At 55.0% G+C, this 115,343-nt stretch carries 95 protein-coding genes and 3 pseudogenes (1 of these 98 running past the window's edge); 51 read left to right on the forward strand and 47 right to left on the reverse strand.

Annotated elements, in window-relative coordinates; all coding sequences use genetic code 11:
* Nucleotides 1-77: 77 nt before the first annotated feature.
* The 3 genes from K1V27_RS14355 to K1V27_RS14365 are packed head-to-tail and all read right to left on the reverse strand — an operon-like array spanning nt 78 to nt 2,307.
* Nucleotides 78-1,703, reverse strand: a complete 1,626-nt coding sequence (locus tag K1V27_RS14355) for a hypothetical protein (protein ID WP_258930735.1) — start codon at nt 1,701-1,703, stop codon at nt 78-80.
* A gap of 40 nt (nt 1,704-1,743) precedes the next feature.
* Complete coding sequence (locus K1V27_RS14360) at nt 1,744-2,016, reverse strand: hypothetical protein (protein ID WP_258930736.1); 273 nt, start codon at nt 2,014-2,016, stop codon at nt 1,744-1,746.
* 27 nt (nt 2,017-2,043) lie between these two features.
* Nucleotides 2,044-2,307: a hypothetical protein gene (locus K1V27_RS14365; protein ID WP_258930737.1), complete on the reverse strand. Its 264-nt coding sequence runs from the start codon at nt 2,305-2,307 to the stop codon at nt 2,044-2,046.
* Between the two features lie 255 nt (nt 2,308-2,562).
* Between K1V27_RS14365 and K1V27_RS14370 the strand changes: the two genes are divergently transcribed.
* The 5 genes from K1V27_RS14370 to K1V27_RS14390 all read left to right on the forward strand — a co-directional run bounded on the left by K1V27_RS14370 (nt 2,563) and on the right by K1V27_RS14390 (nt 8,538).
* Nucleotides 2,563-3,027 (forward strand): polyhydroxyalkanoate synthesis regulator DNA-binding domain-containing protein, encoded by a 465-nt coding sequence (locus tag K1V27_RS14370; RefSeq protein ID WP_258930738.1) that lies wholly within the window; start codon nt 2,563-2,565, stop codon nt 3,025-3,027.
* 396 nt (nt 3,028-3,423) lie between these two features.
* The gene (locus tag K1V27_RS14375) at nt 3,424-3,747 is read left to right on the forward strand and encodes a hypothetical protein (protein ID WP_258930739.1); all 324 of its coding nucleotides are present in this window, start codon (nt 3,424-3,426) and stop codon (nt 3,745-3,747) included.
* 60 nt (nt 3,748-3,807) lie between these two features.
* Complete coding sequence (locus tag K1V27_RS14380) at nt 3,808-3,975, forward strand: hypothetical protein (RefSeq protein ID WP_258930740.1); 168 nt, start codon at nt 3,808-3,810, stop codon at nt 3,973-3,975.
* Between the two features lie 145 nt (nt 3,976-4,120).
* A complete protein-coding gene (locus K1V27_RS14385) occupies nt 4,121-6,397 on the forward strand; it encodes a nitric-oxide reductase large subunit (protein WP_258930741.1) in 2,277 nt (758 codons plus the stop codon).
* A 74-nt stretch (nt 6,398-6,471) separates the two neighbouring features.
* Entirely contained in the window at nt 6,472-8,538 is a 2,067-nt protein-coding gene (locus K1V27_RS14390) for a methyl-accepting chemotaxis protein (RefSeq protein WP_258930742.1), read from the forward strand.
* 130 nt (nt 8,539-8,668) lie between these two features.
* On the opposite strand, the gene K1V27_RS14395 is transcribed toward K1V27_RS14390, so the two are convergent.
* From K1V27_RS14395 to K1V27_RS14410, 4 genes are all read right to left on the reverse strand, one after another.
* The gene (locus K1V27_RS14395) at nt 8,669-10,396 is read right to left on the reverse strand and encodes a uracil-xanthine permease family protein (protein WP_258930743.1); all 1,728 of its coding nucleotides are present in this window, start codon (nt 10,394-10,396) and stop codon (nt 8,669-8,671) included.
* Nucleotides 10,397-10,578: 182 nt separating this feature from the next.
* Complete coding sequence (gene rbp, locus K1V27_RS14400; RefSeq protein WP_258930744.1) at nt 10,579-10,851, reverse strand: RNA-binding regulator; 273 nt, start codon at nt 10,849-10,851, stop codon at nt 10,579-10,581.
* A gap of 153 nt (nt 10,852-11,004) precedes the next feature.
* Nucleotides 11,005-11,205 (reverse strand): cold-shock protein, encoded by a 201-nt coding sequence (locus K1V27_RS14405; protein ID WP_258930745.1) that lies wholly within the window; start codon nt 11,203-11,205, stop codon nt 11,005-11,007.
* Nucleotides 11,206-11,513: 308 nt separating this feature from the next.
* Nucleotides 11,514-11,774: a hypothetical protein gene (locus tag K1V27_RS14410; protein WP_258930746.1), complete on the reverse strand. Its 261-nt coding sequence runs from the start codon at nt 11,772-11,774 to the stop codon at nt 11,514-11,516.
* 509 nt (nt 11,775-12,283) lie between these two features.
* Here K1V27_RS14410 and mutS point away from each other — a divergent pair.
* Genes mutS through K1V27_RS14425 form a run of 3 tightly spaced genes read left to right on the forward strand, consistent with a single transcriptional unit; the run spans nt 12,284 to nt 18,787 of the window.
* Nucleotides 12,284-14,959: a DNA mismatch repair protein MutS gene (gene mutS / locus K1V27_RS14415; protein ID WP_258930747.1), complete on the forward strand. Its 2,676-nt coding sequence runs from the start codon at nt 12,284-12,286 to the stop codon at nt 14,957-14,959.
* A gap of 34 nt (nt 14,960-14,993) precedes the next feature.
* The gene (locus tag K1V27_RS14420; protein WP_258930748.1) at nt 14,994-16,769 is read left to right on the forward strand and encodes an N-acetylmuramoyl-L-alanine amidase; all 1,776 of its coding nucleotides are present in this window, start codon (nt 14,994-14,996) and stop codon (nt 16,767-16,769) included.
* A complete protein-coding gene (locus K1V27_RS14425) occupies nt 16,766-18,787 on the forward strand; it encodes a ribonuclease catalytic domain-containing protein (RefSeq protein WP_258930749.1) in 2,022 nt (673 codons plus the stop codon). Before K1V27_RS14420 ends, K1V27_RS14425 begins: the two co-directional genes overlap by 4 nt.
* Nucleotides 18,788-18,853: 66 nt before the next feature.
* Here the strand turns inward: K1V27_RS14425 and K1V27_RS14430 are convergent, their stop codons facing one another.
* From K1V27_RS14430 to K1V27_RS14475, 10 genes are all read right to left on the reverse strand, one after another.
* The gene (locus tag K1V27_RS14430) at nt 18,854-19,228 is read right to left on the reverse strand and encodes a histidine phosphatase family protein (RefSeq protein WP_258930750.1); all 375 of its coding nucleotides are present in this window, start codon (nt 19,226-19,228) and stop codon (nt 18,854-18,856) included.
* A gap of 16 nt (nt 19,229-19,244) precedes the next feature.
* On the reverse strand, nt 19,245-19,454 hold the full coding sequence (locus tag K1V27_RS14435) for a histidine phosphatase family protein (protein WP_258930751.1): 210 nt from the start codon (nt 19,452-19,454) through the stop codon (nt 19,245-19,247).
* A gap of 41 nt (nt 19,455-19,495) precedes the next feature.
* Nucleotides 19,496-19,930, reverse strand: coding sequence for a universal stress protein (locus K1V27_RS14440; protein ID WP_258930752.1), 435 nt, complete (start codon nt 19,928-19,930; stop codon nt 19,496-19,498).
* A 24-nt stretch (nt 19,931-19,954) separates the two neighbouring features.
* Nucleotides 19,955-21,016, reverse strand: a complete 1,062-nt coding sequence (locus K1V27_RS14445; RefSeq protein WP_258930753.1) for a DUF1786 family protein — start codon at nt 21,014-21,016, stop codon at nt 19,955-19,957.
* Nucleotides 21,017-21,046: 30 nt separating this feature from the next.
* Nucleotides 21,047-22,181 (reverse strand): peptide chain release factor 2 gene (prfB, locus tag K1V27_RS14450; RefSeq protein WP_258930754.1). Its coding sequence is split into 2 segments (ribosomal slippage): nt 21,047-22,111 and nt 22,113-22,181, totalling 1,134 coding nucleotides; the frame shifts between segments, so codons are not numbered across the junction.
* A 69-nt stretch (nt 22,182-22,250) separates the two neighbouring features.
* Nucleotides 22,251-23,786, reverse strand: a complete 1,536-nt coding sequence (gene lnt, locus K1V27_RS14455; protein ID WP_258930755.1) for an apolipoprotein N-acyltransferase — start codon at nt 23,784-23,786, stop codon at nt 22,251-22,253.
* 185 nt (nt 23,787-23,971) lie between these two features.
* Nucleotides 23,972-24,847 carry a hemolysin family protein gene (locus K1V27_RS14460; protein ID WP_258930756.1) on the reverse strand — a complete coding sequence of 292 codons (876 nt, stop codon included), beginning with the start codon at nt 24,845-24,847 and terminating at the stop codon, nt 23,972-23,974.
* Between the two features lie 181 nt (nt 24,848-25,028).
* Complete coding sequence (locus K1V27_RS14465) at nt 25,029-26,231, reverse strand: ISL3 family transposase (protein ID WP_309574017.1); 1,203 nt, start codon at nt 26,229-26,231, stop codon at nt 25,029-25,031.
* A gap of 225 nt (nt 26,232-26,456) precedes the next feature.
* The gene (gene speD / locus K1V27_RS14470; RefSeq protein WP_258930757.1) at nt 26,457-26,906 is read right to left on the reverse strand and encodes an adenosylmethionine decarboxylase; all 450 of its coding nucleotides are present in this window, start codon (nt 26,904-26,906) and stop codon (nt 26,457-26,459) included.
* A 445-nt stretch (nt 26,907-27,351) separates the two neighbouring features.
* A complete protein-coding gene (locus K1V27_RS14475) occupies nt 27,352-28,350 on the reverse strand; it encodes a GGDEF domain-containing response regulator (RefSeq protein WP_258930758.1) in 999 nt (332 codons plus the stop codon).
* A 309-nt stretch (nt 28,351-28,659) separates the two neighbouring features.
* Between K1V27_RS14475 and K1V27_RS14480 the strand changes: the two genes are divergently transcribed.
* On the forward strand, nt 28,660-29,511 hold the full coding sequence (locus K1V27_RS14480) for an NAD(+)/NADH kinase (protein WP_258930759.1): 852 nt from the start codon (nt 28,660-28,662) through the stop codon (nt 29,509-29,511).
* A gap of 9 nt (nt 29,512-29,520) precedes the next feature.
* Here K1V27_RS14480 and K1V27_RS14485 read toward each other — a convergent pair whose 3' ends face one another.
* On the reverse strand, nt 29,521-30,399 hold the full coding sequence (locus K1V27_RS14485; RefSeq protein ID WP_258930760.1) for a radical SAM protein: 879 nt from the start codon (nt 30,397-30,399) through the stop codon (nt 29,521-29,523).
* A 254-nt stretch (nt 30,400-30,653) separates the two neighbouring features.
* Here K1V27_RS14485 and K1V27_RS14490 point away from each other — a divergent pair, with 254 nt between their 5' ends.
* From K1V27_RS14490 to K1V27_RS14510, 5 genes are all read left to right on the forward strand, one after another.
* Nucleotides 30,654-31,607 carry a PP-loop family protein gene (locus K1V27_RS14490; protein ID WP_258930761.1) on the forward strand — a complete coding sequence of 318 codons (954 nt, stop codon included), beginning with the start codon at nt 30,654-30,656 and terminating at the stop codon, nt 31,605-31,607.
* A 5-nt stretch (nt 31,608-31,612) separates the two neighbouring features.
* The gene (locus K1V27_RS14495) at nt 31,613-32,533 is read left to right on the forward strand and encodes a ribonuclease Z (RefSeq protein ID WP_258930762.1); all 921 of its coding nucleotides are present in this window, start codon (nt 31,613-31,615) and stop codon (nt 32,531-32,533) included.
* Nucleotides 32,534-32,745: 212 nt separating this feature from the next.
* Entirely contained in the window at nt 32,746-33,300 is a 555-nt protein-coding gene (locus K1V27_RS14500; RefSeq protein WP_258930763.1) for a GNAT family N-acetyltransferase, read from the forward strand.
* Nucleotides 33,290-34,402 (forward strand): M20 family metallopeptidase, encoded by a 1,113-nt coding sequence (locus K1V27_RS14505; protein ID WP_258930764.1) that lies wholly within the window; start codon nt 33,290-33,292, stop codon nt 34,400-34,402. Before K1V27_RS14500 ends, K1V27_RS14505 begins: the two co-directional genes overlap by 11 nt.
* Nucleotides 34,403-34,629: 227 nt before the next feature.
* Nucleotides 34,630-35,220: a chalcone isomerase family protein gene (locus K1V27_RS14510; RefSeq protein WP_258930765.1), complete on the forward strand. Its 591-nt coding sequence runs from the start codon at nt 34,630-34,632 to the stop codon at nt 35,218-35,220.
* A gap of 31 nt (nt 35,221-35,251) precedes the next feature.
* Here the strand turns inward: K1V27_RS14510 and K1V27_RS14515 are convergent, their stop codons facing one another.
* The 5 genes from K1V27_RS14515 to K1V27_RS14535 all read right to left on the reverse strand — a co-directional run bounded on the left by K1V27_RS14515 (nt 35,252) and on the right by K1V27_RS14535 (nt 45,327).
* Entirely contained in the window at nt 35,252-35,635 is a 384-nt protein-coding gene (locus K1V27_RS14515; protein ID WP_258930766.1) for a hypothetical protein, read from the reverse strand.
* 103 nt (nt 35,636-35,738) lie between these two features.
* Nucleotides 35,739-37,658, reverse strand: coding sequence for an ATP-binding response regulator (locus tag K1V27_RS14520; RefSeq protein WP_258930767.1), 1,920 nt, complete (start codon nt 37,656-37,658; stop codon nt 35,739-35,741).
* Nucleotides 37,659-37,818: 160 nt separating this feature from the next.
* The gene (locus K1V27_RS14525) at nt 37,819-38,157 is read right to left on the reverse strand and encodes an Hpt domain-containing protein (RefSeq protein ID WP_258930768.1); all 339 of its coding nucleotides are present in this window, start codon (nt 38,155-38,157) and stop codon (nt 37,819-37,821) included.
* On the reverse strand, nt 38,154-41,258 hold the full coding sequence (locus K1V27_RS14530) for a response regulator (RefSeq protein ID WP_258930769.1): 3,105 nt from the start codon (nt 41,256-41,258) through the stop codon (nt 38,154-38,156). The genes K1V27_RS14525 and K1V27_RS14530 overlap by 4 nt, the downstream gene beginning before the upstream one ends.
* 184 nt (nt 41,259-41,442) lie before the next feature.
* On the reverse strand, nt 41,443-45,327 hold the full coding sequence (locus tag K1V27_RS14535) for a 2-oxoacid:acceptor oxidoreductase family protein (protein WP_258930770.1): 3,885 nt from the start codon (nt 45,325-45,327) through the stop codon (nt 41,443-41,445).
* Between the two features lie 894 nt (nt 45,328-46,221).
* Here K1V27_RS14535 and K1V27_RS14540 point away from each other — a divergent pair.
* The 3 genes and pseudogenes from K1V27_RS14540 to K1V27_RS14550 all read left to right on the forward strand — a co-directional run.
* Nucleotides 46,222-46,827: pseudogene (locus K1V27_RS14540) on the forward strand (superoxide dismutase); the annotation flags it as partial.
* A 249-nt stretch (nt 46,828-47,076) separates the two neighbouring features.
* A complete protein-coding gene (locus K1V27_RS14545; RefSeq protein WP_258930772.1) occupies nt 47,077-47,790 on the forward strand; it encodes a poly-gamma-glutamate hydrolase family protein in 714 nt (237 codons plus the stop codon).
* A gap of 47 nt (nt 47,791-47,837) precedes the next feature.
* Nucleotides 47,838-48,551, forward strand: a complete 714-nt coding sequence (locus tag K1V27_RS14550; protein ID WP_258930773.1) for a ribonuclease H-like domain-containing protein — start codon at nt 47,838-47,840, stop codon at nt 48,549-48,551.
* A 44-nt stretch (nt 48,552-48,595) separates the two neighbouring features.
* Here K1V27_RS14550 and cydB read toward each other — a convergent pair whose 3' ends face one another.
* From cydB to K1V27_RS14585, 7 genes are all read right to left on the reverse strand, one after another.
* Nucleotides 48,596-49,636, reverse strand: coding sequence for a cytochrome d ubiquinol oxidase subunit II (cydB, locus tag K1V27_RS14555; protein WP_258930774.1), 1,041 nt, complete (start codon nt 49,634-49,636; stop codon nt 48,596-48,598).
* 1 nt (nt 49,637) lies between these two features.
* Entirely contained in the window at nt 49,638-50,969 is a 1,332-nt protein-coding gene (locus tag K1V27_RS14560) for a cytochrome ubiquinol oxidase subunit I (protein WP_258930775.1), read from the reverse strand.
* 198 nt (nt 50,970-51,167) lie between these two features.
* Complete coding sequence (locus K1V27_RS14565) at nt 51,168-51,542, reverse strand: desulfoferrodoxin (RefSeq protein WP_258930776.1); 375 nt, start codon at nt 51,540-51,542, stop codon at nt 51,168-51,170.
* 44 nt (nt 51,543-51,586) lie between these two features.
* Nucleotides 51,587-52,027, reverse strand: coding sequence for a flavodoxin domain-containing protein (locus K1V27_RS14570; RefSeq protein WP_258930777.1), 441 nt, complete (start codon nt 52,025-52,027; stop codon nt 51,587-51,589).
* Between the two features lie 35 nt (nt 52,028-52,062).
* Nucleotides 52,063-52,557 carry a rubrerythrin family protein gene (locus K1V27_RS14575; protein WP_258930778.1) on the reverse strand — a complete coding sequence of 165 codons (495 nt, stop codon included), beginning with the start codon at nt 52,555-52,557 and terminating at the stop codon, nt 52,063-52,065.
* A 68-nt stretch (nt 52,558-52,625) separates the two neighbouring features.
* The gene (locus tag K1V27_RS14580; protein WP_258930779.1) at nt 52,626-52,823 is read right to left on the reverse strand and encodes a hypothetical protein; all 198 of its coding nucleotides are present in this window, start codon (nt 52,821-52,823) and stop codon (nt 52,626-52,628) included.
* A 452-nt stretch (nt 52,824-53,275) separates the two neighbouring features.
* Nucleotides 53,276-54,610, reverse strand: a complete 1,335-nt coding sequence (locus tag K1V27_RS14585; RefSeq protein WP_258930780.1) for a sigma-54 interaction domain-containing protein — start codon at nt 54,608-54,610, stop codon at nt 53,276-53,278.
* Here K1V27_RS14585 and K1V27_RS14590 point away from each other — a divergent pair.
* From K1V27_RS14590 to K1V27_RS14605, 4 genes are all read left to right on the forward strand, one after another.
* Nucleotides 54,600-54,938: a hypothetical protein gene (locus tag K1V27_RS14590; protein WP_258930781.1), complete on the forward strand. Its 339-nt coding sequence runs from the start codon at nt 54,600-54,602 to the stop codon at nt 54,936-54,938. The genes K1V27_RS14585 and K1V27_RS14590 overlap by 11 nt on opposite strands.
* Before the next feature lie 25 nt (nt 54,939-54,963).
* Nucleotides 54,964-56,493: an AmmeMemoRadiSam system protein B gene (amrB, locus tag K1V27_RS14595; protein WP_258930782.1), complete on the forward strand. Its 1,530-nt coding sequence runs from the start codon at nt 54,964-54,966 to the stop codon at nt 56,491-56,493.
* A gap of 26 nt (nt 56,494-56,519) precedes the next feature.
* The gene (gene amrS, locus K1V27_RS14600; protein WP_258930783.1) at nt 56,520-57,674 is read left to right on the forward strand and encodes an AmmeMemoRadiSam system radical SAM enzyme; all 1,155 of its coding nucleotides are present in this window, start codon (nt 56,520-56,522) and stop codon (nt 57,672-57,674) included.
* Nucleotides 57,675-57,929: 255 nt separating this feature from the next.
* On the forward strand, nt 57,930-59,228 hold the full coding sequence (locus tag K1V27_RS14605) for a nucleoside recognition domain-containing protein (RefSeq protein WP_258930784.1): 1,299 nt from the start codon (nt 57,930-57,932) through the stop codon (nt 59,226-59,228).
* A 16-nt stretch (nt 59,229-59,244) separates the two neighbouring features.
* Here the strand turns inward: K1V27_RS14605 and K1V27_RS14610 are convergent, their stop codons facing one another.
* The 8 genes from K1V27_RS14610 to K1V27_RS14645 form a co-directional block, all read right to left on the reverse strand.
* Nucleotides 59,245-59,481 (reverse strand): hypothetical protein, encoded by a 237-nt coding sequence (locus K1V27_RS14610; protein WP_258930785.1) that lies wholly within the window; start codon nt 59,479-59,481, stop codon nt 59,245-59,247.
* An 83-nt stretch (nt 59,482-59,564) separates the two neighbouring features.
* Entirely contained in the window at nt 59,565-60,008 is a 444-nt protein-coding gene (locus tag K1V27_RS14615) for an Hsp20/alpha crystallin family protein (protein ID WP_258930786.1), read from the reverse strand.
* Nucleotides 60,009-60,123: 115 nt separating this feature from the next.
* The gene (locus K1V27_RS14620) at nt 60,124-60,336 is read right to left on the reverse strand and encodes a hypothetical protein (RefSeq protein WP_258930787.1); all 213 of its coding nucleotides are present in this window, start codon (nt 60,334-60,336) and stop codon (nt 60,124-60,126) included.
* Between the two features lie 315 nt (nt 60,337-60,651).
* Entirely contained in the window at nt 60,652-60,798 is a 147-nt protein-coding gene (locus tag K1V27_RS14625) for a hypothetical protein (RefSeq protein ID WP_258930788.1), read from the reverse strand.
* Between the two features lie 76 nt (nt 60,799-60,874).
* Nucleotides 60,875-61,111 carry a hypothetical protein gene (locus K1V27_RS14630; protein ID WP_258930789.1) on the reverse strand — a complete coding sequence of 79 codons (237 nt, stop codon included), beginning with the start codon at nt 61,109-61,111 and terminating at the stop codon, nt 60,875-60,877.
* Nucleotides 61,112-61,223: 112 nt separating this feature from the next.
* The gene (locus K1V27_RS14635; RefSeq protein WP_258930790.1) at nt 61,224-62,522 is read right to left on the reverse strand and encodes a (Fe-S)-binding protein; all 1,299 of its coding nucleotides are present in this window, start codon (nt 62,520-62,522) and stop codon (nt 61,224-61,226) included.
* A 261-nt stretch (nt 62,523-62,783) separates the two neighbouring features.
* Nucleotides 62,784-65,453, reverse strand: a complete 2,670-nt coding sequence (locus K1V27_RS14640; RefSeq protein ID WP_258930791.1) for a M1 family metallopeptidase — start codon at nt 65,451-65,453, stop codon at nt 62,784-62,786.
* A 155-nt stretch (nt 65,454-65,608) separates the two neighbouring features.
* Nucleotides 65,609-66,562, reverse strand: coding sequence for a hydroxymethylglutaryl-CoA lyase (locus tag K1V27_RS14645; protein WP_258930792.1), 954 nt, complete (start codon nt 66,560-66,562; stop codon nt 65,609-65,611).
* A gap of 349 nt (nt 66,563-66,911) precedes the next feature.
* Between K1V27_RS14645 and K1V27_RS14650 the strand changes: the two genes are divergently transcribed.
* Entirely contained in the window at nt 66,912-67,067 is a 156-nt protein-coding gene (locus K1V27_RS14650) for a hypothetical protein (RefSeq protein WP_258930793.1), read from the forward strand.
* A gap of 72 nt (nt 67,068-67,139) precedes the next feature.
* Here K1V27_RS14650 and K1V27_RS14655 read toward each other — a convergent pair whose 3' ends face one another.
* On the reverse strand, nt 67,140-67,340 hold the full coding sequence (locus K1V27_RS14655) for a cold-shock protein (protein ID WP_258930794.1): 201 nt from the start codon (nt 67,338-67,340) through the stop codon (nt 67,140-67,142).
* A gap of 396 nt (nt 67,341-67,736) precedes the next feature.
* Between K1V27_RS14655 and K1V27_RS14660 the strand changes: the two genes are divergently transcribed.
* Both K1V27_RS14660 and K1V27_RS14665 read left to right on the forward strand, forming a co-directional pair.
* Nucleotides 67,737-68,639: a DUF1269 domain-containing protein gene (locus K1V27_RS14660; protein WP_258930795.1), complete on the forward strand. Its 903-nt coding sequence runs from the start codon at nt 67,737-67,739 to the stop codon at nt 68,637-68,639.
* Nucleotides 68,640-68,855: 216 nt separating this feature from the next.
* Entirely contained in the window at nt 68,856-72,413 is a 3,558-nt protein-coding gene (locus K1V27_RS14665) for a PAS domain S-box protein (protein WP_258930796.1), read from the forward strand.
* A gap of 10 nt (nt 72,414-72,423) precedes the next feature.
* Here the strand turns inward: K1V27_RS14665 and K1V27_RS14670 are convergent, their stop codons facing one another.
* Nucleotides 72,424-76,005, reverse strand: a complete 3,582-nt coding sequence (locus K1V27_RS14670; protein ID WP_258930797.1) for an SbcC/MukB-like Walker B domain-containing protein — start codon at nt 76,003-76,005, stop codon at nt 72,424-72,426.
* A gap of 358 nt (nt 76,006-76,363) precedes the next feature.
* Here K1V27_RS14670 and K1V27_RS14675 point away from each other — a divergent pair, with 358 nt between their 5' ends.
* From K1V27_RS14675 to K1V27_RS14685, 3 genes are all read left to right on the forward strand, one after another.
* Nucleotides 76,364-77,173 carry a DUF2092 domain-containing protein gene (locus K1V27_RS14675; protein WP_258930798.1) on the forward strand — a complete coding sequence of 270 codons (810 nt, stop codon included), beginning with the start codon at nt 76,364-76,366 and terminating at the stop codon, nt 77,171-77,173.
* Nucleotides 77,170-78,024, forward strand: coding sequence for a hypothetical protein (locus K1V27_RS14680; protein WP_258930799.1), 855 nt, complete (start codon nt 77,170-77,172; stop codon nt 78,022-78,024). Before K1V27_RS14675 ends, K1V27_RS14680 begins: the two co-directional genes overlap by 4 nt.
* Nucleotides 78,025-78,288: 264 nt before the next feature.
* On the forward strand, nt 78,289-78,567 hold the full coding sequence (locus K1V27_RS14685) for a hypothetical protein (RefSeq protein WP_258930800.1): 279 nt from the start codon (nt 78,289-78,291) through the stop codon (nt 78,565-78,567).
* Between the two features lie 2 nt (nt 78,568-78,569).
* Here the strand turns inward: K1V27_RS14685 and K1V27_RS14690 are convergent, their stop codons facing one another.
* Entirely contained in the window at nt 78,570-78,743 is a 174-nt protein-coding gene (locus K1V27_RS14690) for a hypothetical protein (RefSeq protein ID WP_258930801.1), read from the reverse strand.
* A gap of 506 nt (nt 78,744-79,249) precedes the next feature.
* Here K1V27_RS14690 and K1V27_RS23170 point away from each other — a divergent pair.
* From K1V27_RS23170 to glgP, 11 genes and pseudogenes are all read left to right on the forward strand, one after another.
* On the forward strand, nt 79,250-79,444 hold the full coding sequence (locus K1V27_RS23170) for an FAD-dependent oxidoreductase (RefSeq protein ID WP_435051672.1): 195 nt from the start codon (nt 79,250-79,252) through the stop codon (nt 79,442-79,444).
* Nucleotides 79,445-79,519: 75 nt separating this feature from the next.
* Nucleotides 79,520-82,528: a 4Fe-4S binding protein gene (locus tag K1V27_RS22850; RefSeq protein ID WP_435051673.1), complete on the forward strand. Its 3,009-nt coding sequence runs from the start codon at nt 79,520-79,522 to the stop codon at nt 82,526-82,528.
* Between the two features lie 39 nt (nt 82,529-82,567).
* On the forward strand, nt 82,568-82,987 hold the full coding sequence (locus tag K1V27_RS14705) for a hydrogenase iron-sulfur subunit (protein ID WP_258930802.1): 420 nt from the start codon (nt 82,568-82,570) through the stop codon (nt 82,985-82,987).
* Nucleotides 82,984-84,108: a (Fe-S)-binding protein gene (locus K1V27_RS14710; protein WP_258930803.1), complete on the forward strand. Its 1,125-nt coding sequence runs from the start codon at nt 82,984-82,986 to the stop codon at nt 84,106-84,108. The genes K1V27_RS14705 and K1V27_RS14710 overlap by 4 nt, the downstream gene beginning before the upstream one ends.
* Nucleotides 84,109-84,127: 19 nt before the next feature.
* Nucleotides 84,128-84,295, forward strand: a complete 168-nt coding sequence (locus K1V27_RS14715; RefSeq protein WP_258930804.1) for an FAD-dependent oxidoreductase — start codon at nt 84,128-84,130, stop codon at nt 84,293-84,295.
* A gap of 15 nt (nt 84,296-84,310) precedes the next feature.
* Complete coding sequence (locus K1V27_RS14720; protein ID WP_258930805.1) at nt 84,311-85,672, forward strand: 4Fe-4S binding protein; 1,362 nt, start codon at nt 84,311-84,313, stop codon at nt 85,670-85,672.
* 16 nt (nt 85,673-85,688) lie between these two features.
* A complete protein-coding gene (locus tag K1V27_RS14725; protein ID WP_258930806.1) occupies nt 85,689-87,374 on the forward strand; it encodes a CoB--CoM heterodisulfide reductase iron-sulfur subunit A family protein in 1,686 nt (561 codons plus the stop codon).
* Between the two features lie 167 nt (nt 87,375-87,541).
* Nucleotides 87,542-88,273: pseudogene (locus tag K1V27_RS14730) on the forward strand (hydrogenase iron-sulfur subunit); the annotation flags it as partial.
* A 107-nt stretch (nt 88,274-88,380) separates the two neighbouring features.
* A complete protein-coding gene (locus K1V27_RS14735; RefSeq protein WP_258930807.1) occupies nt 88,381-90,051 on the forward strand; it encodes an FAD-dependent oxidoreductase in 1,671 nt (556 codons plus the stop codon).
* Nucleotides 90,052-90,114: 63 nt separating this feature from the next.
* The gene (locus K1V27_RS14740) at nt 90,115-90,972 is read left to right on the forward strand and encodes a hypothetical protein (RefSeq protein ID WP_258930808.1); all 858 of its coding nucleotides are present in this window, start codon (nt 90,115-90,117) and stop codon (nt 90,970-90,972) included.
* A 256-nt stretch (nt 90,973-91,228) separates the two neighbouring features.
* Nucleotides 91,229-92,845: an alpha-glucan family phosphorylase gene (glgP, locus tag K1V27_RS14745; protein ID WP_258930809.1), complete on the forward strand. Its 1,617-nt coding sequence runs from the start codon at nt 91,229-91,231 to the stop codon at nt 92,843-92,845.
* A 120-nt stretch (nt 92,846-92,965) separates the two neighbouring features.
* On the opposite strand, the gene K1V27_RS14750 is transcribed toward glgP, so the two are convergent.
* Nucleotides 92,966-93,988, reverse strand: coding sequence for a VUT family protein (locus K1V27_RS14750; RefSeq protein ID WP_258930810.1), 1,023 nt, complete (start codon nt 93,986-93,988; stop codon nt 92,966-92,968).
* A 295-nt stretch (nt 93,989-94,283) separates the two neighbouring features.
* Here K1V27_RS14750 and hutU point away from each other — a divergent pair, with 295 nt between their 5' ends.
* The 4 genes and pseudogenes from hutU to K1V27_RS23175 all read left to right on the forward strand — a co-directional run.
* Nucleotides 94,284-96,329: a urocanate hydratase gene (gene hutU, locus K1V27_RS14755; protein WP_258930811.1), complete on the forward strand. Its 2,046-nt coding sequence runs from the start codon at nt 94,284-94,286 to the stop codon at nt 96,327-96,329.
* A gap of 31 nt (nt 96,330-96,360) precedes the next feature.
* Nucleotides 96,361-97,266: a glutamate formimidoyltransferase gene (ftcD, locus tag K1V27_RS14760; protein WP_258930812.1), complete on the forward strand. Its 906-nt coding sequence runs from the start codon at nt 96,361-96,363 to the stop codon at nt 97,264-97,266.
* A 24-nt stretch (nt 97,267-97,290) separates the two neighbouring features.
* Nucleotides 97,291-97,908, forward strand: a complete 618-nt coding sequence (locus tag K1V27_RS14765) for a cyclodeaminase/cyclohydrolase family protein (protein WP_258930813.1) — start codon at nt 97,291-97,293, stop codon at nt 97,906-97,908.
* A gap of 819 nt (nt 97,909-98,727) precedes the next feature.
* Nucleotides 98,728-99,241: pseudogene (locus tag K1V27_RS23175) on the forward strand (methyl-accepting chemotaxis protein); the annotation flags it as partial.
* Nucleotides 99,242-99,503: 262 nt separating this feature from the next.
* Here K1V27_RS23175 and K1V27_RS14775 read toward each other — a convergent pair.
* The 5 genes from K1V27_RS14775 to K1V27_RS14795 form a co-directional block, all read right to left on the reverse strand.
* A complete protein-coding gene (locus K1V27_RS14775; protein WP_258930815.1) occupies nt 99,504-99,788 on the reverse strand; it encodes a DUF3467 domain-containing protein in 285 nt (94 codons plus the stop codon).
* A 66-nt stretch (nt 99,789-99,854) separates the two neighbouring features.
* Complete coding sequence (locus K1V27_RS14780) at nt 99,855-100,076, reverse strand: hypothetical protein (protein WP_258930816.1); 222 nt, start codon at nt 100,074-100,076, stop codon at nt 99,855-99,857.
* A gap of 26 nt (nt 100,077-100,102) precedes the next feature.
* Nucleotides 100,103-100,561, reverse strand: a complete 459-nt coding sequence (locus K1V27_RS14785) for a superoxide dismutase, Ni (protein WP_258930817.1) — start codon at nt 100,559-100,561, stop codon at nt 100,103-100,105.
* Nucleotides 100,562-100,598: 37 nt separating this feature from the next.
* Nucleotides 100,599-101,210 (reverse strand): NAD(P)H:quinone oxidoreductase, encoded by a 612-nt coding sequence (gene wrbA, locus K1V27_RS14790; RefSeq protein ID WP_258930818.1) that lies wholly within the window; start codon nt 101,208-101,210, stop codon nt 100,599-100,601.
* 368 nt (nt 101,211-101,578) lie between these two features.
* The gene (locus K1V27_RS14795; protein ID WP_258930819.1) at nt 101,579-102,982 is read right to left on the reverse strand and encodes a hypothetical protein; all 1,404 of its coding nucleotides are present in this window, start codon (nt 102,980-102,982) and stop codon (nt 101,579-101,581) included.
* A 524-nt stretch (nt 102,983-103,506) separates the two neighbouring features.
* On the opposite strand from K1V27_RS14795, the gene K1V27_RS14800 reads away from it, so the two are divergent.
* The 9 genes from K1V27_RS14800 to K1V27_RS14840 form a co-directional block, all read left to right on the forward strand.
* The gene (locus K1V27_RS14800) at nt 103,507-106,440 is read left to right on the forward strand and encodes an insulinase family protein (RefSeq protein WP_258930820.1); all 2,934 of its coding nucleotides are present in this window, start codon (nt 103,507-103,509) and stop codon (nt 106,438-106,440) included.
* A gap of 15 nt (nt 106,441-106,455) precedes the next feature.
* Nucleotides 106,456-107,109, forward strand: coding sequence for a LysE family translocator (locus K1V27_RS14805; protein ID WP_258930821.1), 654 nt, complete (start codon nt 106,456-106,458; stop codon nt 107,107-107,109).
* Nucleotides 107,110-107,158: 49 nt separating this feature from the next.
* Entirely contained in the window at nt 107,159-107,602 is a 444-nt protein-coding gene (locus tag K1V27_RS14810; RefSeq protein WP_258930822.1) for a PaaI family thioesterase, read from the forward strand.
* A gap of 99 nt (nt 107,603-107,701) precedes the next feature.
* Entirely contained in the window at nt 107,702-108,820 is a 1,119-nt protein-coding gene (locus K1V27_RS14815; protein WP_258930823.1) for a glycosyltransferase family protein, read from the forward strand.
* Nucleotides 108,821-108,876: 56 nt separating this feature from the next.
* A complete protein-coding gene (locus K1V27_RS14820) occupies nt 108,877-109,011 on the forward strand; it encodes a hypothetical protein (RefSeq protein WP_258930824.1) in 135 nt (44 codons plus the stop codon).
* Nucleotides 109,008-109,664 carry an ABC transporter permease gene (locus tag K1V27_RS14825; RefSeq protein WP_258930825.1) on the forward strand — a complete coding sequence of 219 codons (657 nt, stop codon included), beginning with the start codon at nt 109,008-109,010 and terminating at the stop codon, nt 109,662-109,664. Before K1V27_RS14820 ends, K1V27_RS14825 begins: the two co-directional genes overlap by 4 nt.
* Nucleotides 109,665-109,684: 20 nt before the next feature.
* Nucleotides 109,685-110,419: an ABC transporter ATP-binding protein gene (locus K1V27_RS14830; protein ID WP_258930826.1), complete on the forward strand. Its 735-nt coding sequence runs from the start codon at nt 109,685-109,687 to the stop codon at nt 110,417-110,419.
* Nucleotides 110,416-115,203, forward strand: coding sequence for an FtsX-like permease family protein (locus tag K1V27_RS14835; RefSeq protein WP_258930827.1), 4,788 nt, complete (start codon nt 110,416-110,418; stop codon nt 115,201-115,203). The genes K1V27_RS14830 and K1V27_RS14835 overlap by 4 nt, the downstream gene beginning before the upstream one ends.
* A 2-nt stretch (nt 115,204-115,205) precedes the next feature.
* Nucleotides 115,206-115,343, forward strand: the start of a protein-coding gene (locus tag K1V27_RS14840) for a DUF6785 family protein (protein WP_258930828.1). 1,839 nt of this gene lie beyond the right edge of the window; only the first 138 of its 1,977 coding nucleotides appear in the window; its start codon is at nt 115,206-115,208; its stop codon lies off the right edge, out of view.

Below are 115,343 nucleotides of genomic sequence, written 5' to 3' on the forward strand. Positions count from 1 at the left end.
CGGTTTCGAGCCCCAGGAAAGCGTAAGACGAGCGAATCCTGGCGCTGACCACTGAAACCTTAAACCTTAAAAGTGGGCTATTTTCGGCCGGCTTTTTTCTGTGGCGCAGGCTTTCCGGCATTTCTCATGGCTTCATCAAGATCCAACTGGTAGCGCACCGGTCCACGGCACTCTCCCCTTTTCGACGCAGGATGCACGAAGCATGTGTGCAGGGCATGAGTAGACGTTGGCACCGACCAGGAAGTGGCTATGGCTCCATGGCCTTTTGGAAACACCGTCACTTCCGCCTCCAGGAAATCAAGAGGCGCTAACGCCGCCGGTTCATCCACCAGATCGTCCTGTTCGGCAATGCAAATGAGCCAGTTAATCCCTTTTTCTTTAATTTGCTTAATATTCAGGGACCGCCCGAATAACGTCACCGGCAGGTTTCCGTCCTTGCTTATGGGTTTGGTGTAGGAATCAAAACTCATCTGCGTGATGCCCAGGGGCAAATCTTTGCGGTCATACAGCATCCAATGATTGATGGCTGCAGCCGTCTTGCTGATATTCATGGGTTTACCCGCAGGTTTGTCAAACATGCTCAGATCCCTGAAAAAGGTGGATACTGGAGCTTCTCGTTCCATGCTTTTGAGCTTGTAAACCCAGCTCATCACTTTGCCGTCCACGACCCTGTTGCCGTTGGGCAGTGTCTTAAGGGCATAGCCCAGGTCCCTGAAGCGTGCCGGCAAATGTTGCAGATACTCGACCAGAGATTGACTGCGGGTCCCGTCCATGGGGGCCACACAGGTGATGTGAGCGTCAACCAATCCGTCCAGTTCTCCCGTAAGGATGGCGCACAGCGTCATAAATCCACCCTGGCAAAAACCGTTCAGAGTGACCGGCTTGCCGTGCTTGGCATAAACCTTTTCACAGAAAAACCGGGTGTCGGAAGCATCATCCTCGCCGCTCATGGTCTGCACCGCGGCATGCAGGTCAATATCCTTTAAGATACGAATATAGGTCGGAATGCCCTGATTGGCGAAGGCATGCACGTAGCTTTTTCCTTCCCCGGGCAGAAAAGCCAGAATATTAGCGCCCAGAACATACGGCGGAACAATGATGACAGGCTTCCCATCGGTTCTTACTTCCACTTGAGGGTCTTGCGGAAGGACCTGGTAGAGGTCAAAGCGGTCTGTCTCGGCAGCCTTTACATAGCCCCCATTGTCAAAATGGAACCCATACTCGGGCTCGATATCGAGTATCGCCTTGGGGTATTCATACACCACCAGATTCATGAGCTGCCTTTGTCGGGCAGCATATTCGGAAATGTCTTCTCCGTTCCGGTTGGATAACGTGTTCAGAACAGCGCCCAGGGCTTCGGTCATCTTGCGCAGATTGAAGTCGGTCATCGCTTCATAGGAACTCGTGAGCCCTTTGGTGCCGATCTGATTATTGAACTGTAAAAGCTCAAAATAATCTCTAAGGGTCTCCACAGGCGAAATTCGCACCGCTTTAATTTGTTCCAGGTTGCTGAAAGAATTCAGGGCAATCCAAAAAGGGGTCACGAACTCGTTTGTGTACTTGAGCACGCCATTCCAATAAATCTGAGCCGCCTTGCTGTTTTCCAGATAAGCTTCAACGAGCTTCGTTCCCCATTCAGGCAACTCGGCAAAGTGATTCATTGTTTCAGCGAAATGGCTATCCTTGTTTGCTTGGTTTTTCATCACCACCCTCTCTTTGGATTCCCTGGTTCCAAAAGAACCTTTATTTGGTCTTGGTCGTTTCGGCGAAAAATTCTTCGACTTTCTTAAAACTATCTTCCATCGAGCTTTTGAAATTCTCCCGACCCTTTTTGTATGCCTTCACCCACTCGTCAATCACTTTTTTACCTTCTTTGGGCAGCCAGGTGGCCTGCTCTAGAACCATGCCGGTCATTCTTTCGGCCTGCTCCTGCAGCATAGCCATAGAGTTGAATGCATTATCAAAAGCGGTCTTGTTGAAATCAATCATCTGTTTGAACATTTGTTTCTGGTCCATTGCATTTCCTCCTTAAAGTCTAACGGCTTATGCCGTTTTTGAAAAGTAATCTTCTACCTTCTGGAAACTCGTGTCGACGGTTTCCTTAAATGTCTCTCGGCCTTTCTTATAGCTGTCGAGCCACTCGTTCAAAACCTTTTTCCCTTCTTCCGGAAGCCAGGCAGCCTGGTCCAAGAAGCTGTTGATCATTCGTTCGTATTGCTCTTGCAGCATGCTTAAAGCGTTGAACGTGTTATCAAAACTGCTCTTATTGAAGTCAATCATCTGTTTGGTCATTTTCATTGGTTCCATAGCTGGTCAATCTCCTCTATCGTGGTTACAAATTCTCGGTCAACCTTCACCCCTGCTCACATGGTAATTCAATTCTACTTTCGAAAGAACAATTGTCAAGAGCAAAATGGTGCGCTGCAACAAAATTGGTTTTTTGTTGTTTTTGCTAGATGAGCTGCTAAACTAACGTTTAATCATGTTTCTTCAAAAATGTTGGCTCAATCGTGCAAAACTAATTGTTGCACTATGACAAAATGGATCGAGAGGGAAGACGCAATGCCTGGAAAACTTTTGCTGAAAAAATACGCCAACCGCCGTTTATATGACACCGAACAGAGCAGGTACATTACCCTCTCCGAACTATCTGAAATCGTAAAAGAAGGGCGGCAGGTTCAAGTCCTCGACGCCAAATCCAAGGAGGATGTCACTGCGTTTATCCTGACTCAGATCATTGTGGAACAGGCCAGGAACAAGAATACTCTGCTGCCTGTGCCGCTCCTTCACCTGGTCATCCAGTACGGTGAAAATATTCTTAACGAGTTTTTCGACAACTATTTGGAAGCGACCATCAGAAACTACCTGTATTACCGCAAAGCTTACGACGACCAATTCAAGAAATGGCTGGATATGGGAGCGGATCTCTCCGGTCTCGCCACACAAAATTTGCCGCCCTTCACCCCCCTGAAACCCTTCCTCGATCTGTTCTCTGACTCGGCAAAGGAAAAAACTCCGGACGATTGATCCGGGGTCCAAAACCCTCTCACACATTCCGCAAATATCGGCTTCACCACAATCTATTCAGTTGCCGACTAATACTTGAGACTGCGCTGAAAGTTTGGTATCTTGCTTCACCATTCATACTCGTGGGCAGAAGAAGAGACTTAACCATGTCGAAAAATTATCTCCGGTTATATTCGCATCAGCAATTCCCGGAATTATTTCATTGAGGGCATACCCTTTTGCGTTCATTGAATCGAAGGGTCATTCCTGTGCGGCCGGAGGCATAAAATTGTCGGTTACCCCCTTTTAAAACATGGGCAATAGTCATGAAGTATCTATTAGAGGCACCGGTTGAACTCTTTGTGGTCCTGCGATGATCGGCCGGCAGATCGTTTCCATGGAATCCAGGAAAAAGAAGTGAAATGCGGCTCGGATTTTTTCCCAAAGCTCCCTTTTACAGCCTGCTTTCTTCCATGCCGTGCGAAATACCGGACACGCGATCTGCTGAACCTGGTCAACGAGAAAGGCCGGCATCATAAGGGAGACAAAAACCATGCTGAGGAACTTTTCACCAGGCCCGTAGTTATGTTCCAAGTTGTAGCCTTGGTTTTTGAGGGTATTAAAGGTTTCATTCTCCACTTTCCAACGGGCACGCCCTCCTCGCATGATTTGACAGGCGTTGCGGCGGGTGATCTTAAAATCGGTAACCCGGCAGAAGCATTTGCTGTTATCGCCCCGTAGCTCCCAGCATTCGAGGACGTTGACACGGACGTCCTGATTGGACTGGTTGATGGGGACGTTATGAAAGAACCGGAAGAAATGGTGGATGCTGCCATCGGCCTCGTCGGCCATATCGTGTTCGGTGGCTTCTCCCTTCTCAACCGCTTCGTTGAGGTATACCCATTAAGAAAAGAAACCTGCATTTCTATGTCGGCAGTCACTGATGGGTTTCGTCACGCTTGGGCATGACTCTACCCATCTCACATCAAAGTGGCTACGGGCAGTGCCGTAATGCCGCAGGATGGGTAGAGCGAAGGGAACCCCATCAACAAGGCCTGCAAACAATGAAACATCTAATGCTTAACCGGTATAACAAGCGGGAGGGAGGTGACTCATGTCGCTGGAAAGACTAAAGCTTGCGGCAATCATCAGTTTTGCGCTTTCATTGGTCCTGCTGTTGGGCGGCGGCTATCTGGCCAAAGACCATCTGCCGCCTTACCCCGGGGAAGTATTGGCCCCGGACGGTAAGGTGCTGTTCACCCGGGCGGACATTCTTGAGGGACAGGATGTCTATCAACGCTACGGCCTGATGGATCACGGCAGTGTTTGGGGGCACGGCGCACAGCGCGGTGCGGAGTTTTCCGCCTTCAGCCTGCATCTTTTGGGAGACCGGGTGCGCACTGAGCTGGCGCGCAAAGAGTTCGGCAAGAGTTACGCCGAGCTTTCCCCTGTCGATCAGCAGTTGGTTGACGTCAAAGTCAAGAACGAACTGCGCACCAACCGCTACGATCAAAAGCACGACAAGCTGGTTCTGACCGCTGCTCAAGCCAGCGCATTGGATGCCATCCGCCGGCATTGGGAGGAACTCTTCCGCAGCGGTGACACCCGGTACGGCTATCTTCCCAACACCATTCCCAGTGAACACGAACGGCTGCAGGTGGGACGCTTTTTCTTCTGGACGGCCTGGGTGGCCTCAACCAATCGGCCGGGAGCGGATTACACCTACACCAACAACTGGCCGGCCGATCGCTCGGTGGGCAACGTCCCCACCACCGGCGTTTATCTCTGGACCCTGGGCGGTATCGTCGCTCTGTTCATCGTTCTCGGCATCTTCATTTTTTGCGTGCATTATTTCGGTCTGTGGTACGGTCCGGCGAGAGGCGTTCCATTGGCAGATAAACTTGTGGACATGCCCCTCACTCCCAGTCAGATGCGAGCCGCCAAATATTTTCTGGTGGTCATTCTGCTGTTTTTGCTGCAGACCAACTTCGGTGGCCTGCTGGCCCACTATACGATCCATCCGGCAAGCTTCTGGGCGCCCAGAGTGGCCGAGATCATTCCGTACAGCTGGGCCAAGACCTGGCATCTGCAACTGGCCATTTTCTGGATTGCCACCACCTGGGTCGGTTCGGCCATCTACCTGGCACCCATCATTGGCGGTATCGAGCCCAAACGGCAGGGACTGCTGGTGCAGATTCTGTTCATCGCCATACTGCTGGTGGCGGGCGGCAGTCTTTTCGGAGAGATTCTGGGCATCAAGGGGTATCTTGGTGATTGGTGGTTCTGGTTGGGACATCAGGGATGGGAATTCCTGGAATTGGGCAGACTCTGGCAAATTCTGCTATTCCTGGGCCTGATTGCATGGCTTCTGATTGTCTACCGCCCCATCTCCCATCACTTGAAGCTCGGCCACAAGGACGAATTTTCGGCGCTGATCGTCTTCTATTTGTTCAGCGCCGCCCTGGTGGTCGCTTTCTTCGGCTTCGGAATGTTCTACGGGCGCGGCTCTCACCTGACCCTGGCCGATTACTGGCGCTGGTTTGTGGTGCATATCTGGGTGGAAAGCATCTTCGAATTCTTCGGCATCGCCATCATCTCGCTGCTGCTGGTCGTCATGAACCTGGCCACCGCCAGAGCCGCCCTCATGGTGGCCTATTTCACCGCTGCCATTGTCTTTCTCAGTGGGATACTGGGCACTGCGCACCATTATTTTTGGTACGGGGGACCGGCGTTTTGGCTGGGACTGGGCTCGGTATTCTCGTCACTCGAGCCCATTCCGTTGTTTGGCCTGGTGGTGCGCGGACTGCTCGAATACAAATCGATTCGCAAGCAGGGAATTGACTTCCCCTACAAATGGCCCATGTATTTCCTGGTGGCCTCCTCTTTCTGGAACTTTCTCGGGGCCGCGGTGTTCGGCTTCCTCATCAACCTGCCGCTCATCAACTACTACGAACACGGCACCTATCTCACCATGAATCACGGCCATGGGGCTCTTTTTGGGGTGTACGGCATGCTCTCCATCGGCCTGCTGCTTTTTTCCTGGCGCGGCCTGGTGGACCGCAAGCACTGGGATGACCGGCTGCTCAAAACGGCCTTCTTTGGATTCAATATCGGATTGCTGCTGCTCACTCTGGGGACGCTGTTTCCCGTGGGGGTGCTGCAGACCTGGATCAGCTACAAAGAAGCGCTGTGGATCGCACGCGACGCCTCGTTTTTCGAAAGCCCCCTGGTGCAGTTCATCGGGTCGGTACGCATCATCCCCGACCTGACCATTATCCTTGCCGGAGTTCTGCCCCTTTTCATCTTTCTTTTCAAGACCTACCCCCACCTGAAGGCTGCCGAAATCAAAGAAGGGGAGTCCGTCTGGGAAAGGCTGGGGGTCGAGCTCTGACGCATCAGGGAGGCGCCCGACGCGGGCGTGGGAAGCTCCAAGAAACCCCCCCACACATTTTCCGGAGCCATGCCATGAACGTGACACTCAGACAAAGAATCCTTTTCATGATCGGCATCATTGCGCTCTCCTCATTGCTGGGAAACTTTGTCCTCATCTATAACGCGCGCAGCTTCAGCAAACGACTTCAGGTGGAGACCGAAAAATACATCAATAAACTCGTTTTGGAACGATCCAAGGAAGTCGGATCCACTATGTCAACCATGCAAAGCAAGGCTGTGGATCTGGCGCAAACCGGACAGGTCTTCCATACTCTTGCCGGGACCACAACGATAGACATCACGGATCTTGTCAAGCAATATCTCATGGACAGCTTCAGCCAATTCCCCGAGGCCATCGGTGGAGGACTCTGGTACCACCCCTACACCCTTTTTAAGGACAGGCCGTATTACGGGCCTTATGCCTACTGGGACAAGGATCGGGTGGTTTTCACCTGGGACCTGAGCACACCGAAGTATGATTACCCCAATCAGGAATGGTATCGGACCGCCATTCCTGCTGGCTGGGACCTCTCCCAGCCGCGACCTGCCCGGGTTTACTGGACCAAACCCTACCTGGATCAAACCGGTACCCACGCGCTCATGATCACCATTGACGCGCTGATGTACGACCGGCAGGAGAGAATCATCGGAATGGCGACCCTGGATCTCAGTCTTGACGACCTGCAGTCAATGGTTGCCAAGATGAAGGTCAGCCCCGGTTCGTTTGCTTTTGCGGTGGACGGGGCAAGTGGGCTGCTCACGGCATTTCCGGCCGATACGACAAAAGTCATGCAGCGGGTGGATCAGTTCAATTGGGGCAAGGCACTGGTTGACCTCGAAGCAATCCAGCCCGGTGTAGTCATTCAGGACCAGCTGAAGGTCAACGGGCATCTCAGCTATCTGTTCTACACCGCCACGGATACCGGTACGATCCTTGGCATCGTGGCGCCCCGGCATGAATTGTATGAGGAGATCCTGCGGCTTGATCGAAATAATTTGTATATTTCTGCAGGTGTCATCTCACTGCAGATGGTCCTCTGTTTTTTCATCGGCTTGATTCTGGTGCAACGTTTTTGCGATCCCATCACCAGGCTCACGGGAGTCGCACAGCAAATTGCCGACGGCAGACTATCGGAGGCTTCACGATCAGTCGAACAGTTCAGGAAGACCATCGGCTCCTGCGTGGATGAAACCGGTTGCCTGCTGAAAGCATTCCAGCGCATGACAGAAACCCTGAACAAACTGGTGGGCCAGGTGGAATTGTCCAGTGCTCAGGTTTCATCCTCTTCCCGGCAAATTGCCGCCTCGGCAAGACAGCTTGAAGCCACGGCAGCCGAGCAGGCTTCCTCTACGACGGAAGTGAGTGCAACCAGCAAGGAGATCTCCACAACATCCGAAAGCCTCGTTCGAACCCTCGACAAAGTCGGCGAAACCGTTGAAGAAACGGCGCAAATGGCGGAAGCCGGCCGCACTGAGCTGAACAAGATGGAAGAGGCCATGCGCCAATTGATGAGCGCCACCGGTTCCATTGCCTCCAAGCTGGCGGTGATTAACGAACGCGCCGACAAGATCTCCAATGTCGTGACCACCATCGGCAAAATCTCCGAGCAAACCAACCTGCTTTCGCTCAATGCTGCCATAGAAGCTGAAAAAGCGGGAGAGTACGGCCGAGGATTTGCCGTGGTGGCGCGTGAGATCAGCCGACTTTCGGATCAGACGGAAATCGCTACCGAAAGCATCGCGCAGGTGGTGAGACAGATGCAGTCGTCGGTCGCCAACGGGGTCATGGAGATGGAGAAATTTGCCAGCGAAGTGCGGCTGGGGGTCCGGGTGGTGGCCGGAGTGGGGGAGCGGCTTGGCAAGGTCATCGACAAGGTGAGAGCCTTGGCGCCGGAGTTCGAGACGGTGGCGGAAGGCATGCACACCCATTCAGAGGGGGCACAGCAGATCAGCGAGGCCATGTACCAGCTCTCTCTGGCTGCGGGGCAAACCCGGGAATCCCTGCAGAATTTCAAACAGGCCGCCGACGGTCTGGACGCTGCGGTGCAAAGGCTGCGCAGCGAGGTTTCTCTGTTCAATATCGAATCCGCAGCTTCCTAGGAGGCTGTCCGAGAACTGTCATTTCGAGCGATAGCGAGAAATCTTGTGCCTGCAAGTAACTGATGTCAAAGATTTCTCTCTCCGCTTTGCTCCGTTCGAAATGACAAACGAAGCTTTCTCGGACAGCCTCCTAGATCCTGAAAGAAACATAGGAATAGCCGGAAATGTGTACATGCTTGATGTCCCTGGCGATATTTCGCAGTATGTACAGTCCGAGTGCCCGCAGATCGTCCTCGTCGGCCCATCTGGTTTGCGAGGGCCGTTTGGGTCCGTCCACATCCCCAACCCTCGAACCAGTTTGAATTTCCGCAAAGACCCCTTCCTCATCCTTGGTGATCATGAAATGGACACGACCGGAAGCGTCCCGTTCTTCAAAGTGAGAGACCACATGCACAAAGATTTCTTCACACACGAGCTGGAGTGTGGACAGTTCACGGGAGGTCAGCTTCAAGGTTTCGGTAGCGTTGTTCAATTTGTCCACCAATACCGGCAACTGGTCCATGGAAGTTCCCAGTTGAAAAATCAGGCGAGGCTTGGGCATCAGATAGAATGTGGTGCTTAGAATCAATGCCACGAGCCCCCCGAAGGCGATGCCGTTGTCCAGCAGGGGCGACAGCGCAGCATGGTTGAGGGTCGGGAAAAATTCCCGGCTCTCTGCAATCATGCCCACGCAGACCGACACTCCCACCAGCAGGCCAATCTGGCTGTTAGCCCCCGTTTGCAGGATCAAATGCAGACCGGAGTGAAACATCATGGCCAGGATTCCCACCAGAAACCCGGCAAAGACAGGTTCCGGCATGTCCAGGATGACCGCGCTGATTTTGGGCATGCAGGCCAGAACGATGATCACTACCACCGCAAAGATCCCTACCGACCTGGAAGCAACTCCGGTCATTTTCAGCACAGGAATGTTCTCGCTGTAGGTTTCGTTGGGAATGGTGCCCGCCACTCCCGCCAATACATTGCTTAGAGCATCCGCATAGAGTCCTCCCTGCACCCGGTCATAATCGACCTTCTTGAAATCCCGAACGGAAACGCTCTGAGCCAGCATACAGTTTCCAATGGTCTGCACCGAATTGAGCAGGGTGACGACCACAAACACACAGAATATGGGCACATGTTGCCAACCGAAATCCACAGAAATACCCGGCCAGCTGCCGTGGGGCAGACCAAACCAGGAGGCTTCGTGCAGGTGATCAAAGCGCAGAATGCCGAATGCCCAGGCCGCCACAGTTCCCGCCCCGAAGGCGAGAAACGGCGACCAGATCTTCAGCGTCTTAGTTCCCAGAATATTTATTCCAAGAAGTACGGCCAGAGTGATCAGCCCTACGAGAAGGTTCTGCAGCGAACCGTGATGAGCTTCGCCGGGCTCTCCCATCCATTCCGTGATGGCCAGCGGCATGAAACTGATCACGATGAGCAGGATCACCGTTCCACCCACCGCAGGGGTGATGATGTGCCGCAGGTGCCGCAGAAAGTAGGAGAGCAAAATTTCGACGGGAGCCGACAAAATCGTCATCAGGCCCAACAGAGCAAACCCGCCAAGCTGTACCGCCTGGCTGGAACAGGCGAGATAAGCCGTGGAAGAACCCATGAAGATCACATATCCGGCGCCTATTTTGCCCCAGCGCACCACCTGCAGTAGAGTGCACAAACCGCTCACCACTATGGCGGCGAAAGTCGCAAATGCGATATGCTCCTCCGGGGCATTACCGATCTTTCCGACAATCCTTGGAAAGAGAATGACCTCCCCGTACATGACGACCACATGCTGGAACCCCAGCACCAGAATCATCCAAAGTGGCGGAGACTCATCAACGGAATAAAGAAGTGGTTCTGCATTTGAAGGGTTCGTCATGCTCTGTCTCTCCATCGGCGGGCCCGTATTCGGTCTGAGCATCAGACAAAGGTCAAGCCGCCCGCGCCGAGCAAAGCAATCTACATCAGGCAGGGTACCGTATGCAATACGAGATTAGAGCCCCTTGAAAGTCTCCGGGCAAGCCGCAGGAGGTCGAGAACATCAGTGGCAGGAGGCAGCGGTTAATACCTGGGTCTGCGCTGCTGTCGCTTAGCGGGCGGCTTGGCCTGATTCACTTTGATGCTCTGATTTTTCAGTTTACTTCCGTTCAGTGCTTTCACGGCCTTATCCGCCTCCGAATTGTTGGGCATTTCTACAAACCCGAATCCCTTTGGCTGACCCGAAAATTTATCCTTTATGATATTGACACTGGTGACCTCTCCAAATTCAGAAAAAATGCTTCTCAAGTCACTTTCAGTTACCGCGTAGGACAAGTTACCGACATAGATATTCATAAACCTTTCTCCTTTACCATCAGCGGCGCGTGCACTACGGTCCATGGCAACCAAACACGCAGCCAAACGACTTACCAAAAAAACAAAAAGCTGGAGCAATTTACTCCAGCCTTTGCCTCCTTCGTAAATGTAGCAGACTTCTCTGAGGCCGATCTAAAGTTTCTTGACTCTGACGGCTTGAGGTCCCTTGGCTCCCCTTTCCTCTTCAAAGCTCACCCTCTGGCCTTCCTCCAAACTCTTAAAACCCTCACCCTCGATGGAGCTGTGGTGAACAAAGAGCTCCTTTCCGCTGTCTGCCGCAATAAACCCATAGCCCTTTTTGTCATTGAACCACTTCACTCGACCTTCCGCCATCTTTCAATCCTCTCTTGTTCTGTCGCCCTCGTTGTTTGATCTGCCTCAGAGTTCCTGAAGAATCGTCAAGAACAGGTGAAATCCTCGATTCTCGGGATAACTCAAAGGGGAACTCCCAGCTTTTTGAGTTTATAATCGCTGGCAACTCAAAAAAGCAATGTAATTCTAAACATTGCACAACAGCCGGCTTTTGCCGGCCTTGACACTTACAGGTTACACGGATTCACCACCCTGGGATTTCACGCCCCTTGACCGCTTCCCGGCGGGTGCAACGGTTGCACGGCCAACCGCCGCCGCAACTGATCCCGCTACTCGTCAACCTCCTGAATGTTTACCGGCTCGGCTTCCTCCAGTTCGAACTGGACCACATCGCCTGTTTCGAGGTCCAAGCCTGTAACCAGTTCCTCGCTAATTTGATACTCTTTGCCATCGTAGTCTTTGACTGTGTAAGTTCCGCCTTCGATGGCAATAATTTCACCCTTGATCGGTCCTCCGGCAAAAGTCGCGGGGGCAGCCAGAGAAACGATGGCCAACGCAACTACCAGAAGCCTTATTACACGCGTGAACATAATGCATGTCCTCCCTTTCTAACGGCTGGTCTTGCCCGCTGTGTGGTTCAGTGCCTCACAATGCGAAGTCGGCCAGACAGCTTCACTGCAATCAATCGGAGCTCCCCGGAAAGCCGTATGCGGCCTTCGGCAATCATGCATGTGGCCGTGTCACTTGCATGCTGCACCTGGCTGGTGTTCACCCAAACCGGAACACCGCACCGCACAACCTCGCCGGCAATGGTCTCGCCGTCATGGGTTGTGCCTCCTCGGCTCTTCCTCAGCTTTTCTTTTACAGGGTATGATTGAAAGTCTCAATCGATTGTTTACCGTATCATCAAAAAAGATGGTCCCGCATCTCATTGGGCACCCTGCGAATCCTGCCCTACCATTCCACTGCATATCTGATAAACTACTGCTTGAAATTCGTTGTTGCGATGAATTAGATAGCTGTTATGCGCTTGATGATCGGTGGCTGATTCTGCGATCTTGTTAAACCGGCAACAAAGGGGGAAGAACCCGAGTCTGTTATGAGCACCAAGACCACTCCCATGATGCAGCAATATCTTGAAATCAAGGCGAAACATCCTGATGCACTCGTGCTGTACCGCATGGGAGACTTCTACGAATTGTTCATGGATGATGCCGTCGTTGCCGCCCAAGTTCTGGATATTGCACTGACCTCGCGCGACCGGCAGGCGGAAAATCCCGTGCCTATGTGTGGGGTCCCCTATCATGCGGCGGAAGGGTACATCGGCAAGCTGGTGGCAGCCAACCACAAGGTGGCCATCTGTGAACAGGTGGAAGATCCCAGGAAGGCCAAAGGTTTGGTGCGCCGTGAGGTGACCCGTGTGATTACGCCCGGCTTGATCTTGGACACGCAAAATCTGTCAGCCAAGCAACCCAACTACCTGGCGGCGGCAGCAGCTTCCTCCGACAGGCAATGGTTCGGCCTGTCTTTTCTCGATATCTCAACGGGCGAATTCAAGGTGGTGGAACTGGATTCCAGCGACGCGCTGGTAGAAGAGCTGTTGCGGGTATCCCCCAAAGAGCTGCTGCTTCCGGAAGGCTGCGATCCTGAGTTTTCAACAAGGCTCCAGCATCACCTGCAGACCACCGTGACCCCTCTCGGTTATGATTCCTTTGACAGGAAACGGTCCGAGGAGCGCCTGATCGAGCATTTCCAGGTTCATTCTCTGGGCGGATTCGGCGCAGCCGAGATGAGCTGCGGCATCCAGGCGGCAGGCGCCATTTTGGCTTACATCCAGGCAAATCATCTGGGCCATTCGCCTCACATCAAAAGACTCCTGCCCTACAGCCGATCCGATTTCATGGTGCTGGATGAGGCTACCGTGCGCAACCTGGAAATTTTTCAATCCAACAGCTTTCAAGGTCGCAAAGGTTCTCTGCTGGAGGTTGTCGACAGGACCAGGACCGCCATGGGCGGGCGCAAACTGCAACAATGGCTGCGCTACCCGCTGCTGGATCTGGCTTCGATCAATGCCCGACAGCAGGCGGTCAAGGAGTTGCAGGAGAACGTTGCCATTCGTACCCAGGTCCTCAGTCTTCTGGAAAAAATCAATGACCTGGAGAGGCTGAACAGCAGAAATACCAGCGGTAGTGTCAATGCGCGCGACATCGTTTCTTTGAAAAAATCGCTGCAGGTGCTGCCCTCGCTCAAAGAAACACTGGCCGTTTGCAGCAGTGACCGACTGCGGGACCTCTGCACCGATTGGGACGATCTTTCGGACATTGCCGAACTGGTCGAACAAACATTGGTGGATCCGCCGCCCGTCAACTTCAATGCGGGGGGGGTGATACGCGTCGGGGTCCATCCGGATTTGGACCACTATACGCGCCTCAGTCGGGACGCCAAGAGCTGGATGGCGGATTACGAAAGCAGTGAGCGACAAAAAACCGGCATATCCTCCCTCAAGGTCCGTTATAATAAAATTTTCGGATACTTCATTGAAGTTTCCAAGGCCAATTTGCCCTCTGTTCCGGCCGAATACGTGCGCAAGCAAACTCTGGTGAACGCCGAAAGGTTCATCACCGAAGCGCTCAAAGACTTTGAGACACAGGTGCTGGAGGCGGACGAAAAGAGACTGGAACTGGAGCAGCAGATTTTTCTTGGTTTGCGCCAAAAGATCACCCGGGAGAGTGAACGCATTCAAAAGATGGCGGCGGTTATCGCCGGGATCGATTGTCTGGCGAGTCTTGCCGAGGTGGCCGCCAGGCACGATTATTGCCCGCCACTGCTGGACGAAACCGATGAGATCCATATTGGAGAGGGACGTCACCCGGTCATCGAGCATTTCATGCCGGCAGGAGAATTTGTTCCCAACGATCTGGACATGGATCACGACAACCAGCAAGTGCTGCTCATCACGGGACCCAATATGGCGGGCAAATCAACCATTTTGCGGCAGGCCGCCCTGATCGTTCTGCTGGCCCAGATCGGCAGCTTTGTTCCCGCCAGCGAAGCGCGCATCGGAATAGTGGATCGCATATTCACCCGGGTGGGCGCATCCGATGACCTTGCCCGGGGGCGTTCCACGTTCATGGTGGAAATGCAGGAGGCCGCCAACATCCTTCACCAGGCAACTCCCAAGAGCTTCATTATTCTTGATGAAATCGGCAGGGGCACCAGCACCTTTGACGGACTCAGCATCGCCTGGGCGGTGGCCGAGCATTTGCACGATTTTCGCGATCGGGGTATAAAAACTTTGTTCGCCACCCATTATCATGAGTTGACCGAACTGGCCCGGACGCATTCCAGAGTCAGGAATTTCAATGTGGCGGTCAAAGAGTGGCAGAATGACATCATTTTTTTTCATAAACTGGTTCCAGGGGCGACCAACCGGAGTTACGGCATTCAGGTGGCCAGGCTGGCGGGACTGCCCGATGAGGTGATCGGAAGAGCGCGAGAAATTCTCACCCATCTGGAAAACGAGGGGGCTCCATCGAGCCCCAGGTCCGAGCTCACCAGAAAGCAAAAACGATCTGCCTGGAACAGGGAAGCAGGAGTTCAGCTGAGCCTCTATCGCCCTTCACTGGAATGGCTGAAGGACCAGATCCTCTCCCTGGATCTTGACCACTTCACGCCCTTTGCCGCCCTGCAGGCCCTGTACGCCATCAGGGACCAACTGCGCCGCGGCAACGCTGTAACACCGGAGGATTTAAAGAGAGGAAGCGGCGCCTTGTGATAGTGAAAAATCTCTGTGATAATAGATGATTAGAATGAAGCGAGGAACATCCACAGCAAGATTTTTGTTGGCCTGGATCATGCTGCTGGCCTTCGGCCGCCATGCCGTCGCCATGTCTTCCGGCATTGACCAAATGTTTGAAGAAGTCAGAAAAAATTATTATGCCGGCCTGTCCCTCCCGCAGCAGCAGCAAGCGGCGGCACTCAAGGAACGCATCCAGGAGTTCAACCGCCTATTGACTGAAGATCGCCAGGGCAGGTACCGGGACAAATGCCTGTACCTTATCGGGCAAAGCTACCACCGCTTATACGATGCCACTCCAACGGCTGAGTACTTGAAACAGGCCCAGCAATACTACCGACAACTTGTCCATGAGTTGCCTAAAAGCCCCCTGGCCGACGATGCCCAATACCTGCTCGGCATCATCTACCTGGAAGAAGATCCGTCACAGGCCTATCTGGAATTTGTCAAAGTCGGCATCTACTTCCCGCAGGGCGACATGCGCCCCAGGGCAGAGGAAAAGGCAGAGCAGTTGAAAACCCTGCTCAGCTCCCAGAAAGCCACCGATAAGATTGGTTCCACCAGCAGCGCACCGGCCTTCGCATTTGCCTCCGGCTCAGCCGCATCTCCATCACTTCCGTCCAACACTCCCAAGCAGGCGGTGTCTCAGGAAAAACCAAGCGGTTTGAACAAGTTGAGAGACATTCAGCATTGGGCCGGCGACAACTACACTCGAGTGGCCCTGTACGTCAGTGAACCGGTTAACTTTCAGCGCCACGACCTTCCGGCCGAACCCAAGATCGGATTGCCCGACCGCATATATATCGATCTGAAAAACTGTACGGTAAATCCCTCCATCGCGAGTAACATAACGGTTGAGGACCGATTTCTCAAAAGGATGAGAGTTGCCCAGTACGATCCCACCCAGGTTCGCGTGGCCCTGGATATCGAAGACATGAAGTCCTATAAAATTTTTTCCCTGGCGGACCCTTACCGCTTGATCATCGACGTTCAGGGCAAGCGATCCGAGCCGGCAACGGCCCGGAAACCTGAAGAAGTCATCATCCCCAAGGGATCGCAAACCTCAACGCTGGCTCGACAATTGGGCCTCCAGGTGGGGTGTATCGTCATCGACCCTGGCCATGGCGGCAAAGACAAGGGAGCAATAAGTCCAAATGGTCTCTATGAAAAGGACATCGTCCTGGCGATTGCCAAAAGATTGAAGCAAACCCTGGAGCGGACATCAGGCTGTCAAGTGATTCTTACCCGAACGGATGATCGATTTCTCTCCCTGGAAGAGCGCACCGCCATCGCCAACACCAACAGGGCGGATCTGTTTATTTCGATACACACCAACGCCCACGAGGATCGCAATTTGTACGGCACGGAAACGTACTTTCTTAACCTTTCCAACGACAAGGAATCGGCGCGAGTCGCTGCCCTGGAAAATGCGACCTCAACCCGAAAGATCAGCGATCTGGAAAGCATCTTGAAAGACATCATGCTGAATACCAAAATCAACGAATCCGCCAAACTTGCCAAAACGGTGCAGCGCAACGTGATCACGAACCTTAAAAAAACTTATGACAAAGTCAAGGACTTAGGAGTCAAACAGGCTCCCTTTTACGTGCTGCTCGGGGCTGAAATGCCGAGCATTCTGATCGAGACCGCGTTCATCACCAACAAGCACGAAGAACGACGCCTGCTCGACAAGAATTTTCAGTCACGCCTCGTTGCCGGAATTTCCTCGGGTATCGGTGCCTACATCCAGCAGATGAAACAATTTGCCAATGTGGGAGGCGCACGATGACCCACGGCCCGCTGAAGGAAATTCGCCCGGGGGATGTACTGGAATTTTTCGAAGCCAAGCAGGTGATCTGTGCCGTCTGCCTTGGGCTCAAGAACCAGCGATTAACGGTATTGACCGAACACAATCGCGAGCTCAATCTGGCCCGCAGCCGAATCATCCATATCGGTGACCGCACCCTCGATTTGAACCTGACTCGCGATGCCATGGTGCGTGAGCTGGCTGCCGTCTCCATCGGCCGAGAAAGCCTCATGGCCCAGGTCGAGGTGGAAGAACTGTGGTCGTTGTTGGAAGGCGAAACCGAAGGATATGGAGCGAATGCGCTGGCTGAATTTGTGTTTGCCGCCCCCGCCGGCGACGACCAGGTAGCCGCCGTTCAGAGGGTTCTATTTCAGGATCGCCTCTATTTTCAGTTCAAAGACGGAAAATTCCATGCCCGCTCGCCGGAGAAGGTCGAGCAGCGGCAGCTGGAAATCGAGCGTGAAGAGCAGAAAGAAGCCCGTCTGGAGGCAGGTTCAAAGTGGCTTAAAGCCATCTGGCAGCGCAAGCCCCAACCGGCCGTGACCAACCGCGATGATCTCATCGAGGGTCTCAAGAGCTTTTGCCTGTTTGGGCAGGAATCGCCCCATTATGCCTTTGCCAAGGAACTCCTGCAACGGGCCGATATCTCTGCGCATCCCCTTTCCGCCCTGCGCATCTTGACGCGCCTGGGCATCTGGCAGGAAAATGAAAACCTTTACCTGCATCAGCACAACATTTCACTGGAATTTTCGCCGCAAGTGGAAGAAGTGGCGGCTGCGCGAGCCCAGGCCGGCATCGGCCCGCAGCATCTGAACGAGCACCGTCGCGACTTGCGCGATTTGCACGTCTTTACCATCGACGGCGCCCTCACGCGCGATTACGATGACGCTCTCAGTCTGACCGTATTGGACAACGGTCTGTTTGAGGTCGGGGTTCACATCGCCGACGCCGCTGAATTCGTAGAACCGGGCGATCCAGTCGATGAGGAGGCTAAAGAACGGTCCGCTTCCATATATCTGCCGGACGCGCGCATCTCCATGCTGCCCCCGTCTTTGTCGGAAGACATCTGCAGCCTGCGCGCCGGAGAAGAACGTCTGGCAGTGAGCTTCTTTATCAGGGTCGATGAAGAGGGGGGCGTTCATGATTCCGAAATCGCTTTGAGCCGCATATCAGTCTCACAGCAATTGACTTATCAGGAAGTGAACGAACAGGTCGCTGATGATCCAATGCTGCAACGGCTTTATCAGCTCAGCCAGAGAATGAGAAAACACCGGCTGGCCCACGGAGCCGTCATTTTACCGTTGCCCGAGGTGCAGGTGCACGTCAATTCAGCCGGCATGATTCATATTTCCCAATACAAAAAAGAAACGCCAAGCCAAATCATTGTGTCTGAATGGATGATTGCCGCCAATGGATTGGCTGCTTCCTATCTGGCCGAACGCGGCATACCGGCAATCTACAGAAGTCAGGCTGAGTGCAAACCAGAGACTAATCAGGTGGCCAGCGAGCATGAATTGTTTCACATTTACCGGCAAAGGCGCCTGTTCGCCCGCGCCGAGCTCGATACCAAGCCCGGCATGCACTGCAGCCTGGCCATGCCTTACTACACCAGTATCACATCCCCCATCAGGCGCTACATCGACTTGTTGGTGCAGCGGCAACTGAAGCATGCCCTTAGGGAACAGCCCCCGCTGTACCAGGAGGAGGAACTGCGCCAACTGATCACCAAGCTGGGATCTATGCAATCGAAGATTTTTCTCATTCAGCGCAAATGGGTACGCTACTGGATCTTGAAATATCTGGAGCAGGAAGACATTCACGCGCTCGACGCGCTGGTTCTGGATCAAAACAGTCGTTTTGTTCACCTGCTCCTTCCGGACTTTCTAATCGAAGCCAATATGCCTGTTCCGGATAAGCCCCGACTGCAGCCCGGCGAATTGGTCCGAGTCAAAATCAGTCGCCTGAGTCCGCGCGAAGATGTTCTGCGGCTTCAGATTTAGCTGCAGTCAGGCCGGAGCACAATTTCCCGTGCCCTGAAAGGGCTGCAGAGAATCTGAGCGCCCCCCTCACTTGAGACGGGCCACCTCACAAGAAGCCTCCGGCAAAGCGAAGGTGAGCCGATAAACGGATAAATTGGGCACCTCAATCTGATGATAGAGATGCAACGGCTTCCCGTCAAAATACAGGACCGCGACCCTCACCGCCACTGAGTGCGTGATGAATGCGGCGACGCTGTGCCGGTCGGCTGTGATAAAGCGTTCGACAGAGCGGACCACTCTGCTGCGCACATTTTCAAGGGGTTCGACGCCAGGCTGGTCGAAGGTTTCCGGATGTTCGATCCAGTGCCTGTAGTAATGCGGATATCGGCGCCGCACTTCATCTTTTGACAAGCCCGTCCATGGGCCCAGCTCAATTTCAATGAGATCCGCATCTGCCATCATTTCAGCTTGGCAATATTTATTGAGGATACGTGCGTGCGGTCTGGACGGTGCGTTTCAGAGGACTGGTTTGAATCAATTCTATTCCCCAATCCCGCATCTCCCGCCCCAACTGCTCGGCTCGCTCCTTACCTGTTTTGCTAAGCTGTTCGGCGCTCCTTCCCGCATAGACGTCCTTTTCATTGGAACGAATCAATCCGTGCCTGACGAAGTAGACGATTTTGTTCACTGGTTGCCCGACTCCCATGGCCGCATTAAACCAAAATCCTTTCAGGACGACCGTATGATCAGCAAAGGTCGATCTATTCTGTGTAAAATTCCGGCCGCAACGCTTCCGTAAAAAACCTGAGGCAGTCCACTGCGACCATGGCTGGCCATGGCGATAAGATCCGCATCTTCCCGCTCGGCCACCCTGATGATCGCATAGACTACCGCCCCATGTTCGACAAGGCCTTTGCTGCGCAAACCTTTCTCACGAAACTCACCGGACCAGGCAGAAACATAGGTTTCCGCCTCACCCTCTTCCTCCCTCATGATTTTGTTCTCGAACTCGGCCCCCTGCGGCCGCTGAATGATCGAACCGGGCTCTACCACTCTGAGGAAGATGACTTTGGAATTGAACTTCTGGGCAAGCCTTTCTACATGCGGCATGATCCGCTCCGCCCTCGGCGATCCATCCAACGGTACCAGAATCCGTTTATACATGCGCATCCCTCACAATACAGTGCTTCAAATGTAATCGATCAGACCCAAGCCTTTTTTGCGCCGGACCGCTTCCAGAAGGCCCACCGTGCCGGTCATCATATTGTCTCCCAGGGGAGCGCCGAAGGTAATCGGCAGACTCGATTCTTTCAGCAATCCGCGTTTTGGTCCGGTGGCCAGGATGATCTCGACCGCCTCAAAACCGAACGTCCGGCGGACATAGGCACCATGGCCGCCCTCCTGCAAAATGCCGGCATGATCCAGAGTCCCTTCCGCCATTTGGCGCAGCAGTGTTTCCAGGCGCTGCAAAGTGATAGCACTGGTGTGGTATTCAAAGAAGCCGGCGATTTCTCCATGTTCGATGGCGGCACCCAAGGTGTGGGAAGTGGCGACGTCGAGCACCAGCAATCGTTCCTTGTTCATTGCCCTGACATCCAGCGAAGCACCGAGGATGGCCGCCATGCCGCTGTCCATCAGGTAGACTTCCTGGGCGGGCAAGGCAGCGGCGCTCTTGGCAATGGAGCTCAGTCGATTGAAAGTGGAAGGGATTTCATCAACGGCATAAACCAAAGAAGACGGCAATGGGTTGCCGTCCAGGTGCTCGGTAAAAACCTTGTGACGATAATCCAAGTGGGACATGCCGTGAGGCGGCATGCCGTGATCCTGGGCGCAAATGCCCACCACATCGAATGCAAAGGGGACGCCGAAGCCCTTCACGATGTGCTCCAGCCGATCCATTTCCAGATCGCCGATCACCAGGCTGGAGCAGGTCGTACGACCAGCCAACTCTCCCGCCGCCTCATCCTCGACCACCGTGATTCCCAGGGATCGCACTCTATCCAAATCATGATGGACGGTGTAGGCGGCAGACCTGGACATAGTCACCCGATGGCGCCGCGCTCGTTCCTTCAGTACGACCGTTAGCATTCCGCCGCCCATTTCGCAGCCGGTAATGAGCAAATCACCCGCCATGGCTGCGGCGCGTTCCGCCAGGTAGCGCACCGGGGACTTCACTACCGCCTTGTAATGCAGACCGGAGGCAAGATTGTAATAGAGGACATCCAGAGTACCCGCACCTACGTCCAACATCAAAAATCGGTTCATCTCCCGCCTTTCACATTACGCCACGGCAATCTGTTCTCTATGGTTCAACTGATGGAGCAGGTAGGCTTCGATAAAATCGTCCAGATCCCCATCCATGACCGCATCCACGTTTCCCTTTTCAACTGACGTCCGGTGGTCTTTGACCAGGCGGTAGGGTTGCATCACATAAGAGCGAATCTGGTTTCCCCAGGCGATATCATCGAGATTATCATGCAGCTCCTGGAGTTTTTCCTGTTGCATGCGCCTTTCTCTCTCGTACAAGCGCGACCGCAGAATCTTGAGAGCAATATCGCGATTGCGATGCTGGGACTTTTCGTTCTGACACTGCACCACAATGCCTGTGGGTAAATGCGTGATGCGGACCGCGGAACTGGTTTTGTTGACATGCTGCCCGCCGGCACCGCTGGCTCGATAGGTATCGATGCGCAGGTCCGATGTCTTGACGTCCACCTCGATACGGTCATCGACTTCGGGGTAGACAAAAACGGCTGCAAATGAAGTGTGTCGCCGACCGCTGGCATCAAAGGGCGATATCCGCACCAGTCGATGAATTCCGGATTCGGCTTTGAGCAGACCGTATGCATAGAGACCGGAAGCGGTAAACGTCGCGCTTTTGATTCCCGCCTCTTCACCCTCCTGGACATCCACCATTTGCACCTCGAAGTTTTTTCTCTCGCACCAGCGGAGATACATGCGCAGGAGCATCTCGGCCCAATCCTGGGCTTCGGTTCCGCCCGCGCCCGCATTGATGCTGACGATGGCATCCTCGGCATCATTTTCTTCGCTGAGCATCTGCCTCAATTCGAGGTTGCGCACATTCTTTTCCAGTGCCAGGGTTTTCCTGCCGACTTCACGGATGGTCTCCTCATCCTGTTCCTCGACGGCCATCTCCAGGAGCAGCTCACACTCTTCAACTTCCTGCAAAAGATTCTGCCAGGTTTGAATCAGCTCATTATGCTGCGAGCGTTCCTTCAAAAAATGTTTGTTTGCATCCGGGTTGTCCCAGAAATCCGGCTGGACCATGATTTTTTCCAGCTCCGCAAGGCGCTGCCGACGTCCTTCTATGTCAAAGATAGCCTCCTAAAGTATGAAATCTTTGAGCCACAGCCTGGAGCTGATTCCTGAGTTCACCCACATCAATGTTTGCCATCTGATCCTCCTCATATGGTTTTGAGTTGTCGCACAAAATTATACACTCTTATGGTCGCGCGTGAATCTTTCATCCCTTCGCAGCTCCGTGGCGAATTCTTGTCCGACCGACGGGCGCAGCGCACAGCACACACAAGGCGGTCAAAACGCACAGCCAGGCAAAAAGATCACCCCATCGGCGATAAAATGTTTCAACCTTCAAGGGGTGGACCGATGCCACCAGGTAGCCCCTCTCGCCCAGCGGAATGGTGCCCAGGGGTTTTCCGGTGGCGTCAAAAATCGCGCTGATCCCCGTGTTGGCGCAGCGTATCAGAGGAACACGAAATTCAATCGCGCGCCAGGAGGCCATATCTTTATGCTGGTGAGGCGCACTGCTCTGGCCGAACCAGGCATCATTAGTGATGTTCACAAGGCATGTGGCACCTTCGTCGACCGCCCTGCGCGCAAGGTAAGGGAATATGGCCTCGTAGCAGATGAGCATGCCGATTTCATGGTCATCAATCTTCATCGGGGACCGATCCGTGCCCGCCGCAAAGTTGCCGGCGGCCTCCACCAGCTTGTGCACAAAGAAGAGCACCCTCTGATAGGGCACATACTCGCCAAAGGGCACCAGGTGCTGCTTGGCGTAATCCGCCCTGACGCGGCCGGCAGGATCGACCAGGTACGCCGAATTGAGCAGCCGCGGCTCGCCGTCGATCACTTTGGCGGAAGGACTGCCAAAGAGCACCGGGACGCCGAGCTCGGCTATGATCTCATGCAGTTGTCCGGTCAGCCGCGGTTCTCTCCCGTAGAAGAAGGGAACCGCGGTTTCCGGCCAGACGATCAGGTCCGGGCTCGGGTTGTGCCGCACCGCATCCAAAGAGAGTTGCCGGTAGCGACTCAGGGTTTCCTGCTGATAGAGCGGGTCCCACTTGTGAGCCTGATCGATATTTCCCTGAGCTACCGCCACAGTCCAGGGTGCCACATGACGCTGCAAGTCCTCGACGGCACCCAAGCGCCACGATCCATACAGCACGGTCACGACGAGACAGATGCCAAAGATACCTAAACCGATGCGGGAACGCCGCCGCACGAAGGCCACCATGGCGGTGTTGCCCAGCACAACCAGCCAACTGATCCCGTAAACCCCGGTAACATCAGCGATTTGAATGAGGCGGGGAAAGGCTGTCTGGGTGTAACCCAGGTTGGCCCAGGGAAAACCGGTCAGCAGATGCGCCCTGATCCATTCCAGGGTGACCCAAACGGCGGGCAGCCCCAGGATCCACAACCACGGACGGTGTTCCAACCGGTGCGCCGCCAAGGCGAAAAGGGCCGGATAAACGGCCAGATAACAGCACAGCAAAAGGAGCACCAAAACAGCCAGCAGCAGGGGAAGCCCGCCGTAATAATGGACGACATAGCGGATCCAGTAGAGTGCCGTGAGATAATGGACCAGGCCGCAGATAAATCCGAGAACGAGAGTCTGTCTGGTGCTCCTGCCCTGCACTGCGACAAACAATGGAACGAGCGCGAACCAGGCTAACAGAGACACATTCAACCCGGGAAACCCCAGTGTCAGCAATGTGCCGCTCAAGATGCTCAACAGTGCAGCCAACCACATATTCATTCAGCTTTCCAGGTCCGCCCGTTCCCCGCCACGGCACCCCATATCGAACCACGTCTGGGCGATGTCTGCCGGTATTGAATCAAATGGGTTTGACGGCTGAATTTGCCGCGGGATTGAAAAGAGTGCGGTGCATGACCTGGTCGCGCTCCCCGCTCTCTCATGCGAATAAGCGACGGAAATCGACCTCAGTTCAAGGATTCCCGTGACGAGACAGGCTCAAGGTCTTGCCGGTCTAAGTTGCGTACGTGAACTTTTTCTATCTTTCGACTGTTTGCAGCTTCAATCACCATTTCGATATTCTTGTATTCGATTCGTTCGCCGACCTCCGGAACCCTTCCCAGAAGACTGATGATGAATCCACCTACGGATTCAAACTTGCCTTCAGGAAACTCCACTTTCAAATAGTCTTCCAACTCTTCAACATCCAGGCGAGCATTGACGGTTATCGATCCATCCTCATTGTCCGCAATGAGCCTTTCCTCGGCGTCGTATTCATCCATCACCTCACCGATGATCTCTTCGATAATGTCTTCGAGGGTCAAGATTCCAGCCGTCCCGCCGTACTCATCAATGACAACCGCCATGTGCGACTTCTTGTCGCGTAAATCTTTTAACACCTCGCTGATCTTCTTTGTCTCCGGGATGAAGAAAGGAGCTCGCATCTTGTCGCAGATATCCGCGGTATCGCTGCCCCAGTAGCTGAGAAGATCCTTGGCGTGTAAAATTCCTACAATGTTATCGACATTTTCCCGATAAATGGGAATGCGCGAATGACCGCTCTCTACAATGAGTGCGATGATGTCAGGCAGGGTCACTTCTTCCGCACGCGCGCACACCACCTCGGTGCGCGGCACCATGATCTCGCGCGCGATAGTATCGCGGAAGGAAAAGATCCCCTGGATCATCTCCCCTTCATCTTCGGAGATGAGCCCGCGTTCCTCTCCCTCATCAATCAGTTGCTGGATCTCTTTTTCTACATCTGCCGGGGCATCGATCCGGGCAAGCCGGCGGAAGAACATTCTGAGCCAGTGTTGAAAGCCTATGGCCGAGTCATCTTCCAAGGTTAAACTCTTTCTCGCACGCTGGCTGACGGGCATGGCACCTCGTCAGGTCTGCTAAGTTAATAGCTTTGTTACCATATTTACCATGATTTAGTGTACCAGGACAATGGGGTATTGTCTATAAAAATATAGCGGATGGTGCGCCCGCGCTGATCGGTCCAGCCGGCCTGCGCATTGGGGTTCATCCGGTTAATGAGTACCTCTGGGTGTGGAGATGATAGAGTCGCAATTTAAAGTAGACCATATCTCGGAACCCATACGCCTGCCTTTTAAGGGTTTTGATTTTGTTGTTGGTTCCTTCGACAACGGCACTGGTGATAGAATATTTAAAATAGTTGAGAAGCCCTGTTTTGTAGCCAGCCAGAGTTTTGGCCACCTTGGCAAGGGGGCCGATTCCAGATTGCATGGCATCCTTAATCCACACTTCAAGGAAGCTCTTTGCACTGTCAAAGTCCTCGTCCCAAAAGAGTCGCAACTGTTCTTTCATGGAATGAGCAATGAAAAGGGGGTGATTGGCCTTAAGGAGGGCATCAAGTCGGGCCTTGCGATCAGGCTCAAGGGAATCATAGTTTCTCAAGAGTAGGAAGCGATTCCCTTTGAGAGCTTTTTGTCCGAGGTTGTCCAATTCTCTTTGCTGGCCTCTTCGGATTTCATCAATGGCCTGGTTCATGAGAGCCGATACGTGGTAACGGTCAAAGACAATATCAACATGAGGCAGCCACCCACGTACAGCAGAATAATAACTTCCGCTCATGTCCATGGCGATCGCAGTGAGTTTCTTTGCCTTTTTGGAGAGCTTTTCGATGAAGGGTTGGATCTTTTCTTTACTTCTGCCTTCAACGGCATGCAGAATTCTTCCATCCTCGATATTGACGAAAATGGTCATGTATTCATGGCCCTTTCTTATGCTGAACTCATCAATTCCAAGGTATTTGACTTTATGCAAGGGAACCGACCTGTAGAGCAAAGAGAGGCGCTCCTTGTGGATCTGTTTGACAAGATCCCAGCCCACTGCCAGGTACTCCGCGACCGAACGGATGGTGCCGAACTTCAAAAGATCCAAAGCTGTCAGTGCGAAGGACCTGACATAACGGTGTTTGCCATCCATAAAGGGCAGAGTGGGCCACCAAAGATGTCCGCACCTGAGGCATTTGAGTCGGTGGAGCAAAAGGTCCAAGAAGCACCTCTTCCTTCCAATGGGACTCATACGCAGAAGTCTTCTTTTCTGGCCTTTGAAGCTGGCTTTTCGATTTCTGCATTCTGGACATCTCACATATTGATCTGTCATTCGGGCATTGATGTAAATACAATCTCCCAAAAAGTGAGTGGATTCATAGTGAATACCCTTCAGACCGAAAGCATGGTAAAGTATGGATGTGGACATGGCTTGATTTCCCCTCCCGTTGTTCGATCACAGTCAAACAACTGGGGTTATTGCCATGTCCATTTTCTTTTTTCAACTCCGGGTACTCATTAACCGGATGAACCCGCATTGGCAGGCATAACCAGCTTGCGGCTAAGGTTGGCAGCCACGGCCCAAATCAACAATGGGGTCCCGGCCGCGCGTCAACCAGGACCCCACCACTGTGATAGCGTGTTGTGGCTGCTGTTATCTTGAGCGCTGCATGAGCATTCGGTCCATGCGAACCACTTGCGCAGATTCGCGAAGCGTATTGGGGAATTCCTGGCCGCGGTCGAGAACCTTCATCTCATATTTCTGAATCCGAAACTGCTGTTTGACATGCTCAACGGCCTGCTCCGTGTCGAAAGGCTTGCAGGAAAACATGTCCAGGCTGAGATAATATTTTTCCGGAAACGTGTGCAGGCTGATATGACTCTCAGCAATCAGCACAAACCCGGACACGCCCCAGTCATCAGGCACCGCGCCACTGTAACGAAAAACGTAGGGGGGCATGATCTTTGTCATGTCCATCTGCTCCGGATATTCATCAAGGAACTGATAAATCCCATTGATGTCCTCCAGAACCGATCGATCGCAACCGTACCCATCCACCATCAAGTGGACCCCAAAACCGAATTCAGGTTTGCCCATGCCCATGGCAGTCACCTCCTGTCTCTGCTACGAGAGCCTCTTGACTCTCTGTATCCACTATTCTGCCGCCCAACACCTGGAGATGCCACCGCGCGACTTCGAAAAGCGTTGCAGGGCCTTAACTCAGCTAATGGAATTTTGCGGGACTCGCCATCCTTACGTGGAATGGCAACCGAACTCAAAACATCCCACCCACGAGAATCGAGCCGTAAAGCTAACCAAAGCCAACTCTTTCGTCAACCTCACACACGCTCGGTTATGTTCGCGAGCCATCCTGCTTGAAAAGTCAATTTTCGATGAATTCTCAATTGTTTAACCAAAGAAATCAGGACCCGCGCCGAAAGTGTGCCCTATATAAAGTACCCGTGTGGATGGTGTCAAGAGAAATAAAAGGAAAAATGGAGGTGCATTGCCGTGCCAAAACAATCTCGGATGGGTAACGGGAAAACGCTCAGGAACTTCCCAGGGAAGAACGGACGGCATCAGGTGGGCGCGCGCTTACCTGTTGGGCCCCATCGTAATGAATGCTGTCTCCACCCAGTTGGTTTTTTACGTAATACAAGGCACAATCGGCACGGTGGATCATGTTCCGAATGTCCTCGTCAATGCTGTCGGTTTTGTTCTGGAAAAGCGCCATCCCGATGGACAGGGATGTAGGATGCAGTCCCTGCCGGTTGTATTTTGTCCGGATGCGGTACGCCACCTTGAGCGCCTGATCCACAGCCGCCTGGTCACTGCCATTGAGGGAAGTCACCAGCACCGTGAATTCATCTCCCCCAAAGCGAAAGGCTGAATCCACCTGATCTCGAATGGACGAGCTCAAAATATCAGCCAGCATGACCAACAGGCTGTCCCCCGCGTTGTGGCCATGACGATCGTTGTATTCCTTGAAATGGTCTATGTCGATGTACAACAGAAATATCGAGCTGTCATAGCGCAAAGCCCTGATGACCTCGCGCTTCACCACTTTGTGAAAATATCGGCGGTTGTAGAGACCCGTCAAATGGTCGCGCACCGCCAGACGTTCCAGTTCCTTGAGCAGGGTCCGTTCACGGATGATACGATTGACCTTGGCTTCCAATTCATCCAAGGTGAACGGCTTGGTAATGAAATCAACAGCGCCGGCTGCAACCACATCGGTATATTTATACTGCATGCTGTGCCCGGTGATGGCGATGATGGCCGGAGCGTTCTTGATGTCGCTCACGATATGCTGAATGAGCTCCATGCCATCCATCACGGGCATGTCCATGTCTGCGATGACAATAGAAAATCGATCATTTCGCAGAAGCTTCAGGGCCTCTTCGCCGTTTTCAGCGGTAACCACCCGATGCCCCAGAAAAGTAAGGGCTTCAGCAAGAAACTCACAGACCTGCTCATCGTCATCCACCACCAGGATGCTCTGCGTAACGGCAGGCTGCATCAACACATCGTTTTCCATCGTCGTCATATGAAGCACATCCTGAGCACAGTTCACTGCCCCAGCGTGTCCGCGATGCAGCGGACGCGAGGTGCAGGTCGGGTTGAGTCATGCGTTTAGCGTGACTCAACCCGACGCCCATTTTACTGGATTTCGTACCTCAACCCAGCCTGCTTGGAAGCCAAAATCATTTTCGTGAACAGTATACGAGCAAAATTGGAACGATTAGACTAAATCAGTGGAGACTTTTTGACAATCTTTTTCATTGCTTTTTCATTGCTTTTTGGCACCGCGTCTGCCTATGATTCAAAACTTGAAGCCGCCCTCCGGAGGATAAGCATGCAGCATGTCGCCATCATCTACAAGCGTTCACGCCCGGACGCCGAAAAACTGGCAAACCGTCTCAGAGCCTGGTTTGAACGGCAGCACATCGAGGTTTTCTGCGCCCAGAACATTGATGATTCCGACCTGGCCTGTGGTCATGAGAGGATTGATATTCCGCATAACGCCGAACTTGCCGTGGTGCTGGGCGGTGACGGTACCCTTCTGAGCGTGGCGCGATTCCTGGAAGACCGCGCCACTCCCATAGTCGGAGTCAATTTGGGTGGATTGGGATTTCTGACCGAAATCAGCAAAGAAACCTGTTACCGCGAATTGCAGACCATCCTTGACGGCAATTACGAGATTGAGGAACGCATGCGCCTGCAGGTGTCCAGCCGGCGCGACGGCAAAGAAATTTTTCGTCAAAGCGTGCTCAACGATGTGGTCATAAACAAAGGTGCTCTGGCAAGAATCATCGACGTCAAGATCAGCATCGATGATCGTTATCTGACGCACTACCGGGCAGACGGCCTTATTGTTGCCACACCCACCGGTTCCACGGCCTACAACCTGTCCGCAGGCGGACCGATCGTGTATCCCACCTCGCACTGTACGGTTTTGACACCCATTTGCCCCTTCACTCTGACCAATCGCCCTATCATTCTGCCCTCCCAGGTTGTCATTCAAGTGGAACTGGGAGAGCGCATTAAGGATGTCAGTCTGACCTGTGACGGCCAGGTGGGATGTGAGTTGTTTTCATCGGACAAAATCTTGATATCTGCCGCTCCCAATCCCCTCAGCCTGATCAAAACCCCTACCATAGACTACTTTGAAATCCTGCGAACCAAATTGAAATGGGGCCAATACTAACTCCGCAACTCACAACGCCCTCGCCCACTCGGGCCGCAGCTGAACATCTCCCTGCAGAGCCCTGTCGATAAGCTCCAAAGCCTTGTCTTTGTCTGCAGGCATCTTAACCTTGAGGGCCAAATAGTTGGACGCATGGTTGGACAGGAACAGCCCGCGCGTGAGGTTCGTGCAGGCAAGCATTTCTCGCAGTTCGCGCAACAATTCGGGCAGTTCCATGAGGCGAAATTCTCCCCGCCTGACCTGCTCTGCCAATTCGGTATTGGGCAGAATCATGAGCGTCAGCACGCCGACGTAATTCGGGTCCATCGCCGAAAGCACTTCACCGGTGGCGCGGGCGTGCTGCAGGGAACGCTCCAGGCCGGCAATGCCCAGCAGTGCCGTGACCGAAAGCTTGATCCCCGCTGCCCGTATCCTTTGTCCGGCTTCAATCATGCGCTCGCGTGACACACCCTTGTGGATGTCCTGCAACACCTGTGCATCCCCACTCTCCAAGCCGAGGTAGACGATGCCGAGACCCAGGTCGCGCAATTCTTCGAGCTCCTGTGAGCTCTTGCGCAAGATACTTTTAGCATTGCCATAGAGCCCGACTCTTTGTATCCACGGCATTTTTTCACGTATTCGGCTGAGAATTTGGGTCAGCCTGGCTTGAGGCAGGATGAGCGCATCGCCATCGGTGATAAACAGCCGTTTTAAAAAACGAAAGTTTTCCGCCGCATAGTCAATGTCCTGATCGATAACGGCGGCGTCTTTGATTTTGAAGCGAACCCCTTTATAGGTACCGCAGAAGGTACACTTATTGTGCGAACAGCCCACCGTAACCTGTAATAATATGCTGTCGGCCTCGCTCGGAGGCCGTATGATCATTCCCTCGTAATGCATTCCGTGCATCGCCCTATTTGAACTCCTTTCGCAACTGTTGTGTTTTGCTGAATTGCTCCCTGTTTGCGCTTCCACCAGGCGGCGACATGCCGTGACACGTGCCTGACACTCTACACCCGCGGTTTGCTCAATCCTATCCCACTTGTCTATGCAAGAACAAGGGGAGTTCCACCGGATTTCATTGGTCTTTGTCTATCGCCGCGATATTCGATATAGTACGCCCTCACCTGCAAGGTGTAGCGGTGGAAAGGAAAAAAAGAAACATGAAGGACGTTTTTGCAGAATTTCCAGCGGGCGCCAAGTGCACACGCTGCCGGCAACATCCCAACATACGGCTCACAAGCCATCACACCATCCTCTGTTGCAGCTGCTTTCTGCACTATTTCAGGACAGCCGTACGGCGCGCCATGAAAAAGTTCCCCATTGAACGCGATCAGCCCATCCTCATCGCAGTCTCGGGGGGCAAGGATTCACTGGCCCTTTGGGCGGCCCTGAACGAACTCGGGTACGTCACCAAAGGGATCCATCTGGACCTGGGGATCGGTGATTTTTCCAAGTCCTCGATTGACACCGTGGAAAAATTTGCTGCAGACAGAAACCTCAACTGGTCGCACTATTCTGTTGCTGCCGCTCTGGGATTCACCCTGCCCGAAATTCAGCAGCGCACAAGGCGCGCCATCTGCTCCATTTGTGGAACCATCAAGCGGCAGCTGATCAATCGTTTCTCGGTAAATGAGGGTTTCCACAATCTGGCCATGGGGCACAACCTGGACGATGAAGCGGGGCGACTGCTTGGAAACCTGGTTCGCCACCGCACTCAGTATCTGGACAGGCAGTATCCCTATCTTCCTTCCACCCATGCACGCCTGCCTGCTAAATTGAAACCGTTATATCGACTCGAAGCTAAAGAAATCAGAACCTACTGCAAATTGATGCATATTCTTCCCCTCGAGATGGAATGCCCCTTTTCCAAGGGTGCGACCAGCCGGACTTTCCAGGAAGCCCTGTCGTTTCTGGAAGATAAGATGCCGGGCACCAAGCGGGATTTTCTATACACGTTCATCGACCGCAGAAAGCCGCCCCAACTGGAATCGGCATTCCAGGCATGCAGAGTGTGTGGAGAGCCGTCGTACGGGGAATACTGCAGCGTATGCAATATCCTGCGACGGATGAGGGGCCGCGCTGAAGCCAACGGATACCATGAGGTGCGGGAGTAGATCTGGTGGATTGCATTTTGCTTGGAACCGGTGGAATGGCGCCTTTGCCGCAGCGTTTGCTGTGCTCTCTTGCGGTGCGGCTCAACGGCCGCATCTATCTGTTTGATGCCGGTGAGGGAAACCAGCTGGGGTGGAAGAAGACGCGACTCGGCATGCGCGGTCTTGGACTCATCGCGGTATCCCATCTGCATGCGGATCATTGCCTGGGCATCCCCGGCCTGATGATGCTGCGAGCGCAAATGGAGGACCCTGATCCACTGACGATCCTGGGTCCTCCGGGAATCGCCGAGTTTGTCAACCAGAACCAAAAACTGCTGGATTTTTACACCAACTATGCAGTGCATGTTGTGGAATGGTCCGGCCACTCTGACGAACTTGCTTATCAGGACGAGCAGGTGCGGCTTTACTGGCGGCCTCTGCTGCACACGCGTTTTTGTCTGGGGTATCGGCTGGAGGAAGTCGAACGGCCCGGTCGATTCAGTCCTGAGCGGGCAAGAGCTCTGGGCATTCCGCAAGGGCCCTTGTGGAGCAGAATTCAGAAGGGAGAAAGGGTGGCCGGCGAAAGCGGCCGCCTGATATCTCCTGAACAAGTCATGGGGCCCGCAAGAAGGGGAAGGCATATCGCCTACATCGTCGATACCCGTACCACCAAAAATATCTACCGGCTGTGCAATGAGGTCGATATGGCGTTCATAGAGGGGATGTTCCTGCCGGAGCACGCCCGGCATGCGGAGACCAAGGGCCATTTGACGGTAACCGAAGCAGCGCGTATTGCCGGACGCGCCCGTGTCGGTCGTGCGGTTCTGATTCACATCAGTCCGCGCTATGATCAATCCCAGCTGGATGAACTGGAATCCGCAGCCAGAAAGCGTTTCGACAGGATTCAGGTGGGCAGGGATCTGGATACTTTCACTGTTCTGCTTTAGTGATAGAGCATCGTCCATGATTGAGGTATAATTGTTGAGGAGGAAAAGCCCACTATGGCCCGGTCAGGACGTTTTTGAAAGTACGGCGACTACAAGCGCAAAGCAAAGTTGCGCAGCGCGGCCATACATCGAATCAGAGGAAGACGTCTTAGCCGCCGGTCAGAGGGGCGCAGACTTGCAAAAACAACCGACAGCTTGAACAACGCATAGCCATGAAATCAGCTGAAGATTCCGAAGACAAAAACAGAAAGGTATATGTGGCCGTAAGGCCGATGGATATCGATGACCTGGCAACCGTCTTTCATCTGGGTGAAAGGCTTTTTACCGCCAAGGAGGTGCCCAATTTATATCGTACCTGGGACGATTTCGAGGTGATTGACCTGTTCCATTCTGATTCTGAATTCTGCCTGGTTGCCGAAGCGGACGATCGCATTGTCGGTTTTGCTTTGGGGACCACCCTGACCAAGAGTCGGTCGGCGTGGAAATACGGGCATCTGTTTTGGCTTGGGGTGGATCCCGATCATCATGGTCAGGGAATCGCATCGAAACTGTTTCATCGTTTTCGCGACCTGATGATTGCCGAAGGCGTGAGAATCCTGCTGGTGGACACAGAGGCGGATAACCTGCCGGCACTGCACTTTTTCCGCAAGATGGGCTTTGGCAATCCACAGGAGCACATCTATCTCTCCCTCAACCTGGACCCACAACTGCGGCAGTTGCGGGAAAGAAAGGCGACCTCGAGATACAGGCTGCACGATGAGGAATAGTGCCCATCCAATCATTAAGCCTGAACGGCTGCGCAATCTACTGCGCCGGCTCATCAACATTTACAGCCCCTCCGGCAAAGAGGAAGAAGTGCTTGACTTCCTGCAGGGCTACCTGCGGCGCAGCGGATTGCCGATAGCCGTTCAGCCGGTGGATGGCGCACGACGCAATTTGTTGGTAGTGCCGGAAGATGTCGAAATTCGACTGGCCTTCATCGGACACGTGGATACTGTTGTGGCGTATGATTTGGACAACTACGGCTACGAAGAGGAAGCGGATACGATCATCGGTCTTGGCGCCGCTGACATGAAGAGTGGCTGTGCAGCAATGATCGAAGCGTTCCACGCATTTTGGGAAAGCGGCCGCAACCGGCCCCCGGTGGCATTGGCTCTGGTGGTTGGCGAAGAAGAAGAGGGCGATGGAGCCCAAAAGCTGGCCAGAGAATACTACTTCCCCTGGGTGCTGATCGGTGAACCTACGGACCTGCATCCCTGCCTGAGCCACTACGGCTATCTGGAAGCCCACGTCACCACGCGCGGCACGCGTATGCACGCTTCTCTGGCCAACCTGGGACAGAACCCGATCGACTCAATGCTGCGTGTGCTGCTGAAGCTTTCTCACCACATTGAGACTCAGCTCCCCGAAATGGTGTACAACATCCGCGAGCTCAACAGCTCACACGCGGGCTTTGCCGTTCCCGATCGCTGCGATGCCTGGCTGGACCTGCATCTGCCTCCCACCGCCGCCATTGGTGAGATCACTCTCGGACTCGAGCAGGTCCTTTTGCAGGAACGTGAAGAAAACGAGAACTTTGACGGCACTCTGCGCTTTGCCACAATTCATGCCGGATACGAGCTGCCGGAAAAATGGCCCACGGTGGAAGCACTCAAACAGGTATTTGCAAAGAATTCCCTGCCCTGGAAACCTCAGGCGTTCCGCAGCCACTCCGATGCCAATTTGCTTTGGGCTGCCGGAATGAAGCCCGTCATTCTCGGTTCCGGGCAGTTGGAAAAAGCCCATGCGCCGGACGAATCAGTACCTTTCTCCCAGGTCGTCCAGGCTGCCCGGCTGTACCTGGATTTTTTACTGTCTCTGACGGATTAGCTCCCATCGCCGCTCTGGCTCATCGGCTTGAGGGCACTCTGCAGGGCACCAATCCAGTTCTCATTTCCGTGGCTTTGCGCTAGCATGCATAAAAACACTGGCCCGAGGCTCACAATGGAATGGAGACTGCGGGCATGAAAGACAATTGGGATTGACAGGATCAAGCCCGACCCGACGGCCGGCATACGTTCGAGATTGATCCGTACTGCATGAAAAGGAGGCTATCAATGCGGCAACGAGGGAAGTGGAGTCAGTTCTTTCGACTGGGGGTCATGGGTGTTACGGCATTCTTGATCGGTACATCTGCGATCAGCGCAAGGGATTTCAAAGGAGTCTCGTTTCCCGATGAAATGAAAATCGGCCAGGACGTATGCCAATTGACAGGCATTGGCATACGCAAGAAATTTTTTGTAACCGTCTACTATGGAGGACTCTATCTTCAACAGCACACAACGGACAGACGCCGGGTGATTGATATGGAACAGCCCAAGGCGGTGCTCATCCACGTAGTGTACAAAGAAGTTACCGGCCAACAATGGGTGGACGGCTGGAAAGAAGGTTTTGCCGCCAACACCCCCCACCCCGACGCCAAGCTTCAAGAGAAAATCAACACGTTTTTGAGCTGCTTTGACGAACCGGTTAAATCCGGGCAAACCGTCCAGATTTCCTACCTGCCCGACAGGGGAACGGAGGTCATCATCCAGGGCAGGCAGAAAGCCGTCATCCCCGGCCACGATTTCATGGCTGCCCTCTGGAGCATCTGGTTTGGCGAACATCCCGCTTCACAATCGCTCATGGAGGGTATGCTCGGCAAGTGATTCAGCGAGCACGCCCCCCCGGGCGGAACCGCTAACGGACCAGCGCCAGTTGATCACGGATGCGCCTGTAGTCATCCTCCGGCAATTTTTTCAGCGGACTCCGGGAAACGAAATGGATGATTGACTTGACGTCGGGAGAGAAGACTTTCCCGGCCTTCAAGACAGGCGCTTTCATCAAGTATTTGAATTGGCCCCCGAGATCAAACAGCATGTCCACTTCGTCATGATCCTCCAACAGTTGCACCAGGGAGAGATTCACGGCCTGGGCGTGACCTCGCACGCAGCGCTGACCGGCTCGATCCAGGTACACTTCGATGCCGGTATTTTCCAGAACCATGCCGCTTTGGCCAGAGGTCAGCAGAAACGCTTCCTCCGCCGGATAAACACCTTCTTCAATCAAGATTTGATGGGCCATTGTCCACTCCTCAATGTATAACGGATCAGGGGTTCGCCGCTCCCTTGTGCAAAACCATCGCCAGGGCAGTGCGCGGCGGGAGGTGCGGGAACTGCAAACTCCCTCATGCGTTATTCCCGGCATTGATCACTTCCTGCAGGACCCGGTCGAGATCTTCTATCCTGAACGGCTTGCTCACTACGCCTTTGAACCCATAGCAGTGAGCTTCACTCATGACGGGATCTTCCGAATACCCGCTCGACACAATGACTTTGGCAGCAGGATCAATTTGCAGCAAGCGCCCGACGGCCTCTTTTCCGCCCAGCCCATCGGGTACGATCAAATCCATAATGACCGCATCAAACGGCCCTTGCGAATCGATGGCCTCTGCATACCGTCGAATGGCCGTCTCCCCTTCTGCGGCAAATTCAACTTGATACCCAAGGACCTCGAGCATTTCGCCGACGACTTCCCGCACGACTTCCTCGTCGTCCATAACCAGTATCTTCCCCCTGCCCTGCGAACCAGACTCTGCGGTGGCGGCCTTGCCCAGCTCACTCAGCGCGGCGGGAAGATAGAGGCAAAAAGTGGTCCCTTTGCCCAGTTCCGATTCTACCCTGATGCACCCCTTGTGATTCTTGACAATGGAATAGGCAATCGTCAGCCCCAGGCCACTTCCCTTGTGCTTGGTTGTAAAGTACGGATCGAAAATTTTCGGCAGATTCTCCCGGGCTATTCCCTCCCCCTGGTCGGACACCGTTACCTCGACATATTTTCCGGCTGCCACGGGCAGCTCCTGTTTGCCGGTAATGCTGCGATTTGTTGCGGAAATTTGAATGAGGCCGCCTCCCGGCATAGCATGCTGAGAGTTCTTCAACAGATTCTGGATGGCATGAGAAATTTGTCCTTCATCGACATCAACGGGCCAAAGATTGTCATCCGCCCGGATTTCACACTTGACGGCGGGATCCTTCAGAATATTCCTGCTGCATTCCTGCAAGACTTCCGGCAATGAAACGGCCTTTTTCAAAGGCGCACCCCCCCGGGAGAAGGTGAGCAGCTGCAAGGTCAGGTCGCGTGCCCGCATGGCCGATTTTTCCGCTTCCACCAGCTTTGCGTAGGCTTTGTCTTCCTTTTTCAAATACATTTTCGCGAGGGAAACGTTGCCCACGATGGCCGTCAGTATGTTGTTAAAATCATGAGCAATGCCTCCAGCCAACAAGCCGATGGCTTCCATTTTCTGGGCCTGCTGCAATTGTAGCTCCATGAGTTTTTTGTCCGTTATATCACTGACAATGAGAATCGTTCCGAAAACAGAGCCGATCATCGGCAGAAATCTGATGGAGACTTGCTTTTCATTGATTCTTATGGGGGAATCTTCGCCGATCGTCTGCGGTCCGGCGCCGATCCTTTGCAGCGCCCCCGTCACCCGTTCTTGATCAGCATGCGCAAAGTGCTCTACAAACTGCCCTCCCAACAGATCCTCTTCGGAAAGACCCATGATGGTCCGGGCCGTCGAGTTGCAATATATGATGCGCCCCTTAGCGTTCAATTCCAGGATGCCCTCGGCAACGCTTTCCAGAATGACTTCCAAATGTCTCTTGTCCGACAGCAATTCTCGAGTTATCTGTCTGGGCCACATGGCGCCGCCATTTTTCCCCGCGTGACGCACAAGCGCCGACTCGCCGGATTCCAGCACACCCAGGACGCTTTCCTCCATCTCTTTGAAAGTCCGCTTGGCGATACAGGCATCCGCCCCCAGCGCCGCGCAATCGATTTCTTCCTCCAGCGCAACACCGGACAAAATCACCAGCCGAACCCTTTCAAAGTCGGGCATACGGCGTATTATCCTGCAGAGCTTTTTTCCGTCGATGTTGGGCATAATGAGATCAATGAAGATCACATCCGGAATACAGGTCTGCAATAGATCAAGGGCGGAAAGCCCGTCTTCGGCCGTCAAGACTTCATACCCGGCTTTGCTGAGGAGGCCGCTCATGAACTTGAGGATGACCGGATGATTATCGATGACCAGGATTTTCTTCATCTATGCATCTCCAACAGAATTCGCGATCGGCTGCAACAGGAGCCTGCCCGCCCATGGGAAATTCCTCTTCCCCTCCAGGGAGAAGGGGTTCTCGGACCAGGCCCCGAGGCGGTCTTAACAACGGACAGCTCGGCAAATGAAGCATTGCGCCGTTAAAAGATTATGCAGGAGCGGTTGAATCAAGCTTTTTCAGTGCCTGCACGATTGTATCAATTTCGGCGCGTACCGATTCGAGCAGCTCGCGCCCCGCAACCAAGCTGTTGCGGCGGGCGTTGGATTCGATCGTTTCAAGTTTGGCGGACAATTCATCGAAGCCCAGGCTCCTGGCTGCGCCCTTGATGGAATGGGAAGCGATGACCGCCAGTTCGGGACGGTTCTGGTCAAGGGCCGTGTGCAATGTCTGCAGATCGGCAAGGGACGTTTCTACAAAAAGGTCCAGCAGTTCGCGCAACTCCGCGGGATCAAATCCAAGGGCTCTCGCCTTATCAGTCAGATTCATGCCCCCTCCTTGGGAAATACCCATTTCTTCACGATTTCATAGACCAATTCGCGCCTGATTGGCTTGGCGATGTAATCATTCATTCCCGCCTTGAAGCAGTCCTCACGGTCACTCTCCAGCGCATTCGCCGTCATGGCGATTATGGGAATCTTATCAAAGCCGGCCTGACGAATCACACGAGTCGCTTCCAGTCCATCCATTTCGGGCATTTGAATGTCCATGATGATCAGATCAAATTTGCCCGGATCCCTTTGATAGGTCTCCACCGCCTCCCGTCCATTGATGGCTGGATCAACCCGGTATCCGGCTTTTGACAATAACAATTGGGCCAGCCTCCGGCTGACCGGATTGTCTTCAACGAGCAAGATGCGTACCGAGTGCTTGGCTTCGTCACGCAGACTGTACTGAGTGACGATCGGCGCCGGTTTCTCTGCGGCGCCCCGTGTTTCTTTGCCGAGCAGTCTTTCCATCATTTCCAGCAGCCTCTCGCGCCGTGCCGGTTTGAGCAGAAATCCATCAAAGCCGGCCTGCTGACTCTTCTTGACTCCGAACAGGGTGGACGAAGAAAAGGCCAGCAGAGGAATTCCTGCAATGGGAGGCTGCATGGCCCGAATGGCTACGGCCACATCATAACCGCTGACCATAGGCATTTGGATGTCAAGGATGCAAAGATCGACGGGATCACCGGCTTCCAGCTGCTGCACAAGAGTAGGAATCACCAAAGCCCCTTCGCGCAAAGTGATGCAACGCACTTTGGCCGATTCCAGCAGGTGTTGCATGATCTCCAGATTGGTTCGGTTGTCGTCGACCACCAATACCTTTTTGCCAACGAGTGATCCTCGACTCAATCTTTTCTCGAGGGTTTTCCCGGCCTTCCCAAACCAACCCACAAAGTGAAACCGGCTTCCCTCCGCGAGGGTCGATTCGGCCCACACATCGCCGTCCATAAGCCGCGCCAACTGCCTGCAAATGGTCAGGCCAAGGCCGCTGCCGCCGTATCTTCTGGTAGTGAATGCGTCGCCTTGTTGAAACGATTCAAAAATGTCATTGAGCTTCTCGGCTGGAATGCCAATGCCGGTGTCTCTTACCGTGACATGCAGCTGGAGGCGATCATCGCTCTCCTGTTCAACATTGAGGGACAGCTCTATTTCACCGGACTCGGTAAACTTTGCGGCATTCATCATCAAATTTGCCAGGATCTGACGAAATCTTCCCGCATCCCCCATGACCAGAGCGGGAACCTCGTTGCCAATGCGGCACAAGACTTCCACATCTTTGTAGCGCACGCGCGGATAGATCGTCTCACACACGTCATGCGCCGTAACCTCCGGATCGAACGCGATATTCTCCAGATCCAGCTGCCTCGCTTCAATCTTGGAAAAATCCAGAATGTCATTGATCAATGCCAGTAAAGCTTCGCCGTTTTTCTTTACGGTCCGAGCATAGTCAACTTGTTCCTCGCTCAACGACGTATCCAGGAGCATTTCGGTAAAACCTATGACAGCGTTCATGGGCGTGCGAATTTCGTGGCTCATTCGAGCCAGAAATTCGCTTTTTGCAGCATTGGCATTTTGCGCAACCAGGGCAAGTTGTTGTGCCCGCTCGATCGCTTCAGCAAGCTGCCTGTTCATGCCAGCCAGCTCTTGATTGACGGATTCGAGCTTTTTTTCGGCATGCCTGCGATCCGTTATATCGATTTCCATTGCAAAAATTTCAGCTGTCCGCCCCTCTTTAGAGAGTGGGAATAACGTACCGTAGAGGATTTTTTCTTCCCCGTCGACCAGCCGCACCTGCCACTCTTCCGGAGGAAGAGTCTTTCCGCTCTCCCACAGCTCCTGCATCGACTCCTCAAACTCCGCCACGGCGTCGGCGGAAAGGACGGTGTCCTGCATGCGCCTCCCCATCGCCTGGCGGCGGTCGAATCCGAACAAATCCCGACTGGCGTCGTTCCAATAAAGAATAGTGCCGTGTCGGTCAAAACTTTGAACGGCCACAAGGGGAGTCCGGTCGATCACTGTTTCGAAACGCAGGAGAGCTTCCTGCAACTCCTTCTGTGAAGTTTCAAGCACCCCAAGCATTGCATTGATGCTTCGGGCCAGGTTCGCCACCTCGTCCCTGCCGCTCGTGAATATCCTGGTCGTAACGTCTCCGCTGGCAGTGACAGCGCTCACCTCATGGCTGAGGCGTACAAGGCGGGCCAAAATCAGCTTTTCGAGAAACAATAGGGTCATCAGGCTCAACACAACTCCCGCCACCAGCAGCCAGACCATCAAATGTCGAAGGCTGAGCCGTCCCTGTTGATAAATATCCCGGGGCAGGTCTACGCGCAGCAGCAGGGCTGGTTTGCCGCGAATCTCCGGCAACGTTGTATAGCCCGCTATGGATTTTGAGCTCAGTGGTTGGACGTAAAAGGAATTTTCTCTCGCAAGGGTTCTTTTGGCAATCAAAAAATCTTCCGGCAGTTGCCCGCTGTCTGTCCGGTACAGGGTTACATTCAGCTGAGTTCTTGCCGCCAACTGGCCGATCAGCGCTTGGTCCAAATACCGCCCCATGACCAAAAGTCCGCGCGCCGGCCCATCGCCTTCACTGGTCAGGACCGGGCGCGCAGCGATCAGTATGGTTTCTTGGGGGAGCAGCAACAGACCGCAAAGGCCTTCTCCATCCACCTCAGGCCGCGGCGTACGATCACCGCTCACCAGCTGGTTGGAGATGTCAGCCGGGGGAGCAATTGCGCGTTCGGCTTCCAGGTCGAAGGCCTTGGCAAAAAGAGTACGTCCTGCCGCATCCATCAGGACAATCAGGTTTATTCTCAGCTCGGTGAAGGCACTGTCCGCAAAGTTGGCCTTAATGAACTCGGCGGCAGGATTATCGGCAAAAGCGTACATTTCGTCCCAGGATGCCCAATCTCCTGCCGTGTTGTTCAGCGTGCGGAGAGTATCATTGAGGGCTTCTGAGGCGCGGCGAACATTCACCCGGGTGTTCTCCTCTTCAACCCTGGCGAAGCTGCGCATTAGTATGGTGGATGAAATGAGATAGGACACCGCCATGAGCCCGACCAAGGTCAACCCGGTGATAAGCAGCGTCTTGTTGCGCAGCCTCAAACTCGTTTCCTTCCTGCCTGAATGCCACTTCAATTGATCGGTTCCCGCCTGCAGGCCCCCGGCTGTCAGGGTGCACCCGGAGTGCCTCTATGCCGGCAATTACGACCCCTCCCGATGAGATGCCGACGGACCACAGGTGCAGGGCGGCGTCACAAGGCCGCCGCCCTGTACCTGCGGCAATGGTCTAAAATCTGTATCGCTCGTTCACAATCCGCTCCACTTCCTCCTCGCTCGGCATGGTATCACGATAACCCGCCATGTACTGATTCCTCAGCCAGCGAAACAGGCTGACCGTCTCATTTACCTGGATGATTTCCGGAATCACCCCGCCTTCCTGCGTCTTGATATGCCGGCTGTACTGTCCCAGCATGCTGACCACATCATAGAACGTTGCGGCATCCCGTTTTATTCCCTTTTTGAAGGACTTGCCGGACGCAGGATAAATTTTGTCGGGCTCTGGATTAGCCGAGATGTCCAACCGTTGGAACGGTCTTCTGACCGCAATCTGCCATTTGCGCGCTTCCACCATCATGCGTGAAATCAGCGGGCCGACCCAATCGGGGCTCTGTTGTCCCTGGGGACATGAAGAGAAAAATTCAACGACCGACGGTCCGTTGTAGGCAATGGCTTCTTTCAAAATCTTGATGGCATACTGCGGATTGTCGATGGTGAGCTTCGCCGCATACACATGAGAAATGGCCATGGCCTGGCTGATGATTCTGCGATGCAGGGTGGTCTTACCCGCGCTTCTGCGGCCGATGGGCGAGGTGGAGCGGTCGCTGCCAAAGCGGGTGGCCCCCGACTTTTGCGCTCCGGTGTTCATATACCCCTCGTTGTTATAAATCACCCAGGTGATATCATTGCTCTCTCCCAGCGCGTAGTTGAAGGGACCGTTGCCAATGTCATAGATGGCCCCGTCGCCTGCAAACACAATGATTTTGCTCAACACGTCACTGTAACCGTTGACATAGGCCTGGTCAAAACTGAACTTGGCGCCAAGGGCGGCAGCGGAGGCCGTACCGAAACCGTAGTGGCCGGCCGGATAGATACGGGAATTGAAGGGATTGACCAAATCCGAAACTTCACTGCAGCCGGTCGAGTTGATGGTGTAGATGTTGAAGCCGTGGTCGAGCATGTGCTCGATACTTTTCCGGTTCTTTTCCGAGAGGACCTTGATGCCCTGATAAAACGTTTCGATTCCCTGGGGATTGTTGCGCAACGATTCCGCCGCAAAAAAAGTGAGCAGACTGATGGTGCCTTCGCTGCAGCCCGGACACAGTGTGTGCCGACCGGGATAGAGCTTGGAAAAAACATACAGCACCTGCTGCATGGGAGGCATCCGATCCACATGACGGGCCGCCTCAAAGGTGTTGTCAAATTCCTGGTACTCTTCCGGCAGGAAATCACCCTGCAGCGCATCATGCTTATCCACCATTTTGAGAGCATCGGTGGGACAAACTTGAGCACAGATGCCGCAGCCCTTGCACGCCCCGGGGACCACATTGATATTCAAAGCGAAACGCTCCCAGGGAATGCCCTTGGGCGGTTTCTTGAATATTTTGAAGTAACGCTTGGCCGCCTCGGGTATGGGGCGCTCGGTGATGGTCGAATACAAGGCCGAATCCGGACAGGATGCCGCACACACGCCACAGGCGGTGCACTTGGATGCATCATACACCGGCAGTTGTGTTCCGATATAGCTCATGTCCCGGTATTTACTGGTGCCTGCCGGCACGATGGGCAAGAATCGATCCCAGGGGACCTTGGTTCCATCGGCTATCGGCTTCACCATATCTTTATAGAACAGGTCATCGTAGCGCTCCATGAGATTGACCGGCTTGATGGTTCCAAGCTCGTCTTTTTCCGTCATGGCGTAGGCCAGTCCGGCAGCCCTGAATTCCTGCCCAAAATCTTCGGCTGGCGGCACATGATAGGGCGCACAGGCCGCGTCGAAATTACCTGCCCGCACGACCATTTCACTGGAACCGCTCGCCTCGGCCAGTGCCGTACCGTGGCGGAGCAGTGCAATGTTGGCATCGACGATTTCGCCGCCCTTTTTCCTGGCAAGCTTCGCCTGCAGAATCCTCCTGAAACGGCTTTCAAATTCCTCCTCCGAAAGAACACCCATCTCCCTGTTGACCAATCCCAGAATCGCTGCTCCGGGCAAGTTCTTGTTCAGATGCTTGAGAGCAGCCTGAGTGGCATCGAAAACGAGGAGCTTGATCTGGCGCTCTTCGATCAAGCCCCTGATGTAGGGCGAAAATGACGCCAAAAGCTGCGCTGCACTCCTGTGACTGTTGACCACGAACAATCCCTTCTCTTTCAGGCCGCCCACATATTCTCGCAGTATCTGATCCAGCAGAAACTTATCATTGAAAAAGGCGAGCACATCTCGTTCGGTGAGTTCTGAGCTGTTGCGAATGGGATGATCGCTGATACGCAGATTCATGAAAACGGCGGCCCCTTTGCGCGCTGCTCCATAACGTGCCCCCGACTGAATGTATTTGCAGCCGTTGCCGCCGTCTTCCGCATAGATGAAACCGGCCGTCTCGAGGGCTGTCTTGACGCCCTCTGAGCCAATCCCGACGAAAGTCATCCCCAGTTCTCGCTCCTGGTAGTCTTCCAGCTTAACCGGGCGCAGGGTGTATGGACCATCGATACCAACGAAAAAATCCCTGTGAAAATGGCCCCTTTCTCTCTCCATGCAGGCCTTCATATTTTCCACCACCGCCGCCGCATCATACTTGTTGAAATCCTTGCTGCCTATGCCATACACCCCATGCAACAGGGTCGGCATGTCATCGCGGGCATAAATCTTGTGCTCCTCTCTACCTTCCCGCCCGGCACGGTGGGAAATCTGCAATGCGGCCTGGATATCGGCCAGTAAGAGTTGATTGTGGGCCATGCCGGTGCGCTCGAGCACCGTGATCGCCCTGGCGTTCCTCACCCCATAGGCCAATTCCTCATAGCAGGGAGGATTAAACAACACCGGCCGAACCACTCCCACTTTCCACCCCCGTGTCGCGCGGTAATGGTCCACAACATCCTTGACCACTCCCACCGCGGAACCGAGTATGGCGATCACCATGTCGGCATCTTCGGTACGGTAGTTCTCAACCACTTTGAGGTTGGTGCCTAAAATCCTGTTCATCGCATTCATGGCGGCGATGTAGCCCTTCTTGAGAAAGCGATAGGCCAGATCCTGAGCCACCTGCCCCTCCATGGTCAGTTCCGTGTCGGTGAAGGTCCCCATGAGAGTGCCGTGATTGAAGTCGGGCTGATAAAATCTGTTGGGTGGGCCAACAAAATACTTCAGGAATGCGTCCGACAGCTCCCCTATGTTCTCCAGCGCATGACTCTTGATAAAGCCGTCCCCGATCACCATACTGGGCAGCATGGCCTGACGCAATTCGCTGACCTTGAAAGCGATCGGCAGCAAATCATGCAGTTCCTGGTTGTCTGCCGAGACCAACTGCGCCCAGCCCGCATTCCGCACCGCATAGAAATCAGTGTGGCCGCAATGGATGCTGAGTGATCCCTTGTTGACTTCTCTTGCCATGACCGTCATCACCACCGGCAGCCTCTTGCCGGCCACCGAGAAGAGATTCTTGGTTTTCAGAACGAGGCCTTGCGATGAGGTATTGTCGACGTAGCGGCCGCCCTGCGAAGCCATTGCTTCCACCGCAGCGATTGCCGAAAGCTCGTCGCTTGGCTGAAAATACATCAATTCTCTATCGAACAGGTTCTTGACTCCATTCGCCGCTGCCCTGGCAAAGTCCTCTGCAATGGGTGTTGAAGGCGTGATGGGATAACCACAGAGACCGTCGACCAGTCGGGTTAACACGGACAGAGCGGCATGATTGCCGTCCAACAGAGAATAGCGACGTTCGCGCATGGGCCCCAGGCCCTCTTCGGAGAGTGAAGAGACATCGAAGGTGAAGAGTCGGTTGGCATCAAACCTTTCCCACTCGGCTCTCCAATCCATCTGGATCATTCTTCCTCTCCTGCGGGCAAGTTCATAATAGGGTAGTTGCATTTGTAAGGTCTCGACTTGCAGATCCTGCTTCATAGTAAGTTTCTCCTCGACCGGATTGTGTTCGGGCAGGTAAAATACCCGCTTAAAGGCACAGACAGCTTTCTGTAAATCAAAAACAACGCCGTCCCCTCGTCCTGAGCATATTTCAAAGTTTTTAAAAAAAAGTTGATAAGAACAAAAAACCCAGAGACTTTAAATACTTATATACCAACATGGGACACAGAAACAAGTGCCGACTTTTATCTCACTCTCCGGCGCCAAACACAAGCACAGATTGTGCGGGACTGGGGGATTTCCACCACAATTCGTCGTGCATGTCGTGTTTGCGAATATTCTCCAGTATACTATTTTGTTCAAAAAAATGATTCGGCTTCCAACGTAGGCTGGATTGAGGTACGAAACCCGGCAAAATAAGCGTTGGGTTTCGTCACGCGAAACGCGTGACTCAACCCAACCTTAACCAGAAACATTATCTTGGAAGCTATATTTTTCTGCCGTAAGGAACCTGTCCGAGAGCGCCCTCTCACTTGTTCGTTAGACCCACTTGAACCACTGGGCGGGTTGCCGTGTCGACGCCCCGGCCAGTGCAATGTGCCGGTTCCCTCTTCCCCCCGCGCGGCGAAGGGGCGCATCCTGCAATTACCGCGGGACGATTTGTGGGTAAGGGTCAGCGCCGCGGGGGAAGAGGGAGTGTGCCCCGAGTGCCGCGCTTCGACCAGTTTTTATTTGCCTACCCACAAGACATGGATTAAGTTTTTCACTTGATATTCCATAACCGGTGAGCAGCAGGAAACGTTCGCAACCATGACGAAAGGGTTGAACGAAAGACCCACTGACTGGAAGGAGAATAAAATGCCGAAAAGATTCTACCTGTTTTGTGTTCTGGTGCTAACCATTGGGTTGTCTCTGGCCGGGTGCGAGCAATCGATGCACGACTCCGCCGGCAGGAGGGTGCAGCCGGTCAAAGATTATCGGGCTAAAGACTTCAGTCGGCTGAAAGGAATGGAAGGATTCAGCGACATGCTCCTTGAGAACCATTTCAGTCTGTATCAGGGCTACGTCAAAAATACCAACATGCTCCTGGATAAAGTGAACTCCCTCATCAAGTCCGGCGAGGTCGATTCAGTGGAGTATTCCGAGTTGAAACGAAGGCTGGGATTCGAGTTCAACGGCATGAAACTGCACGAGCTTTACTTTTCCAACTTGGGAAACCGACAGCCGTGTGACCCCGGTGAAGCAATCTATGACGCCATCGTAAACAATTTCGGCAGTTTTGAACTATGGAAGAAAGATTTTTTGGCTACCGGCTCCATGCGCGGCATAGGCTGGGTGGTTTTATACTTTGACCCTGCCAGCGGGCGTTTGGCCAATTTTTGGATCAACGAGCATGAAATCAATCACCCGGCAGGATGCCAACCCCTGCTTGTGATGGATGTTTGGGAACATGCCTACATGCTGGATTATCAGCTTGACCGACGCAAATATACGGAAGCTTTTTTCAATCATATTGATTGGAAAGAAGTTGCCGCCAGATATGATCAGGCCGTTGCTGCCGTCGAGACCTCAGCCGGGAGCACCGCCGAAGCACCGCAGGCGCCCGGCGGAGGATCGCTTGAAATGACTGAACACAGCCAGCAGTCAGAGCAGTGAGTTTGCCGCTGAGGATGACGAGCGAGCGGCCTGGATCCGACTTCATTGCCAAGTTTCGCAATGGAGCATCGCGGCTGCCGCCTCGTCAGAGTCCGTAACTCTCGATATCGTACCTGTCCCGCCGGAAGTCCCATGCCACCCACCGATCGATACTCCTGCTTTGCAGAGCTGGAACAAAACGAAAGGGAAGGCCTCGACTACAGGATTGTCTATCGAAGCGGCGATTCCGGCATCCTCGTTATGGCCCCGCACGGCGGCAATATCGAGCCCGGTTGTTCTGAGATTGCCGATGCGGTCGCTGCCGGGAACCATTCCTTCTATGCTCTGGAGGGGCTCAAACCCCGTGGCAACTGGGACCTCCATATAGCCAGCACGCGTTTTGACGAACCCGTCTGCATGAACGCCTTGCGGCACGCGCGGACTGCCCTGGCCATTCACGGCTGCCGGGATGCGGGCGGCACAATCTATGTGGGCGGATTGCACCAGGTTTTGCGCGACAAAGCGGCAGAGTTGCTGTGCCGCTCTGGGTTTGCAGCGGGCATGCGCAGTGACATTCAGGGGCGAAGCGGTTCGAACGTATGCAATCGCAGCGCCGGGGGAATGGGAGTCCAGATCGAGATACCGTTTGACCTGCGCTGCAGGATGTTTCGTAACCTGAAGTTGGATGGCCGCAGGAGCACCACCGAACTGTTTGTTGATTTTGTTTCGACCCTGAGGAGTGCACTATGCTGCGCAACACCTTCTGTCACATTCCGGGAATCGGGCTTCAAACCGAGGGACGGTTGTGGTCCTCCGGTTTATTCACCTGGGAGGAATTTCTCCGGCAGGAATCCTCGCGGAAAGTAGTCGGCCGAGCTCGTTTCGGCTCAGTCCGCAGGTACCTGGAACAATCCTTGTACCAGCTCCAGCAGAGCCGATGCGATTACTTTGCCGAGCGGCTCCCGGCCGCTCAGCAATGGCGTCTGTTCAGCGAATTCCAGTCAAGCACCGCCTATTTGGACATCGAAACAACGGGCATGGGGGGCCGCAACGATCACATCACCACGATTGCCTTGTATGACGGTGAGTCCGTTTATCATTACGTTTGCGGCCGCAATCTTGAGGATTTCAAGGAGCGCATCGGCGCCTACAAGCTCCTGGTCACCTACAATGGAAAATGCTTCGATCTGCCTTTCATAAGGAATACCTTACGGATCCCCATGGACCACGCCCACATCGACCTGCGTTATGTATTGGGCAGCCTCGGCTATCGAGGCGGCCTGAAAAGCTGTGAAAGGCAGCTGGGTATCGAAAGATTCGAACTGGAGGGAGTAGACGGCTTCTTCGCCGTACTCCTTTGGCGAGACTACCTGTACAATGGAAACCCGAAGGCCCTCGATACCCTGCTTGCCTACAACATAGAGGATGTGGTCAACCTCGAGACCTTGATGGTGCTCGCCTACAACGCCAAACTACAAGAGACTCCCTTCAGCGAGAGCCTGTTATTGCATGTGCCCGGCCCCCCGGCGAACCCTTTTAGAGCGGACCTTGCAACGCTCGAGAGAATCCGCAGGGAATACGGCTACGCCAGCGATAACACGGGTCTGATGCGGTTCTACGGCGTTTAAAAAAACCGATTTTTGCTCAGCAGCAGCTGCCCAGACCCGTCAAATCAGTACGCCTCTTCCTCCAGTAGATCATTCTCTTGCACTTTACCGCTGAACAGCCGATACACCCAGCTCTGGTAGGCGATAACGGTCGGCACAAAGATGAGTGCCACGACCAGCATGATCTTCAGGGTCAGTGGGCTGGAGGAGGAATTTTGCACCGTCAGGCTGTACGCCGGGTTCAGGTTGGACGGCAACAGGTTCGGATAAAGCCCCACCACCCCGAACAGGGTAGCCCCCACGATGACACCGCTGGAGGAAAACCAGGCTCGCCACCAGTGCCCGCGGGCAATATAAACCCGGATCATCACAAGCGCCGCCACTGTTCCCAACGGAATCAACACGATGGGAACCATGTAGAACAGCGGGTTTTGCAGGTAATTGTCATACAGCCGGGTGTAAAACCAGGTGGCCGTAAGAAAGGCAGCAGCGATGATTGCCAGGCCGATCCAGAGCCTGCCCGCAAGAGCCACGGCGCGTGCGTGCAGGGCCCCTTCGCTCTTGACGGCCAGCCAGAGGGCGCCGTGCACAAGAAACATCAGGACAAAAAAAACACCACCCAGCAAACCATAGGGATTGAGCAGGGAGAAAAGATTTCCGCGGAATATCCCCGCCTCATCGATGGGAATACCCTGAAAGATGTTGGCAAAAGCCACGCCCAGCAGCAGAGCCGGCAAAAAACTGGCCACTGTCAGGCATATGTCCCATACGTTCCGCCAGCCTGCATGGTCCACCTGGCCCCGAAACTCGATCGCTACGCCGCGGAAAATCAGGGCAAACAAAATCAGCATGAGGGCCGTGTACAGTCCGCTGAACATCACCGCATACGTGGTGGGAAAGGCAGCGAAGGTGACTCCTCCGGCAGCAATCAGCCAGACCTCATTGCCGTTCCAGAACGGGCCCATGGCATTGTACATGATGCGTTTGTCGGTCTCGTTCCTGGCCAGGAAAGGCATGAGAGTCCCAATGCCCAGGTCAAAGCCGTCCAGCATAAAATAAACTGCCCAGAGAACACCCCAAAGTATAAACCAAATCGACTCCAGCATCTCAATCCCTCCTCTCCACAATCGCCACCGGCGCCGGTTCGGGACCCCGGCGCGCGTGTCTCGCAATCAAAAAGAAAGCGGCCGCTCCCAGAAGTGAATAGACCACCACAAAGGCTGCCAGAGAGACCATCACCTGCGAAGCGGCGATGGGCGAAACGGCATCGGAGGTTCGCATGACTCCGTACACCACCCACGGCTGCCGACCTACTTCGGCAAGGGTCCAGCCCGCTTCGGAAGCGATATAGGGAAGAGGGATCGAGTACAGCATGATTCTGAGGAACCGGGGACTCTCCTCCAGCCTGTTCCGCTTGAACCAGCCGATCAGCGTCAGGACCAGAAACAGGACTCCGAGGCCGACCATGATGCGGAAGGATACAAAGGTCAGAGTCACCGGGGGCCTGTCTTCTTCAGGAAAATCCTTCAGTCCTTTCACTGTTGCCTCAGTGGAGTGATAGGCCAGCAGGCTCAAAGCACCGGGTATGGCCCCCCACTCGAGGTGGTTCCTCTGGTTTTTTTCATCGGGTATCACGAGCAAGTACTGTGGCGCACTTTGCCTGGTTTCCCAGAACGATTCCATGGCAGCCAGCTTGGTCGGTTGTGCCGAGGCCACCTTGGCGCCGTTCATGTGTCCCTGCACCACAGCAATGATGGAAAAGATGAGTGCCATATTGAGCGCCATGCGAAATGATTTGCCAAAAAAAACCGTGTGTTGCTTGCGCAGCAGGTGATAGGCACTCACACCCATCACAAAAAACCCGGTCAAAATGTAGGCGGCACTGATCGTATGAACGAATTGGTGGATGGCGTAAGAATTTGTAACCACAGCAACAAAATCATCCAGTTCGGCCCGTCCATTGCGAATGACATAGCCGACCGGGCGCTGCATCCATGAATTGGCGATCAGAATCCACACCGCAGACAAATTGGAAGCGATGGCCACCAGCCAGATTGTCACTGCGTGCGCCTTGGCGGAAAGTCTGTTCCAGCCGAGGGCCCAGACGGCGATAAAGGTGGATTCGAGGAAAAACGCTGCGGTGGCTTCTATCGCCAGCAAAGAACCAAAGATGTCGCCTACATAGCGCGAATACTGCGCCCAGTTGGTTCCGAACTGGAATTCGAGGGTTATCCCGGTGACCACCCCGATGGCAAAATTGATGAGAAAAATTTTCCCCCAGAACCGAGCCATCCTCCTGTAGTCCTCATCACCGGTCCTCACATATTTGCTTTCCATAATGGCGATCAGGACGGAAAGCCCGAGGGTCAGTGGAACAAACAAAAAATGAAAAAAAGTGGCTGCGGCAAATTGCAGTCGCGAGAGAAGCAAAGCGTCCATTGCTCTTTCACCTCCTCATCGATGATTGCTCTTGTGCGGTCTGTTGAGAATAGCAAAATTGAGATGTGGCAGTGCCGTACACTGGGCAGATACGGGGAGTGGACCTTTCAGCCGTGAGGAATTTTTTGCGGCGTTGCAAGGCCCACCCCGCACAATTGACAGTCAGTCGGAGTACTCAATATTTCTCCGCCAACCGTGTTAACTTTTCCATAACCCATGGAGATTGCAGTAAGCTCTGGCAGAAACCGTTTCCCCTTCGGGGCAATACACGGCTTCGGGCGCTTGACCGGGTTTCAGAAACTGGCGATAGGCCTTATCGCCGACAATCAGTTCGATCCACTCGATGTAGTGCTTTTCTTCCATCGGATGGGCTGCGCTGCCCACTTTTACCGTGACTTTGTCGGCGCTCTTTTCAACCACGGGAACGTGCTTTTCCTTGGCCGCATCCACCGTGTTTTCAACGAACAGATTCATGGGCTGCCCGCAGCACACCAATTCCCCGCCGCCGCCGTGCAATACTTCCACAATGTTTCCACACAATTCACATTTGTAGACTTCGAGCTTTGCTGCCATTGCTTTCCTCCATGTGACAAGTAGTTGTTAACATTCAGACTTGATTACTTTTGCAGCTTTTTCGCAATGTCCCGACCGTAATCCTGACCCATTTTGACTCCGCCCCCCAAAGAAGCGGATTTCAGCATGAGTGGTCCATTCACCATATCCATCTTAAAGATGTGCTTCATGGTGTCGTAAATTCTGCCCGGCGCCTCTCCGCTCCACCCATAGGCACCGAAGCTTCCGCCCACTCTGCCCTCCAGGTTGGACTTCTCCAGAGCAAACAAAAGGGTCTTCATGGGTTGAATCATATCCCCATGATACGTCGGTGCTCCTAAAACAACCGCGTCGAACTCTTCGGGGTTGATCTTTTGTTTTTCAAAATCATTCACATTGACAAGGGTCGCTTCAACCCCTTCGAAGCGCATTCCTTCTGCAATAATCTCCGCAATACCTTTGGTTTGGTTAGTTCTGCTCGCATAGATCACCAACGCTTTGGACACTGTCTATCCTCCTCAATCATGATGAACGACTGATTTCAACTCACTTTGAAAAATGCCTTGGCAACCGCATTGCACACAGGGCATTTGTCGGGGGGTTCATTTTCACAGGTGTAGCCGCACACCGAGCAAACGTAATAGTCGGCTTCCTCCAAACCCTCGAGGTTATCCAACGCCTTCTGATAGAGGTTTGCATGGACCTCCTCGACCTCGTTGGCATATCTGAAAGTTCTCTCGGCTGCCTTGTGACCTTCCTCCTGAGCCGCCTTGATCATGGCCGGATACATGCTTTTGAACTCATGCGTTTCGCCCGCTATGGCATCCTGCAAATTTTCCCTGGTGGACTTGATTCCTCCAAGCGTTCGCAGGTGGGTGTGAGCATGGACTGTTTCTGCTTCTGCGGCGGCTCTGAAGAGTTTGGCCACCTGCGGGTAACCTTCCTTTTCAGCTTGTTTGGCATAGGCGAGATACTTTCGATTGGCCTGGGATTCACCCGCAAACGCTTCCATCAAATTCCGGGTTGTCTCACTCATTCCGTTTTAACCTCCTGTGGTTATTATCTGTTGAATCATCAAGCCGCCTGTCTGCCAGGCGGCTCAGTCTACCACCATCCTTTTCTTCTGTGTGCCTCCCGCTCTTGCTCTGCCAGCTTCTTGATCTTATAGGCCGAGTCGCGCAGAACACCGTAGAGCACTCCACATCCCGTATCCTCTCTTGCCCTGTCTCCCTCATCAGCAATCTTGGTCATTCTTTCGACCAGTTCAAGAGTCTTCACAATGTTTTTGTTGCAAGGCTTCATTGTCCGCCTCTTAAATAAAAGTTTATGCCCACGGCTAACGGTCCAGGTAAGACGGCACTCATTTGCGGCAGCAACAGGCACCGCTCTGCATTTGAGCAAGACTCATGCCACCTTTTAGGAGACAGCCCGGCAAAGCGGCAGGCAACAGGCGCAGTCCCCCTGTGGAGACAGCAGAACGTCATGCCGTGGCGCGACCGCTGATCTATACCGGTTACTACGCATTGGATGTTTCATTCGTTGCCGGTCTTGTTGCCGGGCTGCGTCACGCGGATCACGCTACGCAGCCCGGCAGTGACCGGGGGCACAAAAGTGTATGTGTCTTTCCCCAACAAGTGTGATTATTGAATTGCTCAGAGAACAAGCGGTGACAAAAGTATTCCCTTTGCATTGAATGTGAGAGCGCGAACCAGTTGTCTCAAGTGACACCTGAAACAGGAATGTATCATGAAACATCAAACATCCCGCATATCGCTCAGGAACCGGTACAGGGTGGCGCGACCGACTCCCAACAGCCTGGCGGCTTTGGCCTTGTTTCCCCCACTCTTTTGCAGAGCCGCCATGACTGAATCCTCATCCAATTTCCTGGAAGGGCCGGGCTTGGGATTGCACCCCTGCAGTTGCCGCAATTCCATCGGCAGGTCCTGCGGCCGAATACTTCGACCCTTGGCCTTCACCAGGGAAAAGTGCACGGCATTTTGCAGTTCTCGTACATTCCCCGGCCAATGATAATCCATCAAAACGGTCAAGGCCTGTTGAGAAAGTCCGGCCGTCTTTTCCCCGCGTTTTGCCGCCTGCTCCAAAAAATGCGTTACCAAAATGGGTATGTCGTTTTTGCGATCACGCAGCGGCGGCAGAAAAACGGGCACCACATTGAGCCGGTAATAGAGGTCCTCACGAAAACTCTGCTTTTCCATCTCCCGCTTCAGGTCTTTGTTGGTGGCACTAATGACTCGCATGTCTACCGAGATGGGTTTTTCTCCTCCCACACGCTCGATGACCCCCTCCTGCAGAACCCGCAACAGTTTCACCTGCATGGGCTTGGGCAATTCCGATACCTCGTCCAGGAAAATGGTCCCCCCGTGGGCCAATTCGAATCGCCCCTTTTTGTCCCGAATGGCACCGGAGAAGGCTCCCCTCACGTGTCCGAACAATTCGCTCTCCAACAGCCCCTCCGGCAAGGCACCGCAGTTGACCGGCACGAACGGTCCGTTACCGCGTCGACTCTCATTGTGAATGGCAGCCGCCACCAGCTCCTTTCCCGTACCCGTTTCCCCGGAAATGTGGACCGGATAATCATTGCTGGCGAGATCGCGAATCTGTTCAAAAAGCTGCAGCATTTTATGGTCTCGACCGATTATTCCGGCAAAACTGGTGAGCTCCCCCAGACGAGTTTTCAATCCAATCAGGTCGGTTGTGTCTTGCAGGGACGCGAGTACACCCACGAAGCACCCGCGCTCATCCGTCATGCCGGTCACCGACATCTCGATGCGCTTGAGCTCGCCTCCCTTGTTCAGAATGTTCAGAGGGTAGGTCACATGGGTCAAAGTATCGGGAGGGTCCCCACAAAAAGAACAACGACTTCCGCAAAAGGGGCCGCCAAAGGCCTCGTGACAATCTTTACCCAGGACCTCATCCTTCCGGTAACCGGTGATATTTTCGGCCGCCTTGTTAAAGAAGAGGATTTTTCTATCGGTATCGTGGGCTATGATCCCTTCCAGCAGGTGGTCAAGAACTTGTTCCAGATTTTTTTTGTCCGCAATGAGACTCTCGAGTCTTATGTCATTCATGGATATCTACTTCTTCGCAGGTCATTGGGAGAGTTGTAAAGCTTCCGGCGGTAGTCTGTGTTCCTCGACCGGCGCGCAAACCATTGGCCGCTGGATCAATGCGCCGAGAAAATGCGTTGCCGGCCCATGCAAATCATCAGGCATCCTGCTGACGGCCCCATGGATTTTTGTTCTACAATCAAAACAGAGCCTTGCCAATTTCCTGTTAATCCAGTCCATAGCGGATATATTGACCCCATCGGCTGCCGTTCTATATAATAGTTTTGTTCAGTCTCAAGCACTTGCCCACAACGATTCGCAAATTTTTAACTTCTTGACTTGGTTGTGACACCCTTCCGCTGAGAGATAAAACAATGATGCACCGTTCAGTCAAGCAAAATTGGTTTTGGGCCGTGTCTCTTTTAGTCGCCTTCCTGGGCCTGGGACTTTTGTTTCCACCGGCTGGCACACGAGCAGCCGGCGGCGGCACTGCGCACTCCGAACAAGTGCGCGAATCGGTCATCGCTGGGACCTGGTACGCCGATTCGCCCGCCGAACTGCGCAGTGCAATTTATGCGTTTCTCCAGAAGGTTCCCGAACAACGCCCGCTGGGGGAACCGCTTGCCTTGATCTCTCCCCATGCGGGATACGCCTATTCGGGGCAGGTGGCAGCCTACGCTTATAAGCTGTTGCGCGAATACCAGTTCGCTACCGTCGTCATCATAGCTCCGAGCCATCATGCCGCTTTCCGCGGAGTTTCCGTCTACGACCGGGGCGGCTACCGAACGCCCTTGGGAATCGTACCGCTGGATCATACTTTGATTGAACAGTTACGCACCCGGGACAATACCATCCGCTGCGTACCGCAGGCCCATGCCCGCGAGCATTCCCTGGAGATTCAACTGCCCTTTCTGCAAACGCTCATGCCCGGCTTCAAGCTTGTACCCCTGGTAATGGGAGACCAAAGCTACGCTACCTGCCAACGGCTCGCCGATACTCTAGCCCAGTGCCTGCGCGGCAAATCCGTTCTAATCGTTGCAAGCTCAGACCTGTCGCATTATCACTCCTACGGGGAAGCCAAAGAACTGGACCAGGTGATCATCGACCACATCAACAAATTCGATCCGCAAGGTTTGAGCTATGATTTGGCAAGCAAACGATGTGAAGCATGTGGCGGCGGCCCCATGGTCACGGCGCTGCTGGCGGCCCGCAAACTGGGAGGGGATCGAACCGAGGTTCTCCATTATGCCAATTCCGGTGATGTGACGGGGGATCGAAGCCGGGTGGTCGGATACCTGGCCGCAGCCGTATACAAGGGGTCCGGGCCTGCGCAACCAGAAGCGGAACAGCGGCCGGTGGGAGTCGATCCGGGCTTGAGTGCGGAAGAAAAGGCTCTGCTGCATCGCATTGCGCGGGAAAGCATCGAGTCGCACAGCGCCGGTAAAAAACCTCCGGCTGTGCAGGTCATTTCTCCCCGTCTCAAGGAACCGCGCGGGGCCTTCGTAACGCTTCATAAACAGGGGGAGCTGCGCGGCTGTATCGGACACGTTATTGACGATCAACCGCTTGCCGAAACCGTGGCCGCGATGGCCGTGGCTGCCGCCTTTCAGGATCCCCGGTTTCCACCGGTAACGCCTGACGAACTGGAGGACCTGGAAATAGAAATTTCAGCCATGACGCCGCTGCGTCAGATTACCGATGTCGAGGAAATTGAAGTGGGCCGGCACGGAATTATCGTACAGCAAAACGGCCACAGCGGACTGCTGCTGCCGCAAGTGGCAACGCAGTACGGCTGGGACCGGGAAACGTTTCTGGATTATACCTGCCGTAAGGCCAATCTTCCTGCGGATGCGTGGAAAGAGGAGAACACGAAAATTTTCATCTTCTCCGCAGATGTGTTTTAAGAAAAAGGAACACCATGAGCTCATCCATGAATAGGCGGGAATTTCTCAGGCACTGCGGGCGCTGCGCAGTGGTGTGTGCGGGCATCCACTCCTTCAGCTGGTTTGAAATGGCCGCCGGGGGCCATGCACAGCAGCTCACCCAAGGCTTTCTCGGGCGAAAGCTTTCACCCTATTTCACGCCGCTGGATGATCACATGATCCGCTGCGAGCTGTGTCCGCGCCACTGCGAAGTGGCCGGCGGAGAGCGCGGCTATTGCCGGGTTCGCGAAAATGTCAACGGACAGTATTACTCCATCGTCTATGGCAACCCGTGCGCGGTCAATGTCGATCCGATCGAGAAGAAGCCTTTTTTCCATGTACTTCCCGGCACCCGTTCATTTTCCATCGCCACCGCCGGCTGCAACCTCGCCTGCAAGTTCTGCCAGAACTGGGAAATTTCCCAGGCACGCCCGGACGACACCTACAACTATGACCTTCCCGCCCAACAGGTGGTGGCCAATGCCCTTCAGTACCAGTGCCGATCCATTGCTTCAACCTACGTAGAGCCCACTATTTTTATGGAATACATGTTGGACATCGGACGAATCGCCAAGCAGCAGGGACTCTTGAAAGTCATGCATTCCAATGGCTTCGTCAACCCTCTCCCACTCAAAGATCTCAGTGAGTACCTTGACGCCGCGTGCATAGACCTGAAAGGGTTTACCGAAGAGTATTACGAAGAGCTCACCGGTGGAACTCTGCAGCCGGTTTTGACGTCATTGAAAAATCTAAAAAGTTGGGGCGTCCACATCGAGATCGTCACGCTGATTGTGCCCGGCAAGAATGACGACATGCAGCAAATTCGCTCCATGGCCCGCTGGATTCACGACGAACTGGGCCCCGACGTGCCCTTACACTTCAGCCGCTTTTATCCGCTTTATAAGCTCAAAAGCCTCTCCCCCACTCCCGTTGCTGTGCTCGAGGAGGCGTGGAAGTGCGCCCGCGCCGCAGGGTTGAACTTTGTCTACATCGGCAATGTGCCGGGACATGAGGCCGAACACACCTACTGCCCGGCCTGCAAGACTCGGATCATTGCAAGAAACGGGTACAAAATCGAACTGTTGGCAATCGAAAACGGCCACTGCAAAGAGTGCCGCCACCCCATTCCTGGAATCTGGAAATTGCCCGACCCGCACGCATAAATCTTTATGCCGGAAAGCAGGAGTTCGTTTGCCGTTTTAAACCGTATCCTTTTGTGCAACGGCTGCTGTTCGGCGACGACCCGTCAGGATCAGTTGCACATTGGGAAAAATCCCGCGCAAACAAACCGTAGATGTGATAAGTTGCGCCCCTGAAGATTTCGACGATTTAAAACATGAGCCTGCTCGTTTTCAGGCAGAGCATCGGTGGGTAGATTGCATGTGAGAAATCGCTTTATCCGGGTAGAGTGACCCTTCATGAACGCTATCTTTTTTGTCATCGTCCTCGTTTCCTTCACGGCAGCGGGCTGGCAGCAGATCTTCGGTGTTTCGGCGGAAGGCGCTGCCTCACCCATGGAGCGTTTGTCCGAAGCCATGATCAAGTCCGCTGCAGGTTCAGTGGAGCTTGCTCTCGGGCTCATTGGGGTTATGGCTCTGTTCCTCGGTCTAATGAAGGTCGCCGAAGAGGGGGGGATGCTCAAGATCCTGGCCCGCCTCATCCGGCCGGTCATGATTCGTTTATTTCCGGATGTGCCGCCCGAACACCCGGCTATGGGCGCCATGATTCTTAATATGTCGGCCAATGCCATGGGGCTCGGCAACGCCGCCACTCCCTTCGGCATCCGCGCAATGCAGGAACTGGATAAACTCAACCTCCACCCCGGTACCGCCACAAACGCCATGGCCCTGTTTCTCGCCATCAACACCTCAAGCGTTACCCTGTTGCCAACCGGGGTCATTGCACTGCGGGCCGCAGCCGGCTCCGGCAATCCGGCAGGCATTCTCCCCACGACCCTGTTTGCCACCATCTGTTCAACCACTGCAGCCATTATTGCCGCCAAAATCTATCAGCGGTTTTCTCCTCAGCCGGTATTTCTCGCAGAATCGGTGGCCGCCGACCGGCGGGGCCCCTCTCCGCCGCCTTCGGAAGACCCGCCAGGCAGCGAATCTATCGAGCCCTACCCCCTCTGGCTCAGCCTGCTGGCGATGATTGCTCTCATAGCCTTTATTCCAGTCACCATATTCTATGGCAGGGAGATCTCTCCCTGGGTCATACCCGCACTCATGATCGGCTTTTTGACTTTTGGAGCGGTGCGGCGAGTAAGAATTTACGAGGTCTTCGTCGAGGGAGCCAAAGACGGCTTTCAAGTGGCCATCAAAATCATTCCTTATCTGGTCGCCATACTGGTTGCTGTGGGGATGTTCAGGGCAAGTGGCGCGTTGGATGCACTGGTGGGCTGGCTTGGCAAATATACTGCCCTTGTGGGATTGCCTGCCGAAGCGCTGCCGATGGCTTTGCTCAGACCGCTGTCCGGTTCCGGCGCCTACGGGGTGCTCGCTTCCATCATCGAGGATCCCCTGATAGGACCGGACAGTTACACGGGCTATCTCGTGTCCACTTTGCAGGGATCCACTGAAACCACATTTTATGTCCTGGCTGTTTATTTTGGGGCAGTCCAGATAAAGCGCATCCGCCACGCCCTGGCCGCCGCCCTCACGGCCGACCTGGTCGCCGTCTGCGCCGCGGTTGTCATCTGTTCTTTTCTCTACGGCTAAAGTCCTTCCGGCGCAATCACTCGGCGACCTTCAGTGGGGCCACAGCCTCCCGCGGTTGCTCCTCGGCACCATGGCTTTCTTCCAATATTTCGAAGAATTCACCCTCATCCAGCAGGAAATCGGCCTCCTCACGATGGTGCTTTTGCAGCCACCGGAGTGCTTCATGAGCCTCCTGCAAATTGTAGGCGGTGAGGCTGGTTATCACTCTTCGTCCCGCGTGAGAGCATTTATAGATGGTGTAGCGCTTGTCCATTGCCGGCATCCGGGCAAGAAAACCCTTGTTGTGTCCAGGAGCAGACCGTCAGAGGCAAACTTGGCTTGTCAACACAGATCCATTCATTCGACCTTGATCTTGATTTCCTTTTGCTTGGCCTCCTCGGTCTTAGGAAGTGTTATCCTGAGCACGCCCTTGTCGAATTTCGCTTCAATCTTGTCGGCCTGAATGGTGGTTGGAAGGCGGAAGGAACGCCGGAATGAACCATAGTACCTTTCACTATAATGGTAATGTTCGCCTTTTTCTTCCTCTTCTTTTCGTTTTTCACCCTTGATGGTCAGCAAGTCACCGGCAAGAGAGACATCGATGTCCTTAACTTCCAATCCAGGCAATTCAGCCTTGACCACGATGCTGTTGGCCGTTTCGGACACATCCAGGCTCGGAGCCCACTCATCGCCAAAGGCTTCGGCGAGAGAGGACTTGCCAAAAAACTTGTTCAAAAGATTATCCATCTCCTTGCGCAGTGTGCTCACTTCTCCAAAGGATTTCCAGGGAACCAGTTCCATCGCTTTACCTCCTTTCACTAGTGTCGCCACCCTTGGGATTTGCCGCCACTCCACCAATCACACGGCAATGTCCCTAGATTCCTCACCATTTTCTTCTGTAATGCGATCTCTTGTGTCACCTGGATTGCTTCACGCTGTGCAACGCATTGGTGCGCAGGCAATCGGCATAAAAGGCACACGACAGCTGATCGCAATAGTCTACGGCCGATCCGAAACAGTCAAAATGGCCCTCAGCCCTTTGGATTTCTCGGATCAACACGGCTTTTGTTTTGCCTCGAGGTTTAACCCCGATTCTTCTTGCCATGTTCTGTACTTCCTTCATGTTCATCACGGCGGCTCCTTGAGAGGAATTCCTGTCCTAAAGATTTCTGCCTAGCAACCAGAGCGGCGGAAACGCAACCAATTGATTTGATACGCTATACAACAACTGTGCCAGCTTGGGTCGATGCACTTCGCGCGCTGACAAGCGCAGATGATCGGCCTATTCCCCGGGGGAAGACTCAGAAGCATTGTGGTTGCCTGTCGGGTTCTTTTACAATGTGTCAAATTGGCCGGGACCCAGGCACACAGCTTGGCCCGCTGATCAATCCCCCTGATATTAACCTGCCACTAACGTCTGTTGATGAAAAAAGAACCACGGTGTTCAAGAAAACGATTCCGCCTTCTTGACCGCTACCACCGCGTCTTCCAGGTCGATGAGATAATCCATTTGCATCTTCTTCAAGGTAAGCCGCACCTCTTGCGCTTCATTATAAGGATCATCATAATCGATCACCACCAAAGTACTCATTGACCTCCTCCTTTTGTTGAGTTGACCCCGGGGCAGGCCTTCACGACATATCCTGAACCCGCACAGGCGCCAATTTCTAGCGGTACATGCTGAGCGACTCATCGAGCTTTTTTTCAATGGCCTTGCGCTTTTTCTTCAGTTCGGCCATCCGGGCTTCAAGGTTAATATTCTGGGGATCGTGCTTGAAAGCCTCCTCAACTGACTGCAGTTCTTTGCCGATCTCAAGATATTCCCTGTCCAACCGTTTGGTTTCTTCCCTGATCGTCTGATATTCCAGCCAATCATCCGTTTCATCGAGAAAATACATAGACACGGCTGCCTCCTGTGGTGTCCGGGTTACCCCTTGTATTATATCATAACACCGATTTGGGCATCACGCTCAGTATGAACCATCGCGACGGATCACGAGCATCCTCCGAGAGGCGCTACTGGCCTAGAGATTCCGCATAAATTTCAATCACATGCTTTACCTGGATCGGTTCTCGAGCGTGTGACAGCAGGTCGGAAATTTGCATCATGCAGGCGGGGCAACTGGTCGCCACAACAGAACATTGCGACCGTACGATGCTGTCTCGTTTGCGCTTGCCGATGGCCTGCGAAACGTCATAGTAGTGGATATTAAAACTGCCCCCGCAGCCGCAGCATCGGTCAGCTTCCGCCATTTCCTTAAACCGATGGGCGGAGCCTGCCAGCAGCAGAGCGCGGGGCTGTCTGGAAACTCCAAGCAGTTTCTTCAAATGGCAGGGATCATGATAGGTTACATACTTTTCCTCATACCCCGTTCCGCGCTGGGCGGGCGCGATCGCCAGGCTATTTACCAGAAACTGGCTGATATCCATAGCCCTTGAAGCGATCGCGTAGACCTGCTCCAGCTCGACCGCAGTCAATCCCTGCGCCAGTAACGGCCAGATTTGCTTGATGGTCGATGTACAGGTGGCGCAGCCGGTAACCAGAAAGTCAAATTCCTCGGCTGCGAACAGGGCCACATTGTGGCGAACCAGTTCATTGAAAGTCTGCAGGTCCCCTGATGACAGCGCGGGCATGCCGCAGCACCCCTGATCTGCCGGCAGAAATATGCCCACCTGATGATGCAGCAGGCTTTTCAGTATCGCCTGCCCAACTTCGGGGAAAATTTTGTCGACCAAACATCCCACGAAAAATCCGACTCTCAGTCCGGAGCTACCCGGGCGGGTGCTCAATGACTGCACCATTCGATGGAACGGCGTCACGGCCAGGGTCTTAAAATGACGAGCCGTTAGAGGCGACATAAACCGCGCGCAGGAGGTGCCGAGCAGGTCATTGACCGGTTTGGCGAACACCCCCTGCAGCTTTGCTCCCCATTCCAGGAAGATGTTGAAAAAGGCAGGACGTACAAGCAGCTGGCGAAAAATCGCTTGCTTTAACGGGTTCATTGCCATATAGCCCGCGAGAATGGCGCGCGCCTTAAGGAAAATGTCCATCACTTTGACCCCGCTGGGGCAGTTGGCGGCACAGGAGCCACACAGCAGGCAACGCATCAGACGCTCTTGCACTCCCTTGGGATCATCGAACATTTGCCCTACAAGACCATCCAGGAGTGCCAGCTTGCCTCTTGCCACATCGGCTTCACGTCCGGTTTCCGCGTACAGCGGACATACCGCCTGACACATGCCGCAGCGCATGCAGGCCGTCAGCTGATCTTCGAGTTGCCCGACCAGCTCAGCGAGACTTTTCATGTCGTACATGGCCGCTCTCCAAAGAGGAGGGTTGCATGCGGGTTACCGCCGGGCACAGGCCCGGCGGTCTGCGACCCTTGGATAACGGGCCGCTTGCTCGCCCCCCACCTCACTCCGAGTCTCTCTCCCGCGAGGGGAGGAGAGAGGGAGTGTGCCCCGAGAAGCGCGGGGCCATGTATGGGTAATTGGAAGCTCCAGGGTGAGGGAGCTGAAAACCTCGTTATAGTACTCGACGATTTCAAGGGCGGCGGTCGGCAGTGAACGCTCCCATTATGCATTATCGTCACCCAGATACGCCCGGGCTTGTCCGTGTATGGTCGGGTTCTCTTCGGGTGAAATGTGACGCACTATTCTTTCCAGGCATGCGGTTGTCCTGGAGCGCAATTCCTGTTTCAGCTTCTTCACGTGCTGGAAAGTGTTCAACAGCCTGCTCGCGGTCGTCGTATTGACAGGTGACAGCTCGATGACCGTATCGGCAACCCATTCGATGCCTCTATCGCTCCACACCATTTTGTTGTTGGCTGCCATGGGCAGAAACAATGCCCGACACCACGTGGGCTGCTTGATGTCAAAAGTGGGCCGCTGCTTTTCCTGCTCGATCATTTCGAAAACATCCGCACACGTCCCGCTGGAAACAATGCGCAAATAATTCGCATAGCCGCTCAGATGGGGGTGCCATTGCTGATAGGCCTGTTCCAGCAGTTCACGACGTTGCCGAGCGGAGCTGCGATTGAGCGCGGTCAGTGCGGCTACCCGGTCGGTCGCAGTGGTGGCCGATCGATAGTGATCCAGTATCAACCGGTGGCTGTCCTCGTCATCCTTAACGGCAAGCAGATCCAGCAGCACATTTTTCAAGAGGCGCTGTTCGATTCCTTCTTTCGGGGAACCGCCGCCGGCACTCGAATACGTGTCGAGTTGTGCAAACTGTGAGCAGAGCTCTTCCCTGAAGGCGTCCGTGACCGCCCGCATGAGTTGTTCGCGAGCCACCACAAGCTCCTGATACCAGGTGGCATAAGCGCGGTCCATGGGCTGTTCATCGATGCGCAGAAAATAGGCTTTGAGCGCTGCCGGCAAGGCTGCATCCTTGAGAATGTCCCGGTAAAGATCCAGCCAGGCGCCATCGATGGCGGCATTGGCATCGTGCAGCAGGCGGATGCGTTGCATATCCGTCAATTGCCGCACGGCATCCACCCGGTTGTAGTGATTGGGATCGAGTCGAGCCTGTAGTGTCAGCATTTCACTGCCGGCAGTGGCATTGTGAAGCGTCCCGTAAAACGAATAATCCCTGCCGATTGACGCAAAGGCAGGAGGTTCTGAAATGTTTTTGAGCGTTAACCGGGCGTCTCGCTCCCGTAACTGAAAAACCTGAGGAGTTCCCTCGATATCGCGGCCGTTTTGATCCACCAGCGCCAGTTGAATGGGAATGTGAAACGGCTCCCGCCCTTCAACTGCCTGCTGCTGAAAATCCATCATGAAGGATCGGTTGTCCGGGTCGTAGACGCTTTGTACGTGGACCTTGGGATAACCCATGCGATACAGCCAACCTCGCTTGAACTGTTCTAGGGAAACGCCCGACACTTCCTCGAAGCACTCGAAGAATTGATGCGTGTTGGCATTGCCGTTGTGGTAGCGGTCGAAATAGAGGGTTTTGCCGGCTTTGAATGTGTCCGGCCCCAGAATCAGCTTCAACATGCGAATCACTTCGGCAGCTTTGACGTAGGTGACACCGTCAATCAACTCATCGGGATTGTTGAAGCCTTCCCGTACAATCCTGCCCGCATGGCCGCCATCTTCAATGGCCAGGGGGCCGAGCAGAGGATTGCGAATACTGTCAACCTGGTACAAACGGATGAAGGTGGGATCGAAAACATCCGCCATGAACTGGCGTTCGACGTCGACCGTATAGGCCTCATTGAGCCAGACATCAAAAGGTGTCTCCATGGTGGTCTCACTGCCGCATTGATTGTGTTCGAACTCATGCACAATAACGGCATGAGCATAGAGCAAAAGATGGTCGAGAGTATGCTCATCCACCAGGGCGGCATCCGTTACGATGGTCGTATTCCCAACGTTTTCCATGCCTCCGAAGTTGGATTTGTTCATGGTGATGGTGCGATACGCGTCTGCCTTGTACTGGTAATCCTGAGTCTTCGCTATCCAGAGGATCGCTTCCTTGAGTATTTCCATTGGAATGCGCGCCCCTTCCGATCGTCCCGGAGGAACCAGGTATTCAAGCCGCACGCATTGCCCCGATTCATAGGTGACCTGATCAACTAGCCCGTCCCAGGTGCCCACGCAAACCAGAAACAGATAGGGGGCCATGGGTATCGGGTTGTCATAGCGAATCAGTTGCCGTGCTGGATCATCGCTCTTGACTACCGGTTTCCCGGCGGGATTCAGGGTGCGGTCTATATTGCCGTTGCTGATGAGATGAGTGTAGCGGACATCTGCTTCCAGGGTGGTGGTCATGGTGCACTTGGCGCGACAGTCGTCGAATATTGGCATGATGCGCTGGAAGCCCCACTGCTGACACTGGGACATGTATTGTTGCGGGGCTCCCGGCGGCGTCGCATCCTGGTAAATGCCCTCGAGGATATGATCGGAGGGAAAGCACTGCGTGACGGTGCGAATGCAGAATGTTTCCCCCTTCCCCACGCGTTGCTTCAGCTTCACCGTGAGCCTGTTGTTTTCCTTAATGTAATCGTAATCCAAGCGTTGGAGAGGAGTACAGTCTTCCGGCGAACACCAATCGATCTGCAATATTTTCAAATCGTTGGCATCCAGCTGAAGTTCGCTCAAATCCTGTTTTGCTCTCATTATTAAACAGTTCGTGGCTTCAACCCGATCACCCAGAAAGTTCAGGTAAATGTTGAGATGCTTGAGGTCCACAACCAGTTCACCAAAATCCTCTCGCCTGTACTTGTAGCGCCTTTCTTCCATAATCGCTTCCGCGTCCTTCCCGGCGGCGTATCGAGCCTGTTCAACCGCCGTTTCATGGCTTTCTTCGGCCCCGGGTGCGGGTCAGCTTTCGGGGCGGCAGTGAGCAGCGCAATTCTCCAATTGCGGGCTGCGAACGGTACCTTCGTTTCCCTGTGTCAGCGCCCGGCGCGCCGCCGGCTGCTGTAACAGGGTTCCAGACCCGCCATGACTCTCGCCAACCGAGGCCCACTTTTCATGACTTGCCCGGGTAGAGTAAATCCGACGACTTTCTCGAGCTCCACGGCGGCCTGAATGATTTTTTCCAAATCGATACCGGTCTCCACCCCCATGTCCTCCAGCATGAACACCACGTCTTCCGTAGCAAGATTTCCGGCCGCCAGCGGCACATTGGGACACCCCCCAATGCCGCCCAGAGCGGTGTCGAATGAGCGAGCCCCGGCCAGCAACCCGGCCAGCAGGTTGGCCATAGCCGTCCCGCGATTGTTGTGCAGGTGTAAAGTGAACCTGCATCCCGGAAATCCATGAATGAAAGTCCGCACCATGCCATCGATTCGCCTGGGCGAGGCCATGCCCGTCGTATCGGCCAATATCACAGAGGAGGCGCCGCGCTCATAAAATTCCTGCACCAGACTCGAGACATCCCCTTCAGGGACGTCGCCCTGATACGGACACCCAAAGGCAACGGCAATGGCCCCGTTCACCACAACCCCATTTTCCCTGGCCACCGGGAATATCGCGTCCAGATTTTTTACAGATTGGGCGATGCTGCAGCGCACATTGGCACGATTGTGCGCCTCCGAAGCGGATATGACCATCACCAGCTGGTCGACGCCTGCCGCAACGGCATCCTGTGCCCCCCTCAAGTTGGCAACCAAGGCGGCCCGCACAATATCCTGGCGCGGCAAGCGAGACATCAGTTCCGCTGCATCCTTGAGCTGCGGAACGGCCTTCGGACTGACAAAAGAGGTGGCCTCGATCTCCTTCACCCCGGCCCGCACCAGGAGATCGATGATGTGCAGCTTGTGGTCGGTGGGGATGAATCCCGCCAGCGATTGAAAGCCATCGCGCGGCGAGACTTCGCGTATGTCGATTTTATCAGGTGTATGCATTGGTCAAAATCCCACTCCAAAACCCGCTGCAACAAGCCGTGCTGCCGGTCTGCGCGCCGGTCTTGCTCCCTCCTCCGATCAGCTCAAGCCCAAATGCGGCCATGAGTGGCTGACTGGCCAAGTGGCTGAGCTCGGATCACAATATTTCATTTTAGTGTACATGCCGGCTATTTCAATATTTAAGTTGAGATCTTATGTTAAGCACCGTGGGTAAGAAAAGGTCTTCGGCTTTACAAGACTGGATTGAAGCACGAAACCCAGCAAGACCGCTGTTGAGTTTCGGCACGCGAGCCGTTTGCTTCAACTCAACCGGACCGATTATCCCGGAAGCTGTAGAAAGGAGAGCGTCATGAAAAGAGTTGTTGTAATGTCACTTTTACTCATGCTTGCATTGGCGGCTGTGTCCGGCTGTGCCGCCACTCGCAACGATACGGCGGAACCGTCCCAGCCCCAGGGTGAAATGCGGCCGACTGGTGAAGGCGGATGGGAGAACCCGAACATCTAGCTCGGGACAAAAAAAGCCGGAGCTTTTTACACTCCGGCTATCAATTTCCAAATAATGTGAGAACTGTTTTGCTTACAGCTTTACCACATTAGTGGCCTGGGGCCCTTTGGCGCCCTTTTCCTCGGTAAAGCTCACACGCTGCCCTTCGCTCAGTGATTTGAATCCTTCACCCTGGATGGCTGAGTGGTGAACAAACACATCGTGGCCACTGTCGGACTCGATAAAACCATAACCCTTACTGTCATTGAACCATTTTACTTGACCTTCCGCCATTTGCTTAAATCCTTCCTTGTAAATTAGTATTTTCTTCACTGCTTTTTTGGTACGGTGCTCGAGCTATCCTGAAACCGTACCATTCTATGGCGAAAGACCGATTTCCTGCATAACTCACAATGTCGTACTCAACCAGCATGGGCGTACTATAACCGATGAACTAAAAAAAGAAAGCAAAATTCGTTTCAGCCGACCATTTTTTTATTTCCCCCTCAGGGAGCACGCCGTCATTCGCCTTCCAGCTGCAATCCAACCCCCTCTACTTTCCTGCCAGGATATTGGAGATACCACTCAATTGTTTTGATTGCTCTCGCAGCTCTGTCTGCGATATCCTTCGCAATCATCCAACATGACCGGGACAAATTCATTTTCACCAGGGAAGGGAGAAGAACACCGATGAGAAATTTTACAGATTATGCTTCGCATGCCCTCGGGCTCAGAATCCCTCAAGACTATGCCGGTTTTATGGAAACACACGGGAAAAAACTATCGGATGATCCCGTTCACAAGGCAAGCTGGATCGGTGGCCTGGGAACCGCTGATTTTGTCATCGGGACAACTTTGGCCTTCCGGTCCAGCATGTCCAATTTACCCAAAGACTTCCTGGTGATCGGCTATATCGGCAGCAAAACCATCATCGTCAACAAAACATATGAAGAAATAGACGAATACCTCGTGCTGAATGCCAGAGACGGGAGCCTGCTGTCCATCGATTCCATGGGCGCCACCCAAAAAATCGCCGCCGGTTTTGCGGAATGGATTACTCCGGACCTGTTGAGGGCGTCCTTGAGGGAAAAGTACTCGAGTAACCTCACGGTCGTGGTATTCGACCAGGAACCGATGGCTGAAGAGGCGCGACAAAAGCTGATCGGTCTTCAACGGGAGGGTTATATCGAGTTGGAAGACGCTGTAGTGGTGAGCAAAGACCCGAACGGAACGGCACACTACCGCCAGACACACAGACCGGCACGCAAGGGAGGTCTTGCCGGGAGCATCACGGGGCTCATCGTTGGCAGCATTTTCTTCGCCCCCATGCTCGGAGCCGCTTTCGGAGCGGCTGCCGGAGCCGTCTCCGCCGCTCTCACCGACACCGGAATCGACGATCGATTCATCCAAGAATTATCGCAAAAGTTTGGACCGGGCTGCTCTGCTTTGTTCACCCTGGTGCGCAAAGCCGATCTGGATAAAGTCGCAGAAGCCTTTCTCGGCTTTGGCGGTAAAGTGTTGGTAAACTCGGTCAGTCGAGAACGAGAGGCCGCCATGCAAAAGCTTCTCGATACGACGAAAACAGATGCTTAACACAGACTTGAATGGAAACATTGCCTCAAGCAACGAAATGTGAAAAACTGCCAACAAACCACACCAAAGGGGTCGGTTTGCGGCCACTGGAGACAATCCGGGGGTTTTCGCAAAGGTCGTTATGATGCCACCCGGCGGGAGTGATCGCGCGGAGGTCGACACCATGAATGTGCAAGGGGCAAAGTCGCCCTTCTGCAGAAAATGGGGAGAACGGCTATGGCAAACATATCATTCACCGGGAAAGCCTTGAGCCAAAGATACCTCATTCCCCTTTACCTGATCCTGATCGCGGCGGGCCTCGTCGGGAATTACTTTGCCTTGTCCATTCTCAATGCACACTTCATCTTCGGCAGCATCTTTGCCCTGCTGGCGTTGCAAATGTTCGGCTGGAGGTGGGGCGTGGTGGCGGGCGCACTCATTTCCAGCTGCACCTATGTGACCTGGAACCACCCCTGGGGGATCCTCACCATGACCATGGAAGTGGCGGTGGTGGGCTGGCTCATCACGTGGCCCAAGTTATCGCTGGTCATGGCCGACGGTCTCTACTGGATATTCATCGGCATCCCCCTCGGATATTTCTTTATGCAGGAAATTTCCAATTTCCCTGCGAGCAATGCCCTGTTTCTCATGACCAAGCAGGGCATCAACGGTATCGCCAATGCCTTGGCGGCTCGGCTGATTTTCACGACAGCGGCATTTCGCTGCAACGCCCAACCCATTTCATTCCGCGAAATTATTTCCAACCTGATGATATTTTTTGTCCTGTGTCCCTCTTTGATTCTCCTGGCGATAGCTGGGAAAGCCGATCTGGCCGAAACCGAGCGGCGCATTCGAGAATCTCTTGTCAATAACAGTTTACAAGTCACGGACAACCTGCACAACTGGCTGGAGGACAGGCAACAGGTGGTTGTACAACTGGCGCAAAAGGCCGCCACGCTTCCACCGCAACAGATGCAGCCATACCTTGAGCAGGTGCGCAGTGCTGATAAGAATTTCCTGCGCATTGGACTGCTTGACAAGCATGCAACGGTTGTCGCCTTCTCCCCGCCGAACGATGAACTCGGCCGGCCGATGCTTGGCCGAAGCTATGCCGACCGCTCTTATCTAGCGGCCCTCAAACAAGTCCTCAAACCCATGCTGTCGGAAGTGTTTGCAGCCAGATTCGGTCGACCTGAACCGATTGCCATCATGCTGGCCCCCGTGCTTATTCAGGGAGGATTCAACGGCTACCTCTCCGGTGTCCTGAACCTGGAGCGAATCCATAGGATTTTACAGAACAGCTCCTCCGGGCTGGGTACTCGCTACACGCTGCTGGACCGAAACGGCCATGTGATCGTGACCAACCGGGACGACCAAAAGCCCCTCATGCCATTCTCGCGCGGCACGGGATCGGTCAACGCAATTTCGCAGAGTATCTTGCAGTGGGTTCCCCAGCTGCCTCGCAATACCTCGACCATCGAACTCTGGGGCAAATCCGTCTATCTGGTCCAATCCAACGTCGGCAAGCTGGCGGAATGGAAGCTGATCCTGGAAGATCCGGCGGCACCCTATCAAAAAAAGTTGTATGACCGCTACACGAGCGGCTTCATCATGCTCTTCGCAATTGTCGTGACGGCGCTGGTGCTGGCTGAATTTTTGGGCCGCTGCGTGGTGAAACCCGTACAGGAGCTTGGCAAGATCACTCACAACCTGCCCGCCAGGGTCGAGTCCGGCAGCCCCATCGACTGGCCTGCCGGTTCGATCCTCGAAACCAGTCAGCTGGTAGACAATTTCAAAGCCATGGCGGATTCACTGACGGCCAAATTTGTCGAAAACCGGCAGATGAATGAACAGCTCGAACAGCGGGTCGCCGAAAGAACTGAGGAACTGCGCAGGAGCCGGGAATTTCTTGACAATATCGTGGAAAACATACCGGCAATGATTTTCATGAAGGATGCCGCGCAGCTTCGTTTTGTGAAGTTCAACCGGGCGGGCGAGGAACTGCTCGGATATTCGCGGGAAGAGCTGCTGGGGAAGTGCGATTACGATTTTTTTCCCAGAGAGCAGGCGGATTTTTTTGTCGGAAAGGACCGGGAGGCGCTGTCCCAGCGGGGAGTGATCGAGGTGTCGGAAGAGCCCACCCTGACCCGCCACCAGGGCATTCGCATTCTGCGCACCAAAAAGATTCCGCTGTTGGACAAACAGGGAAAGCCGGAGTACCTGCTCGGAATAGCGGAAGACATCACCGAGCGCAAACGCATGGAGGCGCACAGCCGTCAGCTTCTGGGAGTCATCGAGAAAAGCCTCAATGAAATTTACATATTTGACTCACAATCCTTAAAATTCCGCTATGTTAACCATGGAGCTCTGAAGAATCTGCAATACACGCTGGAGGAAATCAAGCAACTCACCCCCCTTGATCTCAAGCCGGAATTCACCGAACAGACTTTTCGCGCTGCGATCCAACCGTTACTGGACAACCTGCAGCAATCGCTCACCCTTGAAACGGTTCACCGTCGCGCCGATGGCAGCCTGTACCCTGTGGAGGTGTGCCTGCAGCTGATTGATGCCGACGGAGACCGCGTTTTCCTGGCCGTCATGTTCGACATCACCGAACGCAGGCGCGCCGAGGAAGAGCGTGAGAAGCTCAAGGAGCAGCTGATCCAGGCCCAGAAGATAGAGTCGATTGGGCGGCTGGCCGGGGGTGTGGCCCACGATTACAATAATATGCTGGGGGTGATCATCGGCTACGGCGAGTTGGCCCTCAGCAAGGTCTCACCGGACGATCCGCTGCAGGAAGACCTTGAAGAAATCCTCAAGGCAGCCAAACGTTCCGCACAAGTCACCCGGCAGTTGCTGGCCTTTGCCCGCAAGCAGACTATTGCCCCGAAATTGCTTGATTTGAACGAAACCGTGGAAAAGATGCTCAAAATGCTGCGCCGGCTCATCGGCGAGGATATAGACCTGGCCTGGCTGCCCGGTTCAAGGCTGTGGCCGGTCAAGATGGACCACTCACAAATTGATCAGATCCTGGCCAATCTATGCGTCAACTCCCGGGATGCCATCGCCGGTGTCGGCAAGATCACCATCGAAACGCGCAATGCCGTCTTCGATGAACATTACTGCGCCGAACACGCCGAGTGCACTCCCGGGAAATACGTCATGATGGCCGTAAGCGACAATGGCTGCGGCATGGACCGGGAGTCGTTTCAGCACCTTTTCGAGCCGTTTTACACCACCAAGGAGTTGGGAAAAGGAACCGGCCTGGGGCTCGCGACCGTGTATGGTATCATCAAGCAAAATCAGGGGTTTATCAATGTGTACAGTGAGCCCGGGCGAGGCACCACATTTAAGATCTACTTGCCGCGCTGGTACGGAGCAGCGGATCACGAGGTGCTGGCGCAGCCGGCGAAAATTACCCCAAACCAGGGTGAAACGGTGCTCCTGGTAGAAGATGAACCGGCGCTTCTAAAAATGGACCAAAAAATGCTGGAACAACTTGGCTATCGCGTGCTTGCAGCCGACTCTCCCATCCAGGCGCTGCGCCTGGCCGAAAGTCATCCCGACCAAGTCCATCTGCTGCTGACCGATGTCGTCATGCCCCAGATGACCGGGCAGGAGCTCTCGCACAGACTGCAAACTCTCAACCCGACACTCAAGTGCCTGTTCATGTCCGGCTATACGGCTGACGTGATCGCCCAGCACGGCGTGCTCGATAATACCGTGCACTTCATCCAGAAGCCGTTCTCCATACAGGACCTGGCCGCCAAAATAAGGACGACACTGGAAGAATGAAGCACCCGCCTCACGCCGTGATCGTCAAGCGGCTCATCCCGCTCGGTTGTTTTTCCACCCTGATTTGCGTCGGTATCTCGCCGGCCAGCCGTTTGACATGAGAGATGATGCCGACCATTTTCCCGTTGTCGCGCAACCCCTTGAGCAGCGTAATCGCCCGGTACAGATTTTCCTCATCCAGGGTACCGAAGCCTTCGTCGATCAACAGCGACTCGATCTTCCGGTGCTGGCAGGCCATCTCCGACAATCCCAGCGCCAGGCATAGGCTGACGATAAAGGTTTCACCGCCCGAAAGAGTCTCGACGGGCCGGTAGGTTCTCGTCTGCAGTGTATCTCTCACAAGAAATCCCAGCCCCTCCTGGTCGTCTGCCATAAGCCGGTAGCGATCGCTCAGGGTGCCAAGGTATTGGTTGGAGTGTTCGAGCAGCCGGTCGAGCATGAGGCGCTGCAGCCTGGTCCTCATTTGGGGGTCATCGGGCGATTCCAACATTCCCTGTTCAGCGACCGCTTCGGCCCATACTTTCTCCTGCAGCGCGATGGCCTTCCGGATGTCTCGGTACTCACCCTCGGCGGTACGCTGCTCGAGCAACAGCCGATCAAGATCGCTTTTCCTGTCCTGCAGCGCATCACGATGCTTCACATAATCGGTCAGGCGCTGCTGTACAACCGTTATGGATTCTTCCGTTTTGCGCTCGGCACGCAGCATTTGCAGCTGGTGACGCGCGGCCGCCTCCCGTGCCTCTGCTTCAGCCAGTGCCTGCCGCCCGGCCTGGTGCCGTGCTATCACTTCCTGCTCTTCGCGCAGCAGCGCCAGGGACTGCCGGACTTGCTCGAGAGAAGCAAACCCCGCCTGGTTGGCCCTTGTTTCAAGCTCCGGTCGGGCTTTCTCGAGATCTTCCCGCAACAGCTGCTCCCGTTCGTGCAGCTGAGTGAGGGCCGCCTGTGCTTCCCCAAGTTGTTTTTGCCGGGAACCGATTTCCTGCTGCAATTGGCTCTGTTCCTTCAGGCCGGCGGTGATCCGACTTTCCACCGCGGCTCGCTCCCCGGCGGGGTCCAGGGTACCGAATTGGGCCGCGCGGTCGGCCTTCAGCCTTGTCAGTGAAACCTGCAGCTCCTCGATCTCTTCCGCGAGGACGGCCGTGTTCTGTTGCAATTGCTGCACCGAAACGGACAGATCCAGCTTCTCATTTTCAAGGGATTCCAGCCGTTGCGTCCTGGACTTGTGCTCCTCATGCACACGCCGGTAGTCCTGAGATCGAGCCTCGAGCCGCTGGAGCAGGGAGGATTCGTCCCCGGGAGCAGGCGGGCGCTCACCGTAAGTGGCCAGACGGGCACCCAGTTCGCTTCGAATACTGTTATCTTCTTGCTGCAGCCTTTCGATACGGGAGTCCATAGCCGCCAGTGCCTGCTGCTCCAACCGATGGCGTTCTCGCGCTTTCTCATGCTCTGCTTCGCCGCGACCGAGCTTCGCCTCCTTGCGCAGCAAGGCACGCTGCAGCCAGGCATTTTTCCATTTCTGCCAGCGGCAGGAACGGATGCGTCCCTTGGCATCCCGGATCAGGGCCTTTTGCGCGCGGCTTTCGGCTGCAGCCAGGCGGGCATCGGGCGTTTCCCAGTCAACACCGGCTTTTTCACAAGTCCTGGCCCACAGCTGCCGCAGCCTGGTCATCTCGTTGGCTCGCCCCTGCAGGCCTGCGGCCGTTGCTTCGAGGCTGTCAAGCTGAGAGCTCAAAGCGGCAATCTTCTTTTCGTGCGCCTGCACCGAGCGGTCCAGCTCACCGAAATCAGGCGTTCCCTGTTGCATGAACGGATGAACCAGAGAACCGCAAAGGGGGCACGCCGCGCGCTCTTGCAGTTCGCTACGTTGCGCATCGAGTGATCGCACCCGGTCACGCCAGCGGATCTGTTCCGCAAGTTCATCCAGTTGTGCCTGCTCCTCTGCCAGCGACAGACGCACCGTCTCCATTTGCGATGCGACTCGTTGCAGTCGTTCCAAAGCATCGCCATTGACCTGCTGCTTGCGGTACTCGGTTCCGATTTTCGCCAGTTCTCGGCACACTGAAAGGCTTTTTCGGCTGGTCTTGATGAGCTTCACCCAATGGTCCGGGCTGTGATCATCCAGTAGCTTGGTCAACCGCTGTAAACCTTCGGCCCTGCGGTTGGCCAGCCGATTCGCTTGTTCTCGCAGCTTCAGGACTTTCTGTTCATGGCCTTGCAGCGCTCTGGCGGCAGCCTCCTCGGCTTTCAACAGTTGGGCTCGCGGCCCCTGTTCATCGCGGATTTGCCGCTGAATGGTCATGAGCCGATCGAGTCCCCTTTGGATCGCAGGCATCTCCGCTAACAGGTTCTCCTCAGCATCCAGCCTCTCCAATCGTCGCTCGAGGTCGCGCAGTTCCTTGTGCAGCGCGACCAGCTCACCATCCACTTGCGTCCGCCGCTGTTCTTTTTGTTTACGACCGCGTTCCCTGGCTTCCAGTTCGCGGACGGCATCTTGAAACTGCTGACTCTTGACCTCGATTTCACGGTCCTGCAAAGCAGCACCGGACCACTCGGCTCCCCTCTCGTCCAGCCTCCTGCGCGCTTCTTCCAATCCCGACAGGCTTCTTTGCAGTTGTTCCTCGAGCTCGACCAGGCTTCTTTCGCGGCCCGCAAGGTCCTCCTTCAAACGTCCCGTCTGATTTTTCATCTCTTCCAGTGCAGCGACCCGCCCATCGAGCCGCTCCAATGCCTCTGCCAGGGGTTTCGCCGATTGCGCATCCTCAATCAACTGGAGCATTTCGGCAAGTTCAGCCTGACGTGCTTTGGCTTCCAGCAGTGCCCGCGCCGCGTCCCGCTCGGTATCCTGCAGCTGCTGCAGCTGCTGCAGCCAATGTTCCTGTTCCTGAAGCTCACGCAAAGCCTCCTCCACCCCTTTGATTTCATCTTCGAGTTGTTCCTGCTCCTGCTCGATTTGGTCCAGGCGGGACCGGTCAAGCAGGCTGAGACCTGCGGCAGCTTCTTTGAGTTGTTGCAGTTTCTCGGCTTCGGCGGCCAGATTTGACCGAATCGAGTGCTCCAGTTCGAGCTTCATCTCTGGCCCAATAATTTTCTCCAAAATTTCAGATCGTTCACTTTCAAGGGCGGTCAAAAATGCGGCAAATTCACCCTGCGCCAGCAGAACGGATCGGCAAAAGCGCTTGAAATCGAGCCCCGTCAAGTCGGCAACGCGGCTGCGCACACGGATGACCCGGTTTTCCAGCAGCGATTCCTTCCCGTTGAGCTCCCACAAACGCATCTCGGGGCCCTGCAGGCGGCCCTCAAAGCTCTTGACCCGCCACTCGCTGCGGTACCGGTTGTCGCCGACGGCGAAAGTGACGGCCGCAGAGGATTCATCCGCCTGCTGCGGCACAATTCTTTCCTCCGGGTTCCTGTGGCGGGGGGTTTCGCCATAGAGGCCCAAAGTGATGGCATCCAGAATCGAGGACTTGCCGGAACCGTTGCGACCGACGATGGCATACAGGCCGGTGTCGGAAAAGGGCGGCCGGTCGAACCTGACCTCCCACTCACCCGCAAACGAATTGATATTCTTGAATTCAACCCCGACTATCTTCATCACCGTCCTCCCGGCACTAAACTTTTAACCGTTCACCAACATCTATACTATTTTTCAGGGGGGCTAAGCAACGAAGAATCTCCAGCGGCAGGCGGTCACAGGGTGAGGAAAACAGGGGTACAGAACGCGCTGATAACACAGCGCCATGTGACGGTCGGCTCGACCCCAAAAATAAATTGATTGAGCAACAAAGAATGAGTGGCTTTGAAGCGCTTCATTATAGTAAAAATGCGAGAGTTGGCATGAACTTTTCTGCACAAAAGCTCAGGCCGAACTCGCTGCATGGTTTATTATTGAGGTCCTTGGGAAGGAAATGATGCCTTGGGACCGACCCAATCTCAAATGGCAGGAGGGCCAGATGACTTTAACCAAACTTGTTCTGTTAATGGTATTGCTTGTGTGCTTGGCGGCCGTCCCCGGATTGGCCGCGCAACAGCAGGTTTCGGGCGATTCCGGGAGCCAGACGGAGGCCATGGCGCTGCTGATGAAGACAGGGGAATTCATCTCTCAGACAAAGCAACTGAGCGTCGCCATCCGAGCCGGTTATGATGTGCTTCAGGAAAACGGCCAGATGATCGAATTCGGAGAGCTGCGCAAGCTCACGCTGGTTCGGCCTGATCATTTTCGCATGGAAAGCGAACGGAGCGACGGAGAAAAAGTCCTTGTGCTGTTTGACGGAAAGCACATCACGGTTTTCAGCCCCGATGAAAACGTGTTCGCGCGCGCGGCCAAAACCGGCGACGTGGATCAGGCCGTGCGTCATCTGCTTAGCGACCTGCAGCTGCGGCTGCCCCTCGCCATGCTCTTCGTCACCCAGCTGCCCAGGGAACTGGAGCGCAGAGTGCGCGCAATCGAAATCGTGGAGGAGAATACCCTCATGGACGTGCCCTGCGTGCATCTAGCCGCACGCACTGATCAAGTGGACTTCCAGATATGGATTCCTGCCAAAGGGGATCCTCTGCCGCGGCGGATCGTGATCACGTACAAGCATGAAGAGGGACGGCCTCAGTTTTGGGCAAATCTGAGCGAATGGAATCTGTCTTTGAGCACACCCCCAGGCTTCTTTGTCTTCACGCCTCCAGAAAAGGCTCAGCAGATTCCATTCCTGGCCGAGTTACAGTTGGCCAAACCCGATGCCGGGGTAGGGAAAGAAGGAGACGAACAATGAGATCCAGCTCACTGGATAAAGTGATCAGTCTGACAGCAATTTTTTTCTTTATGCTGTTTCTGGCAACCATTGAAGTCGAGGCCCGCGGCCGAGGCGGTGGTGGGCGCGCGGGCGGTGGCCGCAGCTTCTCGGGTGGGGGCGGCTTTTCCCGCTCGGGACCGGCCGGCAGCGGAGGCTTCTCGGCGCGGAGATCCACGGGAGCCGGAGGTTATCGGGCCGGCACCGGTGAGCGGGGGGCTTTTTCACAGGGAGCAGGAATCCGCTCGGGCGGCTCATTGCCCACTGCTCAAAACCGCCAGTCGACTGTTACCCAACGGTCCGGACAACCCTCTGATCTGCGATCCCAGGGACAGGCGCCACATGCCGACAGGTCCCAGGAGCACGGCGCAACCAGGCAAACCCGACAGGATACCCGTACCGGCAGGGCTGAAGACCGAAGCGACCTTCACTCGCAGCGGCAGGATGAGCGCACCGAACACCAGGGAACCCGCCGGGAACAGAGCACTGACAGACAGGAAGACAGGCAGGATTACCGCACTGAGGCACGCGAAGACAGGCAGGATTATCGCGACAATGCACGCGAAGACTGGCAAGACTACGGAGAAGACTGGCATCATGACGATTGGGACGGCTACTGGGGAGCTGCAGCTGTGGGCACAGCGGCCGCTGTGACCGCTTACGCGATCGGCACCGCCATCACCGCTTCGGCCTATGCAGCCCTTCCCTGCACGAGCACCACGATAGTGGTGGGCGGGGTCACCTATTATCGGTGCGGCGCAGCCTGGTATCAACCGGCCTATGCAGGCGGCGGGGTCACGTATGTGGTGGTCAATCCGCCGGCCGGCTACTGAGTCGTTGATACCTTTACCTCCCCCTTGGCGGTATTTGGCCGGGGTGCGGGGGCGGCGATTTTTGCTGATCGTTCACCGCCAAGACGCGAAGGGTGCAACCTCTGCCACCTTGGCGTTCTTTGCGCCTTTGTGGTCCATGAAGGGCTGTAGGGTGAACGGTTACGAATTTTGTGCCGGCCGCCACGAACTCACGGCTTGCCCGAGTCTCTACACGACTGCGACTCCAGGATGAGAGCAGCCACCCTTTAAGCAGAGGAGCAACACATGTTCGCTAAAAGACCGCTGATAAGTTTTGCGGCTGCCGGTTTTACCGCAGCCCTCCTGACGATTCTCGCCTTGCCGGCCCAGGCAGAGGAAACCTGCTACCAGATCGGCTACCGTTATGGCAAGTGCGCAACCCGCGTGATGATCGAGGGGAAATGCGCCCCTGAGGATGACGTGGTGATCCCCGATCGCTGCAAGGGTCTTAAAGAAACCGAAGAGGGAACCAGGGCCGGTACCAGGGAGGTCTTTCGGGCTCACGGGTTGAAGCCGAAGGAGTGAACTTACATTTTCAGTTGCTCGAGGCGTTCCTCGACGGTGCAGGGTTTGCTCACAGGATCGTTGTTGCTCAGGGTGGGGTTACAGTAAAGCGGGCGGTCCCCTGGTTGAAGGGGAAGGAATTTGACCTGATCGCGCTCAAATCGCCCGAAAAAGCGCGTGGCTACTATAGCTTCCAAGATAATGCCGCTGCTGTGGGTTGGGTCGAGTCACGCCTTTCGCGCGGCGAAATCCAATGCCTCTTTTGCTCGGTTTTGTACTTCAACCCAGCCTGCTTGGAAGTCACAATCATTTGCTTGAACAGGCTAGTTGAACACGAGACCTAAAGCGAAGGGCCGCTGCACGCGTAGGTGGTGAAGCCCGCTGCGCTGTTCCGGGTCAATGTGCACAAATTCACATTTTCCTTGCAATCCCGCCATGAATTGTGCCAAAAAAGCCGTGAGAGCAACTGCAGGGTCGCCAGGCGGCGGCCGATTTGCCGACCATTGCCGGCGCCCCGCGATTGGGCCTTTTTCTTGACAACCAGAGGCGTTAGGGTTATGAAATCAACGATCTAAAGACTAATCGTCATGAGCCGTGTAATTGAAGCAAACAGGTGAAATGTTCCCGGAAGGTGAAGGTTCGGTGCGAGTGGGTTTTTTCACAAGAACCTCCACAGCCGGGTTATTTGCGTTTAGGAGGAACCATGTCAAAGAGTAGTCGAGGCAATGGAACCATCGGTGCGGTGCTGGTGGTCGGCGGCGGCATAGCGGGTATCCAGGCGGCACTGGATCTGGCAAATTCCGGATACTTTGTCCATCTCCTGGAAAAGGGGCCGGCCATCGGTGGAGGCATGGCGCAACTCGACAAGACCTTTCCCACCAATGAATGCGCCATGTGAATTATCTCTCCCAAGCTGGTCGAGGTCGGCCGCCATCTCAATATCAATCTTCTTACGGGTTCACAACTGGAAAGCATCGAGGGCGAACAGGGAGACTTCCAGGTCAAAGTTCGCCGGAAGCCTCGCTACGTTGATCTGGACAAGTGCATCTCGTGCGGCGCATGCGCCGAAAAATGCCCGACTGTGGTGATTGACGCCTATAACGCCGGGCTGGGTGAACGCAAAGCCATTTACAAATATTACGCCCAGGCCATTCCATCGGCCTACGCCATTGATTCCGACAATTGCCGCCAGTTGGGTCAGGGTAAAAAGTGCGGCATTTGTGCCAAAGTGTGTCCCACCGGTGCCATCGACTACAAGCAGAAGGAACAGATGCTGGATCTCGAAGTGGGAGCCGTGATTTTATCCACCGGCTTTCATGCTTTCGATCCCGGCCGCTTTGACACATACAATTACGCCGGTCTTCCCAACGTCGTCACGGCCATGGAATTCGAACGTCTGCTGAGCGCCGGCGGCCCCACATCGGGCCATCTGATGCGGCCCTCGGAATTATCCTTGAAGGCGGATCTAGCCGCCGCCGAAAAAGGTCTGAGCAAACTGCACAAGCAGCTCAAACAACTCGAGGGAAAATACGGCAAGACCACCGGCGAAATGTACGATACGTTCCAATCGGCCGGCAAGGATGACAAGGACCTGCGTCGCTGGGAGACATTGGCCGAACAGGCGACAGAGCTCGAAAATCGACTGCGCGATCTCAAGGCCAAACAGGAAACCGCCCACGAGCCGAAAAAAATCGCCTGGCTGCAGTGTGTGGGCTCGCGGGAAATCAACCAGTGCGACAATGGCTACTGCTCGGGCGTCTGTTGCATGTACGCCATCAAAGAGGCGGTGATTGCCAAAGAGCATGCCAAAGACGGGCTGGAAGCCGCCATTTTTTTCATGGACATGCGCACCTACGGCAAAGAATTCGAGCAATATTATAATCGTGCCCAAGAAAGCGGTATTCGCTTCGTGCGCTCGCGCATCCACACTGTCGAGTCGGTGCCGGAAAATGACAACCTGCGCCTCGGCTATGTCACCGAATCCGGCGACATGGTGAGCGAGGATTTCGACATGGTGGTGCTCTCGGTCGGCCTCGAATCTTCCCCGGAAATGCAGGATCTGGCTGCAGCCCTGGGTATTGAACTGGATCACTACAATTTTGCAGCCACCAGCAGTTTTGCTCCGGTGGCCACGTCCCGGCCGGGAGTGTTCGTGTGCGGCGTGCTGCAGGGCCCCAAAGACATTCCTCTCTCTGTCATGGAGGCGTCCGCGGCAGCTGGAGCGGCGGCCAGCAATCTTTCTTCCGCGCGCCATACTCTGGTGAAGGAAAAGACCTTCCCCGAGGAACGCGATGTCCGGGCGGAGCCGCCTCGCATCGGCGTTTTTGTGTGCAATTGCGGCGTCAACATTTCCAGCGTGGTGCGCGTAAAGGAAGTGGTTGAATACGCCAAGTCGTTGCCCAATGTCGTGTACGTACAGGAGAATCTTTTCTCCTGCTCGCAGGACGCCCAGGACAAACTGGTCGAGGTGATCAAGGAGCAAGACCTCAACCGTGTGGTGGTGGCCGCGTGTTCGCCCCGCACCCACGAGCCCCTTTTCCAGGAAACCCTGCGTAACAGCGCCCTCAATAAGTACCTTTACGAACAGGCCAACATTCGCGATCAGTGTTCCTGGGTGCATGCGGGTGATCCCGATGCGGCAACGGAAAAAGCCAAAGACCTGGTGCGCATGTCTGTCTCCCGAGCGGCTCTGATCGAACCTCTTCCCATGCCTTCGGTACCCGTCACGGCCTCGGCGCTCATCGTGGGCGGTGGCGTCGCCGGCATGGTGAGCGCGCTGACGCTTGCCAAGCAAGGTTTCAAGTCCACCATCGTGGAGCAGAAGGACCGCCTGGGCGGACATGCTTTGAAGCTGAAAAAGACCTGGAAAGGTGAAGACGTTTCCGAGTTTCTGGGCAAGTTGGTGGAAGAGGTCAAGGCGGAGGCCAACATAGACGTTCTGCTCAATGCGGAAATCAAGGACACCTCGGGGTTTGTCGGCAACTTCAAGACCACCGTCTCCTCCAATGGGACCGAAAGCCTGAAGGAAATCGAGCACGGAGTCACCATCCTGGCCACCGGTGCCCATTCCATCGCGCCGCAGGAGTATTTCTACGGCAAGAGCGAGCGCGTGTTCCGCTGGCACGAACTGGATGAGGCATGGGACAGCGACCTGGTCAAGAATGCTTCCAGCGCCGTATTCATTCAATGCGTCGGATCACGCGAACCGCAGCGGCCGCACTGCAGCAAAATCTGCTGTACCTTTTCGGTGCAAAAGGCGGTGGAGCTCAAGGAGCGCAATCCCGACATGGATGTCTACATTCTCTACCGCGACATCCGCACCTACGGGGAGCGCGAAGACCTGTACAAGGAGGCACGCCGGCGCGGCGTCATCTTCGTGCGCTTCGACACCGACCACAAGCCGGTGGTCGAACAGGTGGAGGGGGGTCTGCAGGTGACGGTGATCGACCATATCCTGCGTCGACCGATCACCTTGAAAGCGGATTTCGCTACCCTGGCGAGCGCCATCGAAACCCGAGATATTGCCGGCCTGGCGCAGCAGTTCAAGGTGCCCGTGAGTCAGGACAATTTCTTCCTGGAAGTGCACATGAAACTGCGCCCCGTCGACTTTGCCACCGACGGTGTGTTCGTGTGCGGGCTTGCCCACTACCCCAAACCCATTGATGAAAGCATCGCCCAGGCTCAGGCGGCGGCCGCCCGCGCAGCAACCATTCTTGCGCAAAAGAGCATCGAAGTGGAAGGGGTTGTCTCCACTGTCGACGAGACCCTGTGCCGCGGCTGCGGCAAGTGTGTCGAGGTGTGTCCCTATGGGGCGCCGCAATTGGTCGAGGTGGCCCAAGATGTGCACGTTTCCAGAATACAGGAAGCGTTGTGCAAAGGATGTGGCGCCTGCGCCGTGGCCTGCCCCACAGGGGCGGCGGCCATACGCCACTTCAACGACCGAGAAGTGCTCACCATGGTCGAAGCGGCTCTGTGTGAATAGAAGGTCATAAATCTAACCAGCAAGACGGAAAGAGGGATCATGACTGCTGAGTTCGAGCCCAAAATTATCGCTTTTTGTTGCAACTGGTGTGCCTATGCCGGTGCAGATCTGGCTGGCGTCAGCCGCATTCAATATCCCCCGAACATCCGCGTGATTCGGGTGATGTGTTCCGGCCGCGTCTCCCCCGATTTTATATTGAGAGCTTTTCAGCTGGGGGCGGACGGCGTGTTGGTGAGCGGCTGACATATCGGTGACTGCCATTACCTGGATGGTAATGAAAAAGCTCAGCGCATGGTGAGCATGACCCGCGAATTGCTCTCACTCATGGGCATCGATAACGAGCGTTTGGCACTGGAATGGGTTTCTTCCGCGGAAGGCGCGCGCTTTGCCGAAATAGTCACGTCCTTCACCAACAAGATAAAACAGCTGGGAAAATCTAGTCTGGGAGTGGCTGCATGAATATCGAAGAAGCTGTAAAGACATACCAAACCTATTACTGTCTGGACTGCGGGGTGTGCACCGGCAGCTGCCCGGTTTCCCGAATACTGCCCAGCTTTTCGCCACGGCTCATCGTAGAAAAAGCGCTGCTCGATCTTGGCGACGAATTGCTCAAGGACCCGGAGCTGTGGTCCTGTCTGACCTGCAGCCGCTGTTTCGAGCGCTGTCCGGCCAAAATCAATTTCCCCGAGTTCATGCGCTGCCTGCGCGAAGAGGCGACCAGGCGCGGCACCAAACCGGTCTATTCCCACCATGGCATGCTGCAGACCATCATGGAATTGCAGACCCGGGGAATCCATCAGAAAAAGACCGAGTGGGCCAAGGAAGCCGGCAAAGTGGCGGCAAGCGGCGACACGTTCTTTTTTGTCGGGTGCATGCCCTATTTTGACGTCATATTCCGGGACCTGGGAGTTGACAGCCTGACGGTCAGCCGCAATGTGATCAAAATTTTAAACGCTGCCGGCATTGAGCCTGTGGTTTCCGATGAGGAAGCCTGCTGCGGGCACGACATGCTGTGGAACGGCAAGCCGGAGATTTTTAAGAAGCTTGCCGAGAAGAACCTCGACGTCATACGCCAGGCAGGGGCCAAGCGGGTGATCTTCAACTGCCCGGAAGGCTACTACACGTTCAGGCATCACTATCCGGAATTTTTCGGGGAGCTCGGCTTGGAAATCATCCATTTTTACGATTTCGTTCAGGACATGATCAAGCAGGGGGCTTTACAGCTCAGCAACGGCACAGGCGCCGTCACCTACCACGATCCCTGCCGGCTGGGCCGAATGGCCAAGATTTATGAGGGACCGCGTCATATCCTGCAAACCCTGGCCGATGGTCATTTCCATGAGATGGAGAGAAACAGAGAAAACGCCGTCTGCTGTGGGACCAGCGGCTGGGCCAATTGTTCCAGCGGATCGAAGCAGATCCAGGTGGAACGATTGAAGGAAGCAAAGCACACGGGAGCGCAGACTCTGGTGACGGCCTGCCCCAAATGCACCATTCATCTGAGCTGTGCGCTTAACAACATGGACATGGATCTGCAGATCAAAGACCTCACCACACTGATCGCAGAGAGCATGGACTGATACTTTTGAGAGGTGTAGCGTGAACAACGATGTATTGGTAATCGGCGGTGGAATCGCCGGAATTCAGGCCGCTCTGGATTTGGCCGAAATGGGGGTCCAGGTGCACATGGTGGAGAAGCTCCCGAGCATCGGGGGCAAAATGGCCCAGCTGGACAAGACCTTTCCCACCAACGACTGCGCCATCTGAATTCTGTCGCCTAAGTTGCTGGATGTCGGTCGACATCCCCGCATCAACCTGCTCGCTTACAGCGAAGTGGAAAACGTCAGTGGCGATGCCGGAAATTTCCGGGTCAAGGTGCGCAAGAAGGCCCGCTTTGTCAACGAAGACCTGTGTACCGGCTGTGGTACCTGCGCGGAAAAGTGCCCGACCATGACAGTGGACGTGTTCAACGCGGAACTGGGCAGCCGCAAGGCCATCTACAAATATTTCCCGCAAGGCATCCCTTCCATCTACACGATCGATAAGGATGCCTGCCGTCAGTTGGGCCAGGGCAAGAAATGCGGCATCTGTGCCAAGGTCTGCCAGGCCAAGGCCGTCGATTTCGAACAGAATGATGGCGAGATCCAGCTCCATGTGGGTGCCATTGTGGTGGCAACGGGCTATGACGTCTTCGATCCTTCCGTCATCCCCGAACATGGCTATGGACGTATCGCCAATGTGGTGACGGCTCTCGAGTTCGAACGGCTGTTGAGCGCCAGCGGTCCGACCGCCGGTCACCTGGATCGGCCTTCGGATATGGCCCTGGAAAAGGAAATCGACGACCTGGAAAAAGAGCACAAAAAACTGAGCCGCCAACTCAAGCAGCTGGAAGAAAAGCACGGCAAATCTTCCGCTCAAGTGATGGACCTGGTGAAGTCCGGTGCGGCAGCCGCCGATAAGGATCTGCACAATTGGGCTGCATCCGCCGAAAGATTCGGCGAGTTGGAAGCTCGACTGGAACCGATGCGGCAAAAGATCGGGGCGGCGCAACCCGCCAAGAAGCTGGCTTTCATCCAGTGCGTGGGATCGCGCGATTTTCGCTTCAATAAATTCTGTTCCTCCTACTGCTGCATGCATTCGGTCAAGGAAGCGATGATTGCCAACGAGCACGACAATGAGGTTTCTTCATCGATTTTCTGTATGGACCTTCGCGCCGTTGGCCGCGGCTTTGAAGAATACAAGCTGCGTGGCGGCAAACAGGCCAATATCAAGTATGTGCGCGGCCGGGTCGCCGAGATCACCGAAGACGACGCGCTAAACCCGGTGGTGTGGTTCGAATCCACAACCAGTCGCCAGGTACTGCACGAAACCTTCGATATGGTCGTCCTGGCCACGGCCTGTGTGCCCACCGCCGGCACCCCCAAGCTTGCAGAACTGCTGGGGATCGAACTGGATTCCAACGGCTTCTTCAAGACCGATCCTCTGGCGCCACTCAATGCAACACGGGATGGAATCTTCGTGTGCGGCTGCGCTCAGGGCCCCATGGACATCCCCGAATCCGTTGCTCAGGCAAGCAGCGCGGCAGCTCGTGCCGCTGAAGTTGTTGCGCCCGCCCGACAGGTGGCTGCCGCAGGATCTCAATAACAGATGAGGTGTTAAATTGGCTGAAGAAATACGTATTGGAGTATTTGTCTGCGACTGTGGCAGCAACATTGCCGGCTACCTCAAGGTGAGCGAACTGGCCGAATATGCCAAGACGCTGCCCAACGTCGTGTACGTAAAGGAAAATCTTTATACCTGTTCGGAGAGCGGCATTAACGAAATCAAGGCGGCCGTCAAGGAACAAGATCTCAATCGGGTGGTGGTCGCATCCTGCACCCCCAGAACCCATGAGCCTCTGTTCCGCGAAACATGCGCCGAAGGCGGGCTCAATCCCTACCTGTTTGAAATGGTGAACATCCGCGATCAATGTTCGTGGGTCCACATGCAGGAAAAGGAAGAAGGCACCGCCAAGGCCAAGGATCTCATCCGCATGGGGGTCGCCAAGGCAAGCCTGCTGCAGCCTCAGGAACCCATCGAATCGCCCATGGACCCGCGTGCCATGGTGATCGGCGGCGGCATCAGCGGTATGACCTCGGCACTGGCTCTGGCCAATCGCGGCTACCAGGTGACTCTGGTGGAAAAGGCGGCGGAGCTGGGCGGTTTGCTGCTGCAACTGGACAAGATCGGTCCTGCCAATGCGGATGCTGCATCTGTGGCGGAAAAACACGCCCAGCAGGTGCAAGGCCACCCCAAGATCAAGACCCTGACAGCAACTAAGATCGATGCGATCAACGGCTACATTGGCAATTTCAAGGTGACCACGTCCACCAATGGAGTGCAGGAAGAATTCGGTGTAGGGGTCATCGTGGTGGCGACCGGGGCTCGCGTCCTCAAACCTGTCGGCCTGTTCAACTATGACGGCGAAAAAGTGATCACACAGCTGGAACTGGAGAGCCTGTTCAAAAAAGGCGCATTCAACGCCAAGAATGTGGTCATGATCCAGTGTGTCGGCGCGCGCAACGAAGAACGCAAGTACTGCTCGCGTATCTGCTGCATGGTGGCCATCAAGAACGCCATCGCCATCAAGGAGCGCAGCCCGGACACCGGCGTTCACATCCTCTACCGCGACATCCAGGCCTACGGCACGGAAAATGAGGAGCTCTATCAATACGCCAAGCAGCTCGGCGTGCGCTTTCTAAAATATGATCAGGCCAAGCCGCCCAAGGTCGAGGAGGGCAGGGTCACGGTTTATCATCATCTTCTGGGCAGAGACCTGGAGCTTCCGGTTGACCTGGTAGTGCTCTCGACGCCGCTCATCGCCGGGGAAGACAACGAGACGATTTCCAGGTTGCTGAGAGTCTCTTTGGACGAAAACAAGTTCTTCCTGGAAGGACACGTGAAACTGAAGCCCTTGGATTTCGCCAATGACGGCATCTATCTGTGCGGCAACGCGCACTACCCGGCAACGGTTCGGGAAGCCATTTCACAGGCACTGGGCGCGGCCTCGCGCGCTTCCATTCCGCTCTCCAGAGACGTCATGACCGTCGAGCCCATCGTCTCTACCCTGGTGGATGAAGACGCCTGCCGCGGCTGCGGCCTGTGTGTTGCCCTGTGTCCCTACGGCGCGCTGGAAATCGTGCGCACCGAGAAGGGCCGCAAGGTCAAAGTGATTCCGGTTGCCTGCAAGGGCTGCGGCGTTTGTGCAGCCACCTGCTATCAACATGCGCTGACCATCAATTCCTATACCGATGAGCAGATCGGCCAGCAGATCGAAGCCTTTCTGGAAACGGGAACCGAAGGCTGAGACCAACTGCAAGGCAGAACTTCCGCGATAAAACGCAGCGCAGGGCTTCGGCCCCGGTGCTGCACAGTAGAACTGGAATTTTTAACTGTTAGGAGGCGAAGCTAATGTCAGACTTTACTCCCAAAATCCTGGTGCTTTGCTGTACCTGGTGAGGTTACGCTGCGGCTGACTTCGCTGGAGTTTCCAGGATGCAATATACGACGGATGTGCGAATCATCCGGCTGATGTGTACGGGGCGAGTGGATCCACCCATGCTGGCCGATGCTTTCATGAAGGGTGCAGACGGGGTGATGGTGGTGGGATGCCATTTCGGAGATTGCCATTACATTACCGGCAATTACCAAGGAAAAATCAAGGTCGGGCTGGCCAGTCGTACGCTGGATTATGTGGGATTGAACCCCCGGCGGGTCTCCTTCAGCCAGTGTTCGTCCGCCGAAGGCGAGCGCTTCGTCAACATGGTGAGCGCCTTTGATCAAACGATACGAGAACTGGGGCCCCTCGGAAATGCCGAGCGTGTCGCCCTCCCGGAGCTTAAAGACAAACTTGCCATAGCCAAGACGGTGCTGAGCCGAGAAAAAATCCGCTGGGTGGTGGGTAAGTTCACCGAATTCACCACCACCGGCAACAAGTATGGCGAGCGTTTTACCGAACACGAAATGTGGCGCACTCTGGACACCATCATCATGGATGAGGTGGCCACTTACGAGATTCTTCGAGAATTGGAAAACGCTCCCGCTTCGGCCAAGGAAATGGCAGCCAAGCTCAAGTTGCCGCCACCTCACGTGCTGAAGTATGTGCTCGCGCTGCAGCGTCGAGGTTTTGTGGGATTGGCCGAGATAGACGGAACCTCACCCCGCTATCAGATCGTTGACCCCATGGCAAAAGAAGAGGCTGCATAATCGGTTGGTTTTAAAGTTTTGAGTCCGCTGTTCCCAATTCATCGCGGATTGGGATAACCCGAAAGTCAAGTTGCGGGGCTCAGAACTAATAACCCTGGAGGATGACTGTGTCAGCAAAACGAGTAATCATATTTGGGGGCGATCCTGCGGGAGTGGCGGCGGCATTGGCCCAGGCCGAAGCCGGCATGCAAGTGACCCTGATAGAGCCCTCGCCCGGTTTGGGAGGTGAGCGGCTGTCGCAAACGCAGCTTGTGGTGGACGGTTCCGCCTTCGTCGACCCCAACCTGGAAGCAGTCAAGAAGCACCCCAACATACGCATCATCACCAATGCACAGGTGGAACACGCTGCAGCAGAAAACGGCAGCTACCGCTTGCGTGTGCGCCGCAACACAGCGCGCGTCGATCTGGAAAAGTGCAACGATTGTCGTGCCTGCATGCGCGTTTGTCCGATCCACATGTACGACGATTTCAACGAGGGGCTGGGATTTCGCACGGCCATCGACTTTTTCAATCCGGAAACCGGAACGTACAACATTTTCAAAGAAGACATGCCCGTCTGCCAGGCCACCTGCCCCGCCAACCTGGACATCCGCTCCTATGTGGGGCTCATTGCCGACGGCAAGTACGAGGAGTCCCTCGCCAAGATCAGGGAGCGGCTGCCTTTTGCCTTGTCCATCGGCCGGGTTTGCCCGCACCCCTGCGAAACCGCATGCAACCGCGGCTATGTGGACGAGCCCATCTCCATCTGTACCCTCAAGCGGTTTGTGGCCGATTATGAAATGAACAATGAGATTCCGCCGCCGGTGGATGTGCCCGACGAATTCCACAAGGAAAAGGTCGCGCTCATCGGCGCCGGTCCTGCCAGCCTGAGCTGCGGATATTTCCTGGCAAAAGCCGGATATCGATCAGTCTGTTTCGAGGCGCTGCCGGAGCCCGGCGGCATGTTCCGCTACGGAATCCCCGAATACCGGCTGTCCACCCCTACCCTCATGTATGAGATCAACTGGATTCTGTCGCACGGCATTGAACTGCGTTGCAACACCAGGGTGGGTAAGGACATCTCCTTCGCCGACATCCAAAAGGAATACGACGCCATCTTCATCGGGGTCGGCGCCCATACCGGCATAAAGCTTCAAATCAAGGGAGAAGAGCTTGAAGGCGTAGTGGACGGTGTCGATTTTCTGCGCGATGTCAACATGGGTAAACCGGTTAACGCCAAGGGGAAGGTCATTGTGATCGGCGGCGGCAACGTTGCCATGGACGCGGCGCGAGTGAGCTGGCGCGAAGGATTTGACGAAGTTCACGTGTTGTATCGCCGGACCAAGAAAGAAATGCCTGCAAGCCCCTGGGAAATTGATGCGGCCGAGCACGAGGGCGTCAAGTTCCAGTATCTGGTGGCGCCCATCGAGGTGGTCGGCAAAAACGGCAAAATGACGGGTTTGAAATGTTTGCGCATGCAGCTGGGCGAACCCGATGCCAGCGGCAGACGCCGTCCGGTACCCATCGAAGGGTCCGAATTTGTCATCGAGGCTGAAACGCTCATCCCCGCCATCAGCCAACGCCCTGACCTCAGCTTTGTGCCCGAAGAGGGCGGGTTGAACATTACCCGCTGGAACACCTTCCATGTGGATCAACAGACTTTCATGACCAATGTGCCCGGCATTTTTTCCGCCGGGGATGTAGAAACCGGGCCGGATATCGCCATCCGAGCGTGTGCCAATGGCCGCAAAGCGGCGGACGGCATCATCCAATACCTGCAAGCCAAAGGCAGCAAGTAAGGCAAGAGCGGCAACCGACAGGACAGCAAATCAGGGCTTTGGCACCAACTATAGAGGTCTAAGATGTACGAAAAAAAAGGACGTTTCATCGTTGAATTTCAGGACATTCCCAAGGCGCGTCAACACCAGATCGAAATCGATGTGGAGGAGCGGCGGGGCAATTACAACGAAGTGGAACTGGGCTTCGATGAACAGAGGGCTCTACAGGAAGCTAAACGCTGCTTGAGTTGCCGGCGCTGCCTGGGGTGTGCGCTATGCTGGGCCGAGTGCAAACCGGAAGCCATCATATTTGAGATGGAAGACGAGATCCTCGATCTCGAAGCGGACAGCGTCATCATCGCACCCGGCGTCGAGCGGCCACTGGGCAGGTTGGACAAGCGGTTAGGGTTCGGTGCCCACCTCAACGTCATCACCGACACGCAGCTCGAGCGGATGCTTAGCAGGACCGGGCCGAGTGCCGGCTTGGTCATCCGCCCATACGACGGCGAAGTCCCCGCCAGCATCGCGTTCGTCCAAAGCTATGCCGCGGCTTCTCCGGAAATGCACCAGGCGGCCTTGTGTTTTGGCATCAACGGCGCCATTCAAGTACGCAGCAAACTGCCTCAGGCAGACATTAACGTGTTTGCCGCCAATCTCGAGGACTTCAAGGAGGCTCACCAAGAGAGTCTGGCAAGACTGGATCGGATCGAAATCACAGAAGCAAGCGTCAGCCAGGTCGATGCACTGGAAGACCAGAGTCTGGAACTGTCCATCGAAGTCAACGGGTCCGTGCAAAAGAGCGAGTTTGATCTGGTGGTGCTCATAACCGAACCTCACATCTCACAGGAGATCAAGTCCCTCAGCAAAAGCCTCGGGCTTGGCATCGAGTATGCCAATTTCCTCATGGGGGGAGGCCAGGGGTTGATCAGCGCCGACAAGTAGGCAACCCCTCTGACCTGCCCGGCAGAATTGTCAGAAGCCACGGCCGAGCATGACCTCGATTCTAACAAGCACGCCAACGAAAGCTTCCAGGAACGACAGAAAATCCTGGAAGCTTTTTTTTGTCCGGCAGGGGGATGGAGTACTTCCAGCGGTGGCAATGGACAAACAATTCGATTCCCGCACCATGGAACATCGTGGTATAGAGAGAGGTTGGCTGTTGCGGGCTTCGACAATACGATAAAGAAAAGGGTACACGATGAAAGTTGCGTATTTCAGCATGGAGATAGGCCTCAACGAAAACATTCCCACCTACAGCGGAGGGCTTGGCATTCTGGCAGGCGATCACATCAAGTCTGCCGCCGACCTGAATATTCCCATCGTGGGCATAACGCTCCTGTATAAAAGGGGTTATTTCATCCAAACCATCAATCCCATGGGACACCAGGAGGAGATTTATCCCTATTTCGATCCTCGGGCCTTCATGGAGCCCCTGCCCTTCAAGGTCACCATCAAACTGGAAGGCCGCGATGTCCATATCGGAGTCTGGAAGCACAATCAGGCGGGCATCAAAGGGCGGGTGCCGGTCTATTTTCTCGACACCGACCTGCCCTTCAATGCTCCCGAGGACCGCCTCATCACCCAGTATCTGTATGGAGGAGACCGGCATACGCGCATCTGCCAGGAAATGGTCCTGGGAATAGGCGGGTACCTTGCCATGAAGCGCCTGGAACGAGACATCACCACCTACCACCTGAATGAGGGGCATGCTGTATTTCTTACCCTGGCGCTGCTGAAAGATCTCGATGGGAGCGAGGAAAAGGTTCGGGAAAAATGTGTCTTCACCACCCACACTCCGGTTCCGGCCGGCCACGACAAGTTCAGCTATCAATTGGCTGAATCGATCCTGGGGGATTATCTCCCCAGGAACATACGGCAACTGGCTGGAGCAGACCAATTGAACACCACCGTGCTGGCCCTCAATTTATCCCGCGCCAGCAACGGCGTCAGCCAACTGCATGGAGAAATTTCCCGGCAGATGTTCCCCGGCTTCAACATCGGGCACATCACCAATGGAGTGCATCACCTGAGCTGGACCGGCCCCGAGTTCATGGGACTGTTCGACAACCATCTGCCAGGTTGGCGGGAAAACCCTCAGCTACTTGCGGAAGCCCGTAAAATTCCCGATGACGAAATTCGCAGGACCAAGCTCAACGCCAAAAAACGCCTCATCAGCTATGTCAATGGCATTTGTGCCGCGGGCTTTACCGAGGAATTCCTGACCATTTGTTTCGCCCGCCGTGCCACTGCCTACAAGCGAGCCACCCTCATCTTCTCCGATATCGAATACCTGTCCAACCTGGCCCTCGATCGCGTCCAGTTCATCTTCGCCGGTAAAGCGCATCCGCAGGATGAAGCGGGAAAGCTGTTGATCGAGGAGATCACGCACATCGCCAAGCAGCATGAACAAAAGCTGCGCCTGGTTTTCCTCCCGAACTATAATATTTGGCTGGCATCGCTCATGACGCAGGGCACCGATGTATGGCTGAACACCCCGCGAAGACCCCGCGAGGCCAGCGGCACCAGTGGAATGAAAGTCTGTTTTAACGGCGGGATCAATATGAGTGTTCTCGACGGTTGGTGGCGGGAAGCATGCAACAACCGCGTCAATGGCTGGGCCATCGGCGACGATGAAGACCAGAGCGATGACGAGGCCGTAGCGGACCTCTATAAAGATCTCGAAGACATGGTCTCTACCTACTACGCCAGTCCCAAACAGTGGGTATCCATCATGAAAAACTCCATCGCCGATCTCACTCCGGTATTCAACACCCATCGCATGGTAATGGAATACATGCATAAATACTACATCTGACAGAAAAGGCACCCCCCCTGAATGGGACGAGTCTCAGCGGTTGCAGGGGGGGCAGGTTGAGTGGGGGGCGATGTACCCAGCCAAGGTTTGGCACCTGGATGGCAGGTGGAGCTTCACAGCTCATTTTTTCGCTTTGTGGTGAAATTCCGGATAGAGCAGTTTCGCGCATTCCGGACAAATGCCATGGCTGAACTTGGCTTCGGACCGTTGTTCGATGTATTGCTCAATTTTCTGCCAGAATCCCTCGTCATCGCGAATCTTCTTGCAGTTGGCGCAGATAGGAATAAATCCCTGCAAGGTCTTGACCTGCGACAGCGCGAACTGCAGTTGCTGGATGAGCTCTTCTTTCTCTTTTTCCACCTGCTTGCGGCGCTGGATTTCCTGTTGCGCCAGGGTCAGCTCGATGCGTATTTCCGCCACTTCCTTGAGTATGGCGAGCACCGGCCGGTGTTCGATCATCATGCCGGTGCGCTTATTCTGCCATGCTAAATAGAGATAAAGGAAAGGGCAGGCAAACACTGAGATGATAAATCGGCTCAGCAACGTGCCCCGCATAATGTTCAAGTAGTCCGGCGTTCCAACAAAGGCACCGGTGGCAAATAGCAAGACATCCAGCCACATCACTCCCAACAGCGTGAGAAAGGCTCTAAGCCAGAGCTGCATGCGCAATTTCGGCTCACCCAGATACTCCCAGGCTATGGCCAGAAAAACCAGATCAGCAATGGTGGTCAAAACCGATGCGGTATTGATGCGCAGACTCGGAGTAGGCACATAACTGAGCGGTTCGAGGTCGGAGATCCTCATCTGCAGATGCAGGATCAGCGCGATCAGCGGCACCATGATGGATACCCCCGCCACCGTGGAAATAGCGATGCGCGTGGCCCGCGGGCCATCGAACACATACACCACGAATACTCCCAGCAGCAGCGACGTATAAAAAACGGCGGAACCCACCATGAAGGTGATCCCGGCAACCTCCACTCTGACCCCCGCATCCGTCACCCACGACATGACAGCGGTAATGCCGCCTATCAGGGCGTAGAAGGGAGCCAGCCCAATGCGGTCGCGCAGCGAATGGGTCCACAGCACCAGAAAATAGACGGTCATTGCCTCCACGATGAGTATCAGCAGTTCATTATTCATCCAATGCGGTCCTCGAAATCCACCTTTAACAGGTGAGCAATGCAACACATGACTCTCGACTAAGCCATCGGAACATTTCATACCATGAACAAGGCAGGCGACACCAGAATGTAAACATGACAACTACTTAATAAATCCAATGGGGAAATCGATGGAGTAAATGTGGATTGACATCGTCCGACTGTTGTATACTCACGGCATAAATGAGGATCAACGGCCTTTAGGGTGGACCAGACGTCCCTTTGCCCATGTCCGGCCGTAGCCAAACCCATGGTAAAGCGGGGAGGTGGTTAACATGATCACAAACGTTTACTTATCACAACACATGACGGTCAAACTGGAAGAACTTTTCACTGATCTGCCGGACAAGCCGGCCTTCGTCGAGGGCATTCGTAGAGCCCCCAAACGCAAACTCACCCTGAGTCAGAGTGAAATGGAGCTGGCGCTGAAAAACGCTCTGCGGTATATCCCGGAAAAGTGGCACGCGGCCCTGGCTCCCGAATTCCTGGAAGAATTGCTGCAAACCGGCCGCATCTACGGGTACCGATTCCGTCCCGCCGGAGACATCCACGGCAAACCCATCGGTGAATATTGCGGAAGATGCCTGGAAGGCAAAGCCTTCCAAGTCATGATAGACAATAACCTCGCTTTCGATGTGGCCCTCTACCCCTATGAATTGGTCACTTACGGGGAAACGGGCCAAGTCTGTCAGAACTGGATGCAGTATCGCCTGATCAAACTCTACCTGGAACAAGTCACCCGCAAGCAAACCCTGGCGGTAGCTTCGGGGCATCCATTGGGGTTATTTGCGTCGTCACCGGACGCACCTCGAGTGGTCATCACCAACGCCCTGATGGTGGGTGCGTTTGACGATCAGGACAACTGGGTGCGGGCCACAGCGCTCGGAGTCGCCAATTACGGCCAGATGACGGCGGGCGGATGGATGTACATCGGGCCCCAGGGAATTGTCCACGGCACCTACAACACCCTTTTGAATGCCGGTCGCCACAAGAAGCGCAACATGTCGCCCGCAGACGATCTCCGCGGCGTGCTGTTTGTGTCATCCGGACTGGGCGGCATGAGTGGTGCCCAGGGCAAAGCCGTCGAAATCGCCAACGGAATCGGGATCATCGCAGAAGTCGATATCTCGCGCATAAGAACCCGCCATGAACAGGGGTGGATCAGTGCCATCGCCACCAGTCCGAGCGAAGCCTTTGACCTGGCCAGGGTCCATCAGAAGGAGCGGCAGGCCATTGCAATCGCCTTTTATGGAAATGTGGTCGACTTGCTGGAATTCGCTGTAGAGCACGATATGCCAATCGATCTGTTGTCCGATCAAACCTCCTGCCATGTGGTCTATGAAGGCGGCTATTGTCCCCAGGGACTCACTTTCGAGGAGCGGACCGCCCTGCTCAAAAATGACCCGGGAACCTTTCGGCGCCATGTTGATCGCTCGTTGCGGCGCCACTACCAACTGATCAAAATCCTGGCAGAGCGCGGCGCTTACTTCTTCGACTACGGCAACAGTTTCCTCAAAGCGGTCTACGATGCAGGCATTCAGGAAATCTGCAGGAACGGGCAGGATCCTCGCGACGGATTCGTCTTCCCCTCTTACGTCGAGGACATCATGGGACCTCTGATGTTCGACTACGGCTACGGCCCTTTTCGCTGGGTGTGTTTGAGCGGAAGAGAGGAGGATCTGGTGAAAACTGATCGGGCGGCCATGGAGTGTATCGATCCAACCCGCCGTTTTCAGGACCGCGACAATCATGCCTGGATTCGCGATGCCGGAAAGCACCGGCTGGTGGTTGGAACTCAGGCCCGCATCCTTTATCAGGACGCCACGGGGCGCATGCAGATTGCCCTGAAATTCAATGAAATGGTGAGAGACGGTGCGGTCGGCCCGATTATGCTCGGCAGAGACCACCACGACACCGGAGGAACCGACTCCCCTTTCAGGGAAACAGCCAACATCCGCGACGGCAGCAACATCATGGCCGACATGGCAACCCATTGCTTTGCGGGGAATGCCGCGCGCGGCATGAGCATGGTGGCTCTGCACAACGGAGGCGGGGTGGGAATCGGCAACGCCATCAACGGAGGATTCGGACTGGTGCTGGACGGCAGCGCACGGGTCGATCGCATCATTCGCACCGCTATCCCCTGGGATGTCATGGGAGGCGTCGCGCGCCGTGCCTGGGCGCGCAATCCCAATGCCATGGCGACCGCCATGGACTACAATGCGTCTCACAGGGGGACGGACCACATCACTCTGCCCTTCATCCCGGATGAGGCGCTCGTGCACGCGGCAGTGCAAACGGCCCTGGCCAGAATGCGCTGACTTGCGGCGCCGACCCTGAAAGGTAATGACAATGACTGTTACCAAGAAACTTATCGAGTGTGTGCCCAATTTCAGCGAGGGGCGCGACCCTGACAAAATTGAACCAATTGTCGAGCCGTTTCGCGGCAAACAAGGCGTGAAGCTGCTCGATTATCAATGCGATCAGGACCACAACCGCATGGTAGTGACCGTGGCGGGCGAACCCGAGGCGTTGCGGCAAGCGGTAGTCGCCGCCGTCGGCGCAGCCGTCGAGCAAATCGATATGACTGGGCACGAGGGGCAGCATCCAAGGATGGGCGCAGTGGACGTTGTCCCCTTCATTCCCATCCGAAATGTGACCATGGCCGAGACGGTGGAGTTTTCCCGCGAGGTTGCCAGAGAAATGGCCGAACGTTTCAGCCTGCCCATCTTCCTGTACGAAGCGTCCGCATTCATTCCCGCTCGCCGGAACCTGGCGGCCATTCGCAAGGGCCAGTTTGAGGGCATGCCGGAAAAATTGCAACAACCCCAATGGAAGCCCGACTACGGTCCCGACCGCATCCATCCAACCGCCGGGGTGACCGCCGTCGGCGCACGTATGCCGCTGGTTGCTTTCAACGTCAATCTCGCAACCAGCAACCTCGAAATTGCCAGGCAGATTGCCCTCAAAGTCCGGCACATCAGCGGCGGGCTGCGCTTCTGCAAGGCAATCGGCGTAGAGCTCAAGGACCGAGGCATGGTCCAGGTATCCATGAACATGACCGACTACACCAAAACTGCTCTGTACCGCGCCCTGGAGCTGGTCCGCATCGAAGCCAGGCGCTACGGAGTCAGCGTGGCGGGCAGCGAAATCATTGGCCTGATTCCTGTGGAAGCCCTCATCGATTGTGCAGTCTATTACCTGGGCATCGAGAATTTTTCCGTGAACCAGGTGCTGGAAATGAGGCTCATGGAATGACCACGACGACAACGGAGGCATCCTGTGCTGGCGGATCTTTCCATTAAAGCATTTCTCACCGAAACCGCATCCAAATCACCGGTTCCGGGGGGCGGCAGCGTTGCTGCTCTGAGCGCAGCCCTGGCGGCCAGTCTGGCGGAAATGGTCGCAAACCTGAGCGTGGGCCGCAAGGGTTTTATAAATTCACAGGCGGAAATGGAGGCTCTACAGGAGAGGGCCCAAGCCCTCAGAGTACAATTGGCCGAATACATTCAATGGGATGCCGATGCCTATCATCAGGTCATGGCTGCCCACGGGCTTCCCGGGGGATCGCCGGAGGAAAAGCAGCGGCGCAGCAAAGCCATTCAGGCAGGGCTCAAACAGGCCGCGCGCGTCCCCCTGGAAGTGGCCGTCCATTCCCTGGAAATTCTGGAACTAGCGCAAACCGCCGTAACCCAGGGCAACCCCAACGCCGTGACAGACGCCGCCGTTGGCACCATGCTGGCACGCACCGCAGGCCTTGCCGCTCTCTACAACGTCAAGATCAACCTGAGCTCCATCCGAGACAAGGAATTTGTGGAAAATACGGCCGAAGAGATCCAGCGCCTGGAAACTGAAATTGTCGCCCGGGAAAAACGCATTCTGGCAGCGATAAAACTATAAACGTAACCGCTCACCATGCAACCCTTTATGAACCACAAAGGCGCAAAGAACGCCAAGGTTGCGTCCTTTAGGGAGGGCTCTTTGCGTGTCTTTGAGTCCTTCGCGTCTTGGCGGTGAACGATTACATTATTTGAGCCAACATTTTAAGTTAAAGTTATCTGAGGCAAATACCGATATTAGAATTGATACAAACTATGGCAGGCGGCGCAGTGAACTGTCTTGGCGGTCTCGTGCTCGACTTCTACCCTCCCTCGCTCTCAACAGATATCTTTATCCTGGTGGCTGCTGCCCGAAAGCAAAAGAATAGCAGAAATCCAACACAGGGAGCCGGAGATGAAGACATTATCGCTCAGAAGCAAAATTTACACAAGTTTCAGCGTGCTTGTTGTGCTTGGTTTGGGGCTCGGAGGACTGGGCTGGCTGGGAGCCATCCAGCTGGAAAATGATCTGGCTGCGGCAGGGCAGGCTCAGCTTCAGCTTGCGGCTGTACTCGACCAGATTCACTGGGCAAGATCGCTCTTCGCCGCCATTGCCGTGTCGCTCCTGGTTTCAAGTTTCTTGCTGGCTTTGGCGCTCAATCGTACCATTGCCGGAACCATTACGCGCCATTCGGAAGGACTTTTTGAGGCCGCCGATCAGGTCACCAGCGCTTCCAGTCAGGTCTCCATCGCCAGCCAGTCGCTGGCTGAAGGGGCTTCAAGGCAGGCCGCATCACTGGAAGAGAGCTCTTCTGCAATGGAGGAGATGGCCTCCATGGTGAAAAGAAACGCGCAGAATACCAAAGAAGCGGCGCGGCTGGTCGAGATCTCGAGGCAAAGCATGAAAACCAGCCATCGCTCATTGAAGAACACCATGGAGACCATGAAGGTGATCGCTGCCAGTGGTGAGCAGACCACAAAGATCGTTAAGACCATCGATGAGATTGCCTTCCAGACCAATCTGCTCGCCCTCAATGCCGCCGTGGAAGCCGCTCGGGCGGGAGAAGCCGGAGCAGGTTTTGCGGTGGTCGCCGACGAAGTGAGGAATCTTGCCATGCGGGCCACGGAAGCTGCCAGGAACACCCAAGAGATAATCAACGAGACGATAGCACACGTGCGGACCGGCGAGGGCATCATCGAGCAAACCATGAAGGAATTCTACCAGATGGGTGACGATGCCAAGGCTGTTTCAACGTTGTTCAGCGAAATCAGCGTTGCCAGTGAAGAGCAGGCCGTAGGAATCGAACAGGTCAATCAGGCCATACACGAAATGGACACTGTAGTTCAGCAGAATGCCGCCAACGCTGAAGAATCCGCCGCCGCAGCCGAGCAACTGTACGCCCAGGCAGCTCAGATGCGCACCTTCATCGAAAAAATGACGGCCGTTCTCGGCGAAAACGGCAAAGGTCGGCACGCCTCGCAGCACAGCCGTGACGACCAGGAATATCCTGCCCCGGCCGCCGACGAACAACCATTGGCCCTTGCCTGCCGGGGATGAGCCCTTCACCGTAAGCCTGCCCGGGAGTTCTCTTTTGAGGCAGGGGTCCGGGTGAGGGGTACGCCCTCCTCACCCAGCCTCTTCCCGCCGATGAGGAGCGGAATTTACCAACCTTGTATCTAATGGAACTTTTGATCGCCTGGTTCGGCCGTCTTGATGGGGCCGAAATTCTGTTCGTATTTATTGAGGTTTTCCGTGAGTGCCGCGATGATCCGTTTCATGTGGCCCGGAGTCACGATGACCCGGGAAACCAGGTGGGTTCCGCTGGGCGAAGCCAGCAGCCAGTCGATCATGAATTCCTCCGGACTATGGGCCACGTACATGTTGTTGCTGTAGCGGCCTCGAGACATCTCGTCGCCGGTGCTGATCTGAAACGGTCGGGGCGGTTCTTTATGTTCCGGCATGTGGCTTCATCCTCGCGTGAACCGCGTTCTGTCAAGTTGACAAGCGGGGTGCACTCCAGCCTCCGGTCAGTGCCGGTGCGGCCAAGGTTCATGGCTGCGCTCTTCGACCACATAGCAGAATCGGTCCCATTCAACTTCGCGCTGGGTTACCGGGCAGCGCAGCTTCACCTTGCGCTCACTACAATCGAGCACCTGCCAGTCGCCGCGGCGGGGACCTTCTTCGATGGTGATCTTCTGGCCCGCCTCAAAAGGAAACGGACGGAAAAACACAACGCGTTCATCGGACATGGATCACTATCCTTTTCAATAGGCCTCTATTGGTGGCTGTGTTCAAAATACAGCTTGGAAAATTGTTGCAAAAGGGATCGCAACTCGTTCACATGACTCAGATCGGTTGTCTGTTTGCACAGCATCGCCTGCAACAGCATCTTGTGTAACAGAGTCAATTTTTCCACGTAGTTATCGCCCTCCGGCTTGATCCTCTGAGTCATAAAATATTGAGCGACAACCTCCTGAATTTTGTCTGCGTGATTCTCCTTATTCATGATCCAGCGGACCAGTTGATTGTAGTTGATGGGACTCTGCTTTTGAAGTTCGATGATCTCTTTCATGGACTTCTCTACAGTGGTGATATCCTCTTCCATCATGCTCACTCTCATCTCGTCACCGTAGATGCCGCAGGGGATTTCGCAATGCGCATGAGCACCTGCAGTCCACGCAAGGATAAACAACGCCACCAGTGCAACCCATAATCCGCGCTTTTCCGTTGTCATTTCAACTCCTCCTCGGTCAATGCCTGAAAATCATTTGCTATGCATTGCTGAGCTGTTTTCCAATCCGCGCCAAACGGCGACCAAAAACCCTGCATATTGCAGCCTCCTCCTTATCGACGGCTCTCAAGTTATCTTGACCGGCTATGTGCCCAGGACCGTAAGGGGAGCCACCGCCCGCTGTAGTGAAGAGCTCCTGAACCGAATAAGGCACACCCACTACGATCATACCCAAGTGCAGCAGTGATGCCATCAGGGTATAAATCGTGGTTTCCTGGCCCCCATGCAGGCTGGCTGTCGACACAAAAACACCGGCCGGTTTCCCCTCGAATTCGCCCTTGAGCCACAGGGAACTGAGTTGATCAATCTGATTTTTCAGTTGCGCCGACACGTTCCCGAAGCGAGTCGGCGTTCCGAACGCAATGGCCCCCGCCTCCTTAAAATCCTCCAGGGTGACCAGGGGAACATCCCTTTGCATCTGCTTGCCGGCTTTCATGTCCGGACGGGATTCGATGAGCGACTCGGGCATCAATTCGACCACCGTCCGCAAAACCGGCTCCACACCCTTTACTTCACTTGCGCCCTCAGCCACCAGCCGGGCCATTTTGTACACATTACCAAAAGTGCTGTAATAAACGATCAAGAGCTTCATGGCCATCTCCTTGGATCTGAGTACAGCGCCACACAATCAAGTGGCCGAATTCCGTATGTTGAATTTCTTTACGCGTGCCGCGTCACTCCACCCAACCAACACCCAAGCAAGTCCGCTGCCTTTTGCACACTCTATTGTGTAGAGCTTTACTGAGTTTCGTTTTCATCATGAATTACAGTGAAATTATGAACGCGCACCTGAATAATCAAGGTCAAATTATCCTTACGAGCCCGGTATGACGGCACAACGGCTCATAATGCTCGCGAACAGGATAATTTGATTCACGGCGATCGGTGGGGCAGGCTTTGACAAAGGGCGTGCCGTCATGCCCGCCCAACGCGGATATGACGGCACAGGGCAACGACCCGTTACAGTGCGGCCATGAAATTCACCAGATCCTGCTTTTCCTGCCCGGTGAGCTTCAATTCCTGGATCATGTTGAAGAATTCAACGGTGTCGGCGAGAGTCAGCAACCGGCCGTCGTGAAGGTACGGTGGAGAATCTTTGATGCCGCGCAGCGGAAAGGTCTTGATCGGTCCGTCGGCGGAGGCCATGCGGCCATTGATCATCACCGGTTGATAGAATCGCTCGGCCTTCAAATTGTGCATCATCCCGTCGGTGTAATAGGGGGCAGGGTGGCATACGGCGCATTGAGCCTTGCCAAAAAAGAGCTCCTGTCCGCGCAGTTCCGATTCGTTGGCCTTGGCTGGATCCAGTTTGCCGTAAATGTTCAATTTGGGAGCCGGGGGGAAATCCAGTATGTTCTGAAACTCTGCCATGAAATGCACCTGACTGCCGCGCTCCAGGATATTGACCCCTTTTTTCGTGGCAATGACCGGATCACCGTCAAAATACGCCGCGCGCTGTTCAAACTCAGTAAAATCCTCCACACTCTTGAGTGCCCGCTGGGATCCAAACAAGCGCTGTACATTGACGCCGCGCAGAGGCGGGGTATCCAGCCGATGCCTGAACTCCTGCGGACGGATGTCCCCCACCAGATGGGTGGCTCCATTGCTCAGACCGTTCACATGACAATCGAAGCAGGTCACTCCCCTGCCGGCCAACTCGGAGCGGCGGTCATCGGTCTGATTGAACTGCTGCTGGGGAAAGGGCGTGACCAGCAGCCTCAGTCCCTCGAGTTGCTTGGGGTTGAGGATGCCGTTAAAGAGTTCAAAATAATTCATGATGGTCACCACCTGCCCCCGGGATACGTCCCCGAGATCCGGCCGGGTAGTCAGATAGATCGGGGGAGGAAATTCGGGAAGGAAATGATCGGGCAGATCAAAATCGAGATCGAAGCGGGTCAGATCACGCCCCTCCTGCTTCTTGATCTCGTCAATGTGGAACTGGGGAAAGACCATGCCTCCTTCCGCGTGGTTCGGGTGCGGCAGTGGATAAAAGCCTTTCGGCCAGAGGTTTTTCTCTTTGATCTCATCCGGCCTCATTGCTGCCAGCTGGTCCCAGGTGACTCCCTGGGGCAACTTGACCCGAACTCCTTCTTGGATGGCTTTCCTGCCGCCGGACATCATGACCTCTTTTGCCGGGCGGTCCGCAAGATCATAACGCTCGTTCAAGAGCTCCATCTGACGCTGCATTACCTCGGGCTTAGCCGCTTTCATACGGGCCACGGTATCCGCGAACGGCTCTTTCATCACCACCGGACTGTAGCTGCTGGTCACCGCTTGATCTGCATAGACCCAGCAGGTTGCAGCCAGGATCAGCAAAAACACTCCAGACAACATCCACCGCTTTCTGATTCTCGTCGACTTCATTGCTCTTCCCCTTTTCATTCACGCGCTGGAAAACACCGGTTAGCGAGTTCAAAATGACAGTCAAAATCCTCTCCAGGGCACTGTTACATGTGCTTTTCCCTGTCACATGCGCCGTGCTCGTTGGGTGGCCTCCAAAGTTATTTCAATACACACGGCTTGGACCCTCAAATTATGTTTCATGATGCCGAATCGTGCGCCATATGTCAAGGTTGGTGTCGCTTCAACTGGATGATTGGCCGGAAGGTGAAGAGACCATCATCACTCCACCAGAACACTGACCGCAGGAACCGGCGGCACGATCTTTTCGAACTTCCCGGCATTCCTGCAATGAAATCGCCATCCTCGAACCTTCAACGTTCACTGCGGACAACGTATCGGTTGAGGTTAACGGATGGAAGTGTTAAGAGAGGCATCTTAATTTACCGTCATGGACATGACACCGGGCCGGGATTGGCAGACCGGCTCCCGGGTTGGACATTGACAATATGCGCTAACCAACGGCAAAAAACAGAGCGGAGGACTTGATGACCAGAGTGCACGGTTTTGAGCAGACAGCGCAGCAAATGATTCCCGAAATCGACACGGAGGCCAGGCTTTATCGCCACATCAAAACGGGTGCCGAGCTCCTTTCCCTGATCCGCGATGACGAAAACAAGGTGTTCGGCATCACCTTTCGCACGCCTCCGCAGGATTCGACGGGAGTCGCTCACATTCTGGAGCATTCGGTGCTGTGCGGGTCGCGCAAATACCCCGTAAAGGAACCCTTTGTGGAGCTGCTGAAAGGATCCCTCAAGACATTTCTGAATGCCTTCACCTACCCTGACAAGACCTGCTACCCGGTAGCCAGTCAGAATCTACAAGACTTTTACAATCTCATCGATGTCTACCTCGACGCCGTCTTCTATCCGCGCCTGACCCCACTCATTTTTCAGCAGGAGGGATGGCACCTGGAGCTGGAACAACTCGACGCCCCCCTGACTTTCAAAGGGGTGGTCTACAACGAAATGAAAGGCGCCTACTCTTCACCGGATACGGTCCTGAGTGAATATTCCCAGCAGTCGCTGTTCCCCGACAACACCTACGGATTGGATTCGGGCGGGGAACCGACCCAGATTCTCAACCTGACTTTCGAACAGTTTCAGGCGTTTCACCGAAAACACTATCATCCTTCCAATGCTCGAATCTTTTTCTACGGCGATGACGACCCCCGCGAGCGGCTCCGCATCATCAATGAATATTTGAAGGATTTCGAGCCGATGGAGGTCGCTTCGACGGTGGATTTGCAGCCCCCATTCGCAGGGCCGAAACGTATCGAGCGCGTATTCAGCGTCGGATCGGACGAACCGCACGACGCGGGTCGTTCCAAAGGAATGGTGACGGTCAACTGGCTGCTCTCGGAAACCACCGACGCCGAACTGAACCTGGCGTTACATGTGCTTGAATATGTCCTGCTCGGCATGCCGGGCTCTCCCTTGCGCAAAGCGTTGATCGATTCGGGATTGGGGGAAGATCTCGCAGGGGTTGGCCTGGAAGGGGAACTGCGACAGATGTATTTTTCCACCGGCCTCAAGGGAATCCATACGGCCGATGTGCACCGTATCGAGGCGGTGATCTTCGATACGCTGAAGGATCTGGTGAAAAACGGCATCAGCCGGGAAACCATTGAAGCGGCAATCAATACCACCGAATTTCGCCTGCGGGAAAACAACACGGGCAGCTTTCCCAGGGGGTTACTCCTGATGCTGCGGTCCCTGACCACCTGGCTGCATGACGCCGATCCAATGCTGCTGCTTTCTTTTGAAAAACCGCTGGCGGCCATCAAATCCAATTTATCCGCCCACAGCGGGTACTTCGAAAACCTCATCGAACGTTACCTGATCGACAACAGCCATCGGACCACCCTGGTCATGCGCCCCGACCCCACCCTGGAAGAAAAGCAAAGGGAGGCTGAAAAAAAACGTTTGAACGACATCCGCCAACAGATGACCGACGAACAACTGGAGGCTGTCATAGCAAACACCCGGACGCTGCAGCAGATGCAGGAAGCGCCCGACCCCCCCGAGGCCCTGGCGACCATACCCTCCCTCAAAATTGCTGATCTGGACAAGCACAACAAAGTGATTCCTGTGGACAAACTGGAAAAGAACGCCGTTCCAATTTATTTCCATGACCTGTTCACCAACGGTATCATTTACCTGGATGCCGGCTTCGATGTCCGTTCACTGCCCCAGAAGTATCTGCAGTTTATGCCCCTTTTCACCCGGGCCCTGATTGAAATGGGAACGGAAAGCGAAGACTATGTGGCGTTTTCTCAGCGCATCAGCAGCAAGACTGGAGGCATTCGCCCGGAATTTTTTACCGCGACCGTCATGAACAGCGACGCGAGCGCCGCCTGGTTTTTTTTACGGGCCAAGGCCATGCCCTCGCAAGCCGCCGATATGCTGGAAATCCTTCGCGACATGCTGACCAACGTGAAGCTCGATCAACCCGAACGGTTTCGTCAGATGGTCCTGGAGGAAAAAGCACGGCAGGAACAAAAGCTCGCCCCCGCCGGGCATCAGATGGTCAACCTGCGCCTGCGTGCCCATTTCAAGGAGGCCGATTGGGTTGCCGAACAGATGAACGGGGTGAGCTATTTGCTGTTCGTCCGCCAACTCGCCCGTATGGTCGAGGACAATTGGCGCGAGGTTTTGGAGGCGCTTCAGGGGATCCGTCGGATGCTGTTCAAGCGCGAACTGATGCTGCTCAATGTGACCCTGGACAGACACAACTGGAAGACGTTTGAAACGCAATTGGATGGTTTTCTCGTTTCCATTCCCGCTCAAACGGGCTCCCCGGCCGCTGCCCCATGGCATCCCGAGCTTTTTCCTCCCTTTGAAGGAATGGTCATTCCGACTCAGGTCAATTACGTTGGGAAAGGAACCAACATCTACCAGGAAGGATTTAACTTCCACGGATCCTTCCTGGTGATCTCGAGGTATCTTCGCAACTCCTGGCTGTGGGAGCGCATTCGCGTGCAGGGTGGAGCTTACGGCGCTTTTTGCCTGTTCGACCGAATGTCGGGCACGCTCTCCTTTGTCTCCTACAGAGACCCCAATCTGCTGAAGACCCTGACCAATTTTGACCGGACAGCGCACTATCTGCGCACTCTCGACCTCAGTGAAGAAGAGCTCACCAAAGCCATTATCGGCACCATTGGCGACCTTGACAGTTATATGCTGCCCGACGCCAAAGGATACGCGTCTCTGCTGCGCCATCTGAGCGGCGACACGGAAGAGGCCCGGCAGAAAATGCGCGATGAGATCCTGGCAACAACAGCCGTTGACTTTCGCAAATTCGCTGACATACTGGATGCCGTCAAGGACAGGGGACTCGTCAAAGTGATCGGTTCCCAAAGCGCCATTGAAGAATCCCTCATGGAAAATGACCAATGGCTGCAAGTGTTGAAAGTATTGTAAGGAGTGACCGCCGCCATGTTTGAAATGGCCGCCATCGTTGGAGCATCCTTCACCCTGGCGCTTTCGGGCGCTTTGATGCCGGGTCCCCTGCTCACCATAACCATTTCCGAGTCGGCGCGGCGGGGCTTTCCAGCGGGACCGCTGCTCATGGTCGGCCACGCACTCCTGGAGCTGCTGCTGGTTGTCGCCGTGATCCAAGGATTGGGGAGCTACTTGAGGCGACCTACGGTCATCGGATGCATAGCGCTGATGGGCGGTCTTCTGCTGCTCTATCTGGGAGTAGATATGGTCCGCTCCGCCGGGAAGCTCTCCTTAAGGGAGGAAATGCAGGGAACCAGCCCCGGATACTCCCGCCACCCTGTTTTGCTCGGTGTTTTGGCAAGCATTTCCAACCCTTATTGGACCCTGTGGTGGGCCACCATAGGCCTCGGCTACCTGGTGACGGCCATGGAATTCGGCTATGCGGGAGTAGCCGCATTTTTTGTGGGGCACATCGCCGCCGATTTCGCCTGGTACAGCCTGGTATCTCTTGGCATAAGCAGAGGCAAGACGTTTCTGCCGGACAGCGGATATCGGCATATCATCCGATTCTGTGGCGTTTTTTTGTTTTTCTTCGGTGGATGGTTTTTGTTGTCGGCCAAGGAGTACCTCGGCCCCAGTTTGTTTTAGCTGCTGGATGCCGGATCCCGGATTGCAACCCGCTTTGAGGGCTGAAAGCATGGATGAGCAGATCAGGAAGGCGATTTTCGACCAGGTTGCCAAGGAACCGTTTGCCCGCAAGTTCGGCATCTCCCTGGTGGATCTTGCGACAGGATATTCCCGGGTGGAGATGACGTTTACACCAGACATGGAAAATATCTTCGGCATGGCGCATGGAGGTGCCATCTTCGCCCTCATCGACACCGCGTTCGAAACCTCGTGCAACTCGCATGGTTCCATGGCCGTGGCACTCAACGTCACGGTCAATTATCTTGCCGCTCCCCGGGGGGGCGGCAAGTTGATCGCCGAGGCACAGGAAATCAACCTGACCCGGAAGACGGGAAACTATGAGATCAAGGTGAGGGAGGAAAGCGGCAGGCTGATCGCGGTCTGCCAGGCTCTGGCGTATCGCAGAGGCACGCCCCTGCCTTTCCTGGAAACATCGGCCGGCGTCGTGCCGTAGTACACCGGGTCAAGATGGATTCGTTGCATGTTTGCTAACGGTTGGCGCTGATGGCAGTGGGCATCGGCATTCCCCGCAGGTCCCTCGGTTATGCGCATCATGTTCTATTGTCAGCACGTTCTGGGAGTCGGCCACTTTTTCAGGAGCATGGAGATCGCCCGCGCCCTCGAGCGTCACCAGGTTCTCTTCATCGAAGGAGGAGAACCGCTGGCAGACTTCACGCCGCCTCCTCATGTCAAGCGGGTTTTTCTCCCCCCCCTGATGATGGATGGGCAGTTCACGCGGGTGCACTCCTGCGGCGCAGACCTCGAAGCCGTCAAGTACCGCCGGACCGAGCTCCTCGATCAATCCTTGCGAAATTTTGCCCCCGACGTCCTGGTGATCGAGTTGTTTCCGTTCGGAAGGAAATATTTCACATTTGAACTGATGCCTCTCCTGCAGCGGATCAGGCAGGAAAACCTGCCCACCAAAGTGGTCTGCAGTCTGCGCGACATTCTGGTGGAGAAAAAGGATCAGGCGCGCTTCGAGGAGCATGTGATCCGCACGTTAAACGCCTGCTTTGATCTCCTCCTGATCCATTCCGACCCGCACGTGATTCCACTCGATGAGACCTTCTCGAGAGTGAAAGACATTGCCATCCCGCTGGAATATACCGGTTTTGTGACACGGCGGCCCGGGCAAACCCTTACCCCGCAGACGGGATTGATTCTGATCAGTGGGGGAGGCAGCCCGGTGGGCAGGGATCTTCTGGCTTGCGCCATCGGCGCTGCGCAAACATTGCCCGATCCGCATTTGCGTGTGCGCGCCTTTGCCAGTCCCTTCCTGCCACGGCAAGACCTTGCCTGCCTCGAGCGGCTCGCCGCCAGAGACGAGCGCAGCGTGATCCTGCCGTTTTCTTCTCAATTCCTGGACGAGCTTGCTGCCGCCGAACTTTCCATCAGCATGGCGGGATACAATACCTGTATGGATATTTTATCAAGCGGAATTAAAGCCCTTGTCTATCCGTTTCCGCAAAACCGCGAACAACGAATCCGCGCGGAACGGCTGCAGCAACTGGGAATCCTTACGGTACTTGACTCGCTGCAGAGGGACCGCCTGGCAGAGCACATTGGGCTCCAACTGCGGGATCACAAGGCTCGTCCGGGAACACCGGCAATTTTGCAGAACGGCGCAGCAAACACCGCACAGGCTGTTGAAAAATATTTCGGTAGATCTTAAGATAGGCCCTAAGTGCTAACAATTATCAAAGCTGGATGTGAGGGGAAATGCCTTGGATGAGATTCTTGGCAGAGCATCTCGTCATTCCCGCGCAGGCGGTTGTAGCGCGCACCCGCGGCCGCCTGCGCGGGAATGACGAGGGCATGGTCGTGCAATCACTCATTGACAGGGATACGGGAATAAATCGGTGAAAACATCCGTCGAGCGTCAGGTAGTCCTGCCCTGGAACCAAGTCGTTAGAATTTCTTTCAACTCAATCAAGGCGCGCTTCTTTCGATCCCTCATCACCACCCTCACCCTCACTCTGGCCGTCGCTTTCGTCGCCTTCACCTGGTCCAGCTATGACATGCTCAATGCCATTTGGCCGCACGCCGACAAATCTTTGCAGGATCTGATCGCTTCCAGCGGATATGAGCTGACGGAGAAAGGCTTCGGCAGCAGCCCCAAAGACATATGGCTTGCCATTTTATCGGTACTGGTCTGCGTCGTCGGCATCATCAACGCCCAGCTCATGGCAGTCACCGAGAGATTCCGCGAGATCGGCACCATCAAATGCCTGGGTGCCCTGGACAGCTTTGTGGTGCGCATCTTTTTGCTTGAAGCGGTCTATCAGGGTTTGCTGGGCGGCGTCAGCGGCAGCGTGCTGGGAGTGCTGGTGGCCACCCTGTCTCTCCTGTGGAAGTTCGGCTTTGCGGTGGTCTACTCTTGGCCGTTTCAGCAGATGCTCTCCACCATTGGCTGGGCCTCCGGACTGGCCGTATTTTTATCATTGATCGGGGTCATTTATCCCGCACTGGTCGCCGCTAAAATGCAGCCGGCAGTGGCTTTGAGGGCGGAGGAATAATTTCCAATACAGGACGGATCATGTATCGCGATGAAACACACAATGTCGTCAGGCTATCCGAGGTGACCAAGGTTTTTCGCATGGGGACCAACAAGGTCGAAGCCCTCAAGGGAGTCGACCTCACCATAAAGACAGGGGAATACCTGTCGATCATGGGGCCTTCGGGATCGGGCAAGTCGACTCTATTCAATATGATCGGCGCCCTCGACAAGCCCACCTCCGGGAGAGTATTCATCGATGAAGTGGACGTGGCGCAGTTGGACGCTTACGAACTGGCCTGGCTGCGCTGCCGAAAAATAGGCTACATCTTTCAGACATTCAACCTCATCCAGGTCATGACCGCCATTGAAAATGTCACCTTGCCCATGGTTTTTGCCGGTATGAATCGTGACGAATATACCGAAAAGGGCATGGATCTTCTAAAAATTGTCGGTTTGGCGGAGCGCTATCATCATAAGCCTTCGGAGTTGTCCGGCGGTCAGCAGCAACGGGTCGCCATCGCCAGATCGCTGGCGAACGACCCGGCTATCGTGCTGGCGGACGAACCGACGGGAAACCTCGACCTGACAACGGGCGAGGAAATCATCTTTTTGCTCAAACAGCTTTCCAAGGAAAGGGGCGTCACCATCATCTCGGCCACCCACGATGTCAAAATGTTGAACGTATCAGACCGCGTTGTGTGGATTCGTGACGGCCGAATCGACCGCATTGAAGATCGAGATAAACTCAAAATCTCCATTGGTGAAGTGGCATGAAAAACTTGGCACCATGCTGGAAGAAGATCCCAACGCTGGTCTGCGCCTTTGCTTTGATTGCAGGGGCGGTCATCGGGTGCGGGAGGGTTGGTGACGCCGTCGCCCAGGACATGCTGCGTGACATGGCGTTTTTTGCCGGCATCAAAGACCGCTCCACCGGCTCGCCCGGATCTGAAAAGGCGGCCGACTACATCCTCAAAGCATTCCGCCAGGCAGGTTTACAAGAAGTCGGCGTGCAGGACTTTCTCACCCCCATCCCGGAAGTCGTTTCCGCCTCACTCGAGGTCGACGGACAGCCACCCTTGGAGATCTACCCCTGGGGGCCCAACATGGTGTACCTGCCCACCACCCCCCCGGAAGGTCTGACGGGAAGTTTGATTTACGTGGGAGCAGGCAATTTTGCCGACTTAAACGGCAAGAAGATTCAGGGCAATATTGTTCTGATGGATATGTTTTCCTTTCAAAATTGGCTGAACGCCTCGATGCTGGGGGCCAAGGCGCTGATTTTTCTGGGCAGCGGGGATTCTTCCCGCGGGCAGTTCAAGGAAAAAGACATTCCCACGCCGGTGGCTTTCCCGCGCTACTGGGTTCCGCAGCGTATCGGCGAGCAGCTCAAACAGCTGGCACTGCAGCAAAACGTTTCGGCAACGGTCAAGTCCAAGGCCCGATGGCAACACAAACTGGTCTACAACTGCTACGGCATTCTGCCCGGCAAGTCTCCCGAACTGCGCAATGAATTGATCGTGCTGGATGCCTTCTACGACGCTTCCTCACACATCCTGGGGCTGGCGCCGGGTGCGGGTGAATCCACTTCCATCGCCATGATGCTGTTACTGGCACGGGAACTGGCCAAGAACCCGCCGGACCGAAGTGTGCTGTTTCTCGCCGCCACCGGTCACGGCCAGGGACTCGCCGGAATGAGGCAGTTCACCTGGGCGGTGACCACTCGACGCAAAATCCTGCGGCGGGACAAGCGAAATCTCAGTCTGCAAAAGGAAGATGTTGACCATCAGATCGAGCTCCTGGAAGCCGGCGATCCCCTGGCCATCGACGATCCGAAAGATCGTGATCGCATCTGGCAGATTGTGCTGGAGAGGGCAAAAGACAAAGTCGATGAACTGACACGGGAAATGCAATATCAAAAATCCGCCTCGGAAACCGAAGAGCTCGTCGATATGGCGGATGTCCGCCCCTATCGCAGGCTTTCCTGGGTCAGCAGCATGGACCAGTTGACTCCCGAGCAGGAAATCCTTGCCCGGGAACTCCTCGACGGAGTGATTCCAGAGCTCAAAGTCCGGCGCGATGAACTGAAGCTCCGACGCCAGGTGCTCAGATCCACCGAACAGCTCTCCCGAAAACTCATCGATCTCGAACCGGTGCTTTATCTGGATCTCAACTTGTCGTCCCATTCTCCCTTTGTCGGTCTGGCTGAATTGGGTCACACCTTTCCCATTCGCCAAGACGTCAAGCGCATTGTGCGATCACGGCGGCTGGCAGATATTTTGACCGCAACCGGCGAGCAGGCAGCGCGCGAAACGGGCACTTCCAATATGTTCAAGAACCTGCTGCGGGGCAGTGAGGCCCTGGGCAGCTTCGGCCAATGCCATACCGGACAGTGCCTGTGCTGCGACATTGCCGCCATCGGAGGCCTGCCGGCCGTCGGACTGGTCACCCTGGACGACAACCGCTCATTCTGGTCCACCCCGAATGACACCCTGGATCGGGTCGATGTGGACACTATCGAGAGACTGCAAAGGTTCTTCCCGACCTTCCTCAGCAAGGTCTTTTCCCATGAGGAGCTGGCTTCTGGAATCACAGGCCAGCTGCGAGGCCTGTCCGGCCTCGAAGGCACCACCAAGTTCATTCGTCAGGGGGAGCTGTTTGCCGATCAACCGGCACCCGGCACCATCGTCAATGTCATCCAGGGAGACTCCATCTTTCGCGGCATGTCTTTTCAGGACGGCACCTTTTTCATTCCGGGGCTCGCCAACCGGAGGGCTTCCTATCAAAAACTGATCGTTGAACCCTACGGGGTGGACTCTCAAACCGGTCTGATCAAATGGACCGCGGACAAGAATCAGACGGGCAAAGTGAACTATCGGATCAAAGTGAAAACCGACCTGGCAAGTACGTCACTGATCATGTTCCATTGCAGGCAGACCGATGTGGTGGGCATCTTCGACCCCCGGGACATGGGCCACTTGACCAAGGTCGAACTGCTCAATGCCGCCACCGAGACCACTCCCGTGCGCTACTGGTACAGCAGGATCGACGGGCGGGACACCAACGCCATATCCGTCTTCTTGGAGCGCGGCACACGGTTCAAACTGATCCTGTCCCAGTCGATGATCAGCAAGGAGTTGTTCCTGCTCAACAGCACCGACGAGATCCCCACCGGCAAAGGTTTTCTGATCGGCAGCCCGGCGTCGATATTTCTGGTCCCCAAGCAGGTGGCCGGCGACCTGCAGTATCTGGTGGGAAGACGCCTCACCAACCTGTTCAAACACGGCATCTCCAACCGTTATCTGCAGGTGATCAATGAGACGTCCGAGCAGGCGTTGGCTGCTTCCCGGCAGAGCCTGGCCAATCAAGTCTATGACAAATTCTGGCGGAACACCGTGGCGGCGTGGGCTCAGATGAATGTGGTCTATAGCCAGATCGAGAGCACGGAACGAGACGTATTGACGGGGGTGATGTTTTTTATCGCCCTGTTTGTTCCCTTCGCCTATTGCATGGAGCGCTATCTGTTCAGTTTTCGCGATATCTACAGACAGATCATAGCGTTCATCGTTATCCTGCTCATGACCATTTTCACCATCCGCGCATTGCATCCCGCCTTTCAGTTGACCTACAGCCCCATGGTGGTGATCATTGCCTTTTTTATTGTGGGCCTTTCTCTGCTGGTTGCCTGGATCATTTTCATGCGTTTTGAAAGGGAGATGGATGAACTGCATGACAGTTATGCCGTTGCCAATCGCAGAACGGACCAGGTGAGCAAATGGCAGGCGTTCGGCGCCGGATTCGCCATTGGGGTGTCCAACCTCAATCGCAGAAAGCTGCGCACCGCGCTGACCTGTATTACCCTGGTGATTCTCACCTTCACCGTCATGTCTTTCACCAACGTCAAGAGCTTGCACAAAACCACGAGCACCAACCTGGCCCAGGAAAATCCTTATACGGGCATCCTCATACGGCACCAGTTCTGGTTTCCTCTCACCACGCTGCTGCTCAGCGACATGCAGGCGCGCTTCAGTGAAGGATCCTCGGTTTGGCCGAGAAGCTGGATCATGCCGGGAGAAATGCGCACGCAGGCAATCACCAGCGTGCGGCGACCGGCGATGAGTGCGCCGGCGGAAGGCGTGCTGGGACTGGGATGGAACGCGCCGGAGTATTTTCGGAACATCGTCATCCATGGGCGCTGGTTCACCGAGGACGAAAGGAACGCCATTTTACTGCCCGTTGACATGGCTCAGCAACTCGGACTCGATCCACGAACCGACCTCGCTGCAACGGTGACACTGATGGGAGACGCGTTTGAGGTGGTGGGTTACTTTGACGCCAAACTCATGGAAGCCTCCAAGGACCTCGATCAGAATCCCATCACGCCCGCTTACGAGGAGATGCTTCACAGCCAGGATCTGTCCGAGGCTGAAATCGAGGCGATGCAGTCGGGTGAGCAGATGGCACCCATCTCGCAGAAATTTCGCTTCGCTAATCCCAAGGCCACCGTCATCATCCCCTTTTCCACCTGCATGCAGTACGGCGGCAAACCGATGGCCATTTCCATTCTTCCCAGCGACGGGCAGCAGCCCCTGCAGATCGCCGACGGCCTCTCCACCTGGCTGGCCTACCCGTTATTCGTCGGCCAGGACGGCATATGGTATCACAGCGCCAGCACCACCGTGCGCTATCAAGGAGTGGCCAACCTGATCGTACCGATTCTGATCGTCATCTTCATCTGCCTGAATACTTTGATCGGCCATGTCCATGAGCGTCAGAGGGAAATCGGAACCTACACATCGGTGGGGCTTGCCCCGACTCATGTGGGCTTCCTGTTCATTGTGGAAGCCTTGTCCATGGCGGTCATATCCACCGTCATCGGCTACATTCTGGCGCAGTTGAGCGCCAATTACCTGGGAAACACAGGTCTTTTTGCCCAACTCACGTTCAATTACTCTTCTCTGGCAAGCGTGGCTTGCATGTTTCTGGTTTTTTCGGTAGTTTTCCTGGCGGCCCTCTATCCCGCACGAATGGCCGCTGAAATCGCCATGCCCGACATCAATCGATCCTGGTCATTGCCCCAGGCTGAAGGAGAAGAAATCGTCATGCACCTTCCCTTTCTGTTGAAGTACGAAGAAGAAAAGGGCATCATGGGATTTCTGCACGCCTTCTACAGTTCCCACCAGGACGTCAGCCAGGGGGCGTTCATCGTCGATGAGACCGAAATGGACGTGGATGCTCCGGAACTGGTGCAAGGCAGGATGCCGGCACCCGTCTGTCTGCTCCTGCGCATGAATGTTTGGCTGGCCCCTTTTGATTTTGGGATCAAGCAAAGGCTGCAACTGCATTGCTGTCCGTCGCCCGACAACCCGGGATACCTGGAGGTTGCGCTGCGCATGATCCGGTTGTCTGGAGAACGTTCCGCGTGGGAGCGAGCCAACAAGAGTTTTATTAAGGCACTGCGCAAACAGATGCTCCTGTGGCGCCTGATGGATCCAGCAGCGAAAGGGCATTACCAACAACTGGCGCCGGTGGATTACGCCGGACAGTTGGAGGAAGCCTGACCATGAGGGAACCGAAAATTCGTCTTGCGGCGGTTGTGCTTGGACTCGTGCTGGTCGTTCTGGCATGCTCCCTCACCCCTTACAACAATGTCAAACTGCAGAACAGTCCGCTCGCGGGCGGACATTTTCCCCTGATATCC

It is taken from the genome of Desulfoferrobacter suflitae, assembly GCF_022603395.1.
GTDB classification, from domain to species: Bacteria; Desulfobacterota; Syntrophobacteria; order Syntrophobacterales; family Syntrophobacteraceae; genus Desulfoferrobacter; species Desulfoferrobacter suflitae.

Coding starts and splice junctions, on each gene's coding strand:
- K1V27_RS14605 (WP_258930784.1), top strand. CDS start 57,930: ATGAACGCTATCTTTTTTGTCATCGTCCTCGTTTCCTTCACGGCAGCG.
- K1V27_RS14480 (WP_258930759.1), top strand. CDS start 28,660: ATGCAGCATGTCGCCATCATCTACAAGCGTTCACGCCCGGACGCCGAA.
- K1V27_RS14800 (WP_258930820.1), top strand. CDS start 103,507: ATGACCAGAGTGCACGGTTTTGAGCAGACAGCGCAGCAAATGATTCCC.
- hutU (WP_258930811.1), top strand. CDS start 94,284: ATGATCACAAACGTTTACTTATCACAACACATGACGGTCAAACTGGAA.
- K1V27_RS14805 (WP_258930821.1), top strand. CDS start 106,456: ATGTTTGAAATGGCCGCCATCGTTGGAGCATCCTTCACCCTGGCGCTT.
- K1V27_RS14810 (WP_258930822.1), top strand. CDS start 107,159: ATGGATGAGCAGATCAGGAAGGCGATTTTCGACCAGGTTGCCAAGGAA.
- K1V27_RS14675 (WP_258930798.1), top strand. CDS start 76,364: ATGACTTTAACCAAACTTGTTCTGTTAATGGTATTGCTTGTGTGCTTG.
- K1V27_RS14410 (WP_258930746.1), bottom strand. CDS start 11,774: ATGTTCACGCGTGTAATAAGGCTTCTGGTAGTTGCGTTGGCCATCGTT.
- K1V27_RS14620 (WP_258930787.1), bottom strand. CDS start 60,336: ATGAACATGAAGGAAGTACAGAACATGGCAAGAAGAATCGGGGTTAAA.
- K1V27_RS14510 (WP_258930765.1), top strand. CDS start 34,630: ATGCGGCAACGAGGGAAGTGGAGTCAGTTCTTTCGACTGGGGGTCATG.
- ftcD (WP_258930812.1), top strand. CDS start 96,361: ATGACTGTTACCAAGAAACTTATCGAGTGTGTGCCCAATTTCAGCGAG.
- lnt (WP_258930755.1), bottom strand. CDS start 23,786: ATGAATATGTGGTTGGCTGCACTGTTGAGCATCTTGAGCGGCACATTG.
- K1V27_RS14685 (WP_258930800.1), top strand. CDS start 78,289: ATGTTCGCTAAAAGACCGCTGATAAGTTTTGCGGCTGCCGGTTTTACC.
- K1V27_RS14430 (WP_258930750.1), bottom strand. CDS start 19,228: ATGATGGCAGATGCGGATCTCATTGAAATTGAGCTGGGCCCATGGACG.
- K1V27_RS14445 (WP_258930753.1), bottom strand. CDS start 21,016: ATGTTGGACGTAGGTGCGGGTACTCTGGATGTCCTCTATTACAATCTT.
- rbp (WP_258930744.1), bottom strand. CDS start 10,851: ATGAATATCTATGTCGGTAACTTGTCCTACGCGGTAACTGAAAGTGAC.
- K1V27_RS14500 (WP_258930763.1), top strand. CDS start 32,746: ATGAAATCAGCTGAAGATTCCGAAGACAAAAACAGAAAGGTATATGTG.
- K1V27_RS14625 (WP_258930788.1), bottom strand. CDS start 60,798: ATGAGTACTTTGGTGGTGATCGATTATGATGATCCTTATAATGAAGCG.
- K1V27_RS14565 (WP_258930776.1), bottom strand. CDS start 51,542: ATGGCAGCAAAGCTCGAAGTCTACAAATGTGAATTGTGTGGAAACATT.
- glgP (WP_258930809.1), top strand. CDS start 91,229: ATGAAAGTTGCGTATTTCAGCATGGAGATAGGCCTCAACGAAAACATT.
- K1V27_RS14585 (WP_258930780.1), bottom strand. CDS start 54,610: ATGAATGACATAAGACTCGAGAGTCTCATTGCGGACAAAAAAAATCTG.
- K1V27_RS14655 (WP_258930794.1), bottom strand. CDS start 67,340: ATGGCGGAAGGTCAAGTAAAATGGTTCAATGACAGTAAGGGTTATGGT.
- mutS (WP_258930747.1), top strand. CDS start 12,284: ATGAGCACCAAGACCACTCCCATGATGCAGCAATATCTTGAAATCAAG.
- speD (WP_258930757.1), bottom strand. CDS start 26,906: ATGGGCATGGGCAAACCTGAATTCGGTTTTGGGGTCCACTTGATGGTG.
- K1V27_RS14440 (WP_258930752.1), bottom strand. CDS start 19,930: ATGTATAAACGGATTCTGGTACCGTTGGATGGATCGCCGAGGGCGGAG.
- K1V27_RS14615 (WP_258930786.1), bottom strand. CDS start 60,008: ATGGAACTGGTTCCCTGGAAATCCTTTGGAGAAGTGAGCACACTGCGC.
- K1V27_RS14365 (WP_258930737.1), bottom strand. CDS start 2,307: ATGGAACCAATGAAAATGACCAAACAGATGATTGACTTCAATAAGAGC.
- K1V27_RS23170 (WP_435051672.1), top strand. CDS start 79,250: ATGTCAAAGAGTAGTCGAGGCAATGGAACCATCGGTGCGGTGCTGGTG.
- K1V27_RS14490 (WP_258930761.1), top strand. CDS start 30,654: ATGAAGGACGTTTTTGCAGAATTTCCAGCGGGCGCCAAGTGCACACGC.
- K1V27_RS14820 (WP_258930824.1), top strand. CDS start 108,877: ATGAGATTCTTGGCAGAGCATCTCGTCATTCCCGCGCAGGCGGTTGTA.
- K1V27_RS14835 (WP_258930827.1), top strand. CDS start 110,416: ATGAAAAACTTGGCACCATGCTGGAAGAAGATCCCAACGCTGGTCTGC.
- amrB (WP_258930782.1), top strand. CDS start 54,964: ATGATGCACCGTTCAGTCAAGCAAAATTGGTTTTGGGCCGTGTCTCTT.
- K1V27_RS14405 (WP_258930745.1), bottom strand. CDS start 11,205: ATGGCGGAAGGTCGAGTGAAGTGGTTCAATGACAAAAAGGGCTATGGG.
- K1V27_RS14830 (WP_258930826.1), top strand. CDS start 109,685: ATGTATCGCGATGAAACACACAATGTCGTCAGGCTATCCGAGGTGACC.
- K1V27_RS14640 (WP_258930791.1), bottom strand. CDS start 65,453: ATGGAAGAAAGGCGCTACAAGTACAGGCGAGAGGATTTTGGTGAACTG.
- K1V27_RS14485 (WP_258930760.1), bottom strand. CDS start 30,399: ATGCACGGAATGCATTACGAGGGAATGATCATACGGCCTCCGAGCGAG.
- K1V27_RS14520 (WP_258930767.1), bottom strand. CDS start 37,658: ATGAAGAAAATCCTGGTCATCGATAATCATCCGGTCATCCTCAAGTTC.
- K1V27_RS14425 (WP_258930749.1), top strand. CDS start 16,766: ATGACCCACGGCCCGCTGAAGGAAATTCGCCCGGGGGATGTACTGGAA.
- K1V27_RS14815 (WP_258930823.1), top strand. CDS start 107,702: ATGTTCTATTGTCAGCACGTTCTGGGAGTCGGCCACTTTTTCAGGAGC.
- K1V27_RS14535 (WP_258930770.1), bottom strand. CDS start 45,327: ATGAAGCAGGATCTGCAAGTCGAGACCTTACAAATGCAACTACCCTAT.
- K1V27_RS14635 (WP_258930790.1), bottom strand. CDS start 62,522: ATGTACGACATGAAAAGTCTCGCTGAGCTGGTCGGGCAACTCGAAGAT.
- cydB (WP_258930774.1), bottom strand. CDS start 49,636: ATGCTGGAGTCGATTTGGTTTATACTTTGGGGTGTTCTCTGGGCAGTT.
- K1V27_RS14670 (WP_258930797.1), bottom strand. CDS start 76,005: ATGAAGATAGTCGGGGTTGAATTCAAGAATATCAATTCGTTTGCGGGT.
- amrS (WP_258930783.1), top strand. CDS start 56,520: ATGAATAGGCGGGAATTTCTCAGGCACTGCGGGCGCTGCGCAGTGGTG.
- K1V27_RS14750 (WP_258930810.1), bottom strand. CDS start 93,988: ATGAATAATGAACTGCTGATACTCATCGTGGAGGCAATGACCGTCTAT.
- K1V27_RS14390 (WP_258930742.1), top strand. CDS start 6,472: ATGAACGTGACACTCAGACAAAGAATCCTTTTCATGATCGGCATCATT.
- K1V27_RS14355 (WP_258930735.1), bottom strand. CDS start 1,703: ATGAAAAACCAAGCAAACAAGGATAGCCATTTCGCTGAAACAATGAAT.
- K1V27_RS14710 (WP_258930803.1), top strand. CDS start 82,984: ATGAATATCGAAGAAGCTGTAAAGACATACCAAACCTATTACTGTCTG.
- K1V27_RS14370 (WP_258930738.1), top strand. CDS start 2,563: ATGCCTGGAAAACTTTTGCTGAAAAAATACGCCAACCGCCGTTTATAT.
- K1V27_RS14380 (WP_258930740.1), top strand. CDS start 3,808: ATGAAAGAACCGGAAGAAATGGTGGATGCTGCCATCGGCCTCGTCGGC.
- K1V27_RS14645 (WP_258930792.1), bottom strand. CDS start 66,562: ATGCATACACCTGATAAAATCGACATACGCGAAGTCTCGCCGCGCGAT.
- K1V27_RS14395 (WP_258930743.1), bottom strand. CDS start 10,396: ATGACGAACCCTTCAAATGCAGAACCACTTCTTTATTCCGTTGATGAG.
- wrbA (WP_258930818.1), bottom strand. CDS start 101,210: ATGAAGCTCTTGATCGTTTATTACAGCACTTTTGGTAATGTGTACAAA.
- K1V27_RS14665 (WP_258930796.1), top strand. CDS start 68,856: ATGGCAAACATATCATTCACCGGGAAAGCCTTGAGCCAAAGATACCTC.
- K1V27_RS14505 (WP_258930764.1), top strand. CDS start 33,290: ATGAGGAATAGTGCCCATCCAATCATTAAGCCTGAACGGCTGCGCAAT.
- K1V27_RS14545 (WP_258930772.1), top strand. CDS start 47,077: ATGCCACCCACCGATCGATACTCCTGCTTTGCAGAGCTGGAACAAAAC.
- K1V27_RS14385 (WP_258930741.1), top strand. CDS start 4,121: ATGTCGCTGGAAAGACTAAAGCTTGCGGCAATCATCAGTTTTGCGCTT.
- K1V27_RS14590 (WP_258930781.1), top strand. CDS start 54,600: ATGTCATTCATGGATATCTACTTCTTCGCAGGTCATTGGGAGAGTTGT.
- K1V27_RS14775 (WP_258930815.1), bottom strand. CDS start 99,788: ATGCCGGAACATAAAGAACCGCCCCGACCGTTTCAGATCAGCACCGGC.
- K1V27_RS14420 (WP_258930748.1), top strand. CDS start 14,994: ATGAAGCGAGGAACATCCACAGCAAGATTTTTGTTGGCCTGGATCATG.
- K1V27_RS14795 (WP_258930819.1), bottom strand. CDS start 102,982: ATGAAGTCGACGAGAATCAGAAAGCGGTGGATGTTGTCTGGAGTGTTT.
- K1V27_RS14650 (WP_258930793.1), top strand. CDS start 66,912: ATGAAAAGAGTTGTTGTAATGTCACTTTTACTCATGCTTGCATTGGCG.
- K1V27_RS14515 (WP_258930766.1), bottom strand. CDS start 35,635: ATGGCCCATCAAATCTTGATTGAAGAAGGTGTTTATCCGGCGGAGGAA.
- K1V27_RS14525 (WP_258930768.1), bottom strand. CDS start 38,157: ATGAATCTGACTGATAAGGCGAGAGCCCTTGGATTTGATCCCGCGGAG.
- K1V27_RS14560 (WP_258930775.1), bottom strand. CDS start 50,969: ATGGACGCTTTGCTTCTCTCGCGACTGCAATTTGCCGCAGCCACTTTT.
- K1V27_RS14475 (WP_258930758.1), bottom strand. CDS start 28,350: ATGACGACGATGGAAAACGATGTGTTGATGCAGCCTGCCGTTACGCAG.
- K1V27_RS14680 (WP_258930799.1), top strand. CDS start 77,170: ATGAGATCCAGCTCACTGGATAAAGTGATCAGTCTGACAGCAATTTTT.
- K1V27_RS14360 (WP_258930736.1), bottom strand. CDS start 2,016: ATGGACCAGAAACAAATGTTCAAACAGATGATTGATTTCAACAAGACC.
- K1V27_RS14780 (WP_258930816.1), bottom strand. CDS start 100,076: ATGTCCGATGAACGCGTTGTGTTTTTCCGTCCGTTTCCTTTTGAGGCG.
- K1V27_RS14660 (WP_258930795.1), top strand. CDS start 67,737: ATGAGAAATTTTACAGATTATGCTTCGCATGCCCTCGGGCTCAGAATC.
- K1V27_RS14575 (WP_258930778.1), bottom strand. CDS start 52,557: ATGAGTGAGACAACCCGGAATTTGATGGAAGCGTTTGCGGGTGAATCC.
- K1V27_RS14785 (WP_258930817.1), bottom strand. CDS start 100,561: ATGACAACGGAAAAGCGCGGATTATGGGTTGCACTGGTGGCGTTGTTT.
- K1V27_RS14580 (WP_258930779.1), bottom strand. CDS start 52,823: ATGAAGCCTTGCAACAAAAACATTGTGAAGACTCTTGAACTGGTCGAA.
- K1V27_RS14740 (WP_258930808.1), top strand. CDS start 90,115: ATGTACGAAAAAAAAGGACGTTTCATCGTTGAATTTCAGGACATTCCC.
- K1V27_RS14610 (WP_258930785.1), bottom strand. CDS start 59,481: ATGGACAAGCGCTACACCATCTATAAATGCTCTCACGCGGGACGAAGA.
- K1V27_RS14465 (WP_309574017.1), bottom strand. CDS start 26,231: ATGTCCACATCCATACTTTACCATGCTTTCGGTCTGAAGGGTATTCAC.